The sequence below is a fragment of the Pseudomonas frederiksbergensis genome (assembly GCF_003732275.1).
Lineage (GTDB): Bacteria > Pseudomonadota > Gammaproteobacteria > Pseudomonadales > Pseudomonadaceae > Aquipseudomonas > Aquipseudomonas frederiksbergensis_H.
Map to the genome: position 1 here is coordinate 55,555 of NZ_MOBM01000042.1, position 103,184 is coordinate 158,738.

The following is a 103,184-nucleotide window of genomic DNA, read 5'->3' on the forward strand; positions in this document are numbered from 1 at the left end:
CGAGTACCAAGTATTCACATTCAGCCTGACCTAGGGCCTGCTAGCGCATCCTAGGGTGAGCACCGCCTCATAGCTCAGTCATCAACGCTTCAATTATCTTGTCGTGTCTTAACTGAATCGCGTCCTTCCCCCAAATCTGCATGTTGGTGACGAACGTGGCTATTTCTCGCTGCTGTGCGTTGTGTGTGTAGGTAGCCAGCTTTCTGGAAAATACGATATTGCCCACGGCACAGTTATGGGATTTGGAAAGCAGTAGGTAATTGCCGAGGCAGTTCAGATATTCAGAGGTGAACGTTTCATCGTATTCATCGTATCCGTGGGGCATGCCTGTGGGTTCACTCCTAGGTGCAATGTGCTCGAGTTCTGGGCTCTGGATTGTGTCAAAACGCTTTGGCATGTAGCCCCGCTGGCCGCGACGCTCTAGGTGAATCTCATATTTCCAGAGCAGGTGCTTGGCTGTTGCATGGTTGATTTCCCCCTGCAGCGCCTCTTCCAATTTCTCGGTATTCCAATAGGCCCACCAGGATTGATCCGTGTTTTTCAACCAATCGATGTGCTCAAGTATCGGGGTGATACTACTGTCTTTAGTGGTGAAGGCTTCATAAACTCCGTTGATTCGAGCGGTAATGTCGGCACGCGTACCAATCAGTCGATGGCGCACGATCAAACCTTCAAAAGCGCTGCACAGTGCACCAATGTCAGTGATCGGCAAAGCGTAGCGATAGGCCTTGATGATAAACGGCAGAGTGATCGCAATCCCACTGAGCGTCACCAACGAATGGATCTGGAAATGTTCCTTCTCGTGCTTGCCAAAAAAATCGGACAGGTGGAGGAAACTAGCAGACAACGATCGGGTGAAAGACTGAATGAACTCGATGGGTTCCTTGCCAGCGAGCATTTTCCCTATTTTTTCTAGAGTATTGCTTTCCCATAGAGAATTGAAGTCAACACGAAGGGTGTATAGCAATACATCATCCTCGTTGATTCGGTATTCAATGGAGGAGATGGATTTGTAGATGTTCTCGAACCGCCCTTTGATTTCGGCGATTAACTGCGCCTTATGATCGTCGTCATGACCATGCAAGTGCACGGTATACATAAACTGCGCCTTGACGACTTCAAGGTTTGAGGGGCGTTTACCGCGGTTGTTCTGAAAGATGAACATCTGAATCGCTTCTGATTCATCTCGCACCGGGTGTGTGGTGCAAACCGCCTGGCAGACGATTGCTAACATTTCGGTCAAATAATCTTCCGATTTATCTCGAAGTTGCACCTTGAAGTAGTCGAATGCCCGAACGATTCGCTGGGCGGATGCGGTTTCAAGGCCATGGTGATCGGTTTTGGATTGGTCAATTACGTAGTCGACGAACAATTGATTGTCATAGTCGACTGTGTTGAAGCGGATTTCGCTGCGCCGCCTTATCATGTCTTCGAAACAAATATGCTCGGGGTCGGTCAATTCGCGAAGGGATTTGAGTCGGGTGAACAGCGCTGCTAGAAACAAGGTCAGGGTAGTCAGACGCTGCTGGCCGTCGATCACCCGAAAGACTTGTCCGGCTTCCTCAAACAGAAAATGCCCGAAGTAGTACGGGCTTCGGGTATTGCTGGCTCGGTACTCTTCCAAGTCCGAAAGGAAGACGTCAGTCTGGGTGCTGCGGCTACTAGTATCGGTGGGTGTCTCCCAGGAATAGGCACGCTGGTATGCGGGAACCACGATGCGGTTGTTGGCCATCATTTTTTGGATGGTTGTTGAAGGTTCCACGGGTAATGTCCTTATAGGCTGCCAAAAATGATGGCCATGGGCCTCATGATCCCTGAATCCCTACTTTTCCACACCGTTTTTTGGCTGTGTGGCTCGCTAAGTTCTAAGAAAGGGGAATACCCATTTTTTGTTCGTGGAGGGAGATTTATACCCCCTCAAATTGAGGAAGTCTCCGCCTACCTTTGGTGGAGGGGGTAGCGTTTCACTACCCCCCCGTAAACGCTACCTGAACTTCCTGGCAAACCTTCCTTTTACCACCCTGGTTAGGTAGCTATTGAGCCCGTGGCCAGATCGGGCGAGCCGCTGCAGCTCGGAAACCACGGCTGCGCCAGGTTGCGTGCCATCGTAGAGATATTTCCATCCATCGCTGAATGCGACGACTATTGATCCTGGTCCAATCTCGTACCCTGCGACGCCTGAATCACCACCTCTGTTTCCGTACCGTTCCATGCTTTCAATCCTTCTGCGATGGCTGACATTGGCGATAGTGGCATGAAGGTTTGGCGGGAGGCACGACAAGTTGGATAGGTAGATACGCGGCCCTGCAGTGATGTTTGTGGTGGGAGTGTTTGCGGCGCGTCTGGTAACGTCGGGTCCGCACCGCTTCAACGCGGTGATATCGTGTCGCCGTTACTGCTGACGCAATGGCACAACCTACAAGGAGGAATGAATGAGCGATGAACAGAAGGTATTAGAGGCACTCCACAAAAATGGGAGCCTGGACAATGAAGAGGATAAGGTTAGGGGGATTGCTCAACGGGCCGTTGATAACGGTTACGACAATCTGAGTCCCCTTCAAAAGAATGTGCTTGCTCCTTTGCTGATTAGAGCCTGCGATGGGGTGACCAATCCGGGCGACCACCACAATGACTGCCAGGCCGTATTAGAAGGCGCAGCTTTGGTTGCAGCTTTGGAGAGCGAGGCTTACTACGAGGCAGTTCTGTGCGAAGACTGCGTCAATGAAACTGAGCAATATGCGCGGGAATGGGAACGTATCCAAGCGGAGTAGTGTTACTCACCAGTCAGACACATTTTAAGACTTGGCGGTCGTTACTCAGCCGCCAAGTCTCCGCATTTACCCATTCCTGTTCACCCTTTTCTCTGAATAGCCAAAATAGGGCCGTATTGGTGGTGCGAGCCTGCTCATTGAGGTGGTGTGATTTTTGGGGAAAAGAGGGGGGCTGTTTACTGCTAGCCCGGTGCTAGCCGAGGAAGCAACAAAAAAGGCCTGCATCGCTGCAATCATTTATTTGTATGGTGACACCAGGAGTCGAGCCGTACTAAAAATAATAATAATATTAATATGTTGCACTCATATTCAGCTCTCATTTACCTCTATTTCTATCCTTAAAAGCTTGGTGCTCACCTTACGTTTTCCGTCTAAGCCCTCGGCGAAGCTGCGCGGCCGGTTATCCTTTGACTAGAGAGCGAGAGCTCCTATGAGATTTCAGCTGCGATGGGTCATCGAGTAAACAGTCAGTTATTGCTGTCAATTTAAAATAGGCAAGCCAGAAACCCTAGGTCTTCAACCGACAAAGATAGAGACAGTTTGCTCAATCACTCACACCCGTAGCCCGATACCTAGCCAACGAAAGATTTCGGGGCTATCTTGATGGAATTGCGCCAAACGCTGCGCCAGTTTCACATGTTTAATTACAAAAAAATCGGTTGAAGGGAATGAGCATGCGATTCGATGGAAGTTTAGAGGAGCTCAAGAAAAAACTTGAACCAATCGCCTCAGCCGGCGAGTGGCGAGAAATAAATAATAACCAACACCAATTTAAAACAAAAAGCAAAGGAATATTAAATTGGTACCCATCAACTGGTGGGATTCTGTTTCAAGGTAAAGCTCATTTTGCTCAAAAACTTAGAGCATCGGTAGAACCGCTCTTGAATACTGAAGCTCATAATGAAGCTGATGCCAGAGAAGTGTCGGGAAGTGCTGAAGAAATAGTTGCGGAGCTATCTGTAGAGGACACCTCAGAAAATACATACTTTATAGACGATACATATTCTGATTCCGAACTTATCATAGGGCTCGTTGGGACAATCGGAACAGATCTTCCCGAAGTATCAAAATTAATAACTGATCGGCTGAAAATATTCAAATACGAAACTAGAAATATAAAAATATCTGCTGATATAATTGCAAACATCGGGAACCCTTCGCAAAGTACACATGAGTTCGACCGAATAAGCTCTTACATGGAAGAAGGTAATAGGCTGCGCAAAGAAAGTCGAGATAATTCGATATTGGCTTTAGGGGCAGCGGCACAAATAAATAAGTCCAGGGGGAAACAAGAACCACTTCGGCGCAACGCTTTTATTATAAATTCATTAAAAAGCCCAGCCGAAGTCCAAAAGCTCAGAAAAATATATTCAGATGGCTTTTTTCTCATTGGCGTACATGCGGATCACACACGAAGGTATGAGTTTTTAACAAAAGACAAATCAATGACAAAAGAGCAAGCCTCTAGACTAATAGAAAGAGACGCAGACGAAAGAGAAGAGTACGGTCAACACACTCGCGATACCTACCATCTTTCAGATTTTTTCATTGATTATAATGGCAATTCTGACTCTCTAAAAAAACAAATATGGAGAATTCTAGATCTGCTTTTTGGAAAGCCATATATAACACCAACATTTGATGAGTATGCTATGTTTATGGCCTTCTCAGCTTCTTTAAGGTCCGCAGATCTTTCCCGGCAAGTTGGTGCCGTACTTACAAAAAACCGCTGCATAATCTCGACGGGGGCAAATGACGTCCCCAAAGCCCATGGCGGGCTGTATTGGCCAGACAAAGATGAAACGACTCAAGAAATCACTGATGTCGCCGATGGCCGAGACTACATGAAAGGAGAAGATTCGAACGCGATCCAAAAGCGGTTAATAATTGAAGGCATAATAGAAGCAGTGCCTGAAAAATATCGAGAGGAGCTGGCACCGCTTATCAAAAACAGTAAAATTAAAGACATTACTGAATATGGGCGTGTTGTTCATGCTGAAATGGAGGCGCTACTTTCCAGTGCGAGATCTGGTGTCAGCACTGCAGAAAGTGATTTGTACTGCACAACATTTCCCTGCCACAACTGCGCTAAACATATAGTTGCGGCTGGAATTAAACGAGTTGTATATGTCGAGCCTTACCCAAAAAGCAAAGCCTTAGAGTTTCATTCAGACTCAATTTCGCTAGACAAACGCAGTAAAAATGTCGTTTTCGAACCATTTATTGGCGTTGGACCTAGAAGCTTTTTTAACCTATTCTCCACAAATCTCGGTAGCGGGTATCCAGTCGCCCGCAAAACTGAGCATGGCCAAACGATTGACTGGAAAGAGACTGATGCTAAATTGCGCACCCAGATGTTGCCTTGTTCGTACATGGAACGTGAAACCATAGCTGCAGCTCTGCTATCAAGGTACATAGAGGAAAACTAATATGAACAGCAACAAGCAAGATTTTATCAATTACCTCAATGAGTCTCGCCGGGTCGTAGAGCAGTGGCCCACCTGGAAGCAAGAGTCTTTGAAGGCTGCGCAGGGAAGCCCACGCTCGCCATCTCCTCCTCGAGAACGCGAAAAAAGCTGACTCCAATTAAAATTTAGGCCGAATCTGCTATCCGATTGACATAGCCTTGGGCATAAATTATCAGCGTATATCCCCTAGCGTTACAATGCATGGGGATGTACTGATATGAGTATCGGCAAATAGTGCCTGCGCCTCAGCACGTCCTAACCGCCGCTTGACGGGCTCCTCTCAAGATCGAGGTCGAACCTCGACATGCTGCGGCAGCGGAGCTGTTTTGGTCTTGGGGCAGTAATGGTAAATATCAGAAACTGATTTGCCACTACACCAGGTATTACAGTCAACTGGGCTATATGGCATGTATGGCCATGCTCAAAAGCAGTACATACGCTTAACACTATAAGGATTATGGCACGAAAGTATCACGTGACTAGACGGAGCACTGGTTTTTTTCCAACGACACTATGCTCCGTCGTATTGAGGTTCCCCTCTATAACCACTGGCGCCAATCCAAAGAGAATTTGGTTCAAATCATTAGCCGTGACATTTAGTTCGTGCGCAATAGATTTAACTGATAATCCTTTGTCGCGCGCATAACTTAGAACTTTTTGTAATACTTGTGAAGTTTCATGAGGCCCAGGATTAATCTCTTTAGTTCTTGCTCCCATACTGGAAAGCTCTATACAAATGCTCCGATAAAGCCACTCAGTCAATATTCCAACTCGGTGCAACCTGAAAGCCAGAGCCATTGCTGAAACGTTCCAAAATTTCTTTAAGCGAATTACATCAGCAGTTGTTCTACACTGCCAACCATACGCTAGAGCACTATCTTTAGGCATTAGCAATGCGGAGGCAAACGCATTAGCCTCATGCTCAACTTCTTTTCCTTTGTTTTCCCCATGCTGATGAAGAACCAGATGGCCAAGCTCATGCGCAGCATCAAAGCGGCTGGCCTCTGCTGATTTCATGGTATTTAAAAAAACAAAAGGAGTAGAACCCCTGCGCCAACAAGAAAAAGCGTTTACTTGGCTAGTTTCTTCCGCAAGACAAAAAACTCGGACTCCCCTGGACTCCAAGAGATGAACCATATTTTTTATGGGCGAATGTCCCAACCCCCATGCAGCGCGAACAGACTCAGCTGCCATTTCAGGATCCATGCCAGACAGATCCGGCACCGACACTTTAGGTAAATCAAATCGTTGATCGATCCAATCACTTAAAAGGTAGGCGATCCCACCTGCCGCCAAGGCAGCATTCTTCTGCGCAGCCGTCATGCGAGAGAAAGATCTAAAGCTGGCATTCTCGTCTGATGGAGCTTGAATGTCAGGCCCGAAAAAAAACTCGACCGGGAAGTCGAGCTTCGAAGCTAAAGCAAGAATACTCTGCTCTGTCGGTGGAGAATCTCCATTTTCAAAGTTTGAAATACTCTTTGTGCTTAGCTCCACCAAATCAGCAAGCGATTTTTTTGTCCATCCTCGCCGCTGGCGTGCAAGTACCAAGCGGCTAGGGTTGAAATCGCTTATATCTCTCATAATTTTGGAATAACCGGAATATCGAGGTTCTGTTCAGGATCTGGCGCACCAAAAGGATCAGGTGTCCCCAGACGGATCGCCGGCATGATAATCCGAGCAGACCAACCGTCAACCTTTCCGTTATCCCCGATTGCAATAGGGCAGGAGAGCTCATACCGAATCTCTTCACCAGCAAGGTCTACGTAATACAGAAGAATCCATAGCATCTGCTCATCATCACGAGACGGGAGCTCCACTGTCGAAGACGCCTCAGAGCGAAACAGATCTCCCTGCCTTGAATTGAACGCTACACTTTTTGAGGTTTGCGCACCTTTAGCATTCTTCGTCTGTGGTGTCTGGTTAGGGTTCCCAGTATTCACATCACCACTACTAACCGTGATTGCGTAACGTCCGCCAGGAGAAACAACTCTTGGCTGGCCCTTGGGGTTAGTCGGCTTCCAGCTTTTCGGGAGAAGAATTGCTCTGATTGCCTGAGTGCCATCAGCCCAGCCGCTCGTCCCAGAGTAGCCTTTTGGATGAAGTGGACTCACCGAAGCAAAAGCTCGATAACACTGCAGAACGACAGAGTTGAGCTCGGCCTCTGACACCCCAATGGCTTCGAGCAACTCTTGATTGGAGGAGGTTTGCAGATTAAAAATTTGCTTCGGCGTCACAGGGATGCCTCCATCAGATTATTTCCGCTTTTATAACATCATTTGATGTTGAAAAATAGGAAGCCCGATGAGATCGGATAGGTGGCAATTTTTTCCTTGGCTTTCCTCGCTTTCGTGACGCCAATGCCTGTTTATGCCGCAATTCTCAAGCAAACGCAGCAAAGCAGATCAGCCTGAAAACGAAAAACATCGTGAAGTTCCTCGCGACGACCTGCTAATTTATGTGGGCGCTTGACGGTGTAAAATTCCCAACAAACGTTCACTAGCGAGGCTGCCATGACCGGGATATCCCTGAACCTGCCGGAAGACCTTTCGAACTCTCTCGCCGATCTGGCCAAGACGAATGGCCAAAGTGTGAGCTACTTGGCGATGGACGTTCTTCGCGACTACATCGAGCACGAGAGGACACTGACTGCACAGATCGAACTTGCGGTAGAGGAAGCCGATCAAGGTAAATTCGCCACCGATGAGCAGGTAGCAGCTATGCGAGCCCGGCGCTGGAGCAGGAATGCGCGTTGAGTGGCTGGAAAAAGCCCTCAAAAACCTGGAAGACGAAGCTAGTTACATAGCCCTTGAAAACCCCAAGGCTGCTGACGACTTCTCCGATGCGATCTTTGCCAGCGTGGACAAGCTGGCCCAATTTCCAGCCATGGGCCGTGAAGGTCGAGTCAAAAATACGCGCGAATGGGCAGTGCCGAACTGGTCCTATCTCATTCCCTATCGAGTACGTGGTGATCGCCTCCAAATCCTCGGTGTGTTTCACACACGGCAACGCCCTCGCACCAAGTGGTGAAGGCGCGTAAAAACGCTCTGGATAGAATGAAATGCCTCTTCCTGCAGTCCGATGCCTAGTGGCCGAATTGCCAAGACTTCCCTAACCGTTTCGTAAGTAACCGCATCGTCAGCACAAAGTAATAGCGTGTCGATTCCGCATGCCTATTCAGGCAGTGATTTAAAAACCACACGAGATGCTTTTGCTGCCACGTCCAGGGATTGTCTCGATGCCAGCGGTCGGCAATTGCAGTCTGAATGGCCGTGGCCTGCCGAATGTGGCGCAAGCAGGTGGCATGCGACCCACTCAGAGCTCCCGCCAGAAACAACTCCATATCAAATACTTTGTTCATACTCGGCCTCCGATGTATGCCGACGCTATATCAATACGTCGATGACCCAGTTCATAGCTGATTTGCACCCGAGCCTCACGATCCAAACGTGGGTCTAGCTGAAAGCAATGACCGCAATTAACGGGCGCAGAATGCTGAGTGATTTGCTCATAGCGTTCACACGCATAGGCCGCCCGCAATTCGTGAAAGCCTTTGAGGTTATGGGTATGCAGGATGTCCCGTGCGGGACGGAGGACTGCCAGTTGGAGGTCTCGGTAGCTTTCATTAGGTGCCAGCAGGTTACGACTACCTTCGGGCGATACATGCTCGGCGTAGTTCAATGCCTCCCGAACATATTCATCTGCAACTATCCAGCGAGGTGCGAACGCTCCCGAGCGACCGCCTTTGGTGCCATCCTGGATGTTGATCTTGCCGAGTTGTTCCGCTTCTCGTTTCAATCGCACGAGGTCCGCCAGGATAGCTTCACGCAAGCGCATGCCGGTCGCTCTTGCCAGCTGCACAATAGCGGTGGCACGTGGCAGATGGTGCTCGCCGAGGGCATTGATGATGCCTTCAAGCTGCTCACGATCCTGGCCTTGCGGCGCGGAGGTGCGAACAGCCGTGCGCTGAATGCCCAGCGCTTTGCTCGGACTCGGCACTTTCACATACTGATCACCGCGAAGTGCCGCCAGGGTGCGGTTGATGCTGGATAACCGATTTTGCGCAGTCGCGATTGCAATCTCACCATGTTCAACTTGTTGCCGCAAATGCCCGGCGTAATCCAGCAAAGTCTGCCGATCAATCTGCCGCGCATCGTTAAACCCTGGCCCATCCTCTGACCGACACCACCGAACAAACGCCTGCCACCGATCACTGTGCGCTTTGACCGTGCCGTAATGTCCGCCGCCAAACAGATCTTTCAGCGCTTGCGGCCCGGCGTAGCTCAGTTGCCGGCCATAACCGAAATTCCGCCCATCCCGTCTACCCACCAATGCCATGATCAAACTCCTCTCGAAGCCAAACCTTTGAAACTTTCCCCACGTCATCCCGCCAAGAATGCTGAGTGTTATCAGGGATCAAGGCCCCTGCGGCCTGTGAGGGTTGTCCACTAACGCGGGACTGGCGGCTCCTTACGACCGGGAGCTTGGGCATCTCATGATCGTGCCTCCTGAGCACTTCCGAGGAAGTGGGCGGGTGGAGGCTGCACTGGCTGACGAGACCGGCGCCGCGAGATCCTGAGTTGGGAGAAGGCAGCGATGCGATGACTGAGGCATGCCTGACTGTCAGTCAGGTGCACTCCATTCCCTGGGCTGCGGCACCATCATCTGCATCGCTGTTGCTGGTGACTTCGGTGTTTGTCACGCCGATTGTCACGAGGGGGAATGCCGCAAAGCCTTGTACGAGTTGGGCTGCAGCAGCGGTAGACGCGCCCGTCTCTTTCCGGGAGAAAGAGACGGGCGCAGGTTGGCGCAAGGAAATGGCCAAGCAATAGGTTGCTGCAAGGCAGCTATGAAAGGGGGAAGTTGCCGCAGTGGGCACACTGGTAAAAGTAGGCATCCATCACTCGGTGAGTGACCGTGCGAGCCGCCGGACGCTAATCGCACTTTGGGTGAACCACCACGGTGTGGCGTAGCCTTAAAGGTTCTGGCTACCTGGGTTGCTGTCAACGACAGCGCTTTGCCCGATCTTTTCTACGCCTGTGGATAATTCGGGTCAAGGCTCGAATTTTCGGGAGTTCTGCGGCTGTGGATGAAATTATCCACCGGTGGAAATCAGTGGTTTTCCACAGACAGTTGCGTGGGCTTTCGATTTTTTAAGTGAGGTCCATCCAAGCAGGGCGGCTTTGCAGCCCCGCTTGGATGGACCCGCGTAGAAGGGCGGACTGCGGTGATCTCATTGGCTTACCCACGTTTGAATGCGCCACGGCTTTTTTGCAGGGCGGTGATGTTGTCACCGACTGGGTGAGCGAATTCGTGAGGCGTCACATGCCCATGGCGGTTGGCGTCGATGTAGTTGCTCCACCACGCCATGATCAGCCGGCGCTGCTCCAGAAATTCAGCTTTGTGGATATACGCGGCGCGCACACGGTTGCGTTCCTTGTGGCTCATTTGTCTTTCGATGGCTGCGTCGGTCCATAACCCGGACTCAAGCAGGGCGCTACAGGCCATGGTCCTGAAGCCGTGACCGCATACGTCCTTGCTGGTGTCATAGCCGACGTTGCGGAGCATGGTGTTCACTGTGTTCTCGGACATGGGCTTCCAGTACTTGTGGTCGCCCGGTAGCACCAACTCTGAAAAGCGACTGAGGCTGCGCAGGCGCTCCAGTATTTCGATGACCTGCGGCGATAACGGAACCATTTGAATGTCGCCGTTCATCTTGGTCCCTCGTGTGGAGTTGCGTACCCCTTCAATCGGTGCGCGTGTATCGGGGATTTCCCACATGGCGCGTTTGAGGTCGAACTCACTCCATCGCGCGAAGCGCAGTTCGCTGGAGCGGACGAATACATGCAACGTCAGCAGGACGGCGAGGCGCGTCAGCTCGCGGCCGTTGTAGTTGTCGATACGGTGTAGCAGTTCGGGTAGGCGGTTGAGGGAGAGGGCCGGGCGATGGACTGTGCGCGGCGCGTGAATCGAGCCTGCCAGATCCAGTGCAGGATTCATGGTGATCTGCCGAGCCCTTTTGGCCCCGCGCATGATGGTGGATAAGTAGTTCTGTACCCGTAACGCCACATCCATGGTGCCGCGTTCCTTGATGCGCTGGGTGATCTCTAGCAGGTCATGGGTATCGAGTTCAGCGATGGGTCGTTGGCCGATCAGCGGGAAGACGTGGGTACGCAGTCGGCTCATCACGGTTTTTGCGTGTCCTTCGGTCCAGCGACGGGACATGTCGGCGTGCCACTCCAGAGCAACGGTTTCGAAAAGCAGTGCCGCCCGCTGGGCTACGATCTTGGCCTTCTTCTTTTCTTCCATTGGGTCGAGGTTGTCGAGCAGCAACGCCTTGGCTTCGTCTCGCTTACGTCGTGCGACGGAAAGGGTAACGATGGGGTAATTACCGATGATGAGCGTACCTTCCTTGCCGCTGGGCTTGGTGTACTTCAAGCGCCAGGTCTTCACGCCATTGGGTTTGACGAAAAGGTACATGCCGCCGCCGTCGAACAGTTTGTAGGCGCGTTCGCGGGTTTTGGCCGTGCGGCATTGCAGGTCGCTGAGGGGGATCGCTAGACGTGGCATAGGGGTACGCGCTCCTGACCGGGAAATCGCAGTACCCCTAACATACCCTCGGGGAAGGGGGATTTTGTTGGATCCCGACAGAGGGTCCTGGAACGAAAAAACCCGCCAAAGGGCGGGTTTTCGGGGCTTCCAGAGCATTCGGTGGAATGCAATGGAGCTTAATGTGGTGCCGGCACCAGGAGTCGAACCCGGGACCTACTGATTACAAGTCAGTTGCTCTACCAACTGAGCTATACCGGCGTGTTAGGGCGACGATTATAGCGATTGGGTTGGTTCTGTAAACCCCTGAATTCAGACTATTTTTGCGCAGGCTTTCGGTCAGGCGCGAACCAGTACTTTTTTGAGTTTCTGAAGGGTGCGCCAGATTCGGCTGTTTTGCATGGCTCGCAGCTGCGCTTCAGCGTGTTCGGCGCGTTGCAGGGCGGCGGCGAGGTGGTTTTCGGGGTCAGTGACGGGGTGGCTGAAGTTGTGGCCGCGGCAGAACTGGAAGTCGTCCAGGTTGCACGGCGGGATGTCGAAGGCGGGTTTGAGGGCCAGGTGTTCTTCAGCGAGGTAGTAGGTGTTGATGCCGTCGAACAGGATGGACTTGTAGCCGGCGTCGGTGACGAGGGTTTCCCAGGTCTGGTCGCGTTCCCATGGGGTTTCGATGAGGATGATCCACGGCCGCCATTGAGTGAAGTCCATGCCGCGCAGAACGGTTTCTTCGTGACCTTCGACGTCGATTTTCAGGAAGTGGATCGGGCGGTTCCGGGCGTATTGTTCGCAGATGGAAGCCAGGGTGCGGGATTTGACGGTCTGGCTGCGCACGTCCAGGCCGGCGTCTTTGTGTTGCTGGGCCAGGGCGGGGTCAAGGGTCGAGAGGCCAGTGCCGGCGATGCCGTAGAAGGTCAGATCATCGGCGCTTTCGCCGGCCACGCATTGCAGGTTGATGTCGTTGGTGCGTTGTTGGCACAGGGCGTCGTAGTAATTTGGCATGGGTTCGACGTTGATGCCGGTCCAGCCACGGTCGTAGAAGGCTTTGGTGACGGAGTCTTGGGTGGGGTCGTTGGCACCGATGTCGATATAGAAGCCGTTTTCGACGTATTTGAGGGCGCGCCACAGGCGGATGTCTTCGAAATTCTGTGCGTAAGAAATGAACGTCACGGTTGCATCCTGTCGGTCAGATTGTTCTGTTCATGGCCGCACTGTCGGCGCCCCTGCATGCTGGTATAGCAAGGGGTGTTGCAAGGCGCAATTTTCCGCTGTGGGTGTCCGGTATTCGGCGGTTATGTCGTTTTGATGAAATGCTTATGCACAATGGACTAGGGGCGATTGCCTGTTCATTACGATTTTGTAGACTCGTTCTCATTTATCCGCAAATGCCTGTTTTGCGGGTTTTTTATTTGTGTGAACAAAAAATGACCAGCAATGTTTATGGCATAAAACAGCGTGGATATTGGATCCACGATAATTCCATCAACAGAGTTATCCACAGGCTGAGGCTGTTTAAGGGCGTTCTGCCAAGAGCAGGAAATTGCGTGGTGTGAGTAGCGTTTCACAGAAGGTGCCGAGGCGAACGGTATAACCCTGCTCAATGAGGAAAAGTGCCCGATCAAGTACCAGCCACAGCTCTAGCGGCCGTCGGAAAAGGCCTCGCAGCAGCTCCAGGTTGCGCACTTGGGCCAAGCGCTGCCAACCGGCGGCTTGCAGTGTAGTCCAATCTGGCGCGCCGACTGTGGATAAGTCTTTGAGTGCAGCCAGATCGCGGCAGTAATTGGCGAAAGGTTTGTCCAGCCAGGCGCTGGGCAGAGAAGGGGTCGGCAGGTATTCATCGACGCCGCGCAGTTGCCGTTGCAGCAGGTCGAACGCCAGGCGCCGGGCCATGGAAGTGTCGCGCTGGCGTCGGACGCGAGCGCCGGCGGTGACGGTTTCGCTCATCGGCAGCGCCAGATCATCGAGTGAGAGATGCAGGTCGGAGCGCTCAGCCGCACAGGAAAGCGGCTGATAGGTGTTCAGACTGATCCGGTTGTAGCAGCAGGGTGCGATGGCCAGTTGTTTGCAACCGGCGGCGCTGGCGAGCTGGATCAGCCGCACATGCAGATCACCGCAGGCGTGCAGCGCGACAGGCGTGTGATCGGCATTCAATAAAAAGGCTGCGCCAGTCGCGAGTACATCCTGCTCGACATGTAATGCATGCAATTGATGACGCTGGCTGAGCGCTCGGCCGCTGGCGACCAGCGTCGGATCGTATTCCAGGCAGGTCAGTTGTTGCCCGGTTTGCAGCAGGCGTCGCCCCAAATGGCCTTTGCCTGAACACCAATCCAGCCAATGCTTCGGCGCCGAAGCGAACTCCAACCGACTGGCGAAGGCTTCGATCTGCTGCCATTTGCGTCCCGGAACATCCACGTTCAAGCGATGGCCTGCCACTTCAAGTGCATGAGTCGGCAATTCACCCACCGCGCTCAGTTCAGCAGACATCGCCGCCAATGAAGCAAACGGCTTCGGCGCATCGAGCAAACAAGGTTGGTTATGACTGCTTTCCGCATCCTCCAACGAGCGCCCGCGTAGCCAAAACGCCAACTCCGGGTAGGACGCTTCCCAAGGCAATTGCAGATGAGTAAACGGTCTAGGCTTCCACAGCGCCTGATACTCGATCAGAAAAGCATCCAGCGCGGTGAAGCGGGCGAGCAGGGCCTCGCCCGTCAGCACGCAGGCATCAACGCCCTTGGCAGGCATCGACGCGCAACCAGCGCTCCAGCAGCTTGAAGCCACGAACCAGCACGTAAGCCATCAGCAGGTAGAACATGCCCGCCGCGAAGAAGATCTCCACCGGCAGGTAGGTGCGGGCAATGATAGTGCGGGCCATGCCGGTCAATTCCAGCAAGGTCACGGTACTGGCCAGGGCGCTGGCCTTGAGCATCAGGATGACTTCGTTGCTGTAGGCCGGCAGGCCAATGCGCGCGGCACGGGGCAGCATAATGTAGAACAGCGCTTTGGGCCGGGACATGCCCAGCGCCCGAGCCGCTTCAATTTCGCCCGGTGGAATCGCCTGAATCGCACCGCGCAGGATCTCGGCGATGTAAGCCGCGGTGTGCAGGGTCATGGTCGCCGTGGCGCACCAGAACGGATCGCGCAGGTACGGCCACATCGAGCTGTTACGCACCGCGTCGAACTGCGCCAGGCCGTAGTAGACCAGGAACAGCTGAACCAGCAACGGTGTGCCACGGAAAAAGAAGATGTAGCCGTAGGGGAATGCCCGCACGTACCAGAGTCGCGACGAGCGAGCGATGCCCAGCGGAATTGCCAGCAGCAACCCGGCGATCACGGCGATAGCCACCAGCTCCAGGGTCAGCGTCGCGCCCTGAGCCAGTTTCGGCAGCCACTTGATGATGACTTCCCAGTTCATTGGGTGCTCCTCGCGAAGCCGCGAGCGGCGCGTCGTTCCATAAAGTGCATGCCGATCATGGCCAAAATGGTCAGGCCCAGATACATGAAGGCGGCCACCATATAGAAGGTGAACGGTTGCTTGGATATGGTCACGCCGATTTGTGTGTGACGCATGATTTCTTCCAGGCCGATGACGGAGACCAGCGCGGTGTCTTTCATCAGGATCATGAACAGGTTGCCCAGGCCGGGAAGGGCGATGCGCCACATCTGCGGCATGATCAGCCGGGTAAAGATGCGAAATTTCGACAGGCCCAGGGCCACGCCGGCTTCACGGTGACCCTTTGGGATCGCCAGAATCGCACCGCGAAACACTTCCGTGGCGTAGGCGCCAAAGCACAGCCCCAGCGCAATCACGCCGGCGGCGAAGGCGTTGAGTTCGAGGTCGGGGTTGCCGAAAAACTCGCCCAGGGCACGCATCAGGTTGACCGTGCCAAAGTAGATCAACAGCACCCAGAGCAACTCCGGGATGCCGCGAACCAGCGTGGAATAAGTGCCGCCAAGCCATTGCAGCGGCTTGTACGGGGAAGTCTTGGCCAAGGCGCCGAGCAGACCGAGCACCAGCCCCAGGCACAAGGCCGAGAGTGCCAGTTTCACAGTCATCAGCGCACCGGCGGCGAGCGCCGGGCCGAATCCGTAGAGGTCGATAATCATGGATTTCTTTTCAAATCGCGGCAGGCAATGCCAAGGACTGGCGCCGTCAGCGAACGGCGCCGGTCAGGCAGGTCAGAATCAATAGATGCTGAACGGGAAGTACTTGTCGTTGATGCTTTTGTAAGTGCCGTCAGCGACGATTTCCTTCAGCGCGGCGTTAAGCTTCTCGCGGATCGGGTCGTTCTTGCGAACAGCGATACCGATCTTGTCACTTTCTTCAACCGGGTCGCCCTTGAATTCGTAAGCACGGCCGGCGTCGCTTTTCAGCCACTCGTAGTTGACGTACTTGTCGGCCAGGATGCCGTCCAGACGACCAGAGGTCAGGTCCAGATAGGCGTTTTCCTGGGTGTCGTAGAGTTTGACTTCAACGCCTTCCATGTTGTCTTCCAGCCAGGTGCCGGCCAGAGTTGCGCGTTGGGCGCCGATCACCTTGCCTTGCAACGAAGCCTTGTCGGTTTTGAAGTCGACGTTTTTCGGCGCGATGAACTGCAGCTTGTTGGAGTAGTACGGGGCGGTGAAATCCACCGCTTGCTTGCGTTCTTCAGTGATCGACATCGAGGAGATCAGGAAATCGAACTTCTTGGCGTTCAGGGCCGGGATGATGCCGTCCCAGTCGGACGTAACCACGGTGCATTCGACTTTCATCTTGGCGCACAGGGCATCACCGATATCTTTGTCGAAGCCGACGACATTGCCACTGGCATCTTTGTTGTTGAACGGCGGGTAGGCCGCTTCGATGCCCATCTTCAAAGTCTCGGCGGCGGCACCGGCGCTGAAGGCCAGGGTGACAGCAGCGGCCAGGAAGATTTTTTTGTAGTTCTGCATGCGGGTAGCTCCGTTAGCGGTTGCTGGACATGAATTGTTTGCACCGCGCCGAAAGCGGGTTTTCGAACACCTGCTGCGGCGATCCTTGTTCTTCTACCAGGCCCTGGTGGAGGAACACCACTTCACTGGAAACCTGACGGGCGAAGCCCATTTCATGAGTCACGAGCAGCATGGTGCGGCCTTCTTCGGCTAATGCGCGGATGACATTAAGTACTTCCTGGACCATTTCCGGGTCAAGGGCGGAGGTGGGCTCGTCGAACAGAATCACCTTGGGTTGCATCGCCAGGGTACGGGCGATGGCCGCGCGTTGCTGCTGGCCGCCGGAAAGTTGCGCCGGGTAGGCGTGACGCTTGTCAGCGATGCCGACCTTGGCCAGCAAGGCTTCGGCGACTTCGATGGCTTCGGCTTTGCTTTGGCCGAGCACGCGGCGCGGGGCTTCGATGATGTTGTCGAGCACGCTCATGTGCGGCCAGAGATTAAAGTTTTGAAATACAAAACCAATCTCGCTACGCAGGCGATTGATCTGCTTGCCGTCGGCAGCGACCAGTTCGCCGTTCTTGGCGGCTTTGAGCTTGAGTTCTTCGCCGGCTACCAGGATCTGGCCCTGGTGCGGGTTTTCCAGCAGGTTGATGCAACGCAGGAACGTGGACTTGCCGGAACCGGAGGAACCCAGGATCGAGATCACGTCGCCGTCGCGGGCGGTCAGCGAGATGCCTTTGAGCACCTCCAACTGTCCGTAGCGTTTGTGCAAGTTGCGGATTTCAAGCGCGGGCGTGGCCTCAGCCATGTGCGTTCCTCATAGTGTTTTGCGCTCCTGCTATTGGCGGCCTTCCTGGCGAGGCGGCCAAGCTAGCATAGCGTTCGAATGGCAGCCAACAGCGCTACGGACGGTAAACGGGTGGCATGTGGCAGGTTGTCGCATCGGCACAGCAGACTGTCGCCCCATCAACAACCGAACAGTCGTTTGAACTGGCTTCGGCGTGGCTGTCGCGTAAAAAAAGGCGCGATGTTGCCAGCTTTGACGGGGGGTTGGAAGCGCTAACCGGACAAACGTTCCTGATCTGCACTTTTATTGTGCGCGCCTGTATTTCTTGATGGGTTTTTGGTGCGTTTATTCGTTACCGAAGTGGGTGGCAGAGTAACGCTATGGCGAAATGCCATTAATCTCAATGACTTGCGATGACGGCTCGATCAGCGTGCAGGCCCCGTATCACGGGCGCATGAAATATTTTGGCGCAATTATTGCGTGCAGAATAAGAAACGCCCTGTTGGATTCTTTTTACGAGAGGGAATGCAGACCGGGCCGACGTCATCGCTTTCCTTGCAAAGGTAGTCTTAATGAGCAGTAGCCAAAGCTCCTCCAATGGCCTCGAACAGGGGCTAAAACCGCGTCATGTGACCATGCTGTCGATCGCCGGGGTTATCGGCGCCGGGCTGTTTGTCGGTTCCGGCCACGCCATCGCCGCTGCAGGCCCGGCCGTGCTATTGGCCTACGCGGCCGCCGGTGCTCTGGTGGTTCTGGTAATGCGAATGCTCGGCGAGATGGCCGTTGCATCGCCAGACACAGGCTCCTTCTCGACGTACGCCGATCGCGCGATCGGTCACTGGGCCGGTTTCACCATCGGCTGGCTCTATTGGTGGTTCTGGGTTTTGGTCATTCCTCTGGAGGCTAACGCTGCCGCGACCATCCTGCATGCCTGGTTTCCGAATGTGGCGATCTGGGCCTTCACCTTGGTGATCACGTTGCTGCTAACGGTGACCAACCTGTTCAGTGTGAAGAACTACGGTGAGTTCGAGTTCTGGTTCGCCCTGGTCAAAGTCGTAGCGATCATCGGCTTTATCGGTCTTGGCATTCTGGCGATCTTCGGCTTTTTGCCAACCAGCCAGGTTAGCGGCGTCTCGCACCTGTTCGACACTCAAGGCTTCCTGCCAAACGGCATGGGCGCTGTGCTGGGTGCCATCCTGACCACCATGTTTTCCTTCATGGGCACCGAGATCGTGACCATCGCGGCCGCCGAATCGAAGAACCCTGGCCAGCAGATTTCCAAGGCGACCAACTCGGTCATCTGGCGGATTGGCTTGTTCTACCTCGTATCCATCTTCATCGTTGTGGCCTTGGTGCCATGGAACGACCCGATTCTGGCCAGCGTCGGTTCCTACCAGACTGTGCTGGAGCGCATGGGTATCCCGAATGCCAAGCTGATCGTCGATATCGTGGTTCTGGTTGCGGTAACCAGCTGCCTGAACTCGGCGCTTTACACTGCTTCGCGCATGATGTTCTCGTTGGGCAAACGCGGCGATGCGCCGGCCGTTTCCCAGCGCACCAACAGCAGCGGCACACCTTACTGGGCCGTGATGCTGTCGACCGCAGCTGCGTTTCTTGCAGTGTTCGCCAACTACGTGGCTCCGGCCGCAGTATTCGAATTCCTGCTGGCCAGCTCTGGCGCCATCGCCTTGCTGGTGTACCTGGTGATCGCGATTTCGCAACTGCGTATGCGCAAGCAGCGTATGGCTCGCGGTGAAAAAATCGCCTTCAGCATGTGGCTGTTCCCGGGCCTGACCTACGCGGTGATCATATTCATCGTTGCGGCCCTGACTATCATGCTGTTCCAGGAAGCCCATCGCGTGGAGATCCTCGCGACCGGTCTGTTGAGCTTGTTGGTAGTGGCTGCCGGGTTGTTTGTGGCTCGCCGTCGCAAACTAGAACGGCGTGGGGCAGTGGTGTTGAACTGATTCGCGCTGGGTAATGCAAAACGGCCGCTGTCAGTGATGAGAAGCGGCCGTTTTTGTTTTGTCTGTTGTGCTCGATTCAAGCGGGGTGCACCCAGTCTTCAACTCGTAAACCGGATACACGCTCAAATTCCCGTAGATTATTCGTCACGATGGTGAACCCTCGTGAGCGTGCGTGGCCGGCAATCATGTCGTCATAAGGGCCTATTGGTGTCCCTGCTTTAGCCAATTCCGAGCGAATCATTCCGGTGTGTGCTGCTGCTTCATAGTCAAAAGGCAAGATCTCAAGACGGGCAACAAAGCCCTCGATGACAGCGAGGTTTTTTTCAGGTGCGGCAGATTTTTCTGCACCGTAAATCAACTCCATCAAGGTGACAGCGCTTATGCATAGCTGGCCGTGATGACGATTGAAGGCTTCGCGTACAACCTGTGGCTTGTTCTTGATGGTGAAGATACAGATGTTGGTATCGAGCATGAATTTGATCATTAAAACGACTCACGCTCCTGATCGGTTGGTTGCTCACGGTCAGCCATAAAGTCTGCGCTCACGCCTTCGCCGTCGAACCAGCTATCCCAGGCTTCTCCTGCCGGGGTGATGAGGCGAGTCCTGCCGATAGCGATAACATCGACACGCTTCACATCACTGGGCATTGCGACGGCTTTGGGCAGGCGGACGGCCTGGCTTCGATTGCTCATAAAAAGGGTGGTTTGTTCCATGGCAGGCCTCCTGCGCTTTGCTGACGCTTGAAGTCAGAAGGATAGAATTTTGTTGGGATATGTCAATGGGATATACGCGATGACTGATGAAAGGTTGTGATAGTCGCGACAGTTTCAATGGTTACAAAAAACGGCTGCTGTCAGAGATGACAAGCAGCCGTTTTTACTTCCAGAGTGGCCTTACTCGGCCTTTTCGACCGGCAGGTCCAGCGACTGGCGATAGCTGTCCAGCGCATCGCCAAAGTCAGTGATGAATTGCGGGTCGGTCAGCCAGGCCTGGGCGGCGTCGCGGTCCATGCCATCGGCCCACATGCGGTAGTCGATCAGCATGTCGGCGGCCAGGTGCGTGGCGGCCATGGCTTCGTTGTCGGCGTTTTCCATGTCCAGCAGTTCTGGATGGTCGCTGATGATTTCGGCGAGGTTCGACAGCAGGGTCAGCAGCATGTCGTTGCGGCTGGTGGCCTCGGCGTCACGCATTTTGCTGAACATCGCCAGGGTGTATTCCGGGATCGGCTCGCCGAGTTCGCCCAGGTCGTCGTCCAGCTCGGCGGGTTTTCTGCCAACCATGCGGATTTGCTTGGCTTTGGCCTTTGCGCGTTTGGCGCGTTTCTGTTGCTTGTTCAGGGATGCCATGGGAACTCAGTTTGGTTTCTGTTGGGTTTGGGCCGCGATGGCGTCGGACGCCGCCACGTAGTCAGCCTGGAAGGCCGCAGACTCGATCCACGCCAGGGCGCCGGCTTCGTCTGTCTCGGTAGACCATTGGCGGTATTCGATCAGTGCCGCGAGGATGAAGTCCATTGCGCCTTCTTCGCCTTCCTGCTCGTACACCAGTTCCAGCAGCGGGTCTTCGAGGAAGGCTGCGCACATCGCTTGTTGACTGATTTTTTCGGCGTCGATCATTTTCTTGAACAGTTCGGTCAGGTCCACCGATTCGAAGTCGATGCGATCGTCGTTCGGGTCCAGCTCGACCGGCGCGGCAGCCCGCTGGGTGCGGTTCTGCTTGGCCTTGGCTTTGGCGCGGGAGGCGCGTTTGTTCTGCTTGTTGGCGGAGGCCATGGGCGTCGTTCCGTAATTCATTGAGGGGGCGCATCCATCAACTGCGTGGCACTCGCCGCCCGGGTGTATCGGGGGCCAGCTCGCCGGTCTGCAGCCAGGACAATGCAATGGGCCATAGTGTGGCTTGGTATGCGCTGCGAAAAAAGGCGAAATGTCCGACTTCTTCTTCGCCGATGTCTTCGGGGGCGATTCGCAGGTGGGTGTTTGTACTGCCAGTGAAGTAGCCGAGCAGGCGTTCGATGGCCGGAATCGTACCGTAGGGATCGTCGCTGAGGCTGATCGCCAGGGTCTGGGCGGTGACGTTGGCGAAGGGAAGCTGACCGTTTTTGGCGTGAATGACACGGCCGCTGGGGCGTTTCTCGTATCGGGCGGTGGGCATGCTCCAGTCGCGGACTACACCGGCCGGGGTGTCTTCGAGCCAGCCGAGGCGTTTGCCGGGAAAGTAGCCGTACAGCATGGTCATCAATGGCATCACCACATGCCACTTGCCAAACATTCGCCAGCGATGAGCAGGGGCATAGTCGCTCCAGTAAGCGAACTGCGCACCCACCGTCACCAGGCGTCGGATCACATGCCCAGAAGCTCCCAGTCCGGCCGCGCAACCGCCAAAGCTGTGGCCGACGACATTGATGGGTTGTTCCGCAAACTCGCGTTGTGCCCTTTGCAGCATCGCCTCGAAATCCAGTGCGCCCCAGTCGGACCATGAGGCCTCAAGCCCCTTCAGCGACGCCGGGCGCGACTCGCCGATGCCGCGGTAGTCATAGGTGATCACGTCGAAGCCGTTGGCGAACAGGTAATCGGCGAAGCGCGAGTAGTGTCGGCAACGGACTGAAGTAGCGGCGTTGATGATCACCACCGGACGGGTCGGATCTTGATTCGCATGCCGCCAGGTGAAGCCACCAAGGATGAAGCCGTCGGCGGCGGGCTCCTTGAAAGATTCACCAGGTGTGCCGGTGGGTAACGGCAATTCAAGTTGCGTCGGGGCCAGTGAGGGCATGTCCTGCAAATTCATCGGCTTTGAACCTTTGCGGTTAGCCAACCACCTTAGTCTTCATGCTGTTTATGAACAATCCACCGGTGCTTATCGGAGCCTTTGCTTGAGTAACCGCTCCTCAAGCACCGCCCATTCCCGATCCAGTTCTGTGCGAAGTTCCTCCTCGCTCGGCAGCACCAGTCTGTATGTACTGGCGAACAATTGTTCGTTGCCTTGCAGCACTGAATAGCGCACCACTGATTCATCTTTTTGTGCGCAGAGAATGAGGCCGACGGTAGGGCCATCCTCCGGTCCTCGCTTGAGGTCGTCGTACATGCGCACGTACATATCCATCTGGCCGACATCCTGGTGGGTCAGTACGCCGCGCTTGAGGTCGAAGATGACGAAGCACTTGAGCAGGTAGTTGTAGAACACCAGATCGATGTAGAAGTCTTTGCTCTCGGTACTGATGCGTTGCTGGCGAGCGATGAAGGCGAAGCCTTTGCCCAATTCGAGCAGGAAGCCCTGGAGTTGATTGATCAATGCTTGTTCAAATTCGCTTTCCTGGATCAAGCCCGCATTGGGCAGGCCGAGAAATTCCAATAAGACTGGGTCGCGGATGAAATCCCGAGGGGTGGTGTTCATCTGCTGGATATTGGTGGCGGCTTCCTGTTTGACGGCAACTCGGTCGCGGCTCGCCAGCAGACGTTCATAATAGAGGGTATTGATCTGGCGCTCGAGGGCGCGACTTGACCAATTCTGCAGGGCAGATTCGTTCATGTACCAATGGCGAGCATTGTCGTTGTCGACTCGTAGCAGTCTGCGGTAGTGGGTCCAGCTCAATTCGGAACGCACTGCGTTCCAAATTGGAAAGGTCTGATAAAAGTCCCGCATGTATCGCAGGTTGCGTTCGTCAAAACCTTTCCCAAACTCCGACGTCAGTACTTTCGCCAGCGTCGACAGCAACTGCTTGCCATACACCGCCCGCCGAGCGCCTTCCTGCTCGAACTCCACAATATGCCGCCCGATCTGCCAACAGGTTTGCACCTGTACGGTATCGACCGCTCTCAGCACTTTCTGGCGCGCTTCCTTGATCAATTCGCCAAGATTGCCGAGCAGTGAAGTGATCTGTGGATCTTGAGTGTTACCGGATTTGAGGGGGCTCATGAGATTTTCCGCGGCTGAAGGAAACAGGCGGAAGAGGATGGCAAGAGAGTGATAGTCCGCGATGCCGGGCGTTGCTGGTAAACCGGAAGGAAAGGCGAATTTGCTTTGCAGGACCGGGCCGACAGCAGCCCATGCATGAGGAGCACATCACGTAGTCCGATTCGCAGTGGGTCCAAGTTCGAATCGATCTAAAACTTGAACATTCAGCAACAAATCTAAAAAGAGTAACGATTGGGTTCTGCGTAACCCGGGAGTCGCCATCATGAGGAACGTCCATTCATTCATGCTGCCCATCGCCGCCGTCGGCGTAATGATGTTTCCAGTCGTGCTTAATGCCGCCAGTCTTGAACCGATCGACAGCACAGGCGTGCAAGTCCATCAGCAACAGCAAAACGGGATTACTTACCTGTCCGGGGGAATTGGAGAGGATGAGGCTCGAGCCATTCAACAAACCCAGGGCTACAACTTGCACATGACTTTCTCCACCGGGCCTAAGGATGAATACGTTCCCGATGTGGATGTGGTCATTCAAAAAGCCGCAGGGCAACCCGTGCTGACGCTGAGTGAGGCTGGGCCGCTGGTTTACGTTCAGCTGCCTGCCGGCAAGTACACCGTTGTCGCGACACATAAGGGTGAGGTGCGGCGGGATACAGCGGATATAGGCAGCGATGCTGCTCGCAATCTGGTTTTCCACTGGGGGACTGAAAACTAGCGGAGGCAGCTTTTGCGCCTTGGCTTGGGCTGAATTCACGATTTGAATCAGCCGGAACGCCCCTACAGGGGGGGGCGAGCAATGCCAAGGCTCAGAAGCTGAGCGGGTGATGCATATTATCTTCTGGCTCAGAGCTCACATCCCTTGTAGCTGCTGTTACCTGGCCTGTTCGATCAGATCCGTTCCTGCGTCTTTTTTCAGCGACTCGTAAAGCACCGTTATAAATACTTCTCTGGTCGCCTCGTCGCTAAGAAGTTGCGTTGCCATGCTTTGGTGACTGCTCATGGCCCCGGCAATAGCTTGAATGGCTTTTCTCGGAAGGTCCGCCTTCATGGCTTGTTCGCCTCCTGACGCATTTCAACCAGCGCATCATCCAGACGCTGCCAGGCTTTGTCGTGCGCATATACCGGCAGCCACGTGCCGCTGTTTTAAGCCCTCTGCGTGTAGGAACAAGTCGTAGAAGACAACCGGAAACCGAGCCCGCAATATCCCAGCGCCGCACCGGTAATCACAGCGAAGCCAACGATTCAAGGACCGCGACGCGCAAGGGATTGCTTTCTACGCTCAGCAGCTTGATGGCCAAGGCGCAGCAGACCACGATCAACATGGGTTTAATCAACCGTGGACCGACGCGAACGGCGGCTCGTGCACCCAATTGAGCGCCGATGAAGGCCGCCAGAGCCATGGCTATGGCAATCGGCCAAATAATCACACCCTTGGTAATGAAGACCGACAAAGAACCCAGGTTGCATGAGGCGTTGGCAAGTTTGGTAAAACTCATGGCCCGCATCATGCCCAAGCCGCAGAGAAGTACAAACCCGACAATAAAGAAAGAGCCCACACCGGGGCCAAATATACCGTCGTAAAAGCCCAGGATCGGCGCCACGGTAAACGAAAAAAGCAGAATACCGATTCTCTTGCGTCGATCTTCATTGGCCAGCTTGGGAGAGAAAGCAAAATATAGAGCCACCAGAATCAGCATGACAGGCACGCAAACTTCCAGATAGCGCTTATCAATAGAGCTGACCAGCAAGGCGCCACTGGCGCCGCCAATAAATCCGCAGATCACCAGGAAACGGCCTTCGCGCCACTCGATCATTCCTTTGCGAGCAAAGGTTACAGTGGCCGAAACAGTTGCCGAAGCGGCCTGAAACTTGTTCGTTGCAATTGCACTGATCGGATCTACGCCGGCCAGAAATAATGCAGGTAAGGTGATCAAACCTCCACCACCGGCAATCGCATCAAAAAAACCGGCGAAAAAAGCGACAAGCGCCAACATACCTATTAAATCCCAAGACATTGCATTCCCTCTTTCTAGTTATTGGCCAGTAATCACATGATTGGTCCTTCCGCAGCTTGAATGCTTAAAAAATCAGCCCTGCAGCAGTAACGGGTCCTCCGAAATAACGACAGGGGAAGAAATTTTGAAAGCCCAAAAATACGAACCAGGACCCGTCTGTTGTCTTTAATGACATCGCGACAGTGCAGAGAGCGGACGTTATTGATGACCATGGCCGACTCTTGCGTCAGCGTGTACTCGACTGGAGTTGCTTCGCTTACCCCCCGGCAAAGGGCGGAGTAGGCCGTTCTGACAAAATTCGAGGCGTTGTCATTGACCGAAAAGCGATATGAGTTGAAGCGCGCTGCGAACCCGACCTTGTCGTCAAACTCCAGAATCGATACGTTGCGACCATCTCCCCCTTTGCCACTGACAAAAGAGTCGCTACGAGTGAACCGGAAGTTACCCGTGGTCAGTGCGAGGCAGTGGGTGACGCCGATTTTTTCTAATATGGGAGGCAACGGAATGACCCGTGTAGCTTCCAGGCTCGGGTTCCACAGGGCGGAAAGTATGAGCGACGACGGAGAGGGCGAGTGCCCGTCTTTTGCGTTCACGGCGCACCAGTAAGGCGCTTCGGTATGCGGGCCGAGCGCGAGGCCGGAATGGGAACTCAGTTCTTTGATGTCCGGCTCGGCATTGATTTTGGTGAGTCCACCACCTTTGAAGTTGGCCACCAATCGAACCAGCTTTCCTTCGTTGTCCATGTCATATGCAAAGGAAATGTTATCCACCAGTTTCAGCAAGATCTGATTACGGGCTCCCAGGCAAAGGACGTCGTAGCGATTTTCCAGGGATGTCAGGTTGGGTAGTTCATTTGGAGGGCTGCCATCGGTGATTTTTTGCAGCCCTTCAAAGATCAACGCGCAAACAAGGCCATTGGAGTAGGCCGCCAGCAGCTCGCACTGGTCTTTCGAAAACGAGCACTTTAGTTCTGTGGCAGCCAAAGAGGCTTTGGACTTGGCTCCTGGTGCCTGCGGCCCGCCAATGGCGGCCAGTTCTTCGGCGAGCGTGTGAAGCCGTGTTGACTGCCGAGTATCAAAGCTGAAAATTCTGATGTCCTGTTCAGTAAAAAATTCAGCGTTTTCGACATCCCGTTTGATGGAGTCAGTCATTGTCTACATCCCTGTTGTGTATCTGCTCCCGGTGATGCGGCAGCTCCTCCCACGATTCTGCCCAATCCGATGATCAGCGTATGTCATCCACTTCCGTTAAAGCATACGGAGCGTTCCGACAAACCTGAGAGACTGCGAGAAGGGCCGATCACCAATGCTTGATGCCATTCTGGGCTCAGCTTCGGAAGGCGTTGCAGATGCTTGCTGGCGTGGCGCCTGGAGGTGGGAATTGATGCTTCGTCCGGCGCTTCGAGGGTGACTGGAACAATGCATCATCAAATTCCAGGCATAAAAAAACCCTGAATCTTGCGATTCAGGGTTTTCGGTATTTGGTGCCCAGAGACGGAATCGAACCGCCGACACGGGGATTTTCAATCCCCTGCTCTACCGACTGAGCTATCTGGGCAACGGGGCGCATTAAACTGGTTTTTCAGGGGGTCGTCAAGAAAGTTTTCAAAAAAATTTTAATTATTACCGTCGCTTACGATCCGACCCCCGAAAAAACGGGATTATTCAGCGGGCGGAACGTAGCCTTCGGCCTTGGCGTATTCCTCGCCGGAAAAGAACTTGTCCATCTCACCTTGAAGATATTTGCGGTCTTCGGCGTTCATCATGTTCAGGCGTTTTTCGTTGATCAGCAGGGTCTGGTGTTTCTGCCAGTCGGCCCAGGCCTTGGCCGAGACGTGGTCAAAAATGTCCTGACCTTTTGCACCCGGAAATGGAGCGCGCTCCAGGGCGGGCAATTCTTCTTTGTACTTGCGGCACATGATGGTGCGGGTCATGACGACTCTCCTGCGTTCAATACGGCGGCCGCGCGTTCGAGCAAGGTTTTGACCGGGGCGGCAAGGCCCAGGCGCGGCGGGGTGGCGAGGTTATACCAGAGCCAGTCGGCCTCGGCCACGTGATGGCCAGCCTCTTGGACCTGAACCAGCCAGGGTTCGATGGATAATTGAAAGTGGCTGAAGGTATGCACCAGGCTCGGCAGTGCCTGTTGACTGCCCAGTTCCAGCGAGTGCTGCGAAGCCAGATGTTGCAGGTCTTCGAGGTCGTCGAGTTCCGGCAGGCTCCAGAGACCGCCCCACAGGCCCGTGGAAGGGCGACGGTAAAGCAGAATCGCTCCTTCGCCGTTGGCGAGCATCGGCATCAGCGTGCGCTTCTGTGGCACGGCTTTGCGTGGCTTGGGGATCGGGTAGCGGGTTTCCAGGCCAAGCATGTGCGCCTCGCAACCCTTTTCCAGCGGACAAAGCAGGCAGCTCGGTTTGCTGCGGGTGCAGAGCGTGGCGCCCAGGTCCATCATCGCCTGGGTGTAGGCGTTGACACGGGTCTGCGGCGTAAAGCGCTCAGCGTTGGCCCACAGCTGTTTGGCAACCTTTGGCTCGCCCGGATAACCCTCTTGCGCGGTGAAGCGCGCCAGCACCCGTTTGACGTTGCCATCGAGGATCGGCGCCCGCAGGCCCATGCTCAGGCTGGCAATCGCGCCGGCCGTGGACGGGCCGATACCTGGCAGGTCGGTAAGCTTTTCCACATCACGGGGAAACTCGCCGCCGTATTCGGCAACGACAATCTTCGCGGTCTTCTGCAAGTTGCGCGCGCGGGTGTAGTAACCGAGGCCGGTCCACAGGTGCAGCACTTCGTCTTCCGGCGCGGCGGCCAGAGCTTCGACCGTTGGCAGCGAAGCCATGAAACGGTCGAAGTAATTCAGCACGGTGCTGACCTGGGTCTGCTGCAACATGATTTCCGAGACCCACACCCGGTAAGGGGTGATGCCCTGCTGCCAAGGCAAATCGTGGCGGCCGTGGCGGTCGTACCAATCCAGCACCGCCGTTGAAAACTGCTCGGCTCTCATCGCTTGAACAGCCCCTTGAGCGCGTTTTTCAGTTCCGGGCTGACTTTATCGCCAAGCTTCTCGTCGATTTTTTCGCTGATTCGTTCGCCAGCCAGTTTGCTCGCGACTTGTCCCATGCGTTCGTTGTCGACGCGGCAAGCCTTGGCACCCAGTTCCAGCGGGCCACGGCAGCGCAGCGGCCACTCGATGCCGATGTAGCGCTCGCCGACCTGGCAGGCAGGGTCCGGCATGTCGCTCTTGTCGCCTTCGACGATGACGCCGACGCGGTAATCCATGCCCAGTACCCGCAGGTCGATGTCGCCGTTAGCGTTGACGGTCATGCCCGGGATGCGCACTTTCAGGTCGGGGTTGCTGGCCACGCCGTTGTGGAAGGTCAGGTTGCCCTTGAGCTCTTCGAACGGTGTGTCCTTGCCCCGTGGCTCGCCCGTGAGGGTTTTGCGATTCAGGGTGGCGATGCCTTTGCACAGTTGCTGCTCAAGGTTGGCATTGAGCAGCACGCCATTGTTGATGACGAAACTGGCATTACCGTTGAGGTTATCGATCAGCACGCTCTGGCTATTGCCGCTGCTGGTCAGCGCGCTATCGAGCGTTACCAGGCCTTGGACCGGTGGATTTTTCCCCTGGCTTTCGAGGATTTTTTCTACAGGCACTTTGCTGATGCGTGTCTGCATGTTCAGCGCCGGCACTTGCTGGCGTACGTCCAGGGTACCTTTGGCTTCGAAGTTGCCGTCGTACAGATCGCCGCGCAGGTTCTCCAACGTCAGCAGGCCGCCTTGGCCGGTGGCCTTGAGTGCAGCATTCTGAATCGGCAGCTTGTCGAGGGTCAGCTGGCCGAAGGTCAGGTCGGCGTCCACGTCGAGTTTGCTCAGGCGTTCCACCGGCAACAGACGCTCGGTGCTCCACGGGCCTTTGGTCGGTGAGGGTGGCAGTGGTGAACTGCCCGCACCAGCCATCGCCTCGGTCTCGGTGCTGGCCACTTCGGCCTCACGCACCTGCTTCGCGCTGTTGGCTTCGGCGGATTTTGGCGGCAAGTAACGATCGACGTTGAAGGTGTCAGCCTTGAGGTTCAGTCGCAGCGATTGCTTGGCGAAGTCCTCGACAGCGATGTGGCCGCTGAAAGTGCTGTCATCGAGTTTCAGGTTGAGGTTGTCGAGGGACAAGCTGGTCGGCGTGCCGGCAACCTGGCTGGCCAGTTCGACTTTGCTCAGGCTGCCTTCGGCCATCGCGGGGAGTTTCTGGCCGATGCTGTCGACGAATTTCGCCAGATCAAATTGGGCAATCGACAGGCCGCCGCTGATTTGCGGGGTCTTGTCGAGGTCGTTGGCCTTCAGTTCACCCAAGGCGCGCAGCTGGTTGGCGGAGATCTTGATGCCGGTCCATTCGGCGACGTTGGCGGCCTTGTCCAGCAGCAACTGGCCTTGAGCGGCGAAGGTCATGGTCTTGCCTTGCAGCGGATCGCCAGCGACTTCACCGGAGAGTTTCATGTCTTCGAATTTGTAGCGCTGCAGCGCACGTTCGAAACGCAACTCGCCGGCCAGCTCGGTCCGCACCCGCAGAACCGGTTGGTTGGTACCCAGGAACGCGGTGAGTTTGACCGGGATGTTGGTCGAGTCATGCACGGGGCCAGTGCTCAGCTGGATGCTTTCGGCACTGAACTGCTTGCCGGTTTTCTCGTCGTTGTACTCAACGCGGGCGTTGTTGACGGTCAGGCTGTCGATGTCCAGGCGGATCGGCTGGGCCGGTTTTTCTGCCTGGGCGGTAGTCGTTGGCGCGGGTTCGCCGGTGGTGGCGGGCGGCGTGGCCGAGGTACTCGGGGTGGCAGGTGCCGGGACCTTGCCGATGTCTTCCCAGTTGCCGTGGCCGTCCTTGTCGCGGTTCAGGCGCAGGTTCAGGCCTTCGACGCGCACATCGCTCATCTGCACTTCGCGGCGCAGCAGCGGAATCACGCGGACCGACAGGCCCAGCATCTGCAAGTCTGCGAACGGCTCGGCAGGCTTGGCCAGGGTCGCAACACTGGCTTCGTGCAATTCCAGGCCCAGCCAGGGAAACAGGCTCCAGCCGATATCGCCATTGAGCGTCAGCTCGATGTGGGCCTTGTCGCGGGCAATCTGGCGAATCTCGTCTTTATAGTCGTTGGGATCGAAGAGGTGGGTCAGGGCAAAGCCCAGCGCCACAATGATCAGCAACAGCCCGAGAAGTACCAGACCCAGGATTTTGCCGAACGCTTTCATGGGCGAGTCCTTGTATTAGTCGAATTCGAAATTTAGCCGGGGAGTATAGCGCTCCGAAGTGGCTGACCGGTCAGCGATCACATCGGGAGCTCATCCAGCGGTACCTTCAGCTTAGCCGCCAGCGCTTGAGCTTCGAGATGCCCGGCAGGCGCCAACAGCCGCAATGTCGCGCCTGATTGCGACGCCATTTTCTGCGCTTCGTTCACCAGACGCTCGGCAACCCCACGACGACGGGTGATTTTTCGTACGCACAAATGGGACAAATGCCAGACGTCGTGGTGCCGTTGCAAACGTGCCGCACCCAACAGCCGATCGTTGAAGCGTCCGGCGATCAGCGAACCGTCCTGCAGGCAGTCTTCAATCAGCTGCATCTCCCCAATGAATGGCGCAAACAGCCAGTCCGGGGCGTCACGGTAGATCTTTTGCAGATCTTGTTGATCCTGATAAGTGGCTTGGTTCAGCAGTTCGACAATGATCGGCATGGTGTCTCCCTTGAAAGCTAATCCGGTCCCGCAGGAGCTGCCGCAGGCTGCGATCTTTTGATCTTTTGTAACGTGAATAGAAGATCAAAAGATCGCAGCCTTCGGCAGCTCCTACGCGTGAAAATATATTTTTGCAGTTGTACGAGAACAGATGACATACAAAAAGGTGATATCAGTTTGGTTTTTCTGTCACGTGCAAATGGTAACCTCTGCCCGTTCGTCCGTCCCTTCTGCGGCGTGATGTCGCACCAAAATGGAGCTTCACCTAAAAAAACAGTCATGCCTGCGTGCATTAAGGCTGAGGGTGAAGAACGGCTGGCGAACCATACTAATAATTGGGGGAAACACCATGACTACGAGCATCACGGCGGACGGCTTTGCCGATCAGCCCGCGTTCCTGTCCAAGGAGCGCATCATCGCCAAGCCCGGTTTTAACCGTTGGCTGGTACCACCGGCCGCTCTGGCCATCCACTTGTGCATCGGCATGGCCTACGGCTTTTCGGTGTTCTGGTTGCCGTTGTCCAAAGCCCTGGGCGTCACCAAGGCCGTGACTTGCGCGCCGGACATGAGCTTCATCGCTCAGGTCTTTTCGTCTCAATGCGACTGGCCGATCTCGATGCTCGGCTGGATCTACACCCTGTTCTTCATCTTCCTTGGCTGCTCGGCAGCGATCTGGGGCGGTTGGCTTGAGCACGCAGGTCCTCGCAAGGCCGGTGTGGTGTCGGCACTGTGCTGGTGTGGCGGTCTGTTGATTTCGGCGCTGGGGGTCTATACCCACCAGATCTGGCTGATGTGGATCGGCTCCGGAGTCATTGGCGGTATTGGCCTGGGCCTGGGTTACATCTCGCCGGTCTCGACCCTGATCAAGTGGTTCCCGGACAAGCGCGGCATGGCCACAGGCATGGCGATCATGGGCTTCGGCGGTGGTGCGATGGTTGGTGCTCCACTGGCTGCAGCGCTGATGGGGCACTTCGCTTCGCCAACCAGCGTGGGCGTATGGCAGAGCTTCCTGGTAATGGCCGCGATCTACTTCGTGTTCATGATCGGTGGCGCGCTGTCCTACCGCGTTCCGCCAACCGGCTGGAAGCCTGAAGGCTGGACTGCTCCGGCGAAAAAAGCCTCGAACGCGATGATCACTCACCGTCACGTCCACGTGAATGTGGCGTGGAAGACCCCGCAATTCCGTCTGGTGTGGTTGGTGCTGTGCCTGAACGTTTCGGCGGGTATCGGCATCCTCGGCATGGCTTCGCCGCTGCTGCAGGAAGTCTTCGCCGGTAAATTGCTGGGCACCGACCAGACATTTGGTCAGCTGGATGCCGGGCAACTGGCCTCGATCGCAGCGATTGCGGCCGGTTTCACCGGTTTGCTGAGCCTGTTTAATATTGGTGGCCGGTTCTTCTGGGCTTCGTTCTCGGACTACCTGGGTCGCAAAAACACCTATTTCGTGTTCTTCGCCTTGGGTGTTGCCCTGTACGCGCTGATCCCGAGCCTCGGTCACCTGGGCAACGTTGCGCTATTCGTGGCGGCGTTCTGCATCATCCTGTCGATGTACGGTGGTGGTTTTGCGACGGTTCCTGCGTATCTCGCGGACCTGTTCGGCACGCAAATGGTTGGCGCGATCCACGGTCGTCTGTTGACGGCGTGGGCAGCGGCGGGTGTGTTGGGGCCGGTGTTGGTGAACTACCTGCGTGAGTATCAGCTGAGCATTGGCGTTGAACGTGCCGCGGCTTACGACATCACGCTGTACATTCTCGCGGGCCTGCTGGTGCTGGGTTTCCTGTGCAACCTGATGGTTCGCCCGGTGGCCGACAAGTACTTCATGACCGACGCTGAACTGGCGGCCGAACAGGCGCTGGGCCACGACAAGGGTGCTGACGCCAGCACCGTGCTGGAGTGGAAAGCGGATGCGGGCACCAAGCCGTTGGCGGTGGCTGCGTGGTTGGTGGTGGGTATTCCGTTGGCATGGGGTGTTTGGGTGACGCTGCAGAAAACTGCGGTGTTGTTCCATTAAGTAAACGCATCATCCCTGTGGGAGCGAGCTTGCTCGCGATAGCGGTCTGACAGTCAACATAGATGTTGAATGTGATGGCCCTATCGCGAGCAGGCTCGCTCCCACACTTGTTATCCACAGCCGCAGAATTTGATTCACACGCTTGTACTGACATGTCTATCCCCGACGGCAGGGGATTCACTCCGTCAGTGATATCACCTCTCGTGTTTCTGTTTAGCGCCCGCGACCCTATAATGGCTGCCTTTTTCGCCCCAATGATTTTTGCGGAGCTGGTGATGGCCGAACGTATGGCGTCTGTCGAGCGCGACACTCTGGAAACCCAGATCAAAGCCTCGATCAACCTGGATGGCACCGGAAAGGCCCGATTTGATATCGGTGTACCTTTTCTTGAGCACATGCTGGACCAGATCGCCCGTCACGGGCTGATCGACCTGGATATTGTCAGCAAGGGCGACCTGCATATCGACGACCACCACACGGTGGAAGACGTCGGTATCACTTTGGGTCAAGCCTTCACCAAAGCCATCGGCGACAAGAAAGGCATCCGTCGCTACGGCCACGCCTACGTGCCGCTCGATGAAGCGCTGTCGCGTGTGGTGATCGACTTCTCCGGCCGTCCTGGCCTGCAGATGCATGTTCCTTATACCCGCGCTACCGTCGGCGGCTTCGACGTTGACCTGTTCCAGGAATTCTTCCAGGGCTTCGTCAACCACGCCAACGTTACCCTGCACATCGACAATCTGCGTGGGCACAACACCCACCACCAGATCGAGACCGTGTTCAAGGCTTTTGGCCGCGCCCTGCGCATGGCCGTAGAGCTGGATGACCGCATGGCCGGGCAAATGCCTTCGACCAAAGGCGTTCTGTAATGCAGACGGTCGCGGTTATCGATTACGGCATGGGCAACCTGCACTCGGTGGCCAAGGCCCTCGAGCACGTCGGTGCCGGCAAGGTCCTGATCACCAGCGATGCCGATGTGATTCGCGAAGCCGATCGCGTGGTATTTCCCGGCGTTGGCGCGATTCGCGATTGCATGGCGGAGATCCGTCGCCTGGGCTTCGACTCGCTGGTGCGTGAAGTCAGCCAGGACCGTCCGTTCCTTGGCATCTGCGTGGGCATGCAAGCTTTGCTCGACAGCAGCGAAGAAAACAACGGCGTGGACTGCATTGGCCTGTTTCCGGGCCAGGTGAAGTTCTTCGGCAAGGATTTGCACGAAGACGGCGAACACCTGAAAGTCCCGCACATGGGCTGGAACGAAGTGAAGCAAACGGTAGAACACCCGCTGTGGCACAACATTCCGGACCTGGCGCGTTTCTACTTCGTGCATAGCTACTACATCGCTGCCGGCAATGCGCGGCAGGTGGTGGGCAGCGGTCACTACGGTGTCGATTTCGCCGCAGCGCTGGCCGACGGCTCGCGTTTCGCCGTGCAGTTCCACCCGGAGAAGAGCCATACCCATGGCCTGCAATTACTGCAGAACTTCGCTGCGTGGGATGGTCGCTGGTAAATGGTTGCCAAAAAGAAGCCGCCGATCCTGACCCTCACTCCCGAGCAGGAGAACGAGGCCAATCACAAGATCAAACGCTTCATGGAGGATCGCTTCGAGCTGGACCTGGGTTCGTTCGAAGCGGCTGAAATCCTTGAGCTGTTTACCCGCGAAATTGCTCCGCACTATTACAACAGGGCGATTTTCGATGTGCAGACGCACCTCAAAGAGAGGTTCGAAAGCATCGAAAGCGACCTGTGGGCGCTCGAGAAAAACTGATTTCCGAGCAAAGCTGAATACTCGAATTTGAAGGTTTGCCAGATGCTGATTATTCCCGCTATCGATCTCAAAGACGGTGCCTGTGTTCGTCTGCGCCAGGGCCGCATGGAAGATTCCACGGTGTTCTCCGATGACCCGGTGAGCATGGCTGCCAAGTGGGTGGAAGGCGGTTGCCGCCGTCTGCATCTGGTCGACTTGAATGGTGCTTTCGAAGGCCAGCCGGTCAACGGCGAAGTGGTCACCGCCATCGCCAAGCGCTATCCGAACCTGCCAATTCAGATCGGCGGCGGTATCCGCTCGCTGGAAACCATTGAACACTACGTGAAAGCAGGCGTGAGCTACGTGATCATCGGCACCAAAGCCGTGAAAGATCCGGCTTTCGTTGCGCAAGCCTGCCGCGCGTTCCCGGGCAAAGTGATCGTCGGTCTGGACGCCAAAGACGGTTTTGTCGCCACCGACGGCTGGGCTGAAATCAGCACCATCCAGGTGATCGACCTGGCCAAGCAATTCGAAGCCGACGGCGTGTCCGCGATCGTTTATACCGACATCGCCAAAGACGGCATGATGCAGGGCTGCAACGTTTCGTACACCGCCGCCCTGGCCGCGGCGACGAAGATTCCGGTGATTGCTTCCGGCGGTATCCACAATCTGGGTGACATCAAGTCGCTGCTCGACGCCAAGGCACCAGGCATCATCGGCGCCATCACCGGCCGGGCGATTTACGAAGGCACCCTCGATGTTGCTGAAGCGCAAGCTTTCTGCGATTCGTACAAAGGCTGAGGACTCACCATGGCGCTGGCCAAACGCATCATCCCTTGCCTGGACGTGGATAACGGCCGGGTGGTCAAGGGCGTCAAGTTCGAGAATATTCGCGACGCCGGCGACCCGGTGGAAATTGCCCGTCGCTACGATGAGCAAGGTGCTGACGAGATTACCTTTCTCGACATCACCGCCAGCGTCGACGGTCGCGACACCACGCTGCATACCGTCGAGCGCATGGCCAGCCAGGTGTTCATCCCGCTGACCGTGGGCGGCGGTGTACGTACCGTGCAGGACATTCGCAACTTGCTCAATGCCGGTGCGGACAAGGTCTCGATCAACACTGCTGCGGTGTTCAACCCGGAATTCGTCGGCGAAGCGGCTCAGCATTTCGGCTCGCAATGCATTGTCGTCGCCATCGACGCGAAGAAAGTTTCCGGTCCGGGCGAAACCCCGCGCTGGGAAATCTTCACCCACGGTGGTCGCAAGCCAACCGGCCTCGACGCCGTTGAGTGGGCGAAGAAGATGGAAGGCCTCGGTGCCGGTGAAATCCTGCTGACCAGCATGGACCAGGACGGCATGAAAAACGGCTTCGACCTGGGCGTCACCCGCACCATCAGCGATGCGCTGGGGATTCCGGTGATCGCGTCCGGCGGTGTCGGCAACTTGCAGCACTTGGCCGACGGTATTCTCGAAGGCCACGCCAGCGCGGTGCTGGCGGCGAGTATTTTCCACTTTGGCGAATACACCGTGCAGGAAGCCAAGGCCTACATGGCTCATCGCGGCATCGTGATGCGCTAAACAGTACAGGCCAGTGGACAGCATGGCGGGCTCAAGGCACTCTTGAGCACGCCATGGATTCCGGTAGCCCGACATGCTTAAACGTCTTCTTCTTGTCCTCGCCAGCGCTTCTCTGTTGCTCATCAACGGAGCTCACGCCGAAGAAAATCCCGCCACCGACCTGGTGCTGCTGACGGAAAACTTCCCGCCGTACAACATGGCGAAGAATGGCAAAAATTTCGCGCAGGACGAGAATATAAATGGCATCGCCACGGACATCGTTCGCGAGATGTTCAAGCGCGCTGATATTTCCTACAGTCTGACGCTACGTTTCCCTTGGGAGCGAGTCTATAAACTCGCCCTCGAAAAGCCGGGTTATGGCGTATTTGTGATGGCGCGACTGCCGGACCGCGAGAAACTCTTCAAATGGGTAGGCCCGATCGGTCCCGATGACTGGATCATGCTGGCCAAGGCGGATAGCAAGATCAGCCTGAAAACGCTGGATGACGCGCGCAAATTCAAAATTGGTGCGTACAAGGGCGACGCGATCGCCGAGACGCTGGCCAAGCAGGGTCTCAAGCCTATTGTCGTGCTCCGTGATCAAGATAACGCGAAAAAACTTGCCAGCGGCCAGATCGACCTATGGGCAACGGGTGATCCGGCCGGACGCTATCTCGCCCGACAGGACGGTGTGGTCGGACTTAAAACCGTGCTGCGTTTCAACAGTGCCGAGCTTTACCTGGCGCTGAACAAGGAGGTGCCGGACGAAGTGGTAACCAGGCTTCAGACGGCGCTGGATCAGCTGCGCAAGGAAGGCGTGGTGGACGACATCATGGCACGATATCTCTGATATTCCGGTGGGGGAAATTTTGTTCCCATAGGAAGTATTATCGATCCATAGTGGAAGGCGCTATCAGATCAAATCGCGTTGCCGAGGGTTGCAGGTCTGACTCATTGCTTGCGTAGCTACATACTTTCAAAGGTCTGTCTGGCGACAGCATCTCGAACTCCGCTGCTTTCTTGTACCGTTCGTCACGGAAGTCGGCACAGGGCGTGCTATCGACGCTGGTTGAATAGAAAAAATGCGAGCTGAAATCAGGATATGAACCTTCCCATTGCATCGATGTAAAGTTTTTAGTATGACCAAACGCTGGTTCAGGAGCAGGCTCTGCGAGATGGGTAGAGTGGGTGAAAGTGTTTTTCAGTAATACAGTTGTGAGCCTTTGCTCTTTCGAGCGTACACCTATTATGCACAGGACGTGCATGCGCGTTTCGGGGCCTACAGAGTCATTAATATGGCCGTTTGTAGCGCTGATGGCGGCGCTATAGTTTTCTGGTTTCTCGCAGTTGAGCGCATCTCGCACAGTCTTGTATCGGTAATATGGCGTATCGATATTGAATGAAAAATCCCATGTGGGCATTGTTTCATTGCCTAAAAAGTCCATTTCAGGTCGAAGTCGGGTTCTTAAAAACAAACTCTCGAAGTCGACGTTCACGTTGATTTGTTGTAAGTCGCAGGTTGCAGTGCCATTGCTGAATATTCCATTTTTGAAGCAGTTTGATAAAAACGCGGGTGAAAAACCGTAATGGCGTTCGGAAACAATACTCGTGATTTGGTTTGTTCGCCGATCAACCATCGGGCTGCCGGAACTCCCGTAATCCAAATCCTTGCACTGATTCACTAAACCTCCGGGAAATGCAGGGGGGACGCCAGAGATAGTCCTGGACACTTCCTGGACGCAGGCACTCAAGCGTAAGGTCCTGTTGGTGAAGGTGCCGGGTGTACCGACATTGAGCACGTCATGAGAGAAGAAGGGGGGCGTGGGTGAGATTTTGAGAGGCATGATCTGGTCTTGCAATAACGCCGACAGAGGCTTTTCAAGTTCGAGTATCGCTAGATCTGTCCCTAACATGCTTGTCCAGATTGCCGTGCGGATTTTGTATGTTTTGTGATTGTTTGGCGCGTCTTGAAAATAATTGAAAATTACGTTTGCATTAAACTCATAATTTAACTTTGAGGTGCCATATTCAGCTAATACACAGTGGCCGGCAGTGATTACATAGGCGGGCGCAGTATCCGTCCATCCGGCATCTCTGGTGTCAATAAGAGCTGCGGTACAAGTACCTTTGGGCATATTCAGCAGGCCAATTCCGGTCCAGCGTGAATACCGGTTGTCACTGTTTGTTAACGGTTTGGAACGGGAGCCGTTCTTTAAATTGTCTCCGATGTCAGTTTGTGCGGCTTCAGTGAACAAAAAGACGTGACTCATCAGGTAAATTGTCAAAGTGATATGTTTGAATTTCATTGCCATTCCTTGGCTATACCTATTTGTGGTTTCAGGACGGCAGACTCGAATGCCTACTGTGTGATTTACAGCTTCGAGATATGGTGACGATTATTCGCGTGGGCAGGTGGTACATATTTATATATGTCGGCCGCAACGCAAATGGCGAACTCAAATCGCACACGCCATGGATTCCAGGGGGCTGGTAAATAATCAGATGGGTTAATTGGCGTGCGGCGTCCGGTAACTGCCGTCCTTCCCATGCCCGGCCATCGCCCGATTGCTGCGCACGCTGATCATCTGTTTGATATCGATCCAGTCGATGCCCTGAGCCTTGAGCTTGGGCAATTCACGTTCAAGCACCGCTAATGTCTGCGGATACGGATGCCCGATCATCACCGCAGAACCCTGTTTGTGCGCCAGGCTGATAGCCGTCTGTAGCTGAGTAAAAATCGCGGCTTCAGTGGGCTCGTCATCCAGGAACACATCCCGCGAAACGCTCGCCAAACCAATCTTCTGCGCCTCGGCGGCGGCCACGGTTTGCGCGCTGGTGCGGCTGTCGACGAAGAACTTGTGCCGACGCTGCAAGTCCGCCATCAGCCAGGCCATGGCCGGTTGCTGAACGGTCATGCGGCTGCCCATGTGGTTGTTGATGCCAGCGGTATAAGGTACAGCCTGGAACGCCGCGTTCAGGCGCTTTTCGAGTTCTTCGATGGGCAACCCGGGATGCCAGGCAAACGGTCCGGTGGCAGGGTCCATGGGCATGTGCAGGATGACGATCTTGCCGGCGCGATGGGCTTCGTGGGCGAATTCGGTGGCGTGGGGTGTATCGGGCATGATTGCCGCGGTGACCGGGCCGGGCAGGGCCAGCACGCGGCGATCCCGGGGCAGGTTCTGCCCCAGGTCATCGATGATCAGGCTCAGATAAGCCTTGTGAGGTGTGGCGGCTGTTGTGGCAGGCGCCGCGTGAGCGACGCCCGCCAGACAGCACAGCAGGCCGAGGAGCAACCGCAGGCGCATCTCAGCGGCCGGAGGTGATGCTCAGCCCTTTGAGCAGGCTCAGGGCCTGGGCCAACTGGTAATCATCATCCTGCGGCATGGCCTTGGCTTTGCCACCGGAACCGGTCGGTTTGTCGGCGCCGCCGTTGCCATTGCCCAAGTGACCTTGCAGATCGGCTTCCTTGAAGTATTCGCCGTCCTGCTCGTTGGTGATCTTGGCCTTGCGCACTTCGATGTCAGGGACGATGCCCTGCGCCTGAATCGAGCGGCCGTTCGGCGTGTAGTACAGCGCCGTGGTGATTTTCAGTGCGCGTTCGTTGTTCAGCGGCAACACGGTCTGGACCGAGCCTTTGCCGAAACTGGTGGTGCCCATGACGACTGCGCGTTTCTGATCCTGCAGGGCGCCGGCGACAATTTCCGAGGCCGAGGCGCTGCCACCGTTGATCAGCACGACCATTGGCACGGCTTCGCTTTCGTCCTTGCCGGTGGCGGAGAAGCGCAATTCGGAGTTGGCGATGCGGCCCTTGGTGTAGACGATCAGGCCCTTGGTGATGAAGTGGTCGACCACTTCCACCGCCGATTGCAGTACGCCGCCCGGGTTGTTGCGCAGGTCGAGGACGATGCCGCTGAGTTTCTTGCCGTTGTCCTTGCGCAACTTGGCCAGGGCCTTGGAGACCTCTTCGCCGGTCTTGACCTGGAACTGGGTGATGCGGATGTAGCCATAGCCGGACTCCAGCAGCTGGCTCTTCACGCTTTTCACTTGAATGATGGCGCGGACCAGGGTCACGTCGAAAGGCGCACCGCCGTCGCGTACCAGAGTCAGGGTGATTTTCTGGCCGATCTTGCCGCGCATCTTGTCCACGGCTTCGGTCATGCTTTGGCCGCGAGTCGGCTGGCCGTTGATCTTGACGATGAAGTCGCCGGCCTGAATGCCGGCCTTGGAGGCCGGGGTGTCATCGATGGGCGAAACCACTTTGATGAAACCGTCTTCGGCGCCGACTTCGATGCCCAGGCCGCCGAATTCGCCGCTGGTGCTTTCCTGCAATTCAGCGAAGTCTTCCGGGCCCAGGTACGCGGAGTGCGGGTCGAGGTTGCTGAGCATGCCTTTGATGGCGTTTTCCAGCAGGGTCTTATCGTCCACCGGTTCTACATAGGCTGCCTTGATCCGGTCCATGACTTCGGCAAAGGTGCGCAACTCGTCCAGCGGCAATGGCGCCTTGGTGGTCGCAGCGGTGCCGGCAGGCGCGACCGCCGGGGCAGGCTGAGCGGCGAACGCCAATGGCGCGCCGATCACCAGGGCAATCGTCAGGGCCAGCGAGGTAAGGCGGGACAAATACAGCATGTCGAACGAACTCCTGAAGTAGGTGACTCAACGCCTATCCTTGCGCGCGGCACCATTGCGCCGGATCACTCGGGTGACCCTGCTGACGAATAGCGAAATACAGCGCTGGTGTGTCCTGCCCGCCACTGCTACCGACAGTAGAGATGGACTCACCGGCTTTTACCACGTCACCCGCAGACTTGAGCAGTGTCTGGTTGTGACCATAAAGACTCAAAAAACCATTGCCGTGGTCGAGAATCACCAGCAACCCGGCGCCTCGCAACCAATCGGCAAACACCACGCGGCCGCCATGAACGGCATGCACCTGGCTGCCGGCGTTGGCGCTGATCATCACGCCATCCCATTTGGTGCGGGCATCGTCGCCACGGCTTTCACCGAAGCGCGCCAGCAGTCGACCATCAACTGGCCATGGAAGTTTGCCGCGGGTGGACGCAAAGGGGCCGCCAAAGGTTTCGCCTGAACTTGAAACCAGTGCGCCGGGTGTCGATTTTGCGGGTTTGCGTGGGGCATCGGTGGCATCTGCTTCAGCCTGAGCCTCACGTAAACGCTTTTTTTCGGCTTCCTGCTGGGCGATCAGCGCTTTTTGCCGCGCTTCTTCTGCCTCTCGGGCCTGACGGGCCAGGGTTTCTTCAATGGTTTTAAGGACTTTAGACAGGTCCGCCTGATCCTGCTCGCGCGCCGCCAGTTTCTGGTCGCGGGCCTTCACGTCGTCGTTGAGCTTGGCCAGGACTTGCTGACGCTCTTGGCGGACCTTGTCGAGTTCGTCGCGCTGGCTGTCGAGGCTGCTTTTCTGCACCAGCAATTGCGCCTGCTGCAGGCCGATGTCTTTTTCGACATTGGCCAGTTGGCGCAGGGTTTCGTTGAAATTCTTCAGCTGCTCCAGGCGGGCCTGGCTGAGGTAGTCGTAATAGGTGAGGGTGCGGGCGAATTTTTCCGGGTTCTGCTGGTTGAGCAGCAGCTTCAGGTATTCCTGACGGCCATTCTGATAGGCCGCGCGGGCCTGGATGGCGATCAGTCGTTGCTGTTCAATTCGCGCGCTCTGGAGTTTTTTTTTCTCATCATCGAGTCGCTGCAGCTCGGATTCGCTTTTCTTAAGCTCTTTTTGCAGGGCTTCGACCTGCTTCTCGAGCTTGCCCATCTCGGTTTCGGTGCCCTTGAGGTCTTTTTGCACCCCGGATTTTTCTTCCTGGAGTTTACCCAGCAGTTTCTTCAGCTCGGCAATGTCCTGACGCGTGGCGTCCAACTGTTGTTGGGTTTGCGTGCGCTCGTCGGCAAAGGCCGGTTGAAGCAGGCAAGTCAGGGCAAGGGCTATCAGGACGCGAAGCATAGAGGCGGGCGACACCAGGGAAAGGGACGGCCTAGTATGCCCGCCAAGCGCAGCAAAAAAAATGCCCAATTGGGGTTGTGTGATAACTGGACTGAAAAACACCGAAAACCAATGTGGGAGCGAGCTTGCTCGCGATGGCATCAGTACATTCAACAAAGATGTTGGCTGTCAGATTGCTATCGCGAGCAGGCTCGCTCCCACAGGGTTTTGCTGCGTTTGACGGCCGGATTACACCAGAATCGAAGTCCCGGTCATCTCCGCCGGTTTCTCAAGCCCCAGCAACATCAGCATGGTTGGCGCGACATCCGCCAGCACGCCGCCGTCGCGGACCTTGAAGTCACGCTTGCCGACATAGATGAATGGCACCGGCTCGGTGGTATGCGCGGTGTGCGCCTGGCCAGTGGATGCGTCGGACATTTGCTCGACGTTGCCATGATCGGCGGTAATCAGGGCTTCACCGCCGACTTTTTCCAGGGCATCGACAATACGGCCGACGCACAGGTCCAGGCATTCAACCGCTTTGACTGCCGCGTCGAACACACCGCTATGGCCGACCATGTCGCCGTTGGCGTAGTTGACCACGATCACGTCGTAACGCTGCTTCTCAATGGCCTCGACGATGCGGTCGGTGACTTCCGGGGCGCTCATCTCGGGCTGCAAGTCATAGGTGGCGACTTTCGGCGACGGGATCAGGATGCGTTCTTCACCCGGGAACGGTTCTTCGCGCCCGCCAGAGAAGAAGAAGGTCACGTGGGCGTATTTCTCGGTTTCGGCGATGCGCAACTGAGTCTTGCCGTTTTTCGCCAGGTAATCGCCCAGCACGTTGTCCAGGCTGCTCGCGGCGAAGGCCGACGGCGCGGGGATGCTGGCGGCGTATTGGGTCAGCATGACGAAACCGGCAAGTGCAGGCTGGCGAGCGCGTTCGAATTCCTTGAAATCGTCTTCGACGAACACGCGGGTCAGTTCGCGGGCGCGGTCGGCGCGGAAGTTCATGAAGACTACGGCGTCGCCGTCTTCGACTTTCACCGGCTCACCAATGGCGGTGGCTTTGACGAATTCGTCGCTCTCACCGCGCTCGTAAGCGGCTTGCAGGCCTTCCTGCGCGCTGGCGGCATTGAATTCGCTGCTGCCATCGACAATCAGGTTGTAGGCCTGGGACACGCGATCCCAACGGTTGTCGCGGTCCATGGCGTAGTAACGGCCAATGATGCTGGCGATCCGGCCTTTGCCGAGGGCTTCGAAGGTCGCGTCCAGCAACTCGATCGACGATTGGGCGCTTTTCGGTGGCGTATCACGGCCATCAAGGAAAGCATGCAGGTAAATTTTCTCGGCGCCGCGCTTGTAGGCCAGTTCAGCCATGGCGACCAGGTGATCCTGATGGCTGTGGACGCCGCCATCGGACAGCAGACCCATGAAATGCACGGCTTTGCCGGCAGCAACGGCTTTATCCACCGCGGCGCAGATGGTCGGGTTCTCGAAGAACTCGCCGTCGCGGATCGCTTTGGTCACGCGCGTGAAGTCCTGGTACACCACGCGGCCGGCGCCAAGGTTCATGTGACCGACTTCGGAGTTGCCCATCTGGCCGTCCGGCAAGCCGACGTCCATGCCGCTGCCCGAGATCAGGCCATTCGGCACAGTGGCCCACAAGCGGTCCAGTACGGGCTTCTTCGCGGCATAGATGGCGTTGGATTCCTGGCTGTCACTGTGACCGAAGCCGTCGAGAATCATCAGGACCAAAGGTTTAGGCGTCGTAGTCATAGATTCCACTCGTGGCTGAGTTATAAAGAGGGCGATGGAAAAGGGAGTGGCAGTTTAAAGCGAAGTTCCAACCGCGTCACCGCCGGACGGGGTTTGGCCCACCATAGTGGCTGTGTATACTGGCCGACATTTTAACGCCCTGGAACCTCCTTCGATGGTTGCTCACCTGATTGAATTTGCCACTAACCACTATTTGCTCGTCGGTATCTTCGTCGTACTGCTGGCGTTGCTGATCGCTTATCAGATGCAAGGCGGCGGCCGCAGCCTGAGCACCGGTGAACTGACCGGGCTGGTCAACAAAGACGCAGGCGTGGTTATCGACATCCGTCCGATCAAGGATTTCACCGCTGGTCACATCGTTGGCGCGTTGAACATTCCTCACGACAAACTGACCGCTCGCGTCGGCGAACTGGAAAAGCACAAGGCCAAGACCATTATCCTGGTCGATGCCATGGGCCAGACTGCCGGCACTCATGCCCGCGAACTGATGAAAGCCGGCTTCACCGCCGCCAAGCTGTCCGGCGGTATTTCCAGCTGGAAAGCCGATAATCTGCCGCTGGTGAAGTGATATGAACAACGTCGTCGTCTATTCCAGCGATTACTGCCCTTATTGCTCGCGAGCCAAGTACCTGCTCGAGAACAAAGGCGTAGCCTTCGAAGAGATCAAGGTCGATGGCAAGCCGCAGGTGCGTGCCGCGATGGCTCAGAAGGCTGGGCGTACGTCCGTGCCGCAGATCTGGATCGGCAGCACCCACGTTGGCGGCTGTGATGATTTGTTTGCCCTGGAGCGCGCCGGCAAGCTCGACGCCATGCTCAAGGCCTGACTGCCTTACTTGAAATAGCCAACCCTACAAGACCCGAGATCAGAAAGGATCTGAGATGACTGACCAACAGAACACTGCAGCTAGCGAAGAAGAAACCGCACCGCAATTCTCCTTGCAGCGCATCTACGTACGTGACTTGTCCTTCGAAGCCCCGAAAAGCCCGGCGATCTTTCGCCAGCAGTGGGAGCCGAGCGTCGGTCTGGATCTGAACACTCGCCAGAAGGCTCTGGAAGGCGACTTCCATGAAGTCGTACTGACCCTGTCGGTTACCGTGAAAAACGGTGAAGAAGTGGCGTTCATTGCTGAAGTGCAACAGGCCGGGATCTTCCTGATCAAGAACCTGGACGATGCTTCGATGAGCCACACCCTGGGCGCGTTCTGCCCGAACATCCTGTTCCCGTACGCTCGCGAAACCCTGGACAGCCTGGTGACCCGCGGTTCGTTCCCGGCCCTGATGCTGGCCCCGGTGAACTTCGACGCGCTGTACGCACAAGAGCTGCAACGCATGCAGGCGGCTGGCGAGACTCCAACCGTTCAGTAAAAAGAAGCTTCGTTTGCTCCATGAAAAAAGCGCCGTTGAAGGCGCTTTTTTCGTGGAGCAAACGAAACCTTCGAGTAGGAGCTGCCGAAGGCTGCGATCTTTTGATTTTGATTTTGATTTTTAAGATCAAAAGATCGCAGCCTTCGGCAGCTCCTACGGGGGCGTGTCCCTTACTTGAACCCGAGCTGGCGCCAGCCTTCATACACTGCGACGGCCACGGTGTTGGACAGGTTCAGGCTGCGACAGCCTTCGCGCATCGGCAAGCGCAGGCGTTGTTCGCCGGGCAGGGCATCGAGCACTTCGGCCGGCAAGCCACGGCTTTCCGGGCCGAACAGGAAGGCATCGCCCTCGGCGAAGCTGGCGTCATGAAATGGCCGCGAGCCCTTGGTGGTAAAGGCGAACAGCCGTGGATGGCCGAGGCTTTCCAGACAGCTTGCGAGGTCCGCATGGCGTTGCAGGGTGGCATACTCATGGTAATCGAGGCCGGCCCGGCGCAGACGCTTGTCGTCCATCTCGAAGCCCAGCGGTTCGATCAAATGCAGGTGGCAGCCACTGTTGGCGCACAGCCTGATAACGTTGCCGGTATTCGGCGGAATTTCTGGTTGGAAAAGGATGACGTGAAACATGCACGGCTCCGAAGGTAAAGATGACGGGCATTCTACGCCGCCAAAGGACCCTCGTTCGAAACTATTCCCGCGGGTAATGGCTTCGCTGGCGATCGTCGGGGTGATGGTGGGCCTGATGATCGGTCGCCTGACCACTCCCGACCCTAGCGAATTGCTGCAGGTCGAGGTCACGAATGACGGGCTGGTGGTGTGGTTCAACAACGAACCCAAAACCCACGGCGAGCTGGTCGACGGCAGCGTGGCGCTGTTGTTCGAGGCTGAAGGCCGTGCGCAGAAAGGTCAGCTCAAGCTCAACGACAAGAGCGTGAACTGGCGGGTGCGGTTGAGCGATGGAGGGTTGTTGCTGACGCTGGTGGCGGCCCGACCGCTGCAGGGCGAGTGGGCCGGTAGCGAGGTCGATGACCGCTGGCGGCTGGAGATCCATCTCCGAGCGCAATAAAAGAGGGAATCCCCGGCCTGCCTGTACCAAGGTTCCCAAAACGGGAGGGCTCGCGCATTGCGGCGTGAGCCCGGTGTTAAAGAGGGAATCCCCGGCCTGCCTGTACCAAGGTCCCCGAAACTGGGTAGTGAATCGAATCACTGATTGGACTATTGCAGGGGGCGTGCCAGCTTTTAACAAGTTGCAATAGAAAACCGCTGGGCAGCGCTGAAAGCCCCGTGATCCGGGGCTTTGGTGTTTGTGCGATATGGTTTTTTTTGCAGGTGAAGGCGGGATTTTGGATCGGTTGTTGTGCGCGATTGCGGGTCACGGTGCATTTAGGCGGTGCATGTTGGCTCCGAAAGCATCGCGAGCAGGCTCGCTCCCACAGGGTTCAATGGTGTTCACAGGATAGTGAACACACTGAAAACCCACTGTGGGAGCGAGCCTGCTCGCGATTGGATCTGACAGTCAGCAGAAAACTAAAGGCTGCTTAACCCTCATCCCCCTCATCATCATCCCCACCATCAACCTTCATTCCCAATTCCTTGATCTTGCGCGTCAGGGTATTACGGCCCCAACCCAGCAACACGGCAGCATCGCGGCGGCGGCCGGCGGTGTGTTTGAGGGCGGTCTCGATCATGATCCGTTCGAAAGCCGGCACGGCGCTGTCGAGCAGGCTCGACTGGCCGCGAGCCAACGCCTGATCAGCCCACTGACGCAACGCTTGCTCCCAGTTGGTCACCGGCGCCGAATCCTGCGGCAGGCTCAGCAGCTCCGGCGGCAAGTCGCTGATGTGTACTTCGCGACCCGAAGCCATCACAGTGATCCAGCGGCAGGTGTTTTCCAGCTGACGCACGTTGCCTGGCCACGGCAGGTTCTTCAGGTATTCCTCGGTTTCGCTTTTCAGCAGCTTCGGTTCCACCGCCAGTTCTTGCGCGGCGCGGCTGAGGAAGTGCTTGGCCAGGGTCGGGATGTCTTCGCGACGGTCCGACAGCCGTGGAATGTGGATGCGGATCACGTTGAGGCGGTGAAACAAGTCCTCACGGAATTTTCCGGCATGCACCAGGGTTTCCAGATTCTGGTGAGTCGCGGCGATGATTCGCACATCGACCTTCACCGGCACATGGCCGCCGACGCGGTAGAACTCACCGTCCGCCAATACCCGCAGCAAGCGAGTCTGGGTATCCGCCGGCATGTCGCCGATTTCATCGAGGAACAGTGTGCCACCGTCAGCCTGTTCAAAACGCCCGCGACGCAGGTTGGCCGCTCCGGTGAATGCGCCTTTTTCATGGCCGAACAGCTCGGATTCCATCAGGTCCTTGGGGATCGCCGCCATGTTCAGCGCAATGAATGGCGAGGCCGCCCGTGGGCTGTGACGGTGCAGGGCGTGGGCCACCAGTTCTTTACCGGTACCGGATTCGCCGTTGATCAGCACGGTGATGTTGGAGTGGCTCAAGCGCCCGATGGCGCGAAACACTTCCTGCATCGCCGGCGCTTCACCGATGATTTCCGGGGTGCGGGTCAGGGCGACCGGGACTTCCAGGCCTTGTTGTTCCTGGGCGTGCTGGTTGGCGCGTTTGACCAGTGATACCGCCTCGTCAACGTCGAACGGCTTGGGCAGGTATTCGAACGCACCGCCCTGATAGGACGCGACAGCGCTGTCCAGATCGGAGTGCGCGGTCATGATGATCACCGGCAGCCGTGGGTGTTGTTCGCGAATCCGTGCCAGAAGGTCCAGACCGCTGGCACCCGGCATGCGGATGTCGGAGATGATCACGTCCGGCTGCTGGCGCGCCAGGCGGCTCATCACGCCATCGGCGCTGTCGAAGCTTTGCGTGGTCATGCCTTCTTGCTGCAAGGCTTTTTCCAGGACCCAACGGATAGAACGGTCGTCATCGACGATCCACACGGTTTCACTACGGCTCATGTCGATGTGGCTCCTTGTTCCAGTGGCAGAAAGATCGAGAACGTGGTGTGGCCTGGATGGCTGTCACATTCGATCAGGCCCTGGTGCTGGCTGATGATGTTCTGGGTAATGGCCAAGCCGAGCCCGGTACCGTCCGGGCGGCCGCTGACCATGGGGAAGAAGATGGTTTCTTGTAGCTCGGCGGGGATCCCCGGGCCGTTGTCGATGATTTCGATCTTGGTCACCAGGCGATGACGCACGTGGCCGATGGTGAACTGGCGCATGGCGCGGGTACGCAAGCTGATGCGGCCAAGGCGCAGCTCGTTCTGGCTGCTGATGGCCTGCATCGCGTTGCGCACGATGTTCAGGACGGCCTGAATCATCTGTTCGCGATCAATCAACACATCCGGAATGCTTGGGTCGTAGTCGCGCACCAAAGTGATGCAGCCCTGACTTTCGGCCTCCACCAACTGACCCACGCGTTCCAGCACTTCATGGACGTTGCACATGGCCAGTGACGGCAATTTGTTGGAGCCGAGCATGCGATCCACCAGATTGCGCAGGCGATCGGCTTCTTCAATGATGACGTTGGTGTAATCGCGCAGGCTTTCTTCCGGCAGCTCACGGGCGAGCAACTGCGCCGCGCCACGAATCCCGCCCAGAGGGTTTTTGATTTCGTGGGCGAGGCCGCGTACCAGCATCTTGCTGGTCTCCTGCTTCGACAGCTGTGCCTCTTCCTTGGTGATCCGCAACAAGCGGTCACGCGGGTGAACCTCCAGCAACAGCAGCGTAGCGCCATTGCTCAGGATCGGTGTCACGGCGTAGTCGACGGTCAGGGTCTGGCCGGTGAGGGCGGTGAGCATCGCTTCGCGCTTGGTGAACGGGTGCGCCTGCTCGACTGCCTGGCGCAAGGAATTCAGCGCCTCGGTGGACTCGGTGAACAACTCACTGATGAACTGCCCATGACTACGCTGGCCGCTGATGGCCAGCAGCATCTCCGCCGCCGGATTCATGTACTCAAGGCGCAGTTCGGCGTCGAGCAGAATGGTTGCGGTGGTCAGGTTGTCGAGTAGCAAGCGGTGTAGTGCATCGCTAATGGTCATCAGGACCTCTTTTGGAGCGGAGCGCACGTAAGAAACAAGCGCTGATACGAGGAAAATGCAAAAACCAAACCAAGGCTCCGAAAAGAAGCGTTTAGAGCCTGAAACAGGCGTTTGACGCTCGTTTACGTGGCGTTCTGCCAGCTTTCGCGGGTACTTTCGAACCAAAATGGGTTGAGATGTGAGTACGGTGCACTCTATTGCACCAATATAGTGCGCAAACCTGAACAAAGTAAAAGAAGCTCAGTCAGCGCGGATGCGAAAACCTGTGGGAGCGGGCTTGCTCGCGAAAGCGGTTTGTCAGGCGACATCAATGTTGGCTGTGCCGCCGTCTTCGCGAGCAAGCCCGCTCCCACATGGGTGCGCTTAACTGACGGGCATTAGCGCCAGAAGGAGCTTTCTTCTTCGGGCTTGTCTTTGAGGGGGCATTCCGGCCGTTGGCCGTAGTCGGTAAGGATGCAGGGTTTGACCTGGCGCTTCTGTGCGAGGGAAATGCGCAGCATATGGAAGGGTTGATTGGCCGTGCGTTCGACGGTACGGCCCCGTTCGTCGAGAATTTCCACGGACAGGTGATGGCTGCCGCGGTCGATGTTGCTCAGGGCGAATACCGGGCTTGGGCCAGGCTCGGCGGTGGGTTGGCCATCCAGCAGCAGGCGATAGCGATGGCCCTGTTGCAGGCCGGGTTCGCTGGTAACGCTGACGATCAATTCACCGGCAGTGCTACGGATCGTGGCATCCGGGTCCGGCACCAGCACACGAAGCATGTCGTAATGAAACAGGGGGTTGGCCTGGTTTTTCGCGGCCGTCATGGGGGCGGCGCTCGGGTTGGCCGACATTCGATTGCTGGTCGCCAATGGCACGCGCTTGGCGTTACGGGTGCCCGGTTGATCGGTGAAGACCCGATTGCCCTGGGCGTCGATGTAAGTGAAAACCTCGGCCATTGCCGGCAGGCTGATCAGGCATGCGACCAACAGCCAGAACCTCAAGGCTTATGCACCCGTTGTACGGTGAAAGTCACGGTGGGGCTCTGTTGCACGACGTTTTGCCCATCGATCACCTGAACCGCGAGGCGGTGTTCGCCACGGTCGATATTCACCAGTTGCAGAATCGGGACATTGCTCGGTTGGCCGTAAGGTTGATCGTCCAGTAACAGCCTCAATCGATGAGGACCTTGCAGGCGCGGTTGGATCAATACGCTAACCGTGAACGTGCCGTTGTTGGCGCGCAGGGCTTCTTCGGTGGGCAGCCCCGTCAGCTCCAGCACCTGATAGGCGCTGCCGGGCTGTTCACGGCTACTGGATTGCACAGGTGCTACAGGCTCGCTCGGCGGTTGAAGTCCGACGCTGTTAAGCGGCGGCAACTCCACGGGTTGAGCTTTTACGCCATAGGGCGGTTGATTGCTGTAGGCGGTGTTGCCGTTGGCATCAGTGTATTTGTAGATCTGCGCGGCGGCGGCGGCGGGCAGGGCGATCAGCACAAGCAGGCATAACAACAATGAGCGCATTGCAGGCTTCCATTGGCCGTTGGGCAAGTGTCCGGCCCTGTTCCGTTCATGGCGACTAAGCGCTGAGCATAGAGCACTTCAGCGCATATCGGCAGGTCGGCTCAACGGCTGGCGCTGCACAACTCAGCGGTGGCGCGTACCTGGGCAAGCTCGCGTAATGGCGCGTGGGCGCCGGTTTTATTGGCCTTGGCCAGCCAGGACGGGCACTGCGGGTCGTTGCGATAAGGGCTGAAATCGGCCAGTTGTTGCAGCAGGCGTTTTTGTAACTGATCAAGTTGTGGGCGGATCTGCCCGACGAGATCGGGGCGAGGATCGTTGGGCGCCTTGCCTTGCGCATGCCAGTCAGACAGGTGCGTGTATTGCACCAGTTTGTTGGCCTCGATCTGCGCCGAGAAAAATTGTTCGACGGCTTCATCGCTCAATTTATAGGCAGGTGCCAGGGCGACAGCGCCGGCAATGACTTCGCGCTCGCGCTGCCGATCTTCGACCGGTTTGCCACTGTCCCATTTGCTCAGCGCGACCTGATCGGCAATTGCCAAGCGTTCTTCGATGGTGCCAAGCAACGGGGCGAGGGCGGCGGGGGCTGGGCTGGCAAAAGCGTTGTTGACCAGCAGGGCGGTGAGCAGGGCGGTGAGCAGGGCAAGGCATGGGCGTAGGCGCATGGGGCATCTCGGCTTTATCGGATGAAGGCCATGATGCACGCAACCGGGCATCCGATGACAGACGGTCGTCCATAAAAAAGGCCTCCCGAAGGAGGCCTCTCTTTTGTCACGCCGCGTAGCGCGGCGCTACCGGATCAGCAGCTGTAGTACAGCTCATATTCCAGTGGGTGTACGAAGGTACGAACCTTGATTTCTTCTTCGCTTTTCAGGGCGATGTAAGCGTCGATGAAGTCGTCGCTGAAAACGCCGCCTTTGGTCAGGAACGCACGACCTTTGTCCAGCTCTTCCAGGGCTTCTTTCAGGCTGCCGCAAACTTGTGGGATTTCTTTCGCCTCTTCAGGCGGCAGGTCGTACAGGTTTTTGTCAGCTGCGTCGCCAGGGTGGATCTTGTTCTGGATGCCGTCCAGGCCAGCCATCAACAGTGCAGCGAAGCCCAGGTACGGGTTAGCTGCTGGATCCGGGAAGCGAGCTTCGATACGGCGAGCGCGAGGGCTGGACACGTAAGGAATACGGATCGAAGCCGAACGGTTGCGAGCCGAGTAAGCCAGCATCACTGGAGCTTCGAAACCTGGGACCAGACGCTTGTAGGAGTTGGTCGACGGGTTGGTGAAGCCGTTCAGAGCCTTACCGTGCTTGATGATGCCGCCGATGAAGTACAGAGCGGTGTCGGACAGGCCGGCATAGCCTTCGCCAGCGAAGGTGTTCTTGCCATCTTTGGCGATGGACAGGTGAACGTGCATACCCGAACCGTTGTCGCCGTACAGAGGCTTAGGCATGAAGGTCGCGGTGCGGCCGTATGCGTCAGCAACGTTGTGTACGCAGTACTTCAGGGTTTGAACTTCGTCAGCCTTGGCAACCAGGGTGTTGAACTTCACGCCGATTTCGTTCTGACCGGCAGTCGCCACTTCGTGGTGGTGAACTTCGATGACCAGGCCCATTTCTTCCATGGCGTTGCACATGGAGGTACGGATTTCGTGGTCGTGGTCGAACGGCGGAACAGGGAAGTAGCCGCCTTTGACGCCTGGACGGTGGCCTTTGTTGCCGCCTTCCACGTCCTGGTCGGACATCCACGAACCTTGTTCGGAGAAGATTTTGAACATCGAGCCGGAGATGTCGGACTTGAACTTCACTTCGTCGAAGATGAAGAACTCAGGCTCTGGACCCACGAATACGGTGTCGCCGATACCGGTCGACTTCAGGTATTCCTCGGCACGCTTGGCGATCGCACGTGGGTCACGGTCGTAGCCTTGCATGGTCGAAGGCTCGATCACGTCGCAAACCAGGATCAGGGTCGGCTCTTCGGTGAACGGGTCGAGAACGGCAGTGCTGTCGTCCGGCATCAGGATCATGTCGGAAGCTTCGATGCCTTTCCAGCCAGCGATGGAGGAACCGTCGAACATTTTGCCTTCTTCGAAGAAAGCTTCATCCAGCCCATCGCGAGCCGGCATGGTCACGTGGTGCTGAGTGCCTTTGGTGTCCGTGAAGCGCAGATCAATCCACTTGACGTCATGATCTTTGATGAGTTGAACCGACTTCGACATAGTGTCCTCCGGGTGGCTTCGGGCTTAGTAGTGGATGCCCTTAGAATGTGGGTGATGCCGGCGCGAATACTCTGCCATGGCAACCTGCCTCACAAGGGAGCAAATTGCATGCCAGTGCCCCACCATGGATTTTTTGCCCCAATATCACGCTTATAAAGGTGCAATGCCTCGAAAAGCGCAAAACCTCGCCCTGTAATGTAGCGTCGAATTCGATAAATGACCTGTTTTGGTGCGTGCAAAACCTTCTGCACATTAACTGGTTAAACCTTGAGCAATTTCCGCTATAATCCGCGCCCCCCTTTTTCGGCTGGCCCAGCGCGCGCTGTTTTCATGAAACTAATCGTAAAAGTCTTCCCCGAGATCACCATCAAGAGCCGCCCGGTACGGATGCGTTTCATCCGCCAGTTGGCCAAAAACATCCGTACCGTGCTCCGCGATCTGGACCCGGCTGTGGTGGTGAACGGTGTGTGGGACAATCTCGAGCTGGAAACCCGCGTCAGCGAGCCGAAAGCCCTGAAGGAGATGACCGAGCGCCTGAGCTGCATGCCGGGCATCGCGCATTTCCTGCAGGTCGATGAATACCCGTTGGGCGACTTTGACGACATCGTCGCCAAGTGCAAGCAGCATTTCGGTGACGCCCTGGCCGGGAAGATCTTTTCGGTGCGCTGCAAGCGTGCCGGCAAGCACGAATTCAGCTCCATGGACGTCGAAAAATACGTCGGCAGCCAACTGCGTCGTCAGTGCGGCGCCGCCGGAATCTCGCTCAAAGAGCCTGAAATCGAAGTTCGCATCGAAATTCGCGACAAACGGTTGTTCGTGATCCACAGCCAGCACAACAGCATCGGCGGTTATCCGCTGGGTGCCCTGGAACAGACGCTTGTACTGATGTCTGGTGGCTTCGATTCCACCGTCGCCGCCTACCAGATCATGCGCCGCGGGCTGATGAGCCATTTCTGCTTCTTCAATCTGGGCGGACGTGCCCACGAACTGGGCGTCATGGAAGTCGCGCACTTCATCTGGAAGAAGTACGGCAGCTCCCAACGCGTGTTATTTGTCAGTGTGCCGTTCGAGGAAGTACTGGGAGAAATTCTCGGGAAAGTCGATAACAGTCATATGGGTGTAGTTTTGAAGCGTATGATGTTGCGCGCTGCTTCCCGTATTGCCGATCGGCTGGAGATCGAAGCGCTGGTCACCGGCGAAGCGATTTCCCAGGTATCGAGCCAGACGTTGCCGAACCTGTCCGTGATCGATTGCGTGACCGACAAGCTGGTCTTGCGACCGCTGATCGCCAGTCACAAGCAGGACATCATCGACCTGGCCAACGAAATCGGTACTGCCGATTTCGCCAAGCACATGCCGGAATACTGCGGGGTCATCTCGGTGAACCCAAAGACCCACGCCAAGCGTCCGCGCGTGGAGCATGAAGAGAAAGAATTCGACATGGCGGTACTTGAGCGTGCGCTCGAGAACGCCAAACTGGTGCCGATCGATCGCGTGATCGACGAATTGGGCCAGGATTTGCAGATCGAAGAAGTCAGCGAAGCACTGGCGGGCCAGATCATCATCGACATCCGTCACCCGGATGCCGCTGAAGACGAGCCGCTGGAACTCGCTGGCATTGAGGTGCAGACGATGCCGTTTTATGCATTGAACGCTCGTTTCAAGGAACTGGACCCTACTCGCCAGTACCTGTTGTATTGCGACAAAGGCGTGATGAGTCGCCTGCATGCCCACCATTTGCTCAGTGAGGGGCATGCCAATGTGCGCGTTTATCGACCGAGCTAAGTGCCCGGGGCTGTTTGCCTGTGGCCTGCGTCACCGGCCCCCCGACGCCGCCGTCAAGCTGTAACGGCTTTGCCGGACTCTACTGTAAATCGCTGCCAAGACTTGTCAGCACACCGAATCCTCTGATCGAGATACACAAGTGATCGAAAATCTACGCAACATCGCCATCATTGCTCACGTTGACCATGGTAAAACCACCCTGGTAGACAAACTCTTGCGTCAATCCGGCACCCTGGAGCGCAACGAGCTCAACGACGAGCGCGTGATGGACTCCAACGACCAGGAGAAAGAGCGCGGTATTACCATTCTGGCGAAAAACACCGCCATCAACTGGAACGGCTACCACATCAACATCGTGGACACCCCGGGCCACGCCGACTTCGGCGGCGAAGTTGAACGCGTAATGTCGATGGTTGACTCCGTTCTGCTGCTGGTTGACGCTCAAGACGGCCCTATGCCGCAAACCCGTTTCGTGACCAAGAAGGCTTTCGAAGCCGGCCTGCGTCCAATCGTGGTTATCAACAAGGTTGACCGTCCAGGCGCGCGTCCGGACTGGGTTCTGGACCAGATCTTCGACCTGTTCGACAACCTCGGTGCTACCGAAGAACAGCTGGACTTCAAAGTCGTCTACGCCTCGGCCCTGAACGGCATTGCCGGTCTGGAACACACCGACATGGCTGAAGACATGACTCCGCTGTACCAGTCGATCGTCGACAACGTACCTGCGCCGAAAGTCGACCGTGACGGTCCGTTCCAGATGCAAATCTCCGCTCTGGACTACAACAGCTTCCTGGGTGTTATCGGCGTTGGCCGTATCGCTCGTGGTCGCATCAAGCCGAACACTCCGGTTGTGGCTATCGACGCCGACGGCAAGAAGCGTAACGGCCGTATCCTGAAGCTGATGGGTCACCACGGTCTGCACCGCATCGACGTTGAAGAAGCAGCTGCCGGCGACATCGTCTGCATCAGCGGCTTCGACCAGCTGTTTATCTCCGACACTCTGTGCGACCCACTGAACGTCGAAGCAATGAAGCCGCTGACCGTTGACGAGCCAACCGTTTCCATGACCTTCCAGGTAAACGACTCGCCTTTCTGCGGCAAAGAAGGCAAGTTCGTCACCAGCCGTAACATCAAGGAACGTCTGGACAAAGAACTGCTCTACAACGTTGCCCTGCGCGTTGAAGAAGGCGACACCGCCGACAAGTTCAAAGTCTCCGGCCGTGGTGAGCTGCACCTCTCGGTACTGATCGAAACCATGCGTCGCGAAGGCTTCGAAATGGGTGTTGGTCGTCCGGAAGTAATCATCCGCATGGTTGACGGCGTCAAGCACGAACCGTACGAAAACGTGACCATCGACCTGCCGGAAGAATCGCAAGGTTCGATCATGGAACAGATCGGTATCCGTAAAGGCGACCTGACCAACATGGTTCCGGATGGCAAGGGTCGTGTGCGCCTTGAGTACAACATCCCGGCTCGTGGCCTGATCGGTTTCCGTAACGAGTTCCTGACCCTGACCTCCGGTGCAGGCATCCTGACCTCGATCTTCGACCGTTACGACGTGATGAAGTCCGGCGACATGTCCGGCCGTCAGAACGGCGTGCTGGTTTCGGTTGCTACCGGTAAGGCGCTGACTTACTCGCTGGAAACCCTGCAAGCTCGCGGCAAACTGTTCCTGGGTCACGGTGAAGACGTGTACGAAGGTCAAATCGTCGGCATCAACAGCCGCGACAACGACCTGGGCGTCAACCCAACCAAAGGCAAGAAGCTCGACAACATGCGTGCTTCGGGTAAAGACGAAACCATCGCTCTGGTTCCGCCTATCCGCTTCACCCTGGAGCAGGCTCTGGAATTCGTTCAAGAAGACGAATTGTGCGAAGTCACTCCTAAGTCCATCCGTCTTCGCAAGAAGATCCTGGGCGAAAGCGAGCGTACCCGCGCTGCCAAGAAAGCGGGTAACTGAGTTTCGACTTAGTTAGCGCTTAAAAAAACGCCCCCGACCGCAAGGTCGGGGGCGTTTTTGTTTGTCTGGGGTTTGTGCGGCGTTTGTGAGGGCCTCATCGCGAGCAGGCTCGCTCCCACAGGGTTCGGTGTTGAACACAGATTATGTGTACACAAAAATCAACTGTGGGAGCGAGCCTGCTCGCGATGAGGCCGGTTCAGGCAGCGGGATTCTGGATCAGAACTTCTCAAGCGTCCGACGGCTGGCGCTGCTCTCGCGCACCACTTCTTTAGGCTTGTACGCGCAATACCCCGGCCGCGGTCCGATCTTCGGGTGGTTGCGGCAGGTGTCCGGGCGCTTATCATAAATAGTGCACAGACGGCTCTTACGATCCAGGTACAGGCAATCGTTGTTGCTCATGCGCTGAAGGGTGAAGATCTCGGACTTCTGGTTATAGCGCTCGACGATCCCTTCCTTCTGCAAACGCTTGGCGATGTTCTTCGGCGGGTCGCCACGCTCGAACTCATCGACGATGCCGATACGGATCAGATCCTTGATCTTGACCTCGACCGGCAAGGTGCAGCAGCTGGATACGCAGGAACCGCACATCGGGGCAGAGTACTTGGCCCAGGTATCGAGGCGATCGATCTCCGCGGCGGCGATCAGGTTGGGCTTCATCATCGGTGTTACCAGCGTGTGCATCAGGGCGCGCGATCATACCGGGACTGGTGGATTTTTGAACAACCTTTCGCCAGATTTTTTCGCTTGGCGCAAAATAATCCCTGTGTCCGGCACGGCCCCTGCATTGTTTCTGGCACGCAACAACGTAATGTCGATCTATCTCGCACTAACAGGGAAAACTGCCGAACCAGAGTCTCAATGGTCTGTCAGACCGACTAGGCTCAGACAACTTCACGCTCGCTCGAGGTCTTATCGATGACTCAAGAACCACTTGTTCGCGAAGCAGAGGTGGCCGCATTCCGCGACGCCGTCTTGACCAAGCTTACCTACGCGGTGGGCAAAGACCCGGATCACGCCTTCGACCACGACTGGTTCGAAGCCATCGCCCTGGCGGCGCGCGATCACATGGTCGAGCACTGGATGGACCACACCCGGCAGATCTACCGCAAAGGCCAGAAACGGGTCTATTACCTCTCCCTTGAATTCCTGATCGGCCGCTTGCTCTACGACAGCCTGAGCAACCTCGGCCTGCTCGATGTGGCCCGTGAGGCCATGACCGAACTTGGCGTCGACATCGAACGCATCCGTCTGCTGGAACCCGATGCGGCGCTGGGCAACGGAGGCCTCGGGCGCCTGGCGGCGTGCTTCATGGAAAGCATGTCGACCTTGGGCATCGCCGGCCATGGTTACGGCATTCGTTACGAACACGGTTTGTTCCGCCAGGCCATCGTCGACGGCTGGCAGCAGGAGCAGACCGAACACTGGCTGGATTTCGGTAACCCGTGGGAGTTCGAACGGCCGGAGGTCGCCTACCCGATCGGCTTCGGCGGCAGTGTCGAAACCGTGACCGATGAAAACGGCAAATCCAGGCAAGTCTGGTCCCCTGCGGAAACCGTGCGGGCCATTGCCTATGACACCCCGGTGGTTGGTTGGCGCGGCGCGAGTGTCAACACGCTGCGACTGTGGCGTGCCCGGGCCATGGAAGATTTGCACCTGGAGCGCTTTAACGCTGGCGACCACTTGGGTGCGGTAGCCGAAGTGGCCCGGGCCGAAAGTATCTCCCGCGTGCTCTACCCGGCGGACAGCACCGATGCCGGCCAGGAACTGCGTCTGCGCCAGGAGTACTTCTTCGTCGCCGCATCCCTGCAGGACTTGCTGCGCCGCCATCGCAACATGCACACCTCCGTGCTGACCCTGGGCGATCACGCGGCCATTCAACTCAACGACACTCACCCCTCGATCGCCGTGGCCGAGTTGATGCGTCAGTTGGTCGACGTTTATGACGTGGCGTGGGATGCGGCGTGGCAGGTCACCGTCGACACGCTGTCGTATACCAACCACACGTTATTGCCGGAAGCGCTGGAAACCTGGCCGGTCGGTTTGATGGAGCGGATGCTGCCACGGCACATGCAGATCATTTATTTGATCAACGCCCAGCACATCGACTCATTGCGGGCCAAGGGCGTTCACGATTTCGACGTGTTGCGTGCGGTGTCGCTGATCGAGGAAGACAACGGTCGACGCGTGCGCATGGGTAACCTGGCATTCCTTGGTTCTCACAGCGTTAACGGCGTGTCTGGCCTGCACACGCAACTGATGCGCAGCACAGTGTTTTCCGAGTTGCATAAACTCTATCCGGAGCGGATCAACAACAAGACCAATGGCATTACCTTCCGCCGCTGGCTCTATCAGGCCAACCCCGAGTTGACCTCGATGATGGTCGACGCCCTCGGCCCGGATATGCTGGATAACCCCGAAGAAAGCCTGATCGGGCTGGAGCCGTTTGCCGAAAAGACTGCATTCCGTAAACAGTTCGCCGAGCAGCGGCTGCACAGTAAAAAAGCCCTGGCGTACCTGATTCATGAACGGTTGGGGATCGCGATCAACCCGGCGGCGATGTTCGACGTGCAGGTCAAGCGGATCCACGAATACAAACGTCAGTTGCTCAACCTGCTGCACACCGTCGCGCTGTATCAGGCGATTCGTGCCGAACCGGAAATCGACTGGGTGCCGCGGGTGAAAATCTTCGCCGGCAAGGCGGCGGCCAGTTATCACCAGGCCAAGTTGATCATCAAACTGACCAACGACATCGCCCGGGTGGTCAACAACGACCCGACCGTGCGTGGTTTGCTCAAAGTGGTGTTCTTGCCCAACTACAACGTCAGCCTGGCCGAAAGCATCATTCCGGCGGCGGACTTGTCGGAGCAGATTTCCACCGCAGGCTTCGAAGCATCGGGCACCAGCAACATGAAGTTCGGCCTCAACGGCGCGCTGACCATTGGCACCATGGACGGCGCCAACGTGGAGATGAGCGAGCGCATTGGTGTCGAACACATGTTCATCTTCGGCCTGAGCGCCGAGCAAGTGGAAGCGCGCAAGCTCAACCATGAATTCAGCGCGGCGCCGGACATTGCCGCCTCCCATCGACTCAACGACGTGCTGCAAGCGATTCGCGGCGGGGTGTTCTCACCGGACGATCCGTCCCGCTACACCACACTGATCGATTCGCTGGTGGATTACGACCGCTTTCTGGTCTGCGCCGATTTCGACTCTTACTGGAACGCTCAGATGCGCGTCGAGGCTCACTGGCACGACTCGAAAGAATGGTGGCGCTCGGCGGTATTGAGCAGTGCGCGGATGGGTTGGTTCTCGTCCGACCGGACCATTCGCGAGTACGCCACGGATATTTGGAAGGCTCTGGAGTAAGTCTTCGTTCGGCTCGATATACTGGCGCGCCGGAAAAGATCGCAGCCTTCGGCAGCTCCTACACAATCGCGTGCTATCACGCCGTTGTAGGAGCTGCCGAAGGCTGCGATCTTTTTGGAGCTGGCTACGCTAATCTTCTTGGATTGGCCAATGCGCTTAGGGATATCGACCATGCAATGGATGTTCATGCTGATTGGGCTGCTGCTGGGCTGGTTATTTGACGAGTCGTTCAGCGATGCGCTGTTGGGCGCTTTGCTCGGGCTGGGTATCGGCCAGGCAATCCGCATCAGCCGCTTGAGTACTCAAACCGCCGAGCAGCGACGCTTGCTCGATCAAGCGCAGGTTGCGCTGAATGCGGTCGAGCAGCGACTGGCATTGCTGGAAGTATCGGGCGTCAAATCCCCTGAAACCAGTGAAGCTGCGGCCAGCGAACCGGTTGCATCCCCTGAAATCATTCTTGAACAAGCCCCTGTCGCAGCCCCCGAGCTGATCTGGGAGCTACCTCCTGAATTCGAACCCGTCACAGCGGCCGCCGCCGAAACCAGTCGTCCACTGCCCGATGATCTCTGGAAACCCGAACCGGTCGCCCGCGAACCACAACAACCGGCGGCGCCGCGCGGCCCGAACTTCATCGAGCGGGCCATCAGCGGCGCGCGCAACTGGCTGTTCGGCGGTAATACCGTGTTGCGGGTCGGCGTGGTGCTGTTGTTCCTCGGCCTGGCCTTCCTGTTGCGCTACGCCACCGAAGGCATGGTGGTGCCGGTCGAGTTGCGTTACGCCGGTGTCGCGGCGGCGGCCTTGGGCTTGCTCGCGCTGGGCTGGTGGTTGCGACTGCGCAACAGCAATTACGCGCTGATGCTGCAAGGCACCGGGATTGCGGTGTTGTACCTGACAGTATTTGCCGCGATGCGCCTGCATCCATTGCTCGACCCCACGGCGGCGCTGGGCTTGCTGGTGGTGGTGACGGTGTTCTCGGCGATTCTCGCCATTACTCAAAACGCTCTGGGCCTGGCCGCCGCTGCCGCCTTGGGTGGTTTCGCCGCACCGATCCTGACCTCCACCGGCGCCGGCAACCATGTCGCGCTGTTCAGCTACTTTGCCTTGCTCAACGCCGGCATCCTCGCCATCGCGTGGTTCAAGGCCTGGCGGCTGCTTAACCTGATCGGTTTTGTCGGCACCTTCGGCATCGGGTTGGCCTGGGGCCTGCGTTCCTACAAGCCTGAACTGCTATGGAGCACCGAGCCGTTCCTGATTCTGTTTTTCCTGATGTACCTGGCCATCGGCCTGTTGTTCGCCCGGCGCAAACTGCTGGAAATGAGCGATGCGCCCGAGGATGGCAGCCGCGATGCACTGCTGCACTGGTCAGCGCGCAAGGGCGATTACGTCGATGGCACCATGTTGTTCGCGCCGCCGCTGGTGGGTTTCGGTTTGCAGTTCGCGCTGGTGGAGCATCTGGAATTTGCCACCGCCTTCAGCGCCTTGGCACTGGGCATGATTTACATGGGGCTGGCCCGGTTGCTGATGGGCGGTCGAGCGCTGTTGTTGGCGGAAACCTGTCTGGCGCTCGGGGTGATCTTCGCCAGCCTGGCGATCCCCTTGGGGCTCGACGCGCGTTGGACTGCAGCCGCCTGGGCGGTGGAAGGCGCGGGGATTTTCTGGCTCGGCCTGCGCCAACAACGACCGCTGGCGCGAGCCTTTGCCTTGCTGCTGCAACTGGGCTCGGCACTGGCCTTCCTCAGCGAGCTGCGGATCGGCGAGAGCAGCCTGCTCGATGGCGCCCCGTTGGGGGCGTTGATGCTCGGTGTGGCGCTGCTGTTCAGCTTCTACCAATTACGCAAAGCGTTGCCTGAACAGGCGTCGCAGTGGGAGCACCAAGCACTGCCGGTGCTGGCCTGCCTGGGATTGACGTTCCTTTATCTGCTGGCGCCGCTGTTTTTCTTCACTCATGGCACGGCGATCAGTTGGGCGCTGGCCGGGTTGGCGACACTGTTCGTCGGCCTGCGCCTGCAATCGAGAACCTTCCTATTCACCGCGTTCGCCGTGCAACTGCTGGGCGGTGCGTTGTTCCTGTTGCGGCTGCAAGGGGCGGGCGGTGAGTCGGCTGCGGTGTTCAGCGCCGGTTGGAGCGGTTTGCTCAGCGCGTCCCTGATCGGGCTGGCATTGATCGGCGGGATGTTGCTGGCGGCCCGCGACGAAATGGTGCGCAGCGACGTGCGTTTGCTGCGCGGCTTGTCAGTGGTGTTGCTGGCCGGTCTGGTGCTGATCAACCTCGCCGTGTTGTTCGTGTTGCCGTGGCAAACCGCGAGCGCGGTGTGGGCCGCCAGTGGTTTGTTCATCATCTGGCTGAGCCTGTACCTGAAGCAGCGCGTGAGTTTTGTCTTTGGTCTGCTGTTGCAGGTGATCGGTGGCGCTGCGTTCCTGTTCGCCGGGCCGGATCTGCTTGGCCCGCTGCTCAGCGAAGGGTTGCGGCCGCTGGCGCATGGCGGTTTCTGGACGCCGCTGGTGCTGGGGCTGGCCGCATTCGTCGGAGCCTGGCGTCTGCAGCTCGGCAACCATGCTTCGGCCTTCGATGGGTTGAGCCTGCAGCGCTTGTCGGAAGTGTTGGTGGTGTGGGGCGCAGGTTGGTGGGCGCTGGCGTGGGTCAGCGAAGTGCTGCGCTTTGCGCCGTTGAATCTGCAAGCCACTTTGTTGCTGGCCGTCGCCGCCGTGAGTGTCGCGCTGTGGACGTTGTTGGCGCTGCGCCTGAAGTGGTCGTCGCTGGGCTTGCTCTGCACCTTGTTGATTCCCGCAGCAGGTCTGGTGCTGCTCGCGGCCTGGCATTCGCGTTATCACCCGGCCGCCAACTTCGGCTGGCTGGTTTGGGTCGCGGTGTTCGTCGTGCATTTCATCTCGCTGCGGCGTCTGGCGCCAACGCTGCCCGCAAGAGCCCTGAGCACCGCCCATGTGCTCGGCTGCTGGCTGTTGATCGGCGTGTTGGCCCTGGAGCTGCGTTACGGCTTGCTGCTGTTGTCGGAGCAGTACAACGCCTGGCGCTGGCTGGGCTGGGCGATTCTGCCGAGCCTGTATCTGGTGCTGATGGCTGCACCACGCACGTGGCCGTGGCCGGTGTCGGATTATCCCCGCGAGTACCGGGTCTATGCCGCTGCGCCGTTGGCGTTGCTGATGCTCGGCTGGTTCTGGCTGGCGAACATCGCCAGTGACGGCACCGCCGAGCCATTGCCGTATGTGCCGCTGATTAACCCGCTGGAGTTGGGCCTGTTGTTCGCTTTGTTCGGCGTTTACGTCTGGTCTCGCAGCGCCGTGACGCAACTGGCGATACGCAAGGCGTACGCCGATAACGCCACGCAAGTGATTGCCGGGGTTTCGCTGTTCGTCTTCTTCACCGCGCTGGTGATGCGCGCGGCTCACCATTGGGGTGACGTGCCGTACGCGCTGGATCTGTTGCTTGGGTCGATGTTGGTGCAGGCCGGCCTGTCCATCGTCTGGACCCTGATGGCCCTGAGTCTGATGATCGGTGGGCATCTGCGTCATCGCCGCGAAGTCTGGCTGATCGGCGCGGCGCTGATCGCGCTGGTGGTCGCCAAGTTGTTCTTCATTGAATTGAGTAACCGCGGCGGGCTCGCGCGGATCGTGTCGTTTATTGGCGTTGGCGTGTTGCTGTTGGTGGTGGGCTATTTCGCTCCGTTGCCACCCAAGCGTGCCGAAGCTGTGCCGGATGTTGAAAAACCGGCCCCTGAAACCGAAGGAGTGTCGTCTTGAGTCAGAAGCTGAACCTGAGCTTGTGGGGTGCTGTAGTGCTGGGTGTGGCGCTGTCGGCCGGCGCGCAGGAAAAACCGACGGACTTCGCCGCGCAGGTGCCGTTGTCGGTGAGTGGCGAAGGCCCGTGGTATCGCCTGGAATTGCCCTTGGGCGTGCAACTGAAAGCGCGGCAAACCGATCTCAGCGATCTACGCGTGTTCAACGCCGCCGGTGAGCCTCAGGCTTATGCTCTGGCCCGAGAGCCCGCGCAGACCCGCGAAAACCGCACGCTGAACGACGTGAAGTGGTTCCCGTTGTACAACTCGGCGGATGCCACCGAACGTGCGCCGAGCGTGCGCGTGCAATCGAACACCAACGGCACGTTGATTGAAGTGCAGCCGTCCAGCCAGTTGGAGGCAGGGGAAGAAGAGTTGCGCGGCTGGTTGCTCGACGCCAGCCGCATCAAGGCGCCATTGCAGCAATTGATCCTCGATTGGACCAGCGATCGCGACGGTTTCCAGCGCTTCAGCATCGAAGCCAGCGACGATCTGCAGCATTGGCAGTCGTGGGGCGAAGGGCAGGTGGCACGCCTGACGTTTGCCGACGAACGGGTCGAGCAACATGAAGTCGGCCTGCCGGGGCAATCGGCGCGCTACCTGCGCTTGCTGTGGAGTTCACCGCAATCGGCGCCAGTGCTGACGTCGGCGCAACTGGAAAGCACCAACCCTCGCACCTTGCCGCTGCCGTTGGTCTGGTCGCAACCGTTGGCTGGCACCAGCGTGAAGGCCGGTGAGTACATCTGGCAATTGCCGATGGGGTTGAACGTCCAGCGCTTGCAGATCGAGCTGAATCAACCCAACAGCCTGGCACCGGTGACGTTGTCGGGTCGCCGGGAAACCAGCCTGCCGTGGCAAACGCTGACCAGCGGTTTGCTCTACCGCTTGACCCAGAATGGCCAGGACGTGGTGCAGAACGAATTGCAGCTGCCGGGCCAGACCGTTCAGCAATTGAAGTTGACGGTGGATGAGCGCGGCGGTGGCCTGGGCGCCGAAGCACCGACCGTCCGATTTGCCGTGCGCTCCACGCAACTGGTGTTCCTGGCGCGCGGGGCCGGGCCTTATACGCTGGCGCTGGGGAGTGCGACGGTGAAGGCGGCGAGCTTGCCATTGTCGACGCTGATTCCGGATTACAGCGCTGCGAAGCTGGCGGCGTTGGGCAAGGCGACGGTGGAGGGTGGGGTCGTGGTGACTCCGGCGGCGACCGTGCCAACGGTGGCGGACACGAACTGGAAGAAATTCGGGTTGTGGGCGGTGCTGTTGCTCAGCGTGCTGGTTCTGGGGGCCATGGCCTTCAGCTTGCTGCGCAAGCCACCAGTCAAATCCTGAAGGTGATGCTTTGCACCCCAATCGCGAGCAGGCTCGCTCCCACACTGATCGCCTGAACACTGGCGATCCATTGTGGGAGCGAGCCTGCTCGCGATAGCGGTTTATCGGTCGGTAAAAATGCCCATTTCGAACTACGCTCAACCCCGCACATGAACTCTATTGGGTGTATCACGTCTGATAGGAGGAAATGCGCCCCGACTCGCGTTAAACTGCGCGGGTTTTTAGCCCCCCCATTCCACCGGAGCCGTCCATGTCCCGCGTTACCTTGAGTCGCTATTTGATTGAGCAGACCCGTAGCAACAACACTCCTGCCGATCTGCGCTTCCTGATCGAAGTGGTGGCGCGTGCCTGCAAGGAAATCAACCACGCCGTCTCCAAAGGCGCCCTGGGTGGCGTCCTGGGCAGCATGGGCACCGAAAACGTCCAAGGCGAAGTGCAGAAGAAACTCGACGTGCTGTCCAACGAGATCCTGCTTGAAGCCAACGAGTGGGGCGGTCACCTGGCCGGCATGGCGTCCGAAGAAATGGACAACGCCTACCAGATTCCGGGCAAATACCCGAAAGGCGCGTACCTGCTGGTATTCGACCCGCTGGACGGTTCGTCGAACATCGACATCAACGCCCCGGTCGGCACCATCTTCTCGGTACTGCGTTGCCCGAACGAATACCTGAGCCAGAACGAGCCCTTGAATGAAAAGGCTTTCCTGCAGCCAGGTACCCAGCAAGTGGCCGCCGGTTATGCCATCTATGGTCCACAGACCATGCTGATCCTGACCCTGGGCGACGGCGTGAAAGGTTTCACCCTGGACCGTGAAATGGGCAGCTTCGTCCTGACCCATGAAGACATCACCATTCCTGAAACCACCCAGGAATTCGCCATCAACGCGTCCAACCAGCGTCACTGGGAAGCTCCGGTACAGCGCTACGTGGGCGAATTACTGGCAGGCGAAGAAGGCCCGCTGAAAAAGAACTACAACATGCGCTGGGTCGCCGCGATGGTGGCCGACGTGCATCGCATCCTGACCCGCGGCGGTCTGTTCATGTATCCACGCGACAGCCGCGAGCCGTCGAAGCCGGGCAAACTGCGCCTGATGTACGAAGCCAACCCGATGTCGTTCCTGGTGGAGCAAGCGGGTGGCGCATCCACTGACGGCCACCAGCGCATCCTCGACATCCAGCCGGAAGGCCTGCACCAGCGTGTTGCGGTGTTCCTCGGTTCGAAAGAAGAAGTTGCCCGCGTCACGGCTTACCACAAGGAATAAAACATGACCGCGCCCTGGCAGCCGTTACTCGAGTGGTGGTTTGGATCTTTCGAATCACCCAACGAAATATCGGCTGACAAGGGCAAGTTATGGTTCGGCAAGCGCGACAGCCAGGACCTCGAAGCGCGGATGCGTTTCGGGGACCAGGTCGAGCAGGCACTGGCCGGCGGATTGACCGAATGGGTGCAATGCCCTGAAGGTTGGCTGGCCCTGGTGCTGCTACTCGATCAACTTCCGCGAATGATCTTTCGCGATACCCCCAAATCCTTTTCAGGCGACCTCAGGGCTCAGGCACTGGTAGCGCAAGGCATTGCTGCGGATTTCGATCGGCAACTGCGACCGATCCAGCGGGTGTTTATCTATCTGGTGTTCGAGCACTGCGAAAATCTGGCCGTACAGAACGAGGCGGTTTCGCGGTTTCTTGATCTGGTTGAACAGCAACCGGAGGCGGATCGGGCGGTGTTTGCCGACAACCTGGATTATGCCGAGCGGCATCAGAAGATCATTGCGCGGTTTGGGCGGTTTCCCCATCGCAATGCGGTGCTGGGGCGCGAATCTACGGTTGAGGAAATGGAGTTTCTTTCAGGACCTGGATCCCGCTTCTAGCTTTTCGTTGTTGCTGATACCGCCATCGCGAGCAGGCTCGCTCCCACACGGATCTTTGTCGCGCTGGAGATCCACTGTGGGAGCGAGCCTGCTCGCGATGAGGCCATCAAGAGCGCGTTAGATCCTGAAGCTACCCACCAACTGCTTCAACCGCGCCGCCTGCTGCTCAAGATCAGCACACGCACGCAAGGTCGACTGCAAGTTCTCCACACCTTCCTGGTTCAGCGTGTTGATCTCGGTGATGTCGACGTTGATCGACTCGACCACGGCGGTCTGTTCTTCGGTCGCGGTGGCCACGGACTGGTTCATCCCGTCGATCTCACCGATGCGCTGCGTCACGCTGCCCAGGCGTTCGCCGGCCTGGTTGGCGATGCCGACGCTGCTTTCGCTCTGGCGCTGGCTATCGGTCATGGTGCTGACCGCTTCCCGGGCGCCGACTTGCAGTTCTTCGATCATCTTCTGCACTTGCTGCGCCGAATCCTGAGTGCGGTGGGCGAGGTTGCGCACCTCGTCCGCGACCACGGCAAAACCACGGCCGGCTTCACCGGCACGGGCTGCTTCGATGGCAGCGTTGAGCGCCAGCAGGTTGGTTTGCTGCGAGATGCTGGTGATCACTTCCAGAATCTGGCCGATGTTCACCGTGTTGCTGTTCAGGGTTTCGATGTTGCCGCACGAATCGCTGATTTTTGCCGACAGCTGCTGCATGGCTGCGATGGTTTTATCCACCACTTGCTGACCGTCTTCGGCCAAGGCACGGGCGTCGCTCGAATGCTGCGAGGCGAGGGCGGCGTTCTGGGCGATTTCCTGGGCGGCGGCGCCCAGTTCGTTGATCGCTGCAGCCACGCTGCTGGTGCGCGAGGCTTGCTGATCGGAGTTGAACATCGACGAGTTGGAGGCCGCGACGACCCGCAAGGCGACTTCGTTGACCTGGCCGGTAGCCGAGGACACTTCGCGGATCGAGGTGTGAATACGTTCCACGAAACGGTTGAACGAGGTGCCCAATGCACCAAACTCGTCTTGCCCGTGAATGGTCAGACGCTTGGTCAGGTCCCCTTCACCCTCGGCGATGTCATGCATGGCGCGGCCCATGGTCAGCAGCGGTTGCATCAGCACGCGGATCAGCATGCTCAGCAGCGCGATGATGATGACCACGGCGATGACCATGGCGATGATCGCCGAGGTGCGGAATTCGCTGAGCATCGAGAACGCGGTGTCTTTGTCCAGGACCAGCGCCACATACCAATCCGCCGACGGCACACCGTTGACGTGAGTGAAAGAGATGAACCGGGTTTTGCCATCCAGTTCGACTTCTTTCAGGCCCGGGCTGATTTTCGGCGCGCCGTTGGGGTAGGCGTCGGCCAGGTTCTTGAGCACCAGTTTGCTGTCCGGGTGGATCAGGATTTTGCCGTCGGCGCTGACGATAAACGCATGGCCATGACCGCCGAAATTCAGCAAGTTGATGATTGCGCTGACGCTGGACAGATCAATGTCTGCGCCCGCGACGCCAATCATTTGATTCTGATGCTTCACTGGCGTGGCAACGGTAATCACCAGTTTTCCCGACGATGCCGCAATGTAGGGTTCGGTGACGATGGTCTGTTGCGCGTTGTTGGCTGCCTTGTACCAGCCACGGGCGCGCGGGTCGTAGTCTGCGGCGCGGTTGCCGGCCGGGACCGAGAACATCACGCCATCGGTGCCGCCGAAGTAGCTCAGCTGGAAGTTGCTGGTATAGGCCGGCAGGTCGATGGCGCGCTTGAGGTTGGCCTGGGCGCTGCCGTCCACGGCGATCTGCTGGGACAGCGATTGCAGCAATTGGATGCGGCTTTCCAGCCAGGTCTGGATGTTGCTGGTGGTCAGGCTGCCGAGTTCCTGCATCGAAGACTCGGTACTGCTGCGCAGGGTCTGCCGCTGGCGGTAATCGTTGAACAGAATGAAACAGGCGAATGCAACGGCCACCACGAGGGCGGCGGCCAACAGGATTTTGTGGCTGAACTTCATATTTCTGGTCATTAAATGAGCTACCGCGAAGGGCTGGTCAACAAGGGGTGTCGATTTGCCACAGTGGAAGGCTTTGCGCTGCTTCTATGTCGACTGGCAAGCGCCGAAGATTAGGCGGCCTGGGGGAAAACCGACGAAATACTCAACGGCGCGAAAAAGTGGGCTGATTTATCGTCAAAAGGCTGACGGCGACCAAACAAATAGCCGAATGCTCAGGGAACCAGACAGGAGTTTTCTCTTCTAAGCTTCAGCTTGGCAGCCATGCCATTCCCTTCGCCCCAGGAGTTACACCATGTCGCTGCGATCTATCGCCTTGCTCTCGTTCTGCGTGTTGTTGGCAGCGTGCGGCAAGATCAATCAGGAAAATTACTCGAAGCTGTCGACCGGCATGCCCAAGGCCGAGGTTGAAACCTTGCTGGGCAAACCGACCGATTGCTCGGGCGCGCTTGGCATGTCCAGTTGCACCTGGGGCGACAAAAACAGCTTTATCAGCGTGCAGTATGCCGGTGACAAAGTGCTGATGTTTTCTGGCCAAGGCCTGAAGTAAACCGGGGCTATTCGCCCACGGGAGAAAAAAATAATGAAGCGGTTACTGATTGTTCTTTTTGCCGGCCTGGTATTGGCCGGCTGCGCCACTTCTAGCGTAGATCCGTTGGCACCCAAGACTGTCAATACGGTCAACCTCAAGCGCTACCAGGGAACCTGGTACGAACTGGCGCGTCTGCCGGTGTATTTCCAGCGCAACTGCGCGCAATCCGAAGCCCATTACAGCCTCAAGCCTGAAGGTGACATGGCGGTGCTGAACCGCTGTCTGACGTCGGACTGGCAATGGGAAGAGGCCAAAGGCACGGCTTATCCACAGGTGCCCGGCAAGGCCGACAAGCTGTGGGTCGAGTTCGATACCTGGTTCTCGCGACTGATACCTGGTGTGGCGAAGGGAGAGTACTGGGTGTTGTACGTCAGCGATGATTACAAGACCGCGATCGTCGGCGACCCGAGCCGCCGTCACCTCTGGCTGCTGTCACGGACCCCGACGGTCAATGGTGTAGTGCGCGAAGAACTGCTGAGCAAGGCGCGTCAGCAGGGTTATGACACGACGCGGCTGATCTGGCGCACGTCGGACACCAAGATGGCCAAGACTTCGAACTGATTGCCAACGAAGATTAAATGTGGGAGCGGGCTTGCTCGCGAAAGCGGTCTGTCAGTCAACAATTGTGTTGAAGATGACGGCCCCTTCGCGAGCAAGTCGAATCGTCGCACCGCCGCTCCCACATTTTTTTGTGTCAGCCCAAGAGATCGCGCAGAACCTGGGTAAACGCCCGATTACTCTCTTCTTCCCCTGCATGCCGCCCGTCACGCACGACCCACTGGCCGTTGACCAGCACATCCCGTACCTGGCGATCACCACCGGCAAACAGCCAACGATTGAGAATCCCGTCGCCACTGGCCGTCGCCAGGTACGGATCGTTGCCATCGAGTACCAACCAATCCGCACGCTTGCCGACTTCCAGGGCGCCAATCGGCTGCCCCAGCGCCTGGGCGCCGCCATCCAGCGCGGCGTCGTAGAGTGTGCGGCCGACCATCGGCTGATCCGCGCCATACAAACGATTACGCCGCTGATCGCGCAGACGCTGGCCGTATTCCAGCCAGCGCAATTCTTCCACCACGCTTAACGACACATGGCTATCGGAACCGATGCCCATGCGCCCGCCCTGCGCCAGGAAGTCCACCGCTGGAAAAATCCCGTCGCCGAGGTTGGCTTCGGTAGTCAGGCACAGGCCGGCGATGGCGCGGCTCTTGGCCATGAGCGTGACTTCTTCCGGGTTGGCGTGGGTCGCGTGGACCAGGCACCAGCGCTGATCGACTTCGGTGTTTTCGTACAGCCATTGCAGCGGACGGCGACCGCTCCAGTTCAGGCAGTCATCGACTTCCTTCCGCTGTTCGGCAATGTGAATGTGTACCGGGCACTGCTTGTCGCTGGCCGCCAGCACTTCACTGATCTGCTGCGGGGTGACCGCGCGCAACGAGTGGAAACACAAACCCAGTGCCTGCGCCGGTTGCTGCGCCAGGATCGGCTGCAAGCGCGACTGAAGTTTCAGGTAGTTTTCGGTGCTGTTGATAAAGCGGCGCTGACCTTCGTTCGGGGTCTGGCCGCCGAAACCGGAGTGGCTATAGAGCACCGGCAACAGGGTCAAACCGATACCGGCGGAACTGGCCGCCTGGCTGATGCGCAGTGCCAGTTCGGCCGGGTCTGCGTACGGTTGGCCGCTTGTGTCGTGGTGTACGTAATGAAACTCCGCGACCGAGGTGTAACCGGCCTTGAGCATTTCGATGTACAGCTGACGGGCAATGACGCCAAGTTGGTCCGGGCTGATTTTTCCGACGAGCCGGTACATCAAATCGCGCCAGGTCCAGAAACTGTCGTTCGGATTACCCGCCACTTCCGCCAACCCGGCCATGGCCCGCTGGAAGGCGTGGGAGTGTAAATTCGGCATTCCCGGCAGTAGCGGACCGCTCAGCCGTTCGGCGTCATCTGCGTGAGAATCGGCCTGGATATGGGTCAGTACGCCATCGGCGCTGACCTCAAGACGTACATTGTTGGCCCATCCACTAGGCAGCAGCGCGCGTTCGGCAAAGAAGGCGGACATGGTTCAGCACCCCATCGTGTGTTATTTGTATATACATATACAGACGTTTGCCTGCTCGGTAAACTCCGGCAAGCTAGCAACCTCTAACAAATGAACAAGGATTAATCGTGCCGACTCCCTCTGCCACATTGCCGCCGAATGCCAATCTGAGCGCCAATCTGGGCGACAGTCCGGCGCCCTTGTACGCCCGCGTGAAACAGATGATCACCCAGCAGATCGACAGTGGAAACTGGCCGCCGCACTACCGCGTTCCGTCGGAAAGCGAGTTGGTCAGCCAGCTGGGTTTCAGCCGCATGACTATCAACCGCGCACTGCGCGAGATGACCGCCGACGGCTTGCTGGTGCGCATGCAGGGTGTCGGTACGTTCGTCGCCGAGCCGAAAAGTCAGTCTGCCTTGTTTGAAGTACACAACATCGCCGACGAGATCGCCTCCCGTGGCCATCGTCACACCTGCAAGGTGATCACCCTCGAAGAAGAGGCCGCCGGTTCCGAACGGGCCGTGGCCCTGGACATGCGCGAAGGCCAGAAAGTTTTCCACTCGTTGATCGTGCATTTCGAAAACGATATTCCGGTGCAAATCGAAGATCGTTTCGTCAACGCGCTGGTGGCGCCGGACTACCTCAAGCAAGACTTCACCCTGCAAACGCCTTACGCCTATCTGAATCAGGTCGCACCGTTGACCGAAGGCGAGCACGTGGTCGAAGCGATTCTCGCCGAGCCGTCCGAATGCAAGTTGCTGCAGATTGAGAAGGGCGAACCTTGCCTGCTGATTCGTCGCCGCACCTGGTCCGGCCGTCAGCCTGTGACCGCCGCCCGTTTGATCCACCCCGGTTCCCGTCATCGTCTGGAAGGACGGTTCCATAAATAAAGAGCCATAAATGAGCCAGTTGAAAGTGTTACGCGCGGCCGATTACCCGCGCATGCCGTGGAAAAACGGCGGTGGCAGTACCGAGGAAATCACCCGCGATACCGGTGTGGGTCTTGATGGTTTTGGCTGGCGCCTGTCGATTGCCGACATCGGTGAGTCGGGCGGGTTTTCCACCTTTGCCGGCTATGAGCGGGTGATCACCGTGCTGCAAGGCGAGGGCATGACCTTGCGCGTCGACGGTCAGGACACGCGGTCGTTGTTACCGCTGGCCCCGTTTGCTTTCAGTGGCGAGAGTCATGTGTCCTGCACATTGCTCGGCGGCCCGATTCGCGATTTCAACCTGATTTATGCGCCGGACCGTTACCGCGCGCGGTTGCAGTGGCTGGAGGGCGAGCAGCGGTTTTTCAGTTCGGCCGGCACCGTGCTGGTGTTCAGCGTGGCTGAACAGCTTGAAGTGACGGTGGGTAACAGCGCCTCTCAGCTTGGGCGCCATGATTGTCTGCAACTGGACGGTAACGTTGGCCTGCTGGATATCTCCATCAAGGGTCAGTGCTGTGTGATCGAGCTGATCGCACGCTGATTCAAAATCCTCAAAAGATCGCAGCCTTCGGCAGCTCCTACATTGCTCATGTTCGCCGCAAATATTGTGGATGGACATTGAATCTGTAGGAGCTGCCGAAGGCTGCGATCTTTTGCTTTTCAGCGTTTCCCATTGCGCACCACTTTGTTACCGAACGCCCCAGCGTGGTGCAAAACCACGTTCAAGTAACAGCTGTCCTTCCCCGCGGAAATCCCCCAAAAAAATTTCATCTTCCTCAAGGCCCTTGATCTACAGCCTTTCCAGCCCTTTCAAAAGTTTTCTTGAACACTCATCCAGCAAGTTGGCCGCTTGATTGCATATGCTTGTATGTACAAGTAAAGACGTATGCGTATGAGTCGATTCGAGACTCCTCGCAGCGTCCACTGATTCGCTTGTGTCGCTTTGACGCGCACAGGCTGGCTTGCCCACTGCCAGGGCTGGTTTGAATTGATCGCTGAGGAGTCTTTTTCGTGACTGACAATACCCAGAAACCTACTACCGCCTCTTTTACAAAGTACCGTGATGTTGAAATACGTGCGCAGCGCGGGAACAAGCTGACCGCCAAAAGCTGGCTGACTGAAGCGCCGCTGCGCATGCTGATGAACAACCTCGACCCGGAAGTCGCCGAGAACCCTAAAGAACTGGTGGTTTACGGTGGTATCGGTCGTGCGGCACGTAACTGGGAATGCTACGACAAGATCGTCGAAAGCCTGACCAACCTGAACGACGACGAGACCCTGCTGGTGCAATCCGGCAAGCCGGTTGGCGTGTTCAAGACCCACAGCAACGCCCCACGCGTGCTGATCGCCAACTCCAACCTGGTACCGCACTGGGCGAGCTGGGAACACTTCAACGAACTCGACGCCAAAGGCCTGGCCATGTATGGCCAGATGACCGCTGGCAGCTGGATCTACATCGGCAGCCAGGGCATCGTCCAGGGCACCTACGAAACCTTCGTCGAAGCCGGTCGCCAACACTATAACGATGACCTGAAAGGTCGTTGGGTCCTGACCGCAGGCCTCGGCGGCATGGGCGGCGCGCAACCATTGGCCGCAACCCTGGCCGGCGCTTGCTCGCTGAACATCGAATGCCAGCAGGTCAGCATCGATTTCCGCCTGAACAGCCGCTATGTCGATGAGCAAGCCACCGACCTCGACGACGCGCTGGCCCGCATTGCCAAATACACCAAAGAAGGCAAAGCGATTTCCATCGCCCTGCTGGGTAACGCCGCTGAAATTCTGCCTGAACTGGTCAAGCGCGGTGTGCGCCCGGACATGGTCACCGACCAGACCAGCGCCCACGACCCGCTCAACGGTTACCTGCCAGCCGGCTGGACCTGGGAAGAGTACCGCGCTCGCGCCAAGACCGAGCCTGCCGCTGTGGTCAAAGCCGCCAAGCAATCGATGGCTGTGCACGTTAAAGCGATGCTCGAATTCCAGAAGATGGGCATTCCGACCTTCGACTACGGCAACAACATCCGTCAGATGGCTCAGGAAGAAGGTGTCGAGAACGCTTTCGACTTCCCGGGTTTCGTACCCGCTTACATCCGTCCGCTGTTCTGCCGTGGTATCGGCCCGTTCCGTTGGGCTGCGCTGTCGGGCGATCCGCAAGACATTTACAAGACCGACGCCAAAGTAAAAGAACTGATTCCGGACGACGCCCACCTGCACAACTGGCTGGACATGGCGCGCGAGCGCATCAGCTTCCAGGGTCTGCCGGCACGTATCTGCTGGGTTGGCCTGGGCCTGCGCGCCAAGCTCGGTCTGGCCTTCAACGAAATGGTACGCAGCGGTGAATTGTCCGCACCAATCGTGATCGGTCGCGACCACCTGGACTCCGGCTCGGTATCGAGCCCGAACCGCGAAACCGAATCGATGCAGGACGGTTCCGACGCCGTGTCCGACTGGCCACTGCTCAACGCTCTGCTCAACACCGCGAGCGGCGCGACCTGGGTTTCCCTGCACCACGGCGGCGGCGTCGGCATGGGCTTCTCTCAGCACTCGGGCATGGTGATTGTCTGCGACGGTACTGACGAAGCGGCCGAGCGTATCGCTCGCGTACTGCACAACGACCCGGCCACCGGTGTCATGCGTCACGCCGATGCGGGTTACCAGATCGCGATCGACTGCGCCAAGGAGCAGGGCCTGAACCTGCCGATGATTACCGGCAAGTAATGCTTGCCCTGTAGGAGCTGCCGAAGGCTGCGATCTTTTGGCGTCGTCACTGACGCCGGAGATCAAGATCAAAAGATCGCAGCCTCGTTTCACTCGACAGCTCCTACACAGCTCCTACAGAGAAACAACCAACACCGAATAACAATCCACAGAGGTTGAACAATGGCTGTTAATGACGATCGTGCAGGCAGTAAACCGTTGATCGAGAAACGTTCGATCGACTACATCCCGGAAGCGGAAAGACACGGTCGTCTGTTGAGCCAGTTCACCCTGTGGATGGGTGCCAACCTGCAAATTACCGCGATTGTTACCGGGGCCCTGGCCGTGGTGCTGGGCGGTGACGTGTTTTGGTCGTTGATCGGTCTGTTGATCGGTCAATTGCTCGGCGGTGGCGTAATGGCGCTGCATGCGGCGCAAGGGCCCAAGCTTGGCCTGCCGCAGATGATCTCCAGCCGGGTACAGTTCGGCGTGTATGGCGCGGCCATCCCGATCGTGCTGGTGTGCCTGATGTACCTGGGCTTCACCGCAACGGGCACCGTGCTTTCCGGCCAGGCGCTGGGCCAGTTGTTTGGCGTCAGCGACAGCGTCGGTATCCTCATCTTCGCCAGTGTCATCGTGCTGGTCACGGTGCTCGGGTATCGGGTGATTCATTTCATTGGCCGTGTCGCCAGCGTCATTGGCGTGATTGCCTTCGTTTACCTGTTCAGTCGCCTGATGAGCCAGACTGACGTTGGCGCACTCCTGCAAATCCGCCACTTCAGCTGGACCAGCTTTCTGCTCGCGGTGTCGCTCGCGGCGTCCTGGCAGATCGCCTTCGGCCCCTACGTGGCTGACTACTCACGCTACCTGCCGAGCAGCACGTCTTCGGTGAAAACCTTTTTCGCCGCCGGCGCCGGTTCGGTTATCGGTGCACAGGTGGCGATGATCCTCGGCGTGCTTGCCGCCGCCTCGGCCAACGGGCAGTTCGCCGGCCACGAAGTGGCCTACATCGTAGGTCTGGGCGGTACCGGTGCCACCGCTGCGCTGCTGTACTTCAGCATCGCGTTCGGCAAGGTCACCATCTCTACGCTGAACTCCTACGGCAGCTTCATGTGCATTGCGACCGTTATCAGCGGTTTCCGTGGTGACCTGCGGGTAACGCGCTTGCAGCGTCTGGTCTTCGTGCTGGTCATCGTCGGCACTGCGACCCTGATCGCGTTGCTCGGTCAGCACTCGTTCCTCGGTGCGTTCAAGTCCTTCATCCTGTTTTTGCTGGCTTTTTTCACGCCATGGAGCGCGATCAACCTGGTGGACTACTACTGCATCACTCGCGAGCGCTATGACGTGCCGGCGCTGGCCGATCCGAACGGTCGCTACGGCCGCTGGAACCCCCTGGGTATCAGCGTCTATGTCTTCGGTGTGCTGGTGCAACTGCCGTTCATCTCTACCAAGTTCTACACCGGTCCGCTGGTGGACGCTCTGGGTGGTGTGGATATTTCCTGGATCATCGGTCTGGTGCTTCCCGCAGGCCTGTATTACGTGTGCGCGAAAAAATGGCACAGCGCAGTACCCGATCACCTGATTCTGCCAGTCGAGCAGGACAGCGATGCAGCACCTATAAAAAGCGGGGCCGGTCGCGCTGCGGCGCAGGCCTGACTGGACGTGGACAGGGCTGGATGCCTCTTGACTGCCGTAAGCCAACTCATGATTAGGAGCGTCACTACAATGAAATCGAACAAGACCCTGCTGACCACATTGCTTTCCATGGGCCTGCTGGCCAGCGCCGGCGCCACTCAGGCGGCTGGTTGGTGCGAATCGGGCAAACCGGTGAAGTTCGCCGGCCTGAACTGGGAAAGCGCCATGCTGCTGACCGACGTGCTGCAAGTCGTGTTGGAGAAAGGCTATGACTGCAAGACCGACAGCCTGCCGGGCAACTCCATCACCATGGAAAACGCCCTGAGCAGCAACGATATTCAAATCTTCGCCGAAGAGTGGGTTGGTCGTAGCGAAGTCTGGAACAAGGCCGAGAAGGCCGGCAAAGTTGTCGGTGTCGGCGCGCCTGTCGTGGGTGCTGTCGAAGGCTGGTACGTGCCGCGTTACGTGATCGAAGGCGACGCCAAGCGCAAGCTTGAGCCGAAAGCCCCGGACCTGAAAGCGATTGCCGATCTGGGCAAATACGCTGCCGTGTTCAAGGATCAGGAAGAGCCATCCAAGGGCCGTTTCTATAACTGCCCGGCCGGCTGGACCTGTGAGCTGGACAACAGCGAAATGCTCAAAAGCTACGGCCTGGAAAGCACCTACACCAACTTCCGTCCGGGCACCGGTCCGGCACTCGATGCCGCGGTGTTGTCGAGCTACAAGCGTGGCGAGCCGATCCTGTTCTACTACTGGTCGCCAACCCCGCTGATGGGCCAGGTTGACCTGGTGAAACTCGAAGAGAAACCAGGCGTGAACAAGGAAGTGACCATCAAGGTCGGCCTGTCCAAGACCTTCCACGAGCAAGCCCCGGAACTGGTGGCCGTGCTGGAAAAGGTCAACCTGCCGATCGACCTGCTGAATCAGAACCTCGGGCGCATGGCCAAAGAGCGGATCGAGTCGCCAAAACTGGCCAAGATCTTCCTGAAGGAACATCCTGAAGTCTGGCACGCGTGGGTGAGCGAAGACGCAGCCAAAAAGATCGACGCGGCCTTGTAGGTTGAGTCTCTCCGACTGCCGGCAACGGCAGTCGGATGCTTGATCGCAACCCCTTGATTGAGAGTCTTTTTATGTTTCCCGAAAGCTTTACCTTTTCCATCGCCGACTGGGTCAACAGTTGGGTCGATTCGCTGGTCACCAACTACGGCGATGTGTTCCGCAGCATCTCCGACACCCTGTTGTGGGCCATCGTCAATCTCGAAGGGCTGCTGCGTGCGGCGCCCTGGTGGCTGATGCTGGCGATCGTGGCAGGCGTTGCCTGGCACGCGACCCGCAAAGTCGTGACCACGTCGGTCATCGTCGGTCTGCTGTTCCTGGTGGGTGCGGTCGGCCTCTGGGACAAACTGATGCAGACTCTTGCGCTGATGATGGTGGCGACGGTCATCTCGGTATTGATCGGCATTCCACTGGGCATTCTCTCGGCGCGCAGCAATCGCCTGCGTTCGGTACTGATGCCGCTGCTGGACATCATGCAGACCATGCCGAGTTTCGTGTACCTGATCCCGGTGCTGATGCTGTTTGGCCTGGGCAAGGTTCCGGCGATTTTCGCCACGGTGATCTACGCCGCGCCGCCGCTGATCCGCCTGACCGATCTGGGTATTCGCCAGGTCGACGGTGAAGTGATGGAAGCGATCAACGCCTTCGGCGCCAATCGCTGGCAACAGCTGTTTGGCGTGCAACTGCCGCTGGCCCTGCCGAGCATCATGGCCGGGATCAACCAGACCACCATGATGGCCCTGTCGATGGTGGTAATCGCCTCGATGATCGGTGCCCGTGGCTTGGGTGAAGATGTGTTGGTGGGGATTCAGACCCTCAACGTCGGACGTGGTCTTGAGGCCGGTCTGGCGATCGTGATTCTGGCAGTGGTCATCGACCGCATTACTCAGGCGTATGGTCGGCCACGGCATGAGGTGAGCAAATGAGCAACGAAGCCATCAGCAAGATCGAAGTCAAAAACGTCTTCAAGATTTTCGGCAGCCGCTCCAAGGATGCGCTGGGCATGATTGGCCAGGGCAAGACCAAAGATCAGGTATTGGCCGAAACCGGCTGCGTGGTCGGCGTGAACGACCTGTCGCTGAGCATCGGCACCGGCGAGATCTTCGTGATCATGGGCCTGTCGGGTTCCGGCAAGTCGACCCTGGTGCGCCACTTCAATCGCCTGATCGACCCCACCAGCGGCGCGATCCTGGTGGACGGCGTGGACATCCTGCAATACGACATGGAAGCCCTGCGCGAATTTCGCCGGCACAAGATCAGCATGGTGTTCCAGAGCTTCGGCCTGCTGCCGCACAAGACGGTGCTGGATAACGTCGCCTACGGCCTGAAAGTGCGTGGCGAGAGCAAGCAGATGTGTGCCGAGCGCGCGCTGCACTGGATCAACACCGTGGGCCTCAAGGGCTACGAAAACAAATACCCGCATCAGCTTTCGGGCGGTATGCGCCAGCGTGTGGGCCTGGCTCGCGCCCTGGCGGCTGACACCGACATCATCTTGATGGACGAAGCCTTCAGCGCCCTTGACCCACTGATCCGCGCCGAAATGCAGGACCAGTTGCTGGAACTGCAAAAGACCCTGCACAAGACCATCGTCTTTATCACCCACGACCTCGACGAGGCCGTGCGCATCGGCAACCGCATCGCGATCCTCAAGGATGGCCGCCTGATTCAGGTCGGCACGCCACGAGAGATCCTGCATTCACCGGCGGATGAGTATGTGGACCGGTTTGTACAGCGGCGGGCGGCGGTGGTTTAAGAGATTTGCGGTGTTTGTGCTGGCCTCTTCGCGAGCAAGCCCGCTCCCACATTGGATTGTTGGTGTATTAAAAATTTGTGTTCGACACAGATCCAGTGTGGGAGCGGGCTTGCTCGCGAAGGCGGCGGTGAAGCTGCATCAAATATTCAAGTTGTACGCACGAGGTCAAAGATGTCCCAGGCTGAAAAAATCGTTATCGCCGACGCCCCGTTGCGCTGGCAGGATGTGGTCGCAGTCGCTCGTCACGGCGCACAGCTCGAGCTGTCGCCCCAGATCTGGGCGCGGATCGAGAACGCCCAGGCGATCGTCCAGCGCATCGTCGCCAGCGGCGAGCGTGCCTACGGCGTTAACACCGGCCTGGGCGCCTTGTGCAACGTCTCGCTTAAAGGCGAACAACTCAGCCAACTGTCGCGCAACACCTTGCTCAGTCACGCCTGTGGCGTCGGCGCGCCATTGGCCGACGAACAGACCCGCGCAATCATCTGCGCCGCTATTCGCAACTATAGCCATGGCAAATCCGGCATTCATCGCCGCGTGGTCGAAGGCCTGTTGGCACTGCTCAATCGCGGTATCACTCCGCAAGTGCCATCCCAGGGCTCGGTGGGCTACCTGACCCACATGGCCCATATCGGAATCACGCTGCTGGGTGTCGGCAATGTCAGCTATCGCGGGCAGATCGTTTCCGCGCAGCAAGCCCTGGCCGAAGAAGGTCTGCAACCGGTTCAGCTCGGCGCCAAAGATGGCCTGTGCCTGGTCAACGGCACGCCGTGCATGACCGGTCTCAGCTGTCTGGCAATTGCCGATGCGACGCGTCTGGTGCAGTGGGCCGATGTGATCGGTGCCATGAGCTTCGAAGCCCAGCGCGGTCAGATCGCCGCGTTTGATGCTGAGATCATTGCGCTCAAGCCTCACCCAGGCATGCAGCAAGTCGGCATCAACCTGCGGGCGTTGCTCGATGGCAGTGAAGTGATTGCCAGCAGCAAGGGCATTCGTACTCAGGATGCATTGAGCATCCGCTCGATCCCGCAGGTCCACGGCGCCGCTCGCGATCAGCTTGAGCACGCGAAAAAGCAGATCGAAACCGAACTCAACTCTGTCACCGACAACCCGATGCTGATGGGCACGCCGGACAACTTCCGGGTGGTGTCCCAGGCCAACCCGCACGGCCAGTCAGTGGCATTGGCGGCGGATTTGCTGGCGATTGCCATGGCCGAAATCGGCTCCATCGCCGAGCGTCGCCTGGACCGCTTGATCAACCCGCACGTCAGCGGTTTGCCAGCATTCCTGGTGGCCAATCCGGGGGTTAACTCCGGGATGATGATCGTCCAGTACGTTGCCGCTTCCCTGTGTGCGGAAAATCGTCAACTGGCGCAACCGGCGGTGCTCGACAACTACGTCACCTCGGGCCTGCAGGAAGATCACCTGAGCCTGGGCACCAACGCGGCGCTGAAGCTGCATCGCGCGCTGGAAAACTGCACGCAGATCCTCGCCATTGAATATTTGCTGGCATCCCAGGCGTTTGAATTCCTCAAAGAGCAGCGTTTTGGCGCTGGCACTGATACCGCGTGGCGTCTGCTGCGTGAGCGAGTCCCGGCCTACGACCAGGACCGCTGGCTGGCACCGGACATTGCTGCCGCTGCCAGTGTTTTGAAAGACCCGATTTTGTTGCACAAGGCTTTACCGAACCTGAACTGATTTCTACAAACACCAGCGTGCCAAGGCGCGGCTCCCCAAAAGGGTGACGCGACGGACAACGGACATCTCCGGAGCGTCTGGTGAGTTAATAACAAACTCTCAAAAGGAGCACAAAATGACTGCGCTTAACCTGATTCCCGGCCAACTGAGCCTTGCCCAACTGCGTGATGTTTATCAGCAACCGGTCAAAATCACCCTCGACAACAGTGCCTCGAGCCAGATCGAAGCCAGCGTTGCCTGCGTGGAACAGATCCTCGCCGAGAACCGCACTGCTTACGGCATCAACACCGGTTTCGGCCTGCTGGCTTCGACCCGTATCGCCAGCGAAGACCTGGAAAACCTCCAGCGCTCGCTGGTGCTGTCCCACGCCGCCGGTGTCGGCGAGCCGATCAGCGACGCGCTGGTTCGACTGGTCATGGTGCTCAAGGTCAACAGCCTGAGCCGTGGTTTTTCCGGCATTCGTCGCGTAGTGATCGACGCACTGATCGCCCTGATCAACGCCGAGGTTTACCCGCACATTCCGTTGAAAGGCTCGGTCGGTGCTTCCGGCGACCTGGCGCCGTTGGCCCACATGTCTCTCGTGCTGTTGGGCGAAGGCAAGGCTCGCTACAAGGGCGAGTGGATGGAAGCCACTGAAGCACTGAAAGTCGCTGGCCTGACGCCGCTGACCCTCGCTGCGAAAGAAGGCCTGGCGCTGCTCAACGGCACTCAGGTGTCTACCGCTTATGCATTGCGTGGTTTGTTCGAAGGCGAAGACCTGTTTGCTGGTGCCCTGGCCATTGGTGGTATGACTGTTGAAGCCGTGCTGGGCTCGCGCTCGCCATTCGACGCGCGCATTCATGCGGCTCGTGGCCAGAAAGGCCAGATCGACGCCGCTGCGGCTTACCGCGACCTTCTGGGCGAGCGCAGCGAAGTGTCCGACTCACACCAGAACTGCGAAAAGGTCCAGGACCCGTACTCCCTGCGCTGCCAGCCGCAAGTCATGGGCGCCTGCCTGACCCAGTTCCGTCAGGCCGCCGAAGTGCTCGCCATCGAAGCCAACGCCGTCTCGGACAACCCGCTGGTGTTCGCCGCTGAAGGCGACGTGATCTCCGGCGGTAACTTCCACGCCGAGCCGGTGGCCATGGCCGCCGACAACATGGCCTTGGCCATCGCTGAAATCGGCTCCCTGAGCGAACGCCGTATCTCGCTGATGATGGACAAGCACATGTCGCAACTGCCGCCATTCCTGGTGGCCAACGGCGGCGTCAACTCCGGCTTCATGATCGCCCAGGTGACCGCAGCGGCATTGGCCAGCGAAAACAAGGCGCTGTCTCATCCGCACTCGGTGGACAGTCTGCCGACGTCGGCCAACCAGGAAGACCATGTGTCCATGGCTCCGGCGGCGGGCAAGCGTCTGTGGGAAATGGCGGAAAACACGCGTGGTGTTCTGGCAGTGGAATGGCTGGCGGCGGCTCAGGGTCTCGACCTGCGTGAAGGTCTGAAAACCTCGGCCAAACTGGAAAAGGTCCGGGCGATTTTGCGGGCTGAAGTGCCGTTTTATGAGAAGGACCGTTTCTTTGCGCCGGACATCAATGCGGCAAGTGAGTTGTTGGCGACGCGTTGCCTGAATGAGCTGGTTACAGCGAAGTTGCTGCCTAGCCTGTAATGGCCTCTTCGCGAGCAAGCCCGCTCCCACAGTGGATCTCCAGTGTTTACACAACCCCTGTGGGAGCGAGCCTGCTCGCGATACGATTTTGAGTCGAATAAGAATAATTAAGGACGAGAAATGCAACAGCCAGCAAAAGGTTTGAAACGCGGGCTCTCTGCCCGACATATTCGCTTCATGGCGCTGGGGTCGGCTATCGGCACCGGGCTGTTCTACGGTTCTGCCTCGGCCATTCAAATGGCCGGGCCTGCGGTATTGCTCGCTTACCTGATCGGTGGCGCGGCGGTGTTCATGGTCATGCGCGCCCTCGGCGAGATGGCGGTGCACAACCCGGTGGCCGGCTCTTTCGGCCATTACGCCAGCACCTATCTGGGGCCGATGGCAGGCTTCATCCTCGGTTGGACCTATGCGTTCGAAATGGTCATCGTCGGTATGGCCGACGTCACTGCGTTCGGTATTTATATGGGCTTCTGGTTTCCGGAAGTCGCTCGCTGGATTTGGGTACTCGGCATCGTTTCGGTGGTCGGCGGCTTGAACCTGTGCAATGTCAAAGTCTTCGGTGAAATGGAATTCTGGTTGTCGTTGCTCAAGGTCGCGGCCATCGTTGCGATGATCCTGGGTGGCTTCGGCATCATGCTGTTCGGTATCAGCACCGCGCCCGGCGCCCAGGCGACCGACATCAGCAACCTCTGGAGCCATGGCGGCTTCATGCCCAACGGCGTGGGTGGCCTGATCGCTTCGTTTGCCGTGGTGATGTTTGCTTTTGGCGGCATTGAAATCATCGGCGTAACGGCTGGTGAAGCCAAAGACCCTCAGCGCGTGCTGCCCCGGGCGATCAATGCCGTACCGTTGCGTATCCTGCTGTTCTACGTGCTGACGATGTTTGTGCTGATGTCGATCTTTCCTTGGCAGCAGATTGGCAGCCAGGGCAGTCCATTCGTGCAGATCTTCGACAACCTCGGGATCAGTTCGGCGGCGACCATCCTCAATATTGTGGTGATCTCGGCGGCGGTGTCGGCCATCAACAGTGACATCTTCGGCGCTGGCCGGATGATGTACGGGTTGGCTCAGCAAGGGCACGCACCCAAAGGCTTCGCCCGCCTGTCGGTCAATGGTGTGCCATGGATGACCGTGGTGGTGATGAGTGCCGCGCTGCTGCTGGGCGTGCTGCTGAACTACCTGATTCCGGAAAACGTGTTTCTGTTGATCGCCTCCATCGCAACCTTCGCCACGGTGTGGGTCTGGCTGATGATTCTGTTCACCCAGGTGGCGATGCGTCGTTCCATGAACGCCGAGCAGGTCGCACAACTGAAATTCCCGGTGCCGTTCTGGCCTTATGCGCCGATGGCGGCGATTGCGTTCATGCTGTTCATTTTCGGCGTGCTGGGCTATTTCCCGGATACCCAGGCGGCTCTGATCGTCGGCGTGGTCTGGATTGTATTGCTGGTGCTGGCGTACCTGACGTGGGTGAAACCGGCGGCAGGGAAGGCAGTACTGGTGGAGCAGGAACCTTCTTTTTCTCATCGATAACCTAACGGAGGCCACGGATGAAAACTCTCTGGCAACACTGCCACGTCGCAACCATGGCGCAAGGCGTCTACTCGATCATCGAGGACGCGGCCATCGTGACGTCAGGTGCGCACATTGAGTGGATCGGCCCACGCGCTGAACTGCCGTCGGGCGAGTACCCGGCAGTCAATGATCTTAAAGGGGCCTGGGTGACTCCGGGCCTGATCGACTGCCACACCCATACGGTGTTCGGCGGTAACCGCAGCGGTGAATTCGAGCAACGCCTGCAAGGTGTCAGCTATGCGGAAATTGCCGCGGCCGGCGGTGGCATTGCCAGCACCGTGCGTGCCACTCGCTTAGCCTCCGAAGACGAGCTGTTCGCCAGCGCCGCCAAGCGCCTGAAGAGCCTGATGCGCGACGGCGTGACCACGGTCGAGATGAAGTCCGGCTACGGCCTGGACCTGGTCAGCGAACGCAAAATCCTGCGGGTGATCCGCCGTCTCGGCGCCGAATTGCCGGTCAGCGTGCGCAGCACTTGCCTTGCCGCCCATGCCTTGCCGCCGGAATACGCGGATCGCGCTGACGCTTACATCGATCACATCTGCAGCGAAATGCTCCCGGCCCTGGCGGCCGAAGGGCTGGTGGATGCGGTGGACGCTTTCTGCGAGTACCTGGCATTTTCGCCGGAACAGGTCGAACGGGTTTTCGTCGCTGCGCAGAACCTCGGCTTGCCGGTGAAACTGCATGCCGAGCAATTGTCGTCGCTGCACGGTTCGAGCCTGGCGGCGCGTTACCACGCGTTGTCCGCCGATCATCTGGAATTCATGACCGAAGACGACGCCATCGCCATGGCCAAGTCCGGCACCGTCGCGGTATTGCTGCCCGGCGCGTTCTACTTTCTGCGGGAAACCCAATTGCCACCGATGGAGGCATTGCGCAAACACGGCGTAAAAATCGCCATCGCCAGCGACCTCAACCCGGGCACTTCGCCGGCGCTGTCGTTGCGCTTGATGCTGAATATGGCCTGCACCTGTTTCCGCATGACCCCGGAAGAGGCCCTGGCTGGCGCAACGATTCATGCCGCCACCGCGCTGGGCATGGCTGAGACTCACGGTTCGCTGGAAGCCGGCAAAGTCGCAGACTTCGTCGCCTGGCAGATTGATCGACCGGCCGACCTGTCGTACTGGCTGGGCGGCGACCTGGAAAAACGCGTCGTGCGTCACGGCGTCGAAACGAGCGTTTAGGAGAGCAGTTGTGGATAAGGTTCTGAACTTCAAACAAGGCCGCGTGCCGCTGCTGATCAGCATGCCCCACGCGGGCCTGCGCCTGACCCCAGTGGTCGAAGCGGGATTGATTGCCGACGCGAAAAGCCTGCCGGACACCGACTGGCACATCCCAAGGCTTTACGAATTCGCCGCCGAGCTGGGCGCCAGTACCCTGGCGGCCGAGTACTCGCGGTTTGTCATCGACCTGAACCGGCCGTCCGACGACAAGCCTTTGTATGTCGGCGCCACCACCGGTCTGTACCCGGCGACGCTGTTCGACGGTATTCCGTTGTTCCGCGAAGGGCTGGAGCCATCGGCTGCAGAGCGGGCGACTTATCTGGAGCACATCTGGACGCCGTACCACCGGACCTTGCAGGAAGAACTGGCGCGGCTGAAAGCCGAGTTCGGCTACGCACTGCTATTCGATGCGCACTCGATCCGCTCGATAATCCCGCACCTGTTCGACGGCAAGCTGCCGGACTTCAACCTCGGCACCTTCAACGGCGCCAGTTGCGATCCACAATTGGCCAGCCAACTGGAAGCCATCTGCGCACGGCATGGCGATTACAGCCATGTGCTGAACGGTCGCTTCAAGGGCGGGCATATCACCCGGCATTACGGCAACCCGGCCGAGAACATCCATGCCGTGCAACTGGAGTTGGGTCAGTGTACGTACATGGAAGAGTTCGAGCCGTTCCGCTATCGCCCGGACCTGGCGGCACCGACGCAAGTGGTGCTCAGGGAGTTGCTGAAAGGGCTGCTGGCGTGGGGCGAAAAGCACTACAGCGCATAACCCTGTGGCGAGCGGGCCTTTGTGGCGAGGGAGCTTGCTCCCGAAAAAGACTGTTCACCCGCTGTCTCTCAATCCTCTGCGGCACTGCTCTTCTGAGCACCAGCGTTTTCGCCAACGACCCGGCTTCCTGCAAGACCGTACGCATGGGCGTGGTCAACTGGACCGACGTCATCGCTACCAGCGGCATGGCCGATGTATTGCTCAATAACCTTGGCTACGAAAGCAAGCAAACCAGCGCCGTGCAGCAAATCATCTTCGCCGGCATTCGCGACAAACGCCTCGATATCTTCCTCGGTTACTGGAAACCGGCGATGAACAAAAACATCGCGCCATTCGTGGCCGCCAATCAGGTGAAGGTCATGGACAAACCGAGCCTGGCCGACGCCCAGGCGACGCTCGCCGTGCCTGACTACGTGGCCGCCGCCGGCCTGAAAACCTTCACCGACATCGCCAGATTCAAGGATCAGCTCGGCGGCAAGATCTACGGCATCGAGCCGGGCAGTGGTGCTAACACCACGATCAAAACCATGATCGAGACCAATCAATTTGGCTTGAAGGATTTCAAACTGATCGAGTCCGGTGAGGCCGGGATGCTCGCTGCCGTGCAACGGGCGGTCAATCGCAAGGAGTTCGTGGTGTTCGTCGGCTGGACCCCGCATCCGATGAACATCAACATGAATATTGCCTACCTGACCGGCAGCGAAGACGTCTATGGACCGAACGAAGGTGCGGCGACCGTTTCCACCGTGACCGCGCCGGACTATGCCGAACGCTGTCCGAACGTGAACCGCTTGCTGGAAAACCTGACTTTTACCGCCGCGCAGGAAAGTCAGTTGATGGTGCCGATCATGGAGCGCAAGACGCCACAGGAGGTCGCCAGGCAATGGCTGCGTGATCATCCTGAAGATCTTCAGCGCTGGCTGGCAGGTGTCAGCAGTTTTGATGGCAAGGAGGGTGTGGCAACCGTTCAGGCCAGTTTGAAAAACTGATCACCATTTCTTCGCAAAGTACGCTGTCTGTGGCGAGGGAGCTTGCTCCCGTTCGGCGGCGAAGCCGTCGTAAACCCGGCTGGTCGGGTGTATCTGATAAACCTCGGTCGAGTGGTTTGGGGGCTGCTATGCAGCCCAGCGGGAGCAAGCTCCCTCTCCACAGAACCGAGCTCCAATCCCAAACCGTTGACTGACTGGCTGCAGGCTCATGGCTCCTTATCCACTCTCTGAACAGATGTCGGCTTTCGTCGAGAAAACCCTCAGTTTCAGCAGCACCGACAGCAGCCTCACCGGTTTGCGTCAGGCTTACAGCGAGATGTGTCGGGCGTTCACCCCGCCGCGTCCTGCGGGGCTTGAGATGGTCGACTTTCAATTGGCAGGCGTGGCCGTACGCTCCTGGCAACCGCCGGTCACGCCGCCGACCAACGGTTGGCCATGCATTGTGTACCTGCATGGCGGCGGTTGGGTGGTGGGGGATCTGGATTCTCACGACTTCATCTGCGCCGAACTGGCGTCGGTGCTCGGGTTGCTGGTGATCGCCGTCGATTATCGGCTGGCGCCGGAGCATCCGTTCCCGGCGGCGTTCGATGACTGCCTGAGTGTCTGGCGCGCGCTGCGCACAGGACCGTTTCAGCTCGACCCTGCGCGGACCCTGGTGGCGGGCGATAGCGCTGGCGGTAACCTCGCCGCTGCGTTGTGCCTCGCTTTGCGTGATGCCGGCGAGCCAATGCCATGCGCGCAAGTTCTGATCTATCCGGGACTGGGCGGTGATCACCGATTGCCGTCGCGCAGTGAATGCGCCGATGCGCCATTGCTCAGCAGCAGCGATCTGGATTGTTATCACGCGTTGTATTTGGGCGGTAGTCGACAACCGGGTGCCTATGCGATGCCCTTGCTCGCCGACGATTTCAGCAGTCTGCCACCGGCGTTGATCGCCGTGGCGCAGTTTGACCCGCTGCGCGATGACGGCGTGCATTACGCCGAGCGACTCAACGCCGCGAGCGTGAGCGCAATGCTTTATTGCGGGGAAGGGCTGGTTCACGGCTGTTTGCGGGCGCGGGGGCAGGTCGCCGAGGTCGACCGACTCTATGAAACCCTGCTCGGCCATTTGGCTGAGAAGACGGGCTGACAAACGCTGACGCTCCAAGGGGCATGCTCATTGAAGTAATTCGGGTTTATGATGCCGGACGGCAGAATAATAGAAGTCCCCCCAGGGATGACCTCGACCCCTTACGGAGCGCGCAATGCAGACTTTGTACCCGCAGATCAAACCCCACGCCCGGCACGATCTGGCCGTCGATAAAACCCATACGCTGTATGTCGACGAAAGCGGTTCGCCGGAAGGTTTGCCGGTGGTGTTCATCCACGGCGGCCCTGGCGCCGGGTGTGATGCCCAGAGCCGTCGGTATTTCGATCCGAACCTGTATCGCATTGTCACCTTCGACCAGCGTGGTTGTGGTCGCTCCACGCCCCACGCCAGCCTGGAAAACAACACCACTTGGGATCTGGTCGCCGACCTCGAACGCATTCGCAAGCACCTGGGCATCGACAAATGGGTGCTGTTCGGCGGCTCCTGGGGTTCGACCCTGGCCCTGGCCTACGCGCAAACCCACCCGGAGCGCGTGCATGGTTTGATTCTGCGCGGGATTTTTCTCTGCCGTCCCCAGGAAATCGAGTGGTTCTACCAGTGTGGCGCCAGTCGCCTGTTTCCCGATTACTGGCAGGACTACATCGCGCCGATCCCGCAGGACGAACGCCACGACTTGCTTTCGGCGTTCCACAAACGCCTGGTCGGCAACGATCAGATCGCCCAGATGCACGCGGCCAAGGCCTGGTCCATGTGGGAAGGCCGCACCGCCACCCTGCGGCCTAATCCGCTGGTGGTCGACCGTTTCTCCGAGCCTCAGCGTGCGTTGTCCATCGCCCGTATCGAATGTCACTACTTCACCAACAATGCTTTCCTGGAGCCGAACCAACTGATTCGTGACATGGACAAGATCGCCCACCTGCCCGGTGTGATCGTCCATGGTCGTTACGACGTGATCTGCCCGTTGGACAATGCCTGGGAATTGCATCAGGCCTGGCCGAACAGCGAATTGCAGGTGATTCGCGACGCCGGCCATGCGGCGTCCGAATCGGGTATCACCGATGCCTTGGTACGCGCCGCTGATCTGATGGCCCGCCGTATGCTCAACCTGTCGCCTGACGAAGCATGAAGGGCCTGCTGCAACGCGTGCGTGGCGCGCGAGTCGAGGTTGCGGGAGAGGTGGTTGGGGCGATAGATCAGGGGTTGCTGGTGCTGGTGGCGGTCGAGCCCGACGATACTCCGGCCAGCGCTGACAAACTCCTGCATAAACTGCTTAACTATCGAGTATTCAGTGACGCCGAGGGCAAGATGAATCTGTCCCTGGCGGACGTAGGCGGTGGGTTGCTGCTGGTCTCGCAGTTCACCCTGGCCGCCGACACCAAAAACGGGTTGCGCCCCAGTTTTTCGACTGCGGCTCCTCCTGCTTTGGGCGAGGAATTGTTCGACTATCTATTGGGTAAAGCGAAACAGGTGCATGGCACTGTGGCATCAGGTAGATTCGGCGCGGATATGCAGGTGCATCTGGTCAATGATGGCCCGGTAACCTTCCTGTTACAGACGTGAAAGCGCTTGAAACATCTTTTTAAGTGCATTTCGACTGAAAACAGAGGCTTTTCCCGATAAATACTTGGTTCCCCCTGATGCGTTGTCACGCGGCCTACTAGATAATCGCGCGCTACGGGGATCGGCGTTCGTTGGTCCGTTTTGACTTAGGTAGAGACTTGTCCGAGACCTGTTGGGGAATCATTTTGCCCCATAGGAGTCGGAACAATGCTCGCCAACTTGGCAAGAGTCGTTCGCAGGGTCGGTTTTTTTCCACCGCACACCGTGCTGGCACTTTAACTGGCCGTTGGTTTTTTGATCTGTTTTCGGCGAGGGTTGCTCGTGATTGTTAGTCCCTGTAATGCACCAAAATTGTCTGCCAAACGGTTTCGAAGCGCACTGGTAGCAGGCTCTGCACTGCTCTGCCTGTTCAGCGCCGGCCAACTTTGGGCATTCAATCTGGATGACGTATCGGTCAAGGCAAAAGAGCTGGCCGGGCAAAAATACGAAGCCCCGCGCAGTAACCTGCCGAATGAATTTCGCGAAATGAAATTCGCGGACTATCAAAAAATCCGGTTCCTCACTGAAAAGGCCGAATGGGCGAACCAGAAAACCCCATTCAAACTGTCGTTCTATCACCAGGGTATGCACTTCGATACGCCGGTGAAAATCAACGAAATCACGGCCAACACCGTCGAAGAGATCAAATACGACCCAAGTCGTTTTGATTTCGGCGACGTGAAGGTTGATCCTAAAGCCACCGAACAGCTGGGTTATGCCGGTTTCCGTGTGCTGTACCCGATCAACAAGGCCGACAAGCAAGACGAAATCATGACCATGCTCGGCGCGAGTTATTTCCGCGTCATTGGCAAGGGGCAGACCTACGGGCTGTCCGCTCGCGGCATGGCCATCGATACCGCGTTGCCGTCCGGCGAAGAGTTCCCGCGCTTCACCGAGTTCTGGATTCAACAGCCCAAGCCGGGCGACAAGCATCTGGTGATCTTCGCCCTGCTGGATTCGCCACGTGCCACCGGTGCCTATCGCCTGACCCTGCGTCCTGGCAGCGACACGGTTGTCGACGTCAAGGCCAAGATGTTCCTGCGTGACAAGGTCACCAAGCTCGGCGTTGCGCCGCTGACCAGCATGTACCTGTTCGGCGCCAACCAACCGTCGAAAGTGCTGAACTACCGTCGCGAACTGCACGATTCCAGCGGCCTGTCGATCCATGCCGGCAACGGTGAATGGATCTGGCGCCCACTGAACAATCCGAAACACCTGGCCGTGAGCAACTTCTCGATCGAGAACCCGCGCGGTTTCGGCTTGCTGCAACGTGGCCGTGACTTCAGTCACTACGAAGACCTCGATGACCGCTACGACAAGCGTCCAAGTGCCTGGATCGAACCGAAAGGCGATTGGGGCAAAGGCTCCGTCGATCTGGTGGAGATTCCTACTGCTGACGAAACCAACGACAATATCGTTGCCTTCTGGAGCCCGGAAAAACTGCCTGAGCCTGGCCAGTCCCTGGACGTTGCCTACCGCCTGCACTGGACCCTCGATGAAGCCTCCCTGCATTCGCCGGACAGCGCCTGGGTTCAACAGACCCTGCGTTCCACAGGTGACGTCAAGCAGTCGAACCTGATTCGTCAGCCGGACGGCAGCGTGGCCTATCTGGTGGATTTCGAGGGCCCGTCCCTGCAGGTCCTGCCGGAAGATGCCGAAGTGCGCAGCCAGGTGAGCGTTGGCGACAACGCAGAGCTGGTCGAGAACAGCGTCCGTTACAACCCTGAAACCAAGGGCTGGCGCCTGACTTTGCGAATGAAGATCAAGGATCCAGGCAAAGCCACCGAAATGCGGGCTGCACTGGTGAAGAACATCACGCCTGCCGAAGCGATCAAGACCGCGGCGCCAGCGTCCAGTTCTTCCGTTGCCAAGGCCGACAAGATCGCCGCCCGCCAGCAAGAGAAGAAGGACAAGGAAGCCAAGCAGGCTGAAACACAAGCCCAGCAAGTCAAGGACACCAAGGACAAGGACAACAAAGACGCCAAGCAGCCTGTCGCTGCCGAAGCGGCCCCAGCCACAACGGAATCGGCACCGACTGAACAAGTCCTGACCGAGACCTGGAGCTATCAGTTGCCCGCCGATGAGTAATTCACAAGTACAGCCACAAACGCTTGCCGAATATCTGGCGCATTTGCCGATGAGCGACGAGCAGCGCGCGGAACTCGCGGGCTGCAAGTCTTTCAGTGAACTGCATGAACGTCTGTCGTCCTCGACGTTCGACGCGCCGACCGAGGCTGCTCAAGCCTCGGTCGGCCGGCGCCTGACCCTGAACACCGCCGAAGAACTGGCGGACGCGGAAATGCTGGTGCTCGACGCCAGCGGTCGGGTTTGCCTCAAGGCAACCCCGCCGATCCGTCGGACCAAAGTCGTGCCCGAGCCGTGGCGCACCAACATTCTGGTGCGTGGCTGGCGTCGGCTGACCGGTCGCACCAATCCGCCGGCCCCGCCGAAGGATGAGAACGTGCTGCCGGCGGCTCGCTGGCGCACCGTCGGTTCGATCCGCCGCTACATTCTGCTGGTGCTGATGCTCGGTCAGACGATCGTCGCCGGCTGGTACATGAAAGGCATCATGCCGTACCAGGGCTGGTCGTTCGTCGATCTTGAAGAAGTCCTGCATCAACCTCTGACCCAAACCGCCACGCAAGTGCTGCCCTATGCCTTGCAAACCAGCATTCTGATCATGTTCGGGATTCTGTTCTGCTGGGTCTCGGCGGGCTTCTGGACAGCGCTGATGGGCTTCCTCGAGTTGATCACCGGTCGTGACAAGTACCGCATTTCCGGCGCCAGCGCCGGCAACGAGCCGATCGCCAAGGACGCACGCACCGCACTGGTGATGCCGATCTGCAACGAAGACGTGCCGCGGGTGTTCGCCGGTTTGCGGGCGACCTTCGAATCGGTTGCGGCCTCGGGTAATCTGGATCGCTTCGACTTTTTCGTGCTCAGCGATAGTAACGACGCCGATATCTGCGTTGCCGAGCAGCAGGCCTGGCTGGACGTCTGCCGTGAAGGCAAAGGCTTCGGCAAGATCTTCTATCGTCGCCGTCGCCGCCGCGTAAAACGTAAAAGCGGCAACCTCGACGATTTCTGCCGTCGTTGGGGCGGTGACTACAAGTACATGGTCGTGCTCGACGCCGACAGTGTCATGAGCGGCGAATGCCTGAGCAGTCTGGTGCGCCTGATGGAAGCCACGCCGGACGCCGGGATCATCCAGACCGCGCCGCGTGCGTCTGGCATGGACACCCTTTATGCGCGTATGCAGCAGTTCGCCACGCGCGTGTACGGTCCGCTGTTCACCGCCGGTTTGCACTTCTGGCAGTTGGGCGAATCCCACTACTGGGGTCACAACGCGATTATCCGCATGAAGCCGTTCATCGAGCACTGCGCCTTGGCGCCGTTGCCCGGTAAAGGCGCGTTTGCCGGTGCGATTCTGTCCCACGACTTCGTCGAAGCTGCGCTGATGCGTCGTGCCGGCTGGGGCGTGTGGATTGCCTACGACTTGCCGGGCAGCTACGAAGAACTGCCACCGAACCTGCTGGACGAACTCAAGCGTGACCGTCGCTGGTGCCACGGCAACCTGATGAACTTCCGGCTGTTCCTGGTCAAGGGCATGCACCCGGTACACCGTGCGGTGTTCCTGACCGGCGTGATGTCGTACCTGTCGGCGCCGTTGTGGTTCTTGTTCCTGGTGTTGTCGACGGCCTTGCTGGCGGTCAACACGTTGATGGAGCCGCAATACTTCCTGGAACCGCGTCAGCTCTATCCACTGTGGCCACAATGGCAACCGGACAAGGCGATTGCGCTGTTCTCGACAACCATCGTGCTGCTGTTCCTGCCGAAGTTGCTGAGCATCATCCTGATCTGGGCCAAGGGCGCGAAAGAGTTCGGTGGCAAGTTCAAGGTGACGCTGTCGATGCTGCTGGAGATGTTGTTCTCCATGCTGCTGGCGCCGGTGCGGATGATTTTCCATACTCGTTTCGTACTCGCCGCGTTCCTCGGCTGGGCCGCAACCTGGAACTCGCCACAACGTGACGATGACTCCACGCCATGGAGCGAAGCGGTCAAACGCCACGGGCCGCAAACCTTGCTGGGCTTCTTCTGGGCGCTGTTGGTGATCTGGCTGAACCCGAGCTTCCTCTGGTGGCTGGTGCCGATTGTCGGTTCGCTGATGCTGTCGATCCCGGTATCGGTGATCTCCAGCCGTGTCGGCCTGGGCCTGAAGTCCCGTGACGAAAGCCTGTTCCTGATCCCTGAGGAATACAATCCGCCACAGGCGTTGCTGGCGACCGATCAGTACACCCACGAAAACCGTTGGCATGCGCTGAACGACGGCTTCGTCCGGGCAGTGGTCGATCCACAGCAGAACGCCCTGGCGTGTTCGCTGGCGACCTCCCGTCACGGTCAGGCCGAGCCGATTGAGTGGCTGCGCGTCGAGCGTGTGCGCCACGCGGTGAAAGTCGGGCCTGAAGGTCTGAACAACAACGAGCGCTTGCAGTTGCTCAGTGACCCTGTGGCATTGGGTCGTCTGCATGAGCAAATCTGGAACGAAGGTCACCCCGAGTGGCTGGAAGCCTGGCGCAAATCGGTGAAAGCTGATCCCCATGCGCCGCTGTTGCCGCTCAAACCGCTGAGTGCACAGCCTCAGTTGGCGTGAACATGGCCCCCGCTTCCAGATGAAGCGGGGGGCCTTTAAAAGATCGCAGCCTTCGGCAGCTCCTACGTTGTTCGGTGTTAACCCGACGCTGTAGGAGCTGCCGAAGGCTGCGATCTTTTGCTTTTGCGTCTAACAAATCCTCCGAGGCTACGTTAGCATCCGTCCCCGAATTGGTGCGCCCGGACAGCTTTCTGTTCGTATCTGCCGGTTTTCCAAGGAAAACCGCCGATTGCGTGCCTCACACCGCAATGGTTTTGGGGACTTGATGATGAAGAAGTATCTTTCGATGCTGCTGGTCGGCGTCACGGCTTTGGTTGCAATCAACACGGCGCAGGCCGGTGCCATCGATGACGCGGTCAAGCGCGGCACGCTGAAAGTCGGGATGGACCCGACCTACATGCCGTTCGAAATGACCAACAAGCGCGGCGAAATCATCGGTTTCGAAGTCGACATCCTCAAAGCCATGACCAAGGCCATGGGCGTCAAGCTGGAGCTGGTGTCCACCGGCTACGACGGCATCATCCCGGCCCTGATGACCGACAAGTTCGATATGATCGGCAGCGGCATGACCCTGACCCAGGAACGCAACCTGCGCCTGAACTTCAGCGACCCCTTCATCGTGGTCGGCCAGACCCTGCTGATCCGCAAGGAGCTCGAAGGCACCATCAAGTCCTATAAAGACCTGAACACTGCCGACTACCGCATCACCTCCAAGCTCGGCACCACCGGTGAAATGGTCGCCAAGAAGCTGATCTCCAAAGCCAAATACCACGGCTACGACAACGAGCAGGAAGCCGTGCTTGACGTGGTCAACGGCAAGGCCGACGCGTTCATCTACGACGCGCCGTACAACGTTGTAGCAGTGAACAAGGTCGGTGCCGGCAAGCTGGTGTTCCTCGACAAGCCGTTCACCTACGAGCCGCTGGCCTTTGGTTTGAAGAAGGGTGACTACGACAGCCTCAATTTCATCAACAACTTCCTGCACCAGATCCACGAAGACGGCACCTACGATCGCATTCATGACAAGTGGTTCAAGGACACCGCTTGGCTTAAGGATATGGAATAACACCGGCTCTTGTGGCGAGCGGGCGCCCTGATCGTTTTGGATTTGCCCATAAATGAAACAAAGAAAATCCCAATGGCCATGGCACGTTCTGACCGTGCTCGTGCTGATCGGCCTGGCCGGCGCGTTGTACTACGCCACCTCGCTGATGTCCTACGAATGGCGCTGGAACCGCGTGCCCCAATACTTCGCCTATCACGCCGAAGAGTCCCAGCGCGCCGCGGATATCTCCACCGTCAGCGAACTGGTGCGCAAGGGCGACAAGGCTGAAGTCACCCTGCGCAACGACGCTGGCGATGAACAGCACCTGATCGTGGACGACAACAGCTTGCAAGTCGCTCAAGGCGATGATGTCGCTGAAGGCGATGTCATTGGTGTCACCCGCCATTGGGCCGCAGGTCCGCTGATGTGGGGCCTTTGGACCACCTTGTGGCTGTCGGTGGTGTCGGGTGTGCTCGGCTTGTTGATCGGCCTCGTCACCGGCCTGTGCCGTCTGTCGAACAACCCTACGTTGCGCGACCTCTCGACGATCTACGTCGAACTGGTACGCGGCACGCCGCTTCTGGTACAGATTTTCATTTTCTACTTCTTCATCGGCACCGTGATGAACCTGTCCCGGGAATTCGCCGGGATCGCCGCGCTTTCGCTGTTCACTGGCGCCTATGTTGCAGAGATCATTCGTTCGGGTGTGCAGTCGATCGCCCGCGGCCAAAACGAAGCGGCGCGCTCGTTGGGCCTGAGCGCCGGCCAATCGATGCGCCATGTCGTGCTGCCCCAGGCGTTGAAACGCGTCCTGCCACCCTTGGCAGGGCAGTTCATCAGCCTGGTGAAAGACACCTCGCTGGTGTCGGTGATCGCGATTACCGAGCTGCTCAAAAGCGGCCGTGAAGTCATCACCACCTCATTTTCGCCGTTCGAAATTCTGTTCTGCGTGGCCGGTCTTTATCTGTTGATCAACCTGCCGCTGTCGAAAATCGCCAGCCGGCTTGAGCGGAGGCTCGCGCAAAGTGATTGAAGTTCGCGATCTGGTAAAAGTCTTCGACACCCGTGGCCAGGTGGTTCGCGCTGTGGATAACGTCACGACGCACGTGAAACGAGGCGAGGTGCTGGTGGTGATCGGCCCGTCTGGCTCCGGCAAGTCGACTTTCCTGCGGTGCCTCAATGGCCTGGAAGAATTTGACTCGGGTTCGGTGAGCATCGACGGCTTGCAACTGGCCGATCCGAAAACCGACGTTAACGCCTACCGCCGCGAAGTCGGCATGGTGTTCCAGCATTTCAACCTGTTCCCGCACATGACCGTGCTGGAGAACCTCTGCCTGGCCCAGAAGGTTGTGCGCAAGCGCGGCAAGAAGGAACGCGAAGCCAAGGCGTTGGCGCTGCTGGAAAAGGTCGGCATTGCGCAGAAGGCCAACGAATTTCCATCACGCCTGTCCGGCGGCCAGCAGCAACGCGTAGCGATTGCCCGCGCGCTCGCGATGGAACCGAAGGTGATGCTGTTCGATGAGCCGACCTCGGCGCTCGATCCGGAAATGGTCGGTGAAGTGCTGGACGTGATGAAAACCCTGGCGCTGGAAGGCATGACCATGGTCTGCGTCACCCACGAAATGGGCTTTGCGCGGGAAGTGGCGGACCGGGTGCTGTTCTTCGATCACGGGAAACTGCTGGAAGATGCCTCGCCAGCGGAGTTTTTCGATGCACCGAAGGATCCTCGGGCGCAGGCGTTTTTGCGCCAGGTGTTGTAAGTCTAGGTTTCGAGCTGATCGCGAGGGCTCTAAAGCAGCCCTCGATCATCCACTTCAGAATGAATACAGCCTCTTCTAAAGGCCCTGCCGAATCACGAGGGAGTCTCGAGGTTCATTCGGCTTAGCCGCTGATCTAGCCTGTTGTAAAGGCATCTGCGGACTGGAAGAGTTAGAAGTGCTGGGTGACGTTGGCAATTGAGAGTTACTGCGAAGGTTGGGTAGGGAAGTGGTTCGCCTAAGCGGGGTTGCCAATGGCAGGATAGGCTGCGCCCCGCGACGAGACAATCTGTGCAGGGTATACGCCGCACTATTCGCGACAGCGAATGTACTGCTCGTCAAAAAAGCGTAGAAGAGTGGATCATTGACTGGTGATAGGGGGTAATAGGCTTCAACGCGATTCATGACCAAGTAGAGCACAGACGAGGACAACCCGCCTGCCTTAGACATTGATTTGGTGACCTCACCAAAGGTGCGATTGTCAACCGTTGGTATCCGTCGAGCCAGCCTTTTGGGGAGACGGGGAACCACATAGTCGTTCACAAAATCCAATGCGCTATTTACAAACCACGCCCATCCATACCACGTTCTTCCCGTGGGATCCGTGCGATTGATCGGGTCTCCCCCGCAATACGCATAGCAATTCAAACCACCCTCTCCAAATGGACTCAAGCTGTCCGGACTGTTGAAACGCATGAGTGTCGGATTGAAGCCACGGTGCCCATTTCCTAGTAGGTAATGTTCGGTGTCCGGGTCCGGACGTTCGCCGTTGAATCCCAGAAGCCCAGACAATCCCCCAGTTACCGTGCGATGCCCGTAAGGGGAATAGGCTGAGTGGCTGTCCAAATTCTGCAATACCGAGCGCTGCGTATCGGTCGTCAACAGCGACGTATGCGGAACACGCTCTGTTTCCAGTTCCGCCAGCAGTGCCTCCTGACATTGAAAAATCTGGCGGTGAACGGTCCCTTCAATCTCCGTCACCATCCTTTCTTTTTGATAGAAACGATGCTGTCTGTGTTGCCCTGCAGAGACGCGACTGACCAAGCGATCAAGAGCGTCATATTGATAGGAAGCTAATGAGGTAGTCGAAGCGTGTTCCATGAGTCAATTCCATAGTAAGAGCATAGGGCCAGACTCTGCTGTTTCGAAAATCATGTCTACTAGTAGAACTGCTAGGCCGCAGAGCCATTTCTCTTGCCCAACCGCCCTGTGGGGCCGCCAATTTCAGGCTTGGATGCCTCCGAGCGCGTAAAAACGTGTTCAATAAAACAGCTATTGCATGAGGGGGGGCGGTGTAAGTAGACGATGATGAGTAGTCTTGCAGGAAAACTCCGTACAGATTATTTCGCGAAAAGTGCAACACGATGTTGGCAGCGGTCAACTACGCAAGACTAACGTTGAAACGTATTGCTGAAGTGCTTATTCGCGATCCGTCCCAGACGAACAAAAATTGATAAAAGATGAAACGATAAAATACTTGAACATTTTTATTGGGTAACTTGTTTTGATGAGAAAAGGGTAAGCAGCAATAAGTGCTTACCTCTGAGCAACGTCGTTAAAGTGGGAGCGGAAATATTTAGAGAGGTAAAGTCGAGTTGCTTGAACTATACAGGCAGCGTTTAGATTATTAGGATTCAAGGGCTGGATCTGACTAATGATCATCTGAATACAAACTTTCTAGTGAGGCGAAGATATTGTCTAATTCCAACAACAGTAATCTGACTGAGCTTGAAGTTTTTGGTCTGTCGGCCAAATACAATCTGGCGGATGGGCACAGCTATATCTCGGCTGAGAAACACTTCAATACGGTATTGTCCGAACTGCCTGCTCTTTGGTACTCGGCAACTGAAGTTTCTATTCCAGACATGGAGCGTCTTTTCAAAAACAAATTTGCGGAATACTTCGGTCTGGAAGGTTTGAGCAAACACGCGAGCTTTTCTGTATGCCCAACCGCCTCTAATAGTATTGACATCGTCGGCGCGTGGGCGCGATCAATGAATTATAGAGTCGGGCTTGTGGAACCCACATTTGACAACCTCGCGCAATTGCTCCGTCGCCGGGAGGTGGAACTAGAAGCCATTTCCGAGATCGTGCTTGCCGACCTGATATTATTGGAAGGGTTGTTGGTTAGCAAGCAGCTGGATGTTTTGTTCATGGTTAACCCTAATAATCCAACGGGTACAGTCATTGATTCTATTGCAATGTCAAATATTGTCGAGCTGTGCAGTCGGCTTGATGTTGTATTGGTACTCGACACTTCTTTCCGTTTCTGCCACAAGTCTGAAATCGACGAATATAGACTACTAAAAGAAAAAAGTTGTTCTTTTGTCATTCTCGAGGACACTGGCAAGCAGTGGCCGACACTGGATACTAAAGCTAGCTTGCTCTCATATAGCACGGATTTAGAGCACGGCATTCGAAGTATTTATGAGGAGATATACCTGTGCTGTTCCAACTTCTCATTAAGAGTGATCATTGCATTTATTGATGCGACTCTGAAAAAAGGGGGCATATCCTATATGCAAACTATTATTACTAAGAATATCGAGATCGCGAAGGCAGAACTTAAGAATTCGCTAGTCACCATCGACGCCGTCGAGCCGGACTCCACCATGACGGTCATGTGGCTTGATATTGAAAGAACCGGGTTGTCGGATCTTGAATTGACTGAGTATCTTGCAACCTATGGCGTTGCTGTTCTGCCAGGCAGATATTTTTATTGGAATAGCCATCATAGCGCGGGACATAACAGAATAAGAATCGCTCTTCTTAAACCGGATGACCAATTTGGGCCTTCGATGTTGCGTTTAAAGAGCGCGTTGTCAGAGCTTGAAGCTAACAATATCTCACACAACAGGAAGAGGGTGGAAATTCTATGTTAAGAAAAATTCTTGTTACGAGTGACTTCCCTATTGGAAAAAATGTATTTCCGAACGATTTTTAACTTATACATATTCGACAGGCCGTTGATGAACAGCAAATTTTAAAGGTCCTGCCAGATGTACAAGTCCACATTCTGGGCGGCCCGGAGCATTTATCTGCGCGCCTTATTCGCTGACATTGAAAATATTTAATTTGTCAGGTTCTCACAGATTTGTCCCGTCGCCCTTAAGAGTTTCCTTCTGAGTAATCAAGATGCATTCTGTTTCATGGGCGGTTATTCCAGTGAGTGGGTCGGAAATCAAGGACAACATAAAGATGAGTATGGTCTGCTTGCCCTTCCCTGTATAAGTCTAATCGTAACGTCGCACCTGGCGGCACAGGAAAAGGAAATCATCAACAGAATGTTCACCTGGCGGCAACAAGAGTTCTTGAACTCGGTCGCGATTTTATCAAATGATCAAATGGCACTCGGTTTTGGCTTTCTAGCGAAAGCCTTGCGGGATTCTTTAATAAACAGCGGTGTGTCGAACTCATATGCGTGGGGAATGTATGGATTACTTGGAATTCACCGGTTTTGAAAGTCTTCAATTTAAGGTTTCAAAAAACGGTGAATATAAGATTTACGACACTAGCTTATAACAACTCGTCACGCTTTACAGGTTTAGTTCCAAGATCTTGGGCAAATCGAAGCAGGTAACCGTCAGGATCCAATACAAGGAAGTTACTTTGGCCAACCAGATTTTTATCCGACCTGTACCAAAAAGTTTCTATAGGTTTACGTAATTCATAGCCGGATAAAACCAATGCTCTGGCGAGTGCAGCTACATCTGGGCATTCGATTGAAAGGTTGATCCCTCGACCGTAGGGTTTTTCTAGAGGCTCTACTCGCCAGGGCGACGGATGCAAATCGTCTTGTTCCAACATTAGTTGGCTTCCGTTATACGAAAGAAATGCAAAGCCATTTTCCGGCCTCTCATACTCAATGCTGAAGCCTAGTACTTTGCAGTAAAACTTTAAGCTGCTACGTATATCTGAAACGATCATCTCGGGTACAAGTTTGTTGTAATTAGTCATATAGTGCTCTTCATCCTTGAAGGAAAAAAATATTAATAGTTGAGCCGCGCGGTCAGTATTGATTGTTTTTAGCGAGCAGTCTAATAGATATTTTTGATGAGTTTGTTGCTTGTAATTAGGGGCGGCATAGTGTTCGTTTCTAATCCGATTTTCATTCAAAAAAGAATTTTGACCGTCGGGTGCTTCGAACTGTAAGCGAACCATAAACCCCACCTTTTCAAAAAAATGAGCTGTTTAGGGTTGCGTCATTCCGTTATTTCTCGTGCTTGATACCCATCACCGTCCCCGTCCGTACGTCTTTGATCGGCGAGAGCAGGTGCGGGGAAATATTCCAACGCTGTCCATTATCGTTGACCACGGTGAGGCTCTTGCGGTTGAACTTCATAATGGTTCCAGACAGGCGCCCATTGTTGGGGGAGTCGAAGCTTACCCGCGCAACCTGGATGGAACTGCATCATCGATTTGTGCACTTCCAGCGACTCCAGCATCTTCAGCCGCTCAATGATGTGGTGATTCAACGCCACCAACTCAACAGCACTCAGTTGATCGATATTGATACTCATGATGCCTCCACATTCCACGGCGACAGTGCTTCAAAGTCCTCTAGCGACACGGCCTGCGGCAACCGCTGCAGTATGTGGCGCAGCCACGTATAGGGCTCTTGACCATTTGCCTTTGCGGTTTAGACCAAGCTGTAAACCTGCAGCGCTGGCTGCGGCGCCCTTGGGCGTATCGCTGAATTACCAGCTCTTTCTTCCAATAATAAACGACTTTATGGCGCGCTCGGCCTTGTTGTTGTCAATGGGTAAAAAACTGGTTTCCACATAACTTTCCAACCGACTCCAGTTGTTCGCCAGGTAGTTGATTGCTTTACCAAGGCGCTTTGCGGGGTGACGTGCGGCTGAGTTATCTCCATCCAATTTTTCAACTGGGCGAGCACTGGCAAGCTCTGTTCCTGACGCCCTACAAACCGCTGTTCATCGTTGGCGTCCTTGAAGTCGCGCTCGATGCCATACAGCTTGTTGATCATCGCCAACGCAGCGTCCGCACGACGCACTTTTCCCTTGGGCTGCACTTTCTGTGCATCGACAAACTTACGTCGTACATGGGCCATACATGTCAACACCGGTTGAAAACTGACCCACCCTACCGAAGTAAAACTGACCCAC

The 103,184-nt window shown here is 57.4% G+C and carries 92 protein-coding genes, 2 tRNA genes and 2 pseudogenes; 49 read left to right on the top strand and 47 right to left on the bottom strand.

The annotated features are described in order from the left end of the window. Positions 1-67 precede the first annotated feature (67 nt). The gene (locus BK662_RS33195) at positions 68-1,762 is read right to left on the bottom strand and encodes a GmrSD restriction endonuclease domain-containing protein (RefSeq protein WP_259695978.1); all 1,695 of its coding nucleotides are present in this window, start codon (positions 1,760-1,762) and stop codon (positions 68-70) included. A 670-nt stretch (positions 1,763-2,432) separates the two neighbouring features. Here BK662_RS33195 and BK662_RS33205 point away from each other — a divergent pair. Together BK662_RS33205 and BK662_RS33210 are read left to right on the top strand one after the other, a co-directional pair. After that, a complete protein-coding gene (locus BK662_RS33205) occupies positions 2,433-2,771 on the top strand; it encodes a hypothetical protein (protein WP_123361093.1) in 339 nt (112 codons plus the stop codon). A gap of 674 nt (positions 2,772-3,445) precedes the next feature. Beyond that, positions 3,446-5,200, top strand: a complete 1,755-nt coding sequence (locus BK662_RS33210) for an anti-phage dCTP deaminase (protein WP_218273952.1) — start codon at positions 3,446-3,448, stop codon at positions 5,198-5,200. A gap of 510 nt (positions 5,201-5,710) precedes the next feature. Here the strand turns inward: BK662_RS33210 and BK662_RS33215 are convergent. Both BK662_RS33215 and BK662_RS33220 read right to left on the bottom strand, forming a co-directional pair. Further along, positions 5,711-6,820 (bottom strand): helix-turn-helix domain-containing protein, encoded by a 1,110-nt coding sequence (locus BK662_RS33215; RefSeq protein ID WP_123361094.1) that lies wholly within the window; start codon positions 6,818-6,820, stop codon positions 5,711-5,713. Then, positions 6,817-7,473, bottom strand: a complete 657-nt coding sequence (locus BK662_RS33220) for a hypothetical protein (RefSeq protein WP_123361095.1) — start codon at positions 7,471-7,473, stop codon at positions 6,817-6,819. Before BK662_RS33220 ends, BK662_RS33215 begins: the two co-directional genes overlap by 4 nt. A gap of 276 nt (positions 7,474-7,749) precedes the next feature. Here BK662_RS33220 and BK662_RS33225 point away from each other — a divergent pair, with 276 nt between their 5' ends. Together BK662_RS33225 and BK662_RS33230 are read left to right on the top strand one after the other, a co-directional pair. Next, positions 7,750-7,992 (top strand): CopG family ribbon-helix-helix protein, encoded by a 243-nt coding sequence (locus tag BK662_RS33225; RefSeq protein ID WP_010453436.1) that lies wholly within the window; start codon positions 7,750-7,752, stop codon positions 7,990-7,992. Then, positions 7,982-8,266, top strand: coding sequence for a type II toxin-antitoxin system RelE/ParE family toxin (locus BK662_RS33230; RefSeq protein ID WP_102059943.1), 285 nt, complete (start codon positions 7,982-7,984; stop codon positions 8,264-8,266). The genes BK662_RS33225 and BK662_RS33230 overlap by 11 nt, the downstream gene beginning before the upstream one ends. A 55-nt stretch (positions 8,267-8,321) precedes the next feature. Here BK662_RS33230 and BK662_RS33235 read toward each other — a convergent pair whose 3' ends face one another. From BK662_RS33235 to BK662_RS33285, 10 genes are all read right to left on the bottom strand, one after another. After that, on the bottom strand, positions 8,322-8,597 hold the full coding sequence (locus BK662_RS33235; RefSeq protein WP_102059944.1) for a hypothetical protein: 276 nt from the start codon (positions 8,595-8,597) through the stop codon (positions 8,322-8,324). Then, positions 8,594-9,574 carry an integrase domain-containing protein gene (locus BK662_RS33240; RefSeq protein ID WP_123361096.1) on the bottom strand — a complete coding sequence of 327 codons (981 nt, stop codon included), beginning with the start codon at positions 9,572-9,574 and terminating at the stop codon, positions 8,594-8,596. The genes BK662_RS33235 and BK662_RS33240 overlap by 4 nt, the downstream gene beginning before the upstream one ends. 903 nt (positions 9,575-10,477) lie before the next feature. Further along, complete coding sequence (locus BK662_RS33250) at positions 10,478-11,806, bottom strand: tyrosine-type recombinase/integrase (protein WP_123361097.1); 1,329 nt, start codon at positions 11,804-11,806, stop codon at positions 10,478-10,480. Positions 11,807-11,970: 164 nt separating this feature from the next. Then, positions 11,971-12,046 (bottom strand) — tRNA-Thr (locus BK662_RS33255). Positions 12,047-12,124: 78 nt separating this feature from the next. After that, positions 12,125-12,949, bottom strand: a complete 825-nt coding sequence (locus BK662_RS33260) for an FkbM family methyltransferase (protein WP_123361098.1) — start codon at positions 12,947-12,949, stop codon at positions 12,125-12,127. Between the two features lie 342 nt (positions 12,950-13,291). After that, the gene (locus BK662_RS33265) at positions 13,292-14,521 is read right to left on the bottom strand and encodes a methyltransferase (RefSeq protein ID WP_123361099.1); all 1,230 of its coding nucleotides are present in this window, start codon (positions 14,519-14,521) and stop codon (positions 13,292-13,294) included. Then, complete coding sequence (locus BK662_RS33270) at positions 14,502-15,191, bottom strand: ABC transporter permease (RefSeq protein ID WP_123361100.1); 690 nt, start codon at positions 15,189-15,191, stop codon at positions 14,502-14,504. The genes BK662_RS33265 and BK662_RS33270 overlap by 20 nt, the downstream gene beginning before the upstream one ends. Next, positions 15,188-15,883 (bottom strand): ABC transporter permease, encoded by a 696-nt coding sequence (locus BK662_RS33275; RefSeq protein WP_123361101.1) that lies wholly within the window; start codon positions 15,881-15,883, stop codon positions 15,188-15,190. Before BK662_RS33275 ends, BK662_RS33270 begins: the two co-directional genes overlap by 4 nt. Positions 15,884-15,961: 78 nt before the next feature. Further along, positions 15,962-16,708 (bottom strand): ABC transporter substrate-binding protein, encoded by a 747-nt coding sequence (locus BK662_RS33280; protein WP_123361102.1) that lies wholly within the window; start codon positions 16,706-16,708, stop codon positions 15,962-15,964. Positions 16,709-16,721: 13 nt separating this feature from the next. Next, on the bottom strand, positions 16,722-17,495 hold the full coding sequence (locus BK662_RS33285) for an ABC transporter ATP-binding protein (RefSeq protein WP_007897462.1): 774 nt from the start codon (positions 17,493-17,495) through the stop codon (positions 16,722-16,724). Between the two features lie 551 nt (positions 17,496-18,046). On the opposite strand from BK662_RS33285, the gene gabP reads away from it, so the two are divergent. After that, complete coding sequence (gene gabP, locus BK662_RS33290) at positions 18,047-19,441, top strand: GABA permease (protein ID WP_123361103.1); 1,395 nt, start codon at positions 18,047-18,049, stop codon at positions 19,439-19,441. Between the two features lie 76 nt (positions 19,442-19,517). On the opposite strand, the gene vapC is transcribed toward gabP, so the two are convergent. The 6 genes from vapC to BK662_RS33320 form a co-directional block, all read right to left on the bottom strand. Further along, the gene (gene vapC / locus BK662_RS33295; RefSeq protein ID WP_123361104.1) at positions 19,518-19,925 is read right to left on the bottom strand and encodes a type II toxin-antitoxin system tRNA(fMet)-specific endonuclease VapC; all 408 of its coding nucleotides are present in this window, start codon (positions 19,923-19,925) and stop codon (positions 19,518-19,520) included. Continuing rightward, entirely contained in the window at positions 19,925-20,155 is a 231-nt protein-coding gene (gene vapB, locus BK662_RS33300; protein WP_038978541.1) for a type II toxin-antitoxin system VapB family antitoxin, read from the bottom strand. The genes vapC and vapB overlap by 1 nt, the downstream gene beginning before the upstream one ends. Positions 20,156-20,335: 180 nt before the next feature. Continuing rightward, positions 20,336-20,788, bottom strand: coding sequence for a hypothetical protein (locus BK662_RS33305; RefSeq protein WP_123361105.1), 453 nt, complete (start codon positions 20,786-20,788; stop codon positions 20,336-20,338). A gap of 6 nt (positions 20,789-20,794) precedes the next feature. After that, positions 20,795-21,211 (bottom strand): hypothetical protein, encoded by a 417-nt coding sequence (locus BK662_RS33310; protein ID WP_123361106.1) that lies wholly within the window; start codon positions 21,209-21,211, stop codon positions 20,795-20,797. A 37-nt stretch (positions 21,212-21,248) separates the two neighbouring features. Then, positions 21,249-22,223: an alpha/beta hydrolase family protein gene (locus BK662_RS33315; RefSeq protein ID WP_123361107.1), complete on the bottom strand. Its 975-nt coding sequence runs from the start codon at positions 22,221-22,223 to the stop codon at positions 21,249-21,251. Positions 22,224-22,292: 69 nt separating this feature from the next. After that, positions 22,293-23,351 carry a PDDEXK nuclease domain-containing protein gene (locus tag BK662_RS33320; protein WP_123361108.1) on the bottom strand — a complete coding sequence of 353 codons (1,059 nt, stop codon included), beginning with the start codon at positions 23,349-23,351 and terminating at the stop codon, positions 22,293-22,295. 262 nt (positions 23,352-23,613) lie between these two features. On the opposite strand from BK662_RS33320, the gene BK662_RS33325 reads away from it, so the two are divergent. After that, positions 23,614-24,063: a carboxypeptidase regulatory-like domain-containing protein gene (locus tag BK662_RS33325; RefSeq protein ID WP_123361109.1), complete on the top strand. Its 450-nt coding sequence runs from the start codon at positions 23,614-23,616 to the stop codon at positions 24,061-24,063. A 156-nt stretch (positions 24,064-24,219) separates the two neighbouring features. Here the strand turns inward: BK662_RS33325 and BK662_RS33330 are convergent, their stop codons facing one another. The 8 genes from BK662_RS33330 to BK662_RS33365 all read right to left on the bottom strand — a co-directional run bounded on the left by BK662_RS33330 (position 24,220) and on the right by BK662_RS33365 (position 31,073). Continuing rightward, on the bottom strand, positions 24,220-24,396 hold the full coding sequence (locus tag BK662_RS33330; protein ID WP_259695979.1) for a hypothetical protein: 177 nt from the start codon (positions 24,394-24,396) through the stop codon (positions 24,220-24,222). A 175-nt stretch (positions 24,397-24,571) separates the two neighbouring features. Then, on the bottom strand, positions 24,572-25,363 hold the full coding sequence (locus tag BK662_RS33335; RefSeq protein ID WP_123361110.1) for a TSUP family transporter: 792 nt from the start codon (positions 25,361-25,363) through the stop codon (positions 24,572-24,574). 32 nt (positions 25,364-25,395) lie between these two features. Continuing rightward, positions 25,396-26,514: a hypothetical protein gene (locus tag BK662_RS33340; RefSeq protein ID WP_259695980.1), complete on the bottom strand. Its 1,119-nt coding sequence runs from the start codon at positions 26,512-26,514 to the stop codon at positions 25,396-25,398. Positions 26,515-26,844: 330 nt separating this feature from the next. After that, positions 26,845-26,920: transfer RNA gene (locus tag BK662_RS33345), tRNA-Phe, on the bottom strand. A 103-nt stretch (positions 26,921-27,023) separates the two neighbouring features. Further along, a complete protein-coding gene (locus BK662_RS33350) occupies positions 27,024-27,296 on the bottom strand; it encodes an oxidative damage protection protein (protein WP_007897448.1) in 273 nt (90 codons plus the stop codon). After that, positions 27,293-28,360: an A/G-specific adenine glycosylase gene (gene mutY / locus BK662_RS33355; RefSeq protein WP_123361111.1), complete on the bottom strand. Its 1,068-nt coding sequence runs from the start codon at positions 28,358-28,360 to the stop codon at positions 27,293-27,295. Before mutY ends, BK662_RS33350 begins: the two co-directional genes overlap by 4 nt. After that, positions 28,357-30,591 carry an AsmA family protein gene (locus BK662_RS33360; RefSeq protein WP_123361112.1) on the bottom strand — a complete coding sequence of 745 codons (2,235 nt, stop codon included), beginning with the start codon at positions 30,589-30,591 and terminating at the stop codon, positions 28,357-28,359. Before BK662_RS33360 ends, mutY begins: the two co-directional genes overlap by 4 nt. Before the next feature lie 77 nt (positions 30,592-30,668). Then, positions 30,669-31,073: an acetyl-CoA sensor PanZ family protein gene (locus tag BK662_RS33365; RefSeq protein WP_123361113.1), complete on the bottom strand. Its 405-nt coding sequence runs from the start codon at positions 31,071-31,073 to the stop codon at positions 30,669-30,671. A gap of 349 nt (positions 31,074-31,422) precedes the next feature. Between BK662_RS33365 and BK662_RS33370 the strand changes: the two genes are divergently transcribed. The 7 genes from BK662_RS33370 (at position 31,423) to BK662_RS33405 (ending at position 37,238) form a co-directional block, all read left to right on the top strand. Continuing rightward, the gene (locus BK662_RS33370; RefSeq protein WP_123361114.1) at positions 31,423-33,084 is read left to right on the top strand and encodes an OFA family MFS transporter; all 1,662 of its coding nucleotides are present in this window, start codon (positions 31,423-31,425) and stop codon (positions 33,082-33,084) included. 275 nt (positions 33,085-33,359) lie between these two features. Further along, positions 33,360-33,953, top strand: coding sequence for an imidazoleglycerol-phosphate dehydratase HisB (gene hisB / locus BK662_RS33380; RefSeq protein ID WP_007939452.1), 594 nt, complete (start codon positions 33,360-33,362; stop codon positions 33,951-33,953). Continuing rightward, a complete protein-coding gene (hisH, locus tag BK662_RS33385) occupies positions 33,953-34,591 on the top strand; it encodes an imidazole glycerol phosphate synthase subunit HisH (RefSeq protein WP_008068774.1) in 639 nt (212 codons plus the stop codon). Before hisB ends, hisH begins: the two co-directional genes overlap by 1 nt. Beyond that, the gene (locus tag BK662_RS33390; RefSeq protein WP_123361115.1) at positions 34,592-34,849 is read left to right on the top strand and encodes a DUF2164 domain-containing protein; all 258 of its coding nucleotides are present in this window, start codon (positions 34,592-34,594) and stop codon (positions 34,847-34,849) included. 42 nt (positions 34,850-34,891) lie between these two features. Next, positions 34,892-35,629 carry a 1-(5-phosphoribosyl)-5-[(5-phosphoribosylamino)methylideneamino]imidazole-4-carboxamide isomerase gene (gene hisA, locus BK662_RS33395; protein WP_123361116.1) on the top strand — a complete coding sequence of 246 codons (738 nt, stop codon included), beginning with the start codon at positions 34,892-34,894 and terminating at the stop codon, positions 35,627-35,629. 9 nt (positions 35,630-35,638) lie between these two features. Beyond that, complete coding sequence (gene hisF / locus BK662_RS33400) at positions 35,639-36,409, top strand: imidazole glycerol phosphate synthase subunit HisF (RefSeq protein ID WP_123361117.1); 771 nt, start codon at positions 35,639-35,641, stop codon at positions 36,407-36,409. Positions 36,410-36,482: 73 nt separating this feature from the next. Next, positions 36,483-37,238, top strand: coding sequence for a substrate-binding periplasmic protein (locus tag BK662_RS33405; RefSeq protein WP_123361118.1), 756 nt, complete (start codon positions 36,483-36,485; stop codon positions 37,236-37,238). 37 nt (positions 37,239-37,275) lie between these two features. On the opposite strand, the gene BK662_RS33410 is transcribed toward BK662_RS33405, so the two are convergent. The 5 genes from BK662_RS33410 to gpmI all read right to left on the bottom strand — a co-directional run bounded on the left by BK662_RS33410 (position 37,276) and on the right by gpmI (position 44,099). Further along, positions 37,276-38,694: a trypsin-like serine peptidase gene (locus BK662_RS33410; protein ID WP_185047221.1), complete on the bottom strand. Its 1,419-nt coding sequence runs from the start codon at positions 38,692-38,694 to the stop codon at positions 37,276-37,278. A 201-nt stretch (positions 38,695-38,895) separates the two neighbouring features. Beyond that, positions 38,896-39,693 (bottom strand): divergent polysaccharide deacetylase family protein, encoded by a 798-nt coding sequence (locus BK662_RS33415; RefSeq protein WP_123361120.1) that lies wholly within the window; start codon positions 39,691-39,693, stop codon positions 38,896-38,898. 1 nt (position 39,694) lies between these two features. Beyond that, entirely contained in the window at positions 39,695-41,014 is a 1,320-nt protein-coding gene (locus BK662_RS33420) for a S41 family peptidase (protein ID WP_007897415.1), read from the bottom strand. A gap of 34 nt (positions 41,015-41,048) precedes the next feature. Then, positions 41,049-42,341, bottom strand: coding sequence for a murein hydrolase activator EnvC family protein (locus BK662_RS33425; RefSeq protein ID WP_123361121.1), 1,293 nt, complete (start codon positions 42,339-42,341; stop codon positions 41,049-41,051). A 228-nt stretch (positions 42,342-42,569) separates the two neighbouring features. After that, complete coding sequence (gpmI, locus tag BK662_RS33435) at positions 42,570-44,099, bottom strand: 2,3-bisphosphoglycerate-independent phosphoglycerate mutase (protein WP_123361123.1); 1,530 nt, start codon at positions 44,097-44,099, stop codon at positions 42,570-42,572. A gap of 154 nt (positions 44,100-44,253) precedes the next feature. Here gpmI and BK662_RS33440 point away from each other — a divergent pair, with 154 nt between their 5' ends. The 3 genes from BK662_RS33440 to secB are packed head-to-tail and all read left to right on the top strand — an operon-like array spanning position 44,254 to position 45,464. Beyond that, a complete protein-coding gene (locus BK662_RS33440; protein WP_123361124.1) occupies positions 44,254-44,667 on the top strand; it encodes a rhodanese-like domain-containing protein in 414 nt (137 codons plus the stop codon). Position 44,668: 1 nt separating this feature from the next. Beyond that, positions 44,669-44,923, top strand: coding sequence for a glutaredoxin 3 (gene grxC / locus BK662_RS33445; RefSeq protein WP_007939440.1), 255 nt, complete (start codon positions 44,669-44,671; stop codon positions 44,921-44,923). 55 nt (positions 44,924-44,978) lie between these two features. Further along, positions 44,979-45,464: a protein-export chaperone SecB gene (gene secB / locus BK662_RS33450; protein WP_007897410.1), complete on the top strand. Its 486-nt coding sequence runs from the start codon at positions 44,979-44,981 to the stop codon at positions 45,462-45,464. A gap of 170 nt (positions 45,465-45,634) precedes the next feature. Here secB and BK662_RS33460 read toward each other — a convergent pair whose 3' ends face one another. Beyond that, positions 45,635-46,090: a tRNA (cytidine(34)-2'-O)-methyltransferase gene (locus BK662_RS33460; RefSeq protein WP_007949025.1), complete on the bottom strand. Its 456-nt coding sequence runs from the start codon at positions 46,088-46,090 to the stop codon at positions 45,635-45,637. Here BK662_RS33460 and BK662_RS33465 point away from each other — a divergent pair. Continuing rightward, positions 46,089-46,529, top strand: a complete 441-nt coding sequence (locus BK662_RS33465) for a hypothetical protein (RefSeq protein ID WP_123361125.1) — start codon at positions 46,089-46,091, stop codon at positions 46,527-46,529. The two genes, BK662_RS33460 and BK662_RS33465, sit on opposite strands and share 2 nt — an antisense overlap. 472 nt (positions 46,530-47,001) lie before the next feature. Here the strand turns inward: BK662_RS33465 and ntrC are convergent, their stop codons facing one another. From ntrC to glnA, 6 genes are all read right to left on the bottom strand, one after another. After that, positions 47,002-48,438, bottom strand: a complete 1,437-nt coding sequence (ntrC, locus tag BK662_RS33470; RefSeq protein WP_007897405.1) for a nitrogen regulation protein NR(I) — start codon at positions 48,436-48,438, stop codon at positions 47,002-47,004. Beyond that, on the bottom strand, positions 48,435-49,520 hold the full coding sequence (glnL, locus tag BK662_RS33475; protein ID WP_038978561.1) for a nitrogen regulation protein NR(II): 1,086 nt from the start codon (positions 49,518-49,520) through the stop codon (positions 48,435-48,437). The genes ntrC and glnL overlap by 4 nt, the downstream gene beginning before the upstream one ends. A 377-nt stretch (positions 49,521-49,897) precedes the next feature. Then, complete coding sequence (locus BK662_RS33480; RefSeq protein WP_123361126.1) at positions 49,898-50,503, bottom strand: DUF4124 domain-containing protein; 606 nt, start codon at positions 50,501-50,503, stop codon at positions 49,898-49,900. After that, positions 50,500-51,021 carry a DUF4124 domain-containing protein gene (locus tag BK662_RS33485; protein ID WP_123361127.1) on the bottom strand — a complete coding sequence of 174 codons (522 nt, stop codon included), beginning with the start codon at positions 51,019-51,021 and terminating at the stop codon, positions 50,500-50,502. Before BK662_RS33485 ends, BK662_RS33480 begins: the two co-directional genes overlap by 4 nt. Before the next feature lie 101 nt (positions 51,022-51,122). Then, positions 51,123-51,683, bottom strand: a complete 561-nt coding sequence (locus BK662_RS33490) for a chorismate mutase (protein ID WP_123361128.1) — start codon at positions 51,681-51,683, stop codon at positions 51,123-51,125. A gap of 134 nt (positions 51,684-51,817) precedes the next feature. Further along, on the bottom strand, positions 51,818-53,224 hold the full coding sequence (glnA, locus tag BK662_RS33495) for a glutamate--ammonia ligase (protein WP_007907861.1): 1,407 nt from the start codon (positions 53,222-53,224) through the stop codon (positions 51,818-51,820). 330 nt (positions 53,225-53,554) lie between these two features. Here glnA and thiI point away from each other — a divergent pair, with 330 nt between their 5' ends. Continuing rightward, positions 53,555-55,009: a tRNA uracil 4-sulfurtransferase ThiI gene (gene thiI / locus BK662_RS33505; protein ID WP_008005335.1), complete on the top strand. Its 1,455-nt coding sequence runs from the start codon at positions 53,555-53,557 to the stop codon at positions 55,007-55,009. 139 nt (positions 55,010-55,148) lie between these two features. Continuing rightward, positions 55,149-56,969 carry a translational GTPase TypA gene (gene typA / locus BK662_RS33510; RefSeq protein ID WP_007907857.1) on the top strand — a complete coding sequence of 607 codons (1,821 nt, stop codon included), beginning with the start codon at positions 55,149-55,151 and terminating at the stop codon, positions 56,967-56,969. A 216-nt stretch (positions 56,970-57,185) separates the two neighbouring features. On the opposite strand, the gene BK662_RS33515 is transcribed toward typA, so the two are convergent. Further along, positions 57,186-57,626: a YkgJ family cysteine cluster protein gene (locus BK662_RS33515; RefSeq protein ID WP_123361160.1), complete on the bottom strand. Its 441-nt coding sequence runs from the start codon at positions 57,624-57,626 to the stop codon at positions 57,186-57,188. Between the two features lie 258 nt (positions 57,627-57,884). On the opposite strand from BK662_RS33515, the gene BK662_RS33520 reads away from it, so the two are divergent. The 5 genes from BK662_RS33520 (at position 57,885) to BK662_RS33540 (ending at position 67,325) form a co-directional block, all read left to right on the top strand. After that, complete coding sequence (locus BK662_RS33520; protein WP_123361130.1) at positions 57,885-60,335, top strand: glycogen/starch/alpha-glucan phosphorylase; 2,451 nt, start codon at positions 57,885-57,887, stop codon at positions 60,333-60,335. Positions 60,336-60,506: 171 nt separating this feature from the next. Continuing rightward, positions 60,507-64,094, top strand: coding sequence for a DUF2339 domain-containing protein (locus BK662_RS33525; protein ID WP_123361131.1), 3,588 nt, complete (start codon positions 60,507-60,509; stop codon positions 64,092-64,094). Then, positions 64,091-65,458 (top strand): DUF3999 domain-containing protein, encoded by a 1,368-nt coding sequence (locus BK662_RS33530; protein ID WP_123361132.1) that lies wholly within the window; start codon positions 64,091-64,093, stop codon positions 65,456-65,458. Before BK662_RS33525 ends, BK662_RS33530 begins: the two co-directional genes overlap by 4 nt. Positions 65,459-65,708: 250 nt before the next feature. Next, complete coding sequence (locus tag BK662_RS33535) at positions 65,709-66,719, top strand: class 1 fructose-bisphosphatase (RefSeq protein WP_123361133.1); 1,011 nt, start codon at positions 65,709-65,711, stop codon at positions 66,717-66,719. 3 nt (positions 66,720-66,722) lie between these two features. Then, the gene (locus BK662_RS33540; RefSeq protein WP_123361134.1) at positions 66,723-67,325 is read left to right on the top strand and encodes a DUF924 family protein; all 603 of its coding nucleotides are present in this window, start codon (positions 66,723-66,725) and stop codon (positions 67,323-67,325) included. 117 nt (positions 67,326-67,442) lie between these two features. Here BK662_RS33540 and BK662_RS35955 read toward each other — a convergent pair whose 3' ends face one another. After that, positions 67,443-68,207: a methyl-accepting chemotaxis protein gene (locus tag BK662_RS35955; RefSeq protein WP_370694726.1), complete on the bottom strand. Its 765-nt coding sequence runs from the start codon at positions 68,205-68,207 to the stop codon at positions 67,443-67,445. 93 nt (positions 68,208-68,300) lie between these two features. Further along, positions 68,301-69,335 (bottom strand): annotated as a pseudogene (locus BK662_RS35960) (HAMP domain-containing protein); the annotation flags it as partial. Positions 69,336-69,615: 280 nt separating this feature from the next. On the opposite strand from BK662_RS35960, the gene BK662_RS33550 reads away from it, so the two are divergent. Then, on the top strand, positions 69,616-69,870 hold the full coding sequence (locus BK662_RS33550) for a hypothetical protein (protein ID WP_007907841.1): 255 nt from the start codon (positions 69,616-69,618) through the stop codon (positions 69,868-69,870). Between the two features lie 33 nt (positions 69,871-69,903). After that, complete coding sequence (locus BK662_RS33555) at positions 69,904-70,473, top strand: lipocalin family protein (RefSeq protein ID WP_123361136.1); 570 nt, start codon at positions 69,904-69,906, stop codon at positions 70,471-70,473. Between the two features lie 133 nt (positions 70,474-70,606). Here BK662_RS33555 and BK662_RS33565 read toward each other — a convergent pair whose 3' ends face one another. After that, positions 70,607-71,971, bottom strand: a complete 1,365-nt coding sequence (locus tag BK662_RS33565) for a formimidoylglutamate deiminase (protein WP_123361137.1) — start codon at positions 71,969-71,971, stop codon at positions 70,607-70,609. A gap of 200 nt (positions 71,972-72,171) precedes the next feature. Here BK662_RS33565 and hutC point away from each other — a divergent pair, with 200 nt between their 5' ends. The 21 genes from hutC to BK662_RS33670 all read left to right on the top strand — a co-directional run bounded on the left by hutC (position 72,172) and on the right by BK662_RS33670 (position 98,061). After that, positions 72,172-72,840, top strand: a complete 669-nt coding sequence (hutC, locus tag BK662_RS33570) for a histidine utilization transcriptional repressor HutC (protein WP_238542634.1) — start codon at positions 72,172-72,174, stop codon at positions 72,838-72,840. A 10-nt stretch (positions 72,841-72,850) separates the two neighbouring features. Then, positions 72,851-73,420, top strand: a complete 570-nt coding sequence (locus BK662_RS33575) for a HutD/Ves family protein (protein ID WP_123361138.1) — start codon at positions 72,851-72,853, stop codon at positions 73,418-73,420. A gap of 470 nt (positions 73,421-73,890) precedes the next feature. After that, positions 73,891-75,594: a urocanate hydratase gene (hutU, locus tag BK662_RS33580; RefSeq protein WP_123361139.1), complete on the top strand. Its 1,704-nt coding sequence runs from the start codon at positions 73,891-73,893 to the stop codon at positions 75,592-75,594. Between the two features lie 162 nt (positions 75,595-75,756). Further along, positions 75,757-77,229 carry a purine-cytosine permease family protein gene (locus BK662_RS33585; RefSeq protein WP_123361140.1) on the top strand — a complete coding sequence of 491 codons (1,473 nt, stop codon included), beginning with the start codon at positions 75,757-75,759 and terminating at the stop codon, positions 77,227-77,229. Between the two features lie 69 nt (positions 77,230-77,298). Continuing rightward, the gene (locus tag BK662_RS33590) at positions 77,299-78,267 is read left to right on the top strand and encodes an ABC transporter substrate-binding protein (RefSeq protein ID WP_123361141.1); all 969 of its coding nucleotides are present in this window, start codon (positions 77,299-77,301) and stop codon (positions 78,265-78,267) included. A 71-nt stretch (positions 78,268-78,338) separates the two neighbouring features. After that, the gene (locus tag BK662_RS33595; RefSeq protein WP_030129253.1) at positions 78,339-79,190 is read left to right on the top strand and encodes an ABC transporter permease; all 852 of its coding nucleotides are present in this window, start codon (positions 78,339-78,341) and stop codon (positions 79,188-79,190) included. Continuing rightward, positions 79,187-80,017 (top strand): quaternary amine ABC transporter ATP-binding protein, encoded by an 831-nt coding sequence (locus BK662_RS33600; protein ID WP_051414811.1) that lies wholly within the window; start codon positions 79,187-79,189, stop codon positions 80,015-80,017. The genes BK662_RS33595 and BK662_RS33600 overlap by 4 nt, the downstream gene beginning before the upstream one ends. A gap of 171 nt (positions 80,018-80,188) precedes the next feature. After that, a complete protein-coding gene (gene hutH / locus BK662_RS33605) occupies positions 80,189-81,712 on the top strand; it encodes a histidine ammonia-lyase (protein ID WP_123361142.1) in 1,524 nt (507 codons plus the stop codon). Between the two features lie 115 nt (positions 81,713-81,827). Beyond that, positions 81,828-83,360: a histidine ammonia-lyase gene (hutH, locus tag BK662_RS33610; protein ID WP_123361143.1), complete on the top strand. Its 1,533-nt coding sequence runs from the start codon at positions 81,828-81,830 to the stop codon at positions 83,358-83,360. A 120-nt stretch (positions 83,361-83,480) separates the two neighbouring features. Beyond that, positions 83,481-84,890, top strand: a complete 1,410-nt coding sequence (gene hutT, locus BK662_RS33615) for an L-histidine transporter HutT (RefSeq protein WP_123361144.1) — start codon at positions 83,481-83,483, stop codon at positions 84,888-84,890. Between the two features lie 17 nt (positions 84,891-84,907). Next, positions 84,908-86,113: an imidazolonepropionase gene (hutI, locus tag BK662_RS33620; protein WP_123361145.1), complete on the top strand. Its 1,206-nt coding sequence runs from the start codon at positions 84,908-84,910 to the stop codon at positions 86,111-86,113. 10 nt (positions 86,114-86,123) lie between these two features. Next, positions 86,124-86,927, top strand: coding sequence for an N-formylglutamate deformylase (gene hutG / locus BK662_RS33625; protein ID WP_123361146.1), 804 nt, complete (start codon positions 86,124-86,126; stop codon positions 86,925-86,927). A 2-nt stretch (positions 86,928-86,929) separates the two neighbouring features. After that, a complete protein-coding gene (locus BK662_RS33630; protein WP_375539020.1) occupies positions 86,930-87,916 on the top strand; it encodes a choline ABC transporter substrate-binding protein in 987 nt (328 codons plus the stop codon). A gap of 208 nt (positions 87,917-88,124) precedes the next feature. Next, the gene (locus BK662_RS33635) at positions 88,125-89,045 is read left to right on the top strand and encodes an alpha/beta hydrolase (RefSeq protein ID WP_123361147.1); all 921 of its coding nucleotides are present in this window, start codon (positions 88,125-88,127) and stop codon (positions 89,043-89,045) included. Positions 89,046-89,160: 115 nt separating this feature from the next. Next, complete coding sequence (pip, locus tag BK662_RS33640; protein WP_123361148.1) at positions 89,161-90,132, top strand: prolyl aminopeptidase; 972 nt, start codon at positions 89,161-89,163, stop codon at positions 90,130-90,132. Further along, positions 90,129-90,566 (top strand): D-aminoacyl-tRNA deacylase, encoded by a 438-nt coding sequence (gene dtd, locus BK662_RS33645; protein ID WP_123361149.1) that lies wholly within the window; start codon positions 90,129-90,131, stop codon positions 90,564-90,566. Before pip ends, dtd begins: the two co-directional genes overlap by 4 nt. A gap of 321 nt (positions 90,567-90,887) precedes the next feature. After that, positions 90,888-92,693: a glucan biosynthesis protein G gene (locus BK662_RS33650; protein WP_123361162.1), complete on the top strand. Its 1,806-nt coding sequence runs from the start codon at positions 90,888-90,890 to the stop codon at positions 92,691-92,693. Further along, positions 92,686-95,256, top strand: a complete 2,571-nt coding sequence (gene mdoH, locus BK662_RS33655; RefSeq protein ID WP_123361150.1) for a glucans biosynthesis glucosyltransferase MdoH — start codon at positions 92,686-92,688, stop codon at positions 95,254-95,256. Before BK662_RS33650 ends, mdoH begins: the two co-directional genes overlap by 8 nt. A gap of 268 nt (positions 95,257-95,524) precedes the next feature. Next, complete coding sequence (locus tag BK662_RS33660; protein ID WP_123361163.1) at positions 95,525-96,322, top strand: transporter substrate-binding domain-containing protein; 798 nt, start codon at positions 95,525-95,527, stop codon at positions 96,320-96,322. 52 nt (positions 96,323-96,374) lie between these two features. Continuing rightward, positions 96,375-97,334, top strand: a complete 960-nt coding sequence (locus BK662_RS33665) for an amino acid ABC transporter permease (protein WP_123361151.1) — start codon at positions 96,375-96,377, stop codon at positions 97,332-97,334. Beyond that, positions 97,327-98,061 (top strand): amino acid ABC transporter ATP-binding protein, encoded by a 735-nt coding sequence (locus BK662_RS33670; protein ID WP_123361152.1) that lies wholly within the window; start codon positions 97,327-97,329, stop codon positions 98,059-98,061. The genes BK662_RS33665 and BK662_RS33670 overlap by 8 nt, the downstream gene beginning before the upstream one ends. Positions 98,062-98,136: 75 nt before the next feature. On the opposite strand, the gene BK662_RS33675 is transcribed toward BK662_RS33670, so the two are convergent. Next, entirely contained in the window at positions 98,137-99,159 is a 1,023-nt protein-coding gene (locus BK662_RS33675; RefSeq protein ID WP_123361153.1) for an RHS repeat-associated core domain-containing protein, read from the bottom strand. 593 nt (positions 99,160-99,752) lie between these two features. On the opposite strand from BK662_RS33675, the gene BK662_RS33680 reads away from it, so the two are divergent. Both BK662_RS33680 and BK662_RS33685 read left to right on the top strand, forming a co-directional pair. Then, on the top strand, positions 99,753-100,940 hold the full coding sequence (locus tag BK662_RS33680) for an aminotransferase class I/II-fold pyridoxal phosphate-dependent enzyme (RefSeq protein WP_123361154.1): 1,188 nt from the start codon (positions 99,753-99,755) through the stop codon (positions 100,938-100,940). Positions 100,941-101,207: 267 nt separating this feature from the next. After that, positions 101,208-101,519 (top strand): hypothetical protein, encoded by a 312-nt coding sequence (locus BK662_RS33685; RefSeq protein ID WP_123361155.1) that lies wholly within the window; start codon positions 101,208-101,210, stop codon positions 101,517-101,519. Positions 101,520-101,574: 55 nt separating this feature from the next. Here the strand turns inward: BK662_RS33685 and BK662_RS33690 are convergent, their stop codons facing one another. The 3 genes and pseudogenes from BK662_RS33690 to tnpC all read right to left on the bottom strand — a co-directional run. Next, a complete protein-coding gene (locus tag BK662_RS33690) occupies positions 101,575-102,015 on the bottom strand; it encodes a bleomycin resistance protein (RefSeq protein WP_123361164.1) in 441 nt (146 codons plus the stop codon). A gap of 344 nt (positions 102,016-102,359) precedes the next feature. After that, positions 102,360-102,578: a hypothetical protein gene (locus BK662_RS33695; protein WP_221179121.1), complete on the bottom strand. Its 219-nt coding sequence runs from the start codon at positions 102,576-102,578 to the stop codon at positions 102,360-102,362. Continuing rightward, positions 102,575-103,184 (bottom strand): annotated as a pseudogene (tnpC, locus tag BK662_RS36050) (IS66 family transposase); the annotation flags it as partial. The gene BK662_RS33695 and the pseudogene tnpC, both read right to left, overlap by 4 nt.

Excerpts from the sequence above, each read along its gene's own strand:
- BK662_RS33205 (WP_123361093.1), top strand. The coding sequence starts at position 2,433 with ATGAGCGATGAACAGAAGGTATTAGAGGCACTCCACAAAAATGGGAGC.
- BK662_RS33210 (WP_218273952.1), top strand. The coding sequence starts at position 3,446 with ATGCGATTCGATGGAAGTTTAGAGGAGCTCAAGAAAAAACTTGAACCA.
- BK662_RS33215 (WP_123361094.1), bottom strand. The coding sequence starts at position 6,820 with ATGAGAGATATAAGCGATTTCAACCCTAGCCGCTTGGTACTTGCACGC.
- BK662_RS33225 (WP_010453436.1), top strand. The coding sequence starts at position 7,750 with ATGACCGGGATATCCCTGAACCTGCCGGAAGACCTTTCGAACTCTCTC.
- BK662_RS33230 (WP_102059943.1), top strand. The coding sequence starts at position 7,982 with ATGCGCGTTGAGTGGCTGGAAAAAGCCCTCAAAAACCTGGAAGACGAA.
- BK662_RS33235 (WP_102059944.1), bottom strand. The coding sequence starts at position 8,597 with ATGAACAAAGTATTTGATATGGAGTTGTTTCTGGCGGGAGCTCTGAGT.
- BK662_RS33240 (WP_123361096.1), bottom strand. The coding sequence starts at position 9,574 with ATGGCATTGGTGGGTAGACGGGATGGGCGGAATTTCGGTTATGGCCGG.
- BK662_RS33250 (WP_123361097.1), bottom strand. The coding sequence starts at position 11,806 with ATGCCACGTCTAGCGATCCCCCTCAGCGACCTGCAATGCCGCACGGCC.
- BK662_RS33265 (WP_123361099.1), bottom strand. The coding sequence starts at position 14,521 with ATGCCTGCCAAGGGCGTTGATGCCTGCGTGCTGACGGGCGAGGCCCTG.
- BK662_RS33270 (WP_123361100.1), bottom strand. The coding sequence starts at position 15,191 with ATGAACTGGGAAGTCATCATCAAGTGGCTGCCGAAACTGGCTCAGGGC.
- BK662_RS33275 (WP_123361101.1), bottom strand. The coding sequence starts at position 15,883 with ATGATTATCGACCTCTACGGATTCGGCCCGGCGCTCGCCGCCGGTGCG.
- BK662_RS33280 (WP_123361102.1), bottom strand. The coding sequence starts at position 16,708 with ATGCAGAACTACAAAAAAATCTTCCTGGCCGCTGCTGTCACCCTGGCC.
- BK662_RS33285 (WP_007897462.1), bottom strand. The coding sequence starts at position 17,495 with ATGGCTGAGGCCACGCCCGCGCTTGAAATCCGCAACTTGCACAAACGC.
- gabP (WP_123361103.1), top strand. The coding sequence starts at position 18,047 with ATGAGCAGTAGCCAAAGCTCCTCCAATGGCCTCGAACAGGGGCTAAAA.
- vapC (WP_123361104.1), bottom strand. The coding sequence starts at position 19,925 with ATGATCAAATTCATGCTCGATACCAACATCTGTATCTTCACCATCAAG.
- vapB (WP_038978541.1), bottom strand. The coding sequence starts at position 20,155 with ATGGAACAAACCACCCTTTTTATGAGCAATCGAAGCCAGGCCGTCCGC.
- BK662_RS33305 (WP_123361105.1), bottom strand. The coding sequence starts at position 20,788 with ATGGCATCCCTGAACAAGCAACAGAAACGCGCCAAACGCGCAAAGGCC.
- BK662_RS33310 (WP_123361106.1), bottom strand. The coding sequence starts at position 21,211 with ATGGCCTCCGCCAACAAGCAGAACAAACGCGCCTCCCGCGCCAAAGCC.
- BK662_RS33315 (WP_123361107.1), bottom strand. The coding sequence starts at position 22,223 with ATGAATTTGCAGGACATGCCCTCACTGGCCCCGACGCAACTTGAATTG.
- BK662_RS33320 (WP_123361108.1), bottom strand. The coding sequence starts at position 23,351 with ATGAGCCCCCTCAAATCCGGTAACACTCAAGATCCACAGATCACTTCA.
- BK662_RS33325 (WP_123361109.1), top strand. The coding sequence starts at position 23,614 with ATGAGGAACGTCCATTCATTCATGCTGCCCATCGCCGCCGTCGGCGTA.
- BK662_RS33330 (WP_259695979.1), bottom strand. The coding sequence starts at position 24,396 with ATGAAGGCGGACCTTCCGAGAAAAGCCATTCAAGCTATTGCCGGGGCC.
- BK662_RS33335 (WP_123361110.1), bottom strand. The coding sequence starts at position 25,363 with ATGTCTTGGGATTTAATAGGTATGTTGGCGCTTGTCGCTTTTTTCGCC.
- BK662_RS33340 (WP_259695980.1), bottom strand. The coding sequence starts at position 26,514 with ATGACTGACTCCATCAAACGGGATGTCGAAAACGCTGAATTTTTTACT.
- BK662_RS33350 (WP_007897448.1), bottom strand. The coding sequence starts at position 27,296 with ATGACCCGCACCATCATGTGCCGCAAGTACAAAGAAGAATTGCCCGCC.
- mutY (WP_123361111.1), bottom strand. The coding sequence starts at position 28,360 with ATGAGAGCCGAGCAGTTTTCAACGGCGGTGCTGGATTGGTACGACCGC.
- BK662_RS33360 (WP_123361112.1), bottom strand. The coding sequence starts at position 30,591 with ATGAAAGCGTTCGGCAAAATCCTGGGTCTGGTACTTCTCGGGCTGTTG.
- BK662_RS33365 (WP_123361113.1), bottom strand. The coding sequence starts at position 31,073 with ATGCCGATCATTGTCGAACTGCTGAACCAAGCCACTTATCAGGATCAA.
- BK662_RS33370 (WP_123361114.1), top strand. The coding sequence starts at position 31,423 with ATGACTACGAGCATCACGGCGGACGGCTTTGCCGATCAGCCCGCGTTC.
- hisB (WP_007939452.1), top strand. The coding sequence starts at position 33,360 with ATGGCCGAACGTATGGCGTCTGTCGAGCGCGACACTCTGGAAACCCAG.
- hisH (WP_008068774.1), top strand. The coding sequence starts at position 33,953 with ATGCAGACGGTCGCGGTTATCGATTACGGCATGGGCAACCTGCACTCG.
- BK662_RS33390 (WP_123361115.1), top strand. The coding sequence starts at position 34,592 with ATGGTTGCCAAAAAGAAGCCGCCGATCCTGACCCTCACTCCCGAGCAG.
- hisA (WP_123361116.1), top strand. The coding sequence starts at position 34,892 with ATGCTGATTATTCCCGCTATCGATCTCAAAGACGGTGCCTGTGTTCGT.
- hisF (WP_123361117.1), top strand. The coding sequence starts at position 35,639 with ATGGCGCTGGCCAAACGCATCATCCCTTGCCTGGACGTGGATAACGGC.
- BK662_RS33405 (WP_123361118.1), top strand. The coding sequence starts at position 36,483 with ATGCTTAAACGTCTTCTTCTTGTCCTCGCCAGCGCTTCTCTGTTGCTC.
- BK662_RS33410 (WP_185047221.1), bottom strand. The coding sequence starts at position 38,694 with ATGAAATTCAAACATATCACTTTGACAATTTACCTGATGAGTCACGTC.
- BK662_RS33415 (WP_123361120.1), bottom strand. The coding sequence starts at position 39,693 with ATGCGCCTGCGGTTGCTCCTCGGCCTGCTGTGCTGTCTGGCGGGCGTC.
- BK662_RS33420 (WP_007897415.1), bottom strand. The coding sequence starts at position 41,014 with ATGCTGTATTTGTCCCGCCTTACCTCGCTGGCCCTGACGATTGCCCTG.
- BK662_RS33425 (WP_123361121.1), bottom strand. The coding sequence starts at position 42,341 with ATGCTTCGCGTCCTGATAGCCCTTGCCCTGACTTGCCTGCTTCAACCG.
- gpmI (WP_123361123.1), bottom strand. The coding sequence starts at position 44,099 with ATGACTACGACGCCTAAACCTTTGGTCCTGATGATTCTCGACGGCTTC.
- BK662_RS33440 (WP_123361124.1), top strand. The coding sequence starts at position 44,254 with ATGGTTGCTCACCTGATTGAATTTGCCACTAACCACTATTTGCTCGTC.
- grxC (WP_007939440.1), top strand. The coding sequence starts at position 44,669 with ATGAACAACGTCGTCGTCTATTCCAGCGATTACTGCCCTTATTGCTCG.
- secB (WP_007897410.1), top strand. The coding sequence starts at position 44,979 with ATGACTGACCAACAGAACACTGCAGCTAGCGAAGAAGAAACCGCACCG.
- BK662_RS33465 (WP_123361125.1), top strand. The coding sequence starts at position 46,089 with ATGCACGGCTCCGAAGGTAAAGATGACGGGCATTCTACGCCGCCAAAG.
- BK662_RS33460 (WP_007949025.1), bottom strand. The coding sequence starts at position 46,090 with ATGTTTCACGTCATCCTTTTCCAACCAGAAATTCCGCCGAATACCGGC.
- ntrC (WP_007897405.1), bottom strand. The coding sequence starts at position 48,438 with ATGAGCCGTAGTGAAACCGTGTGGATCGTCGATGACGACCGTTCTATC.
- glnL (WP_038978561.1), bottom strand. The coding sequence starts at position 49,520 with ATGACCATTAGCGATGCACTACACCGCTTGCTACTCGACAACCTGACC.
- BK662_RS33485 (WP_123361127.1), bottom strand. The coding sequence starts at position 51,021 with ATGCGCTCATTGTTGTTATGCCTGCTTGTGCTGATCGCCCTGCCCGCC.
- BK662_RS33490 (WP_123361128.1), bottom strand. The coding sequence starts at position 51,683 with ATGCGCCTACGCCCATGCCTTGCCCTGCTCACCGCCCTGCTCACCGCC.
- glnA (WP_007907861.1), bottom strand. The coding sequence starts at position 53,224 with ATGTCGAAGTCGGTTCAACTCATCAAAGATCATGACGTCAAGTGGATT.
- thiI (WP_008005335.1), top strand. The coding sequence starts at position 53,555 with ATGAAACTAATCGTAAAAGTCTTCCCCGAGATCACCATCAAGAGCCGC.
- BK662_RS33515 (WP_123361160.1), bottom strand. The coding sequence starts at position 57,626 with ATGAAGCCCAACCTGATCGCCGCCGCGGAGATCGATCGCCTCGATACC.
- BK662_RS33520 (WP_123361130.1), top strand. The coding sequence starts at position 57,885 with ATGACTCAAGAACCACTTGTTCGCGAAGCAGAGGTGGCCGCATTCCGC.
- BK662_RS33525 (WP_123361131.1), top strand. The coding sequence starts at position 60,507 with ATGCAATGGATGTTCATGCTGATTGGGCTGCTGCTGGGCTGGTTATTT.
- BK662_RS33535 (WP_123361133.1), top strand. The coding sequence starts at position 65,709 with ATGTCCCGCGTTACCTTGAGTCGCTATTTGATTGAGCAGACCCGTAGC.
- BK662_RS33540 (WP_123361134.1), top strand. The coding sequence starts at position 66,723 with ATGACCGCGCCCTGGCAGCCGTTACTCGAGTGGTGGTTTGGATCTTTC.
- BK662_RS35955 (WP_370694726.1), bottom strand. The coding sequence starts at position 68,207 with ATGTTCAACTCCGATCAGCAAGCCTCGCGCACCAGCAGCGTGGCTGCA.
- BK662_RS33550 (WP_007907841.1), top strand. The coding sequence starts at position 69,616 with ATGTCGCTGCGATCTATCGCCTTGCTCTCGTTCTGCGTGTTGTTGGCA.
- BK662_RS33555 (WP_123361136.1), top strand. The coding sequence starts at position 69,904 with ATGAAGCGGTTACTGATTGTTCTTTTTGCCGGCCTGGTATTGGCCGGC.
- BK662_RS33565 (WP_123361137.1), bottom strand. The coding sequence starts at position 71,971 with ATGTCCGCCTTCTTTGCCGAACGCGCGCTGCTGCCTAGTGGATGGGCC.
- hutC (WP_238542634.1), top strand. The coding sequence starts at position 72,172 with ATGATCACCCAGCAGATCGACAGTGGAAACTGGCCGCCGCACTACCGC.
- BK662_RS33575 (WP_123361138.1), top strand. The coding sequence starts at position 72,851 with ATGAGCCAGTTGAAAGTGTTACGCGCGGCCGATTACCCGCGCATGCCG.
- BK662_RS33585 (WP_123361140.1), top strand. The coding sequence starts at position 75,757 with ATGGCTGTTAATGACGATCGTGCAGGCAGTAAACCGTTGATCGAGAAA.
- BK662_RS33590 (WP_123361141.1), top strand. The coding sequence starts at position 77,299 with ATGAAATCGAACAAGACCCTGCTGACCACATTGCTTTCCATGGGCCTG.
- BK662_RS33595 (WP_030129253.1), top strand. The coding sequence starts at position 78,339 with ATGTTTCCCGAAAGCTTTACCTTTTCCATCGCCGACTGGGTCAACAGT.
- BK662_RS33600 (WP_051414811.1), top strand. The coding sequence starts at position 79,187 with ATGAGCAACGAAGCCATCAGCAAGATCGAAGTCAAAAACGTCTTCAAG.
- hutH (WP_123361142.1), top strand. The coding sequence starts at position 80,189 with ATGTCCCAGGCTGAAAAAATCGTTATCGCCGACGCCCCGTTGCGCTGG.
- hutH (WP_123361143.1), top strand. The coding sequence starts at position 81,828 with ATGACTGCGCTTAACCTGATTCCCGGCCAACTGAGCCTTGCCCAACTG.
- hutT (WP_123361144.1), top strand. The coding sequence starts at position 83,481 with ATGCAACAGCCAGCAAAAGGTTTGAAACGCGGGCTCTCTGCCCGACAT.
- hutI (WP_123361145.1), top strand. The coding sequence starts at position 84,908 with ATGAAAACTCTCTGGCAACACTGCCACGTCGCAACCATGGCGCAAGGC.
- BK662_RS33635 (WP_123361147.1), top strand. The coding sequence starts at position 88,125 with ATGGCTCCTTATCCACTCTCTGAACAGATGTCGGCTTTCGTCGAGAAA.
- pip (WP_123361148.1), top strand. The coding sequence starts at position 89,161 with ATGCAGACTTTGTACCCGCAGATCAAACCCCACGCCCGGCACGATCTG.
- dtd (WP_123361149.1), top strand. The coding sequence starts at position 90,129 with ATGAAGGGCCTGCTGCAACGCGTGCGTGGCGCGCGAGTCGAGGTTGCG.
- mdoH (WP_123361150.1), top strand. The coding sequence starts at position 92,686 with ATGAGTAATTCACAAGTACAGCCACAAACGCTTGCCGAATATCTGGCG.
- BK662_RS33660 (WP_123361163.1), top strand. The coding sequence starts at position 95,525 with ATGAAGAAGTATCTTTCGATGCTGCTGGTCGGCGTCACGGCTTTGGTT.
- BK662_RS33665 (WP_123361151.1), top strand. The coding sequence starts at position 96,375 with ATGAAACAAAGAAAATCCCAATGGCCATGGCACGTTCTGACCGTGCTC.
- BK662_RS33675 (WP_123361153.1), bottom strand. The coding sequence starts at position 99,159 with ATGGAACACGCTTCGACTACCTCATTAGCTTCCTATCAATATGACGCT.
- BK662_RS33685 (WP_123361155.1), top strand. The coding sequence starts at position 101,208 with ATGGGCGGTTATTCCAGTGAGTGGGTCGGAAATCAAGGACAACATAAA.
- BK662_RS33690 (WP_123361164.1), bottom strand. The coding sequence starts at position 102,015 with ATGACTAATTACAACAAACTTGTACCCGAGATGATCGTTTCAGATATA.
- BK662_RS33695 (WP_221179121.1), bottom strand. The coding sequence starts at position 102,578 with ATGAGTATCAATATCGATCAACTGAGTGCTGTTGAGTTGGTGGCGTTG.